The sequence below is a fragment of the Janthinobacterium sp. YR213 genome (assembly GCF_900099875.1).
Classification (GTDB): Bacteria; Pseudomonadota; Gammaproteobacteria; order Burkholderiales; family Burkholderiaceae_D; genus Janthinobacterium; species Janthinobacterium lividum.
Map to the genome: position 1 here is coordinate 113,647 of NZ_FNDA01000007.1, position 111,822 is coordinate 225,468.

The 111,822-nt window shown below is 62.7% G+C and carries 113 protein-coding genes and 1 other RNA gene (2 of these 114 cut by a window edge); 75 read left to right on the forward strand and 39 right to left on the reverse strand.

Features of this window, described 5'->3' with window-relative positions:
• From thiC to BLT98_RS25790, 8 genes are all read left to right on the forward strand, one after another.
• Window positions 1–916, forward strand: partial view of a phosphomethylpyrimidine synthase ThiC gene (gene thiC / locus BLT98_RS25755; RefSeq protein WP_034784795.1) — the 3' portion only. 998 nt of this gene lie to the left of the window's left edge; only the last 916 of its 1,914 coding nucleotides appear in the window; the start codon falls outside the window, past its left edge; its stop codon occupies window positions 914–916.
• A gap of 11 nt (window positions 917–927) precedes the next feature.
• Window positions 928–1,140, forward strand: a complete 213-nt coding sequence (gene thiS / locus BLT98_RS25760) for a sulfur carrier protein ThiS (protein ID WP_170846499.1) — start codon at window positions 928–930, stop codon at window positions 1,138–1,140.
• Between the two features lie 25 nt (window positions 1,141–1,165).
• On the forward strand, window positions 1,166–1,960 hold the full coding sequence (locus BLT98_RS25765) for a thiazole synthase (protein ID WP_092612807.1): 795 nt from the start codon (window positions 1,166–1,168) through the stop codon (window positions 1,958–1,960).
• Between the two features lie 2 nt (window positions 1,961–1,962).
• Window positions 1,963–2,736: a bifunctional hydroxymethylpyrimidine kinase/phosphomethylpyrimidine kinase gene (locus BLT98_RS25770; RefSeq protein WP_092612810.1), complete on the forward strand. Its 774-nt coding sequence runs from the start codon at window positions 1,963–1,965 to the stop codon at window positions 2,734–2,736.
• 10 nt (window positions 2,737–2,746) lie between these two features.
• Window positions 2,747–3,370 (forward strand): thiamine phosphate synthase, encoded by a 624-nt coding sequence (thiE, locus tag BLT98_RS25775; protein WP_092612813.1) that lies wholly within the window; start codon window positions 2,747–2,749, stop codon window positions 3,368–3,370.
• A gap of 79 nt (window positions 3,371–3,449) precedes the next feature.
• On the forward strand, window positions 3,450–4,082 hold the full coding sequence (locus BLT98_RS25780) for an ANTAR domain-containing response regulator (protein WP_034749164.1): 633 nt from the start codon (window positions 3,450–3,452) through the stop codon (window positions 4,080–4,082).
• Window positions 4,083–4,195: 113 nt separating this feature from the next.
• The gene (locus tag BLT98_RS25785; protein WP_070253806.1) at window positions 4,196–5,302 is read left to right on the forward strand and encodes an S-(hydroxymethyl)glutathione dehydrogenase/class III alcohol dehydrogenase; all 1,107 of its coding nucleotides are present in this window, start codon (window positions 4,196–4,198) and stop codon (window positions 5,300–5,302) included.
• A 343-nt stretch (window positions 5,303–5,645) separates the two neighbouring features.
• Window positions 5,646–6,500: a hypothetical protein gene (locus tag BLT98_RS25790; RefSeq protein WP_139179379.1), complete on the forward strand. Its 855-nt coding sequence runs from the start codon at window positions 5,646–5,648 to the stop codon at window positions 6,498–6,500.
• A gap of 13 nt (window positions 6,501–6,513) precedes the next feature.
• Here BLT98_RS25790 and BLT98_RS25795 read toward each other — a convergent pair whose 3' ends face one another.
• Window positions 6,514–7,038: a GNAT family N-acetyltransferase gene (locus tag BLT98_RS25795; protein WP_092612820.1), complete on the reverse strand. Its 525-nt coding sequence runs from the start codon at window positions 7,036–7,038 to the stop codon at window positions 6,514–6,516.
• A complete protein-coding gene (locus tag BLT98_RS25800; protein ID WP_170846500.1) occupies window positions 7,035–7,310 on the reverse strand; it encodes a hypothetical protein in 276 nt (91 codons plus the stop codon). The genes BLT98_RS25795 and BLT98_RS25800 overlap by 4 nt, the downstream gene beginning before the upstream one ends.
• Before the next feature lie 114 nt (window positions 7,311–7,424).
• Between BLT98_RS25800 and BLT98_RS25805 the strand changes: the two genes are divergently transcribed.
• Entirely contained in the window at window positions 7,425–9,734 is a 2,310-nt protein-coding gene (locus BLT98_RS25805; RefSeq protein ID WP_034784806.1) for a UvrD-helicase domain-containing protein, read from the forward strand.
• A 50-nt stretch (window positions 9,735–9,784) separates the two neighbouring features.
• Here BLT98_RS25805 and BLT98_RS25810 read toward each other — a convergent pair whose 3' ends face one another.
• From BLT98_RS25810 to BLT98_RS25820, 3 genes are all read right to left on the reverse strand, one after another.
• On the reverse strand, window positions 9,785–10,570 hold the full coding sequence (locus BLT98_RS25810) for a BPSS1780 family membrane protein (protein WP_092612826.1): 786 nt from the start codon (window positions 10,568–10,570) through the stop codon (window positions 9,785–9,787).
• Window positions 10,571–10,572: 2 nt separating this feature from the next.
• Window positions 10,573–11,529 (reverse strand): homoserine kinase, encoded by a 957-nt coding sequence (locus BLT98_RS25815; RefSeq protein WP_092612829.1) that lies wholly within the window; start codon window positions 11,527–11,529, stop codon window positions 10,573–10,575.
• A gap of 83 nt (window positions 11,530–11,612) precedes the next feature.
• Window positions 11,613–12,008, reverse strand: a complete 396-nt coding sequence (locus BLT98_RS25820; RefSeq protein ID WP_070278239.1) for a hypothetical protein — start codon at window positions 12,006–12,008, stop codon at window positions 11,613–11,615.
• 304 nt (window positions 12,009–12,312) lie between these two features.
• Between BLT98_RS25820 and polA the strand changes: the two genes are divergently transcribed.
• The 4 genes from polA (at window position 12,313) to BLT98_RS25840 (ending at window position 19,103) form a co-directional block, all read left to right on the forward strand.
• Window positions 12,313–15,072: a DNA polymerase I gene (gene polA, locus BLT98_RS25825; protein ID WP_092612833.1), complete on the forward strand. Its 2,760-nt coding sequence runs from the start codon at window positions 12,313–12,315 to the stop codon at window positions 15,070–15,072.
• Between the two features lie 128 nt (window positions 15,073–15,200).
• Window positions 15,201–16,085, forward strand: coding sequence for a dienelactone hydrolase family protein (locus BLT98_RS25830; RefSeq protein WP_092612835.1), 885 nt, complete (start codon window positions 15,201–15,203; stop codon window positions 16,083–16,085).
• Between the two features lie 246 nt (window positions 16,086–16,331).
• Window positions 16,332–17,090, forward strand: coding sequence for a ZIP family metal transporter (locus tag BLT98_RS25835; RefSeq protein ID WP_052140365.1), 759 nt, complete (start codon window positions 16,332–16,334; stop codon window positions 17,088–17,090).
• A 276-nt stretch (window positions 17,091–17,366) separates the two neighbouring features.
• Window positions 17,367–19,103 (forward strand): ABC-F family ATP-binding cassette domain-containing protein, encoded by a 1,737-nt coding sequence (locus BLT98_RS25840; protein WP_092612838.1) that lies wholly within the window; start codon window positions 17,367–17,369, stop codon window positions 19,101–19,103.
• 45 nt (window positions 19,104–19,148) lie between these two features.
• Here the strand turns inward: BLT98_RS25840 and BLT98_RS25845 are convergent, their stop codons facing one another.
• Genes BLT98_RS25845 through BLT98_RS25855 form a run of 3 tightly spaced genes read right to left on the reverse strand, consistent with a single transcriptional unit; the run spans window position 19,149 to window position 22,094 of the window.
• Entirely contained in the window at window positions 19,149–20,000 is an 852-nt protein-coding gene (locus tag BLT98_RS25845) for a sulfurtransferase (RefSeq protein ID WP_092613076.1), read from the reverse strand.
• 12 nt (window positions 20,001–20,012) lie between these two features.
• Window positions 20,013–20,936, reverse strand: coding sequence for a DMT family transporter (locus tag BLT98_RS25850; protein ID WP_035824654.1), 924 nt, complete (start codon window positions 20,934–20,936; stop codon window positions 20,013–20,015).
• A gap of 57 nt (window positions 20,937–20,993) precedes the next feature.
• A complete protein-coding gene (locus BLT98_RS25855) occupies window positions 20,994–22,094 on the reverse strand; it encodes an aromatic ring-hydroxylating oxygenase subunit alpha (protein WP_092612841.1) in 1,101 nt (366 codons plus the stop codon).
• Window positions 22,095–22,499: 405 nt separating this feature from the next.
• On the opposite strand from BLT98_RS25855, the gene BLT98_RS25860 reads away from it, so the two are divergent.
• From BLT98_RS25860 to BLT98_RS25900, 9 genes are all read left to right on the forward strand, one after another.
• Window positions 22,500–22,751, forward strand: a complete 252-nt coding sequence (locus tag BLT98_RS25860) for an exodeoxyribonuclease VII small subunit (protein WP_034784821.1) — start codon at window positions 22,500–22,502, stop codon at window positions 22,749–22,751.
• Between the two features lie 8 nt (window positions 22,752–22,759).
• A complete protein-coding gene (locus BLT98_RS25865; protein ID WP_092613079.1) occupies window positions 22,760–23,659 on the forward strand; it encodes a polyprenyl synthetase family protein in 900 nt (299 codons plus the stop codon).
• On the forward strand, window positions 23,660–25,531 hold the full coding sequence (gene dxs, locus BLT98_RS25870; protein WP_092612844.1) for a 1-deoxy-D-xylulose-5-phosphate synthase: 1,872 nt from the start codon (window positions 23,660–23,662) through the stop codon (window positions 25,529–25,531). It abuts the gene before it with no gap.
• Window positions 25,532–25,660: 129 nt separating this feature from the next.
• Window positions 25,661–27,778, forward strand: coding sequence for an FUSC family protein (locus tag BLT98_RS25875; RefSeq protein WP_348272749.1), 2,118 nt, complete (start codon window positions 25,661–25,663; stop codon window positions 27,776–27,778).
• Between the two features lie 301 nt (window positions 27,779–28,079).
• Window positions 28,080–28,265, forward strand: coding sequence for a hypothetical protein (locus BLT98_RS25880; RefSeq protein ID WP_034784824.1), 186 nt, complete (start codon window positions 28,080–28,082; stop codon window positions 28,263–28,265).
• 81 nt (window positions 28,266–28,346) lie between these two features.
• Window positions 28,347–28,727, forward strand: coding sequence for a glutaredoxin family protein (locus BLT98_RS25885; RefSeq protein ID WP_034784825.1), 381 nt, complete (start codon window positions 28,347–28,349; stop codon window positions 28,725–28,727).
• A 31-nt stretch (window positions 28,728–28,758) separates the two neighbouring features.
• On the forward strand, window positions 28,759–28,950 hold the full coding sequence (locus tag BLT98_RS25890; protein WP_070278226.1) for a hypothetical protein: 192 nt from the start codon (window positions 28,759–28,761) through the stop codon (window positions 28,948–28,950).
• Window positions 28,951–29,036: 86 nt separating this feature from the next.
• Entirely contained in the window at window positions 29,037–29,237 is a 201-nt protein-coding gene (locus BLT98_RS25895) for a hypothetical protein (RefSeq protein WP_070258768.1), read from the forward strand.
• Window positions 29,238–29,333: 96 nt separating this feature from the next.
• Window positions 29,334–29,522, forward strand: a complete 189-nt coding sequence (locus BLT98_RS25900) for a hypothetical protein (protein WP_034749095.1) — start codon at window positions 29,334–29,336, stop codon at window positions 29,520–29,522.
• Window positions 29,523–29,585: 63 nt separating this feature from the next.
• Here the strand turns inward: BLT98_RS25900 and BLT98_RS25905 are convergent, their stop codons facing one another.
• Window positions 29,586–30,140: a cob(I)yrinic acid a,c-diamide adenosyltransferase gene (locus tag BLT98_RS25905; protein ID WP_034784827.1), complete on the reverse strand. Its 555-nt coding sequence runs from the start codon at window positions 30,138–30,140 to the stop codon at window positions 29,586–29,588.
• A gap of 151 nt (window positions 30,141–30,291) precedes the next feature.
• Here BLT98_RS25905 and BLT98_RS25910 point away from each other — a divergent pair, with 151 nt between their 5' ends.
• Genes BLT98_RS25910 through glcF form a run of 3 tightly spaced genes read left to right on the forward strand, consistent with a single transcriptional unit; the run spans window position 30,292 to window position 34,114 of the window.
• Window positions 30,292–31,782, forward strand: a complete 1,491-nt coding sequence (locus tag BLT98_RS25910) for an FAD-linked oxidase C-terminal domain-containing protein (protein ID WP_092612847.1) — start codon at window positions 30,292–30,294, stop codon at window positions 31,780–31,782.
• Window positions 31,783–31,798: 16 nt separating this feature from the next.
• Window positions 31,799–32,869 carry a glycolate oxidase subunit GlcE gene (gene glcE / locus BLT98_RS25915; RefSeq protein ID WP_092612850.1) on the forward strand — a complete coding sequence of 357 codons (1,071 nt, stop codon included), beginning with the start codon at window positions 31,799–31,801 and terminating at the stop codon, window positions 32,867–32,869.
• A gap of 6 nt (window positions 32,870–32,875) precedes the next feature.
• Window positions 32,876–34,114 carry a glycolate oxidase subunit GlcF gene (glcF, locus tag BLT98_RS25920; RefSeq protein WP_092612853.1) on the forward strand — a complete coding sequence of 413 codons (1,239 nt, stop codon included), beginning with the start codon at window positions 32,876–32,878 and terminating at the stop codon, window positions 34,112–34,114.
• On the opposite strand, the gene BLT98_RS25925 is transcribed toward glcF, so the two are convergent.
• The 4 genes from BLT98_RS25925 to BLT98_RS25940 all read right to left on the reverse strand — a co-directional run bounded on the left by BLT98_RS25925 (window position 34,107) and on the right by BLT98_RS25940 (window position 39,078).
• On the reverse strand, window positions 34,107–36,218 hold the full coding sequence (locus BLT98_RS25925) for a putative bifunctional diguanylate cyclase/phosphodiesterase (RefSeq protein WP_092612856.1): 2,112 nt from the start codon (window positions 36,216–36,218) through the stop codon (window positions 34,107–34,109). The genes glcF and BLT98_RS25925 overlap by 8 nt on opposite strands.
• Before the next feature lie 186 nt (window positions 36,219–36,404).
• Window positions 36,405–36,890, reverse strand: a complete 486-nt coding sequence (locus BLT98_RS25930) for a glutathione peroxidase (RefSeq protein ID WP_092612859.1) — start codon at window positions 36,888–36,890, stop codon at window positions 36,405–36,407.
• Between the two features lies 1 nt (window position 36,891).
• The gene (locus BLT98_RS25935; RefSeq protein WP_170846501.1) at window positions 36,892–38,031 is read right to left on the reverse strand and encodes a PilT/PilU family type 4a pilus ATPase; all 1,140 of its coding nucleotides are present in this window, start codon (window positions 38,029–38,031) and stop codon (window positions 36,892–36,894) included.
• Window positions 38,032–38,034: 3 nt separating this feature from the next.
• Entirely contained in the window at window positions 38,035–39,078 is a 1,044-nt protein-coding gene (locus tag BLT98_RS25940) for a type IV pilus twitching motility protein PilT (protein WP_070258779.1), read from the reverse strand.
• Between the two features lie 70 nt (window positions 39,079–39,148).
• Between BLT98_RS25940 and BLT98_RS25945 the strand changes: the two genes are divergently transcribed.
• Together BLT98_RS25945 and proC are read left to right on the forward strand one after the other, a co-directional pair.
• The gene (locus BLT98_RS25945) at window positions 39,149–39,850 is read left to right on the forward strand and encodes a YggS family pyridoxal phosphate-dependent enzyme (protein ID WP_092612861.1); all 702 of its coding nucleotides are present in this window, start codon (window positions 39,149–39,151) and stop codon (window positions 39,848–39,850) included.
• Between the two features lie 22 nt (window positions 39,851–39,872).
• Entirely contained in the window at window positions 39,873–40,703 is an 831-nt protein-coding gene (gene proC / locus BLT98_RS25950) for a pyrroline-5-carboxylate reductase (protein ID WP_092612864.1), read from the forward strand.
• Here the strand turns inward: proC and BLT98_RS25955 are convergent, their stop codons facing one another.
• The 8 genes from BLT98_RS25955 to BLT98_RS25990 form a co-directional block, all read right to left on the reverse strand.
• Complete coding sequence (locus tag BLT98_RS25955) at window positions 40,704–41,420, reverse strand: anti-sigma factor (protein ID WP_092612867.1); 717 nt, start codon at window positions 41,418–41,420, stop codon at window positions 40,704–40,706.
• Window positions 41,417–41,974: a sigma-70 family RNA polymerase sigma factor gene (locus BLT98_RS25960; RefSeq protein ID WP_092613087.1), complete on the reverse strand. Its 558-nt coding sequence runs from the start codon at window positions 41,972–41,974 to the stop codon at window positions 41,417–41,419. Before BLT98_RS25960 ends, BLT98_RS25955 begins: the two co-directional genes overlap by 4 nt.
• Window positions 41,975–42,066: 92 nt before the next feature.
• Window positions 42,067–42,624: a DUF3455 domain-containing protein gene (locus BLT98_RS25965; RefSeq protein WP_092612870.1), complete on the reverse strand. Its 558-nt coding sequence runs from the start codon at window positions 42,622–42,624 to the stop codon at window positions 42,067–42,069.
• Between the two features lie 214 nt (window positions 42,625–42,838).
• On the reverse strand, window positions 42,839–43,186 hold the full coding sequence (locus BLT98_RS25970) for a hypothetical protein (protein WP_092612873.1): 348 nt from the start codon (window positions 43,184–43,186) through the stop codon (window positions 42,839–42,841).
• Complete coding sequence (locus tag BLT98_RS25975; RefSeq protein WP_034784855.1) at window positions 43,183–43,569, reverse strand: phage holin family protein; 387 nt, start codon at window positions 43,567–43,569, stop codon at window positions 43,183–43,185. Before BLT98_RS25975 ends, BLT98_RS25970 begins: the two co-directional genes overlap by 4 nt.
• 67 nt (window positions 43,570–43,636) lie before the next feature.
• A complete protein-coding gene (locus BLT98_RS25980) occupies window positions 43,637–43,993 on the reverse strand; it encodes an ElaB/YgaM/YqjD family protein (protein ID WP_034784857.1) in 357 nt (118 codons plus the stop codon).
• Window positions 43,994–44,101: 108 nt separating this feature from the next.
• Window positions 44,102–44,956: a 4-hydroxybenzoate octaprenyltransferase gene (gene ubiA / locus BLT98_RS25985; RefSeq protein ID WP_092612876.1), complete on the reverse strand. Its 855-nt coding sequence runs from the start codon at window positions 44,954–44,956 to the stop codon at window positions 44,102–44,104.
• Window positions 44,957–45,033: 77 nt separating this feature from the next.
• Complete coding sequence (locus BLT98_RS25990; RefSeq protein ID WP_034784860.1) at window positions 45,034–45,972, reverse strand: hydrogen peroxide-inducible genes activator; 939 nt, start codon at window positions 45,970–45,972, stop codon at window positions 45,034–45,036.
• 134 nt (window positions 45,973–46,106) lie between these two features.
• On the opposite strand from BLT98_RS25990, the gene BLT98_RS25995 reads away from it, so the two are divergent.
• The 8 genes from BLT98_RS25995 (at window position 46,107) to BLT98_RS29305 (ending at window position 56,218) form a co-directional block, all read left to right on the forward strand.
• Window positions 46,107–46,346, forward strand: a complete 240-nt coding sequence (locus BLT98_RS25995) for a DUF3717 domain-containing protein (protein WP_034785368.1) — start codon at window positions 46,107–46,109, stop codon at window positions 46,344–46,346.
• Between the two features lie 44 nt (window positions 46,347–46,390).
• Window positions 46,391–46,873 carry a D-glycero-beta-D-manno-heptose 1-phosphate adenylyltransferase gene (rfaE2, locus tag BLT98_RS26000; RefSeq protein WP_092612879.1) on the forward strand — a complete coding sequence of 161 codons (483 nt, stop codon included), beginning with the start codon at window positions 46,391–46,393 and terminating at the stop codon, window positions 46,871–46,873.
• A gap of 126 nt (window positions 46,874–46,999) precedes the next feature.
• Window positions 47,000–48,484: a hypothetical protein gene (locus BLT98_RS26005; protein WP_139179380.1), complete on the forward strand. Its 1,485-nt coding sequence runs from the start codon at window positions 47,000–47,002 to the stop codon at window positions 48,482–48,484.
• Window positions 48,481–49,962, forward strand: a complete 1,482-nt coding sequence (locus BLT98_RS26010) for a hypothetical protein (protein ID WP_092612885.1) — start codon at window positions 48,481–48,483, stop codon at window positions 49,960–49,962. Before BLT98_RS26005 ends, BLT98_RS26010 begins: the two co-directional genes overlap by 4 nt.
• Window positions 49,963–50,006: 44 nt before the next feature.
• The gene (locus BLT98_RS26015) at window positions 50,007–50,459 is read left to right on the forward strand and encodes a hypothetical protein (protein ID WP_092612888.1); all 453 of its coding nucleotides are present in this window, start codon (window positions 50,007–50,009) and stop codon (window positions 50,457–50,459) included.
• Between the two features lie 36 nt (window positions 50,460–50,495).
• Window positions 50,496–54,191 (forward strand): tubulin-like doman-containing protein, encoded by a 3,696-nt coding sequence (locus BLT98_RS26020; RefSeq protein ID WP_092612891.1) that lies wholly within the window; start codon window positions 50,496–50,498, stop codon window positions 54,189–54,191.
• Between the two features lie 33 nt (window positions 54,192–54,224).
• Window positions 54,225–55,451: a hypothetical protein gene (locus BLT98_RS29300; protein ID WP_170846502.1), complete on the forward strand. Its 1,227-nt coding sequence runs from the start codon at window positions 54,225–54,227 to the stop codon at window positions 55,449–55,451.
• Window positions 55,452–55,468: 17 nt separating this feature from the next.
• Window positions 55,469–56,218: a hypothetical protein gene (locus BLT98_RS29305; protein WP_092612900.1), complete on the forward strand. Its 750-nt coding sequence runs from the start codon at window positions 55,469–55,471 to the stop codon at window positions 56,216–56,218.
• 113 nt (window positions 56,219–56,331) lie between these two features.
• On the opposite strand, the gene trmL is transcribed toward BLT98_RS29305, so the two are convergent.
• A complete protein-coding gene (trmL, locus tag BLT98_RS26040) occupies window positions 56,332–56,802 on the reverse strand; it encodes a tRNA (uridine(34)/cytosine(34)/5-carboxymethylaminomethyluridine(34)-2'-O)-methyltransferase TrmL (RefSeq protein ID WP_034784868.1) in 471 nt (156 codons plus the stop codon).
• A gap of 42 nt (window positions 56,803–56,844) precedes the next feature.
• A complete protein-coding gene (locus BLT98_RS26045; RefSeq protein ID WP_092612903.1) occupies window positions 56,845–57,600 on the reverse strand; it encodes a ComF family protein in 756 nt (251 codons plus the stop codon).
• A gap of 57 nt (window positions 57,601–57,657) precedes the next feature.
• On the opposite strand from BLT98_RS26045, the gene BLT98_RS26050 reads away from it, so the two are divergent.
• From BLT98_RS26050 to BLT98_RS26075, 7 genes are all read left to right on the forward strand, one after another.
• Complete coding sequence (locus BLT98_RS26050; protein ID WP_034784870.1) at window positions 57,658–58,581, forward strand: methyltransferase domain-containing protein; 924 nt, start codon at window positions 57,658–57,660, stop codon at window positions 58,579–58,581.
• A 464-nt stretch (window positions 58,582–59,045) separates the two neighbouring features.
• Window positions 59,046–60,254, forward strand: coding sequence for a cytochrome c oxidase subunit II (gene coxB, locus BLT98_RS26055; protein WP_034784872.1), 1,209 nt, complete (start codon window positions 59,046–59,048; stop codon window positions 60,252–60,254).
• A gap of 13 nt (window positions 60,255–60,267) precedes the next feature.
• A complete protein-coding gene (gene ctaD / locus BLT98_RS26060; protein ID WP_034784874.1) occupies window positions 60,268–61,872 on the forward strand; it encodes a cytochrome c oxidase subunit I in 1,605 nt (534 codons plus the stop codon).
• 51 nt (window positions 61,873–61,923) lie between these two features.
• Entirely contained in the window at window positions 61,924–62,028 is a 105-nt protein-coding gene (locus BLT98_RS29375) for a cytochrome oxidase small assembly protein (protein WP_211551746.1), read from the forward strand.
• A 1-nt stretch (window position 62,029) separates the two neighbouring features.
• Window positions 62,030–62,602, forward strand: a complete 573-nt coding sequence (locus BLT98_RS26065; RefSeq protein ID WP_034784875.1) for a cytochrome c oxidase assembly protein — start codon at window positions 62,030–62,032, stop codon at window positions 62,600–62,602.
• 9 nt (window positions 62,603–62,611) lie between these two features.
• On the forward strand, window positions 62,612–62,818 hold the full coding sequence (locus BLT98_RS26070; RefSeq protein ID WP_034749002.1) for a DUF2970 domain-containing protein: 207 nt from the start codon (window positions 62,612–62,614) through the stop codon (window positions 62,816–62,818).
• 40 nt (window positions 62,819–62,858) lie between these two features.
• A complete protein-coding gene (locus tag BLT98_RS26075) occupies window positions 62,859–63,719 on the forward strand; it encodes a cytochrome c oxidase subunit 3 (protein ID WP_034784877.1) in 861 nt (286 codons plus the stop codon).
• A gap of 119 nt (window positions 63,720–63,838) precedes the next feature.
• Here BLT98_RS26075 and BLT98_RS26080 read toward each other — a convergent pair whose 3' ends face one another.
• Complete coding sequence (locus tag BLT98_RS26080; protein ID WP_034748996.1) at window positions 63,839–64,039, reverse strand: twin transmembrane helix small protein; 201 nt, start codon at window positions 64,037–64,039, stop codon at window positions 63,839–63,841.
• Between the two features lie 36 nt (window positions 64,040–64,075).
• On the opposite strand from BLT98_RS26080, the gene BLT98_RS26085 reads away from it, so the two are divergent.
• The 6 genes from BLT98_RS26085 to BLT98_RS26110 are packed head-to-tail and all read left to right on the forward strand — an operon-like array spanning window position 64,076 to window position 69,241.
• Window positions 64,076–64,834 (forward strand): SURF1 family protein, encoded by a 759-nt coding sequence (locus BLT98_RS26085; RefSeq protein WP_092612906.1) that lies wholly within the window; start codon window positions 64,076–64,078, stop codon window positions 64,832–64,834.
• Window positions 64,815–65,444: an SCO family protein gene (locus BLT98_RS26090; RefSeq protein WP_092612909.1), complete on the forward strand. Its 630-nt coding sequence runs from the start codon at window positions 64,815–64,817 to the stop codon at window positions 65,442–65,444. The genes BLT98_RS26085 and BLT98_RS26090 overlap by 20 nt, the downstream gene beginning before the upstream one ends.
• Before the next feature lie 18 nt (window positions 65,445–65,462).
• On the forward strand, window positions 65,463–66,632 hold the full coding sequence (locus BLT98_RS26095) for a COX15/CtaA family protein (protein WP_034785373.1): 1,170 nt from the start codon (window positions 65,463–65,465) through the stop codon (window positions 66,630–66,632).
• Window positions 66,633–67,532 carry a heme o synthase gene (cyoE, locus tag BLT98_RS26100; RefSeq protein ID WP_092612912.1) on the forward strand — a complete coding sequence of 300 codons (900 nt, stop codon included), beginning with the start codon at window positions 66,633–66,635 and terminating at the stop codon, window positions 67,530–67,532.
• Window positions 67,529–68,122 carry an SCO family protein gene (locus tag BLT98_RS26105; RefSeq protein WP_092612914.1) on the forward strand — a complete coding sequence of 198 codons (594 nt, stop codon included), beginning with the start codon at window positions 67,529–67,531 and terminating at the stop codon, window positions 68,120–68,122. Before cyoE ends, BLT98_RS26105 begins: the two co-directional genes overlap by 4 nt.
• A gap of 42 nt (window positions 68,123–68,164) precedes the next feature.
• Window positions 68,165–69,241 carry an AI-2E family transporter gene (locus tag BLT98_RS26110; RefSeq protein WP_034784887.1) on the forward strand — a complete coding sequence of 359 codons (1,077 nt, stop codon included), beginning with the start codon at window positions 68,165–68,167 and terminating at the stop codon, window positions 69,239–69,241.
• On the opposite strand, the gene BLT98_RS26115 is transcribed toward BLT98_RS26110, so the two are convergent.
• Together BLT98_RS26115 and BLT98_RS26120 are read right to left on the reverse strand one after the other, a co-directional pair.
• Window positions 69,242–70,582, reverse strand: a complete 1,341-nt coding sequence (locus BLT98_RS26115; RefSeq protein ID WP_034785374.1) for a hemolysin family protein — start codon at window positions 70,580–70,582, stop codon at window positions 69,242–69,244.
• A 120-nt stretch (window positions 70,583–70,702) separates the two neighbouring features.
• Window positions 70,703–72,037 carry an MFS transporter gene (locus BLT98_RS26120; protein WP_034784889.1) on the reverse strand — a complete coding sequence of 445 codons (1,335 nt, stop codon included), beginning with the start codon at window positions 72,035–72,037 and terminating at the stop codon, window positions 70,703–70,705.
• 181 nt (window positions 72,038–72,218) lie between these two features.
• On the opposite strand from BLT98_RS26120, the gene BLT98_RS26125 reads away from it, so the two are divergent.
• Window positions 72,219–73,238, forward strand: a complete 1,020-nt coding sequence (locus BLT98_RS26125; protein WP_092612917.1) for a serine hydrolase domain-containing protein — start codon at window positions 72,219–72,221, stop codon at window positions 73,236–73,238.
• On the opposite strand, the gene nhaR is transcribed toward BLT98_RS26125, so the two are convergent.
• A complete protein-coding gene (gene nhaR, locus BLT98_RS26130) occupies window positions 73,239–74,135 on the reverse strand; it encodes a transcriptional activator NhaR (RefSeq protein ID WP_070258811.1) in 897 nt (298 codons plus the stop codon).
• A gap of 115 nt (window positions 74,136–74,250) precedes the next feature.
• Between nhaR and BLT98_RS26135 the strand changes: the two genes are divergently transcribed.
• The 5 genes from BLT98_RS26135 (at window position 74,251) to BLT98_RS26155 (ending at window position 77,974) form a co-directional block, all read left to right on the forward strand.
• The gene (locus BLT98_RS26135) at window positions 74,251–75,330 is read left to right on the forward strand and encodes a DUF475 domain-containing protein (RefSeq protein ID WP_092612920.1); all 1,080 of its coding nucleotides are present in this window, start codon (window positions 74,251–74,253) and stop codon (window positions 75,328–75,330) included.
• 131 nt (window positions 75,331–75,461) lie between these two features.
• On the forward strand, window positions 75,462–76,037 hold the full coding sequence (locus tag BLT98_RS26140; protein WP_034784897.1) for a TerD family protein: 576 nt from the start codon (window positions 75,462–75,464) through the stop codon (window positions 76,035–76,037).
• Window positions 76,038–76,234: 197 nt separating this feature from the next.
• Window positions 76,235–76,930, forward strand: a complete 696-nt coding sequence (locus BLT98_RS26145; RefSeq protein ID WP_070258816.1) for a TIGR00266 family protein — start codon at window positions 76,235–76,237, stop codon at window positions 76,928–76,930.
• 39 nt (window positions 76,931–76,969) lie between these two features.
• Window positions 76,970–77,551, forward strand: a complete 582-nt coding sequence (locus BLT98_RS26150; protein ID WP_034784902.1) for a TerD family protein — start codon at window positions 76,970–76,972, stop codon at window positions 77,549–77,551.
• A 204-nt stretch (window positions 77,552–77,755) separates the two neighbouring features.
• Window positions 77,756–77,974 (forward strand): hypothetical protein, encoded by a 219-nt coding sequence (locus BLT98_RS26155; protein WP_034784905.1) that lies wholly within the window; start codon window positions 77,756–77,758, stop codon window positions 77,972–77,974.
• Window positions 77,975–78,044: 70 nt separating this feature from the next.
• Here BLT98_RS26155 and BLT98_RS26160 read toward each other — a convergent pair whose 3' ends face one another.
• The 5 genes from BLT98_RS26160 to BLT98_RS26180 form a co-directional block, all read right to left on the reverse strand.
• Window positions 78,045–79,697 carry a patatin-like phospholipase family protein gene (locus tag BLT98_RS26160; RefSeq protein ID WP_170846503.1) on the reverse strand — a complete coding sequence of 551 codons (1,653 nt, stop codon included), beginning with the start codon at window positions 79,695–79,697 and terminating at the stop codon, window positions 78,045–78,047.
• Window positions 79,698–79,769: 72 nt separating this feature from the next.
• Window positions 79,770–82,091: a type II CAAX endopeptidase family protein gene (locus tag BLT98_RS26165; protein ID WP_092612926.1), complete on the reverse strand. Its 2,322-nt coding sequence runs from the start codon at window positions 82,089–82,091 to the stop codon at window positions 79,770–79,772.
• The gene (locus BLT98_RS26170; protein ID WP_092612929.1) at window positions 82,088–82,819 is read right to left on the reverse strand and encodes an ABC transporter ATP-binding protein; all 732 of its coding nucleotides are present in this window, start codon (window positions 82,817–82,819) and stop codon (window positions 82,088–82,090) included. The genes BLT98_RS26165 and BLT98_RS26170 overlap by 4 nt, the downstream gene beginning before the upstream one ends.
• A gap of 76 nt (window positions 82,820–82,895) precedes the next feature.
• Window positions 82,896–83,750 (reverse strand): DUF3667 domain-containing protein, encoded by an 855-nt coding sequence (locus BLT98_RS26175; protein WP_244517722.1) that lies wholly within the window; start codon window positions 83,748–83,750, stop codon window positions 82,896–82,898.
• A 139-nt stretch (window positions 83,751–83,889) separates the two neighbouring features.
• The gene (locus BLT98_RS26180) at window positions 83,890–84,588 is read right to left on the reverse strand and encodes an ArsR/SmtB family transcription factor (protein WP_092612933.1); all 699 of its coding nucleotides are present in this window, start codon (window positions 84,586–84,588) and stop codon (window positions 83,890–83,892) included.
• Between the two features lie 76 nt (window positions 84,589–84,664).
• On the opposite strand from BLT98_RS26180, the gene BLT98_RS26185 reads away from it, so the two are divergent.
• Window positions 84,665–85,792, forward strand: coding sequence for a cytochrome P450 family protein (locus BLT98_RS26185; protein ID WP_092613093.1), 1,128 nt, complete (start codon window positions 84,665–84,667; stop codon window positions 85,790–85,792).
• A complete protein-coding gene (locus tag BLT98_RS26190) occupies window positions 85,789–86,136 on the forward strand; it encodes an antibiotic biosynthesis monooxygenase family protein (protein WP_092612936.1) in 348 nt (115 codons plus the stop codon). The genes BLT98_RS26185 and BLT98_RS26190 overlap by 4 nt, the downstream gene beginning before the upstream one ends.
• Here the strand turns inward: BLT98_RS26190 and BLT98_RS26195 are convergent.
• Window positions 86,133–86,585, reverse strand: coding sequence for a hypothetical protein (locus tag BLT98_RS26195; protein ID WP_092612939.1), 453 nt, complete (start codon window positions 86,583–86,585; stop codon window positions 86,133–86,135). The genes BLT98_RS26190 and BLT98_RS26195 overlap by 4 nt on opposite strands.
• A 179-nt stretch (window positions 86,586–86,764) precedes the next feature.
• On the opposite strand from BLT98_RS26195, the gene BLT98_RS26200 reads away from it, so the two are divergent.
• The gene (locus BLT98_RS26200) at window positions 86,765–87,031 is read left to right on the forward strand and encodes a hypothetical protein (protein ID WP_034784922.1); all 267 of its coding nucleotides are present in this window, start codon (window positions 86,765–86,767) and stop codon (window positions 87,029–87,031) included.
• A 90-nt stretch (window positions 87,032–87,121) separates the two neighbouring features.
• Here BLT98_RS26200 and rpoH read toward each other — a convergent pair whose 3' ends face one another.
• The 5 genes from rpoH to BLT98_RS26225 all read right to left on the reverse strand — a co-directional run bounded on the left by rpoH (window position 87,122) and on the right by BLT98_RS26225 (window position 92,270).
• The gene (gene rpoH / locus BLT98_RS26205; protein ID WP_170846504.1) at window positions 87,122–88,021 is read right to left on the reverse strand and encodes an RNA polymerase sigma factor RpoH; all 900 of its coding nucleotides are present in this window, start codon (window positions 88,019–88,021) and stop codon (window positions 87,122–87,124) included.
• A gap of 415 nt (window positions 88,022–88,436) precedes the next feature.
• Window positions 88,437–89,357, reverse strand: a complete 921-nt coding sequence (gene ftsX / locus BLT98_RS26210; RefSeq protein WP_092612941.1) for a permease-like cell division protein FtsX — start codon at window positions 89,355–89,357, stop codon at window positions 88,437–88,439.
• Window positions 89,354–90,097, reverse strand: a complete 744-nt coding sequence (locus BLT98_RS26215; protein WP_034784934.1) for a cell division ATP-binding protein FtsE — start codon at window positions 90,095–90,097, stop codon at window positions 89,354–89,356. The genes ftsX and BLT98_RS26215 overlap by 4 nt, the downstream gene beginning before the upstream one ends.
• 8 nt (window positions 90,098–90,105) lie before the next feature.
• On the reverse strand, window positions 90,106–91,164 hold the full coding sequence (gene ftsY, locus BLT98_RS26220; protein WP_034784937.1) for a signal recognition particle-docking protein FtsY: 1,059 nt from the start codon (window positions 91,162–91,164) through the stop codon (window positions 90,106–90,108).
• A gap of 164 nt (window positions 91,165–91,328) precedes the next feature.
• Window positions 91,329–92,270 carry a MerR family transcriptional regulator gene (locus BLT98_RS26225; RefSeq protein ID WP_092612944.1) on the reverse strand — a complete coding sequence of 314 codons (942 nt, stop codon included), beginning with the start codon at window positions 92,268–92,270 and terminating at the stop codon, window positions 91,329–91,331.
• 204 nt (window positions 92,271–92,474) lie between these two features.
• On the opposite strand from BLT98_RS26225, the gene BLT98_RS26230 reads away from it, so the two are divergent.
• The 10 genes from BLT98_RS26230 to BLT98_RS26275 all read left to right on the forward strand — a co-directional run bounded on the left by BLT98_RS26230 (window position 92,475) and on the right by BLT98_RS26275 (window position 102,188).
• Window positions 92,475–93,785 (forward strand): NAD(P)/FAD-dependent oxidoreductase, encoded by a 1,311-nt coding sequence (locus BLT98_RS26230; protein WP_092612947.1) that lies wholly within the window; start codon window positions 92,475–92,477, stop codon window positions 93,783–93,785.
• A complete protein-coding gene (locus BLT98_RS26235; protein WP_092613100.1) occupies window positions 93,775–94,572 on the forward strand; it encodes a DUF1365 domain-containing protein in 798 nt (265 codons plus the stop codon). The genes BLT98_RS26230 and BLT98_RS26235 overlap by 11 nt, the downstream gene beginning before the upstream one ends.
• A gap of 74 nt (window positions 94,573–94,646) precedes the next feature.
• Complete coding sequence (locus BLT98_RS26240; RefSeq protein WP_092613097.1) at window positions 94,647–95,810, forward strand: SAM-dependent methyltransferase; 1,164 nt, start codon at window positions 94,647–94,649, stop codon at window positions 95,808–95,810.
• Window positions 95,811–95,812: 2 nt separating this feature from the next.
• Window positions 95,813–96,361, forward strand: coding sequence for a chalcone isomerase family protein (locus BLT98_RS26245; protein ID WP_092612950.1), 549 nt, complete (start codon window positions 95,813–95,815; stop codon window positions 96,359–96,361).
• Window positions 96,358–97,638: an MFS transporter gene (locus tag BLT98_RS26250; RefSeq protein WP_092612953.1), complete on the forward strand. Its 1,281-nt coding sequence runs from the start codon at window positions 96,358–96,360 to the stop codon at window positions 97,636–97,638. The genes BLT98_RS26245 and BLT98_RS26250 overlap by 4 nt, the downstream gene beginning before the upstream one ends.
• The gene (locus tag BLT98_RS26255) at window positions 97,635–98,186 is read left to right on the forward strand and encodes a DUF3833 domain-containing protein (protein WP_092613103.1); all 552 of its coding nucleotides are present in this window, start codon (window positions 97,635–97,637) and stop codon (window positions 98,184–98,186) included. The genes BLT98_RS26250 and BLT98_RS26255 overlap by 4 nt, the downstream gene beginning before the upstream one ends.
• Window positions 98,183–98,950 carry an SDR family NAD(P)-dependent oxidoreductase gene (locus BLT98_RS26260; RefSeq protein ID WP_092612956.1) on the forward strand — a complete coding sequence of 256 codons (768 nt, stop codon included), beginning with the start codon at window positions 98,183–98,185 and terminating at the stop codon, window positions 98,948–98,950. The genes BLT98_RS26255 and BLT98_RS26260 overlap by 4 nt, the downstream gene beginning before the upstream one ends.
• Window positions 98,947–99,402 (forward strand): nuclear transport factor 2 family protein, encoded by a 456-nt coding sequence (locus BLT98_RS26265; protein WP_092612959.1) that lies wholly within the window; start codon window positions 98,947–98,949, stop codon window positions 99,400–99,402. The genes BLT98_RS26260 and BLT98_RS26265 overlap by 4 nt, the downstream gene beginning before the upstream one ends.
• A gap of 975 nt (window positions 99,403–100,377) precedes the next feature.
• Complete coding sequence (locus BLT98_RS26270; RefSeq protein ID WP_092612962.1) at window positions 100,378–101,493, forward strand: porin; 1,116 nt, start codon at window positions 100,378–100,380, stop codon at window positions 101,491–101,493.
• Window positions 101,494–101,645: 152 nt separating this feature from the next.
• On the forward strand, window positions 101,646–102,188 hold the full coding sequence (locus tag BLT98_RS26275; RefSeq protein WP_070258846.1) for a hypothetical protein: 543 nt from the start codon (window positions 101,646–101,648) through the stop codon (window positions 102,186–102,188).
• A 73-nt stretch (window positions 102,189–102,261) separates the two neighbouring features.
• Here the strand turns inward: BLT98_RS26275 and BLT98_RS26280 are convergent, their stop codons facing one another.
• Window positions 102,262–103,965 (reverse strand): thiamine pyrophosphate-binding protein, encoded by a 1,704-nt coding sequence (locus BLT98_RS26280; RefSeq protein WP_092612965.1) that lies wholly within the window; start codon window positions 103,963–103,965, stop codon window positions 102,262–102,264.
• Between the two features lie 235 nt (window positions 103,966–104,200).
• Here BLT98_RS26280 and rnpB point away from each other — a divergent pair.
• From rnpB to mraY, 8 genes are all read left to right on the forward strand, one after another.
• Window positions 104,201–104,540, forward strand: an RNA gene (gene rnpB / locus BLT98_RS26285) — RNase P RNA component class A.
• A 661-nt stretch (window positions 104,541–105,201) separates the two neighbouring features.
• Window positions 105,202–105,630 (forward strand): division/cell wall cluster transcriptional repressor MraZ, encoded by a 429-nt coding sequence (gene mraZ, locus BLT98_RS26290; RefSeq protein WP_034748899.1) that lies wholly within the window; start codon window positions 105,202–105,204, stop codon window positions 105,628–105,630.
• 9 nt (window positions 105,631–105,639) lie between these two features.
• Complete coding sequence (gene rsmH / locus BLT98_RS26295) at window positions 105,640–106,611, forward strand: 16S rRNA (cytosine(1402)-N(4))-methyltransferase RsmH (RefSeq protein WP_070258850.1); 972 nt, start codon at window positions 105,640–105,642, stop codon at window positions 106,609–106,611.
• Window positions 106,608–106,877, forward strand: a complete 270-nt coding sequence (ftsL, locus tag BLT98_RS26300) for a cell division protein FtsL (RefSeq protein ID WP_034748894.1) — start codon at window positions 106,608–106,610, stop codon at window positions 106,875–106,877. The genes rsmH and ftsL overlap by 4 nt, the downstream gene beginning before the upstream one ends.
• Complete coding sequence (locus tag BLT98_RS26305; protein ID WP_034748891.1) at window positions 106,877–108,655, forward strand: peptidoglycan D,D-transpeptidase FtsI family protein; 1,779 nt, start codon at window positions 106,877–106,879, stop codon at window positions 108,653–108,655. Before ftsL ends, BLT98_RS26305 begins: the two co-directional genes overlap by 1 nt.
• 8 nt (window positions 108,656–108,663) lie before the next feature.
• Window positions 108,664–110,172 (forward strand): UDP-N-acetylmuramoyl-L-alanyl-D-glutamate--2,6-diaminopimelate ligase, encoded by a 1,509-nt coding sequence (locus BLT98_RS26310; protein ID WP_034784966.1) that lies wholly within the window; start codon window positions 108,664–108,666, stop codon window positions 110,170–110,172.
• Between the two features lie 11 nt (window positions 110,173–110,183).
• The gene (gene murF, locus BLT98_RS26315; RefSeq protein WP_092613106.1) at window positions 110,184–111,614 is read left to right on the forward strand and encodes a UDP-N-acetylmuramoyl-tripeptide--D-alanyl-D-alanine ligase; all 1,431 of its coding nucleotides are present in this window, start codon (window positions 110,184–110,186) and stop codon (window positions 111,612–111,614) included.
• Window positions 111,615–111,616: 2 nt separating this feature from the next.
• A protein-coding gene (gene mraY / locus BLT98_RS26320; protein WP_034784967.1) for a phospho-N-acetylmuramoyl-pentapeptide-transferase crosses the window boundary here: on the forward strand, window positions 111,617–111,822 show its 5' portion. It continues 970 nt past the right edge of the window; 206 of the gene's 1,176 nt are visible here — the first part of the coding sequence; the start codon lies at window positions 111,617–111,619; its stop codon lies off the right edge, out of view.

Consider the following 111,822-nt stretch of genomic DNA (forward strand, 5'->3'; position numbering starts at 1 on the left):
CACCATCCATGCGGGCGTGCTGTTGCGCTATGTGCCGATGACGGCCAAGCGCTTGACGGGCATCGTCTCGCGCGGCGGCTCCATCATGGCGAAATGGTGTCTGGCGCACCATCAGGAATCGTTCCTGTACACGCATTTCGAAGAGATTTGCGAAATCATGAAGGCGTATGACGTGTCGTTCTCGCTGGGCGACGGTTTGCGTCCCGGTTCCATCTACGACGCCAACGACGAGGCGCAGCTGGGCGAACTGAAAACCCTGGGCGAACTGACGCAGGTTGCGTGGAAGCACGACGTACAGGTGATGATCGAAGGTCCGGGCCACGTACCGATGCAGCTCATCAAGGAAAACATGGACCTGCAGCTGGAGCAGTGCGGCGAAGCGCCGTTCTACACCCTGGGACCGTTGACGACGGATATCGCGCCCGGCTACGACCACATCACCTCGGGCATCGGCGCGGCCATGATCGGCTGGTATGGCACGGCCATGCTGTGCTATGTGACGCCGAAGGAACACCTGGGTTTGCCCAACAAGGCGGACGTGAAGGACGGCATCATCACGTACAAGATCGCGGCGCATGCGGCCGACCTGGCCAAGGGCCATCCGGGCGCGCAAATCCGCGACAACGCGCTGTCGAAAGCCCGCTTCGAATTCCGCTGGGACGACCAGTTCAACATCGGCCTGGACCCGGACAAGGCGCGCGAATTCCACGATGAAACCCTGCCCAAGGATTCGGCCAAGGTGGCGCATTTCTGCTCCATGTGCGGCCCCCATTTCTGCTCGATGAAGATCACGCAGGAGGTGCGCGAATACGCGGCCGGCATGGGTATCGCGGAAGACAAGGCGCTCAAGCAGGGCATGGAAATCAAGGCCATCGAATTCATCAAGAACGGCGCCGAGCTGTACCGCAAGGTCTGAAGGAGAGCGTGATGCCTGCATTGATATCCATCACGCTCAACGGCGCACCGCACCAGGTGCCGCCGGGGCAAACCCTCGATCAATTGATCGCCGCCCTGTCGCTGGAAAACCAGGCGCTGGCGCTGGCCGTCAACCGCAACGTCGTGCCGCGCAAGGCGTGGCCAGGGCAGGTCTTGCAGACGCAAGATCAAGTGGAAATAGTACGCGCCATCGGCGGCGGTTAAGTTGAGAATAGAGAAGGAAGAACACATGAACACCGCAACAAACAACGACCTGCTGACCATCGCAGGAAAACAGTACTCATCGCGCCTGCTGGTGGGCAGCGGCAAGTACAAGGATTTGCCGCAGACGCGCGAAGCGACGGATGCGGCGGAAGCGCAGATCATCACGGTGGCGATTCGCAGGGTCAACATTGGCCAGGACCCGAACGCGCCCAGCCTGCTCGATTTCGTGCCACCGGACCAGTACACGATCTTGCCGAACACGGCCGGCTGCTACAACGCAAAAGATGCCGTCTACACCTTGCAACTGGCACGCGAGCTCTTGGGCGGGCGCAATCTGGTGAAGCTGGAAGTGCTGGGCGACGAAAAAACCTTGTTTCCGCACATGCCGGAAACCCTGGTCGCGGCCGAAGCGCTGGTCAAGGATGGCTTCGACGTGATGGTCTACTGCAGCGACGACCCCATCCAGGCGAAGATTCTGGAGGACATCGGCTGCGTGGCCGTCATGCCGCTGGCGTCGCTGATCGGCTCGGGCATGGGCATATTGAATCCGTGGAACTTGTCGCTGATCATCGATCAGGCGAAAGTACCCGTGCTGGTGGACGCAGGCGTGGGCACGGCGTCGGATGCGGCCATTGCCATGGAACTTGGCTGCGATGGCGTGCTGATGAATACAGCCATCGCCGGCGCGCGCGACCCCGTGCGCATGGCGCATGCCATGAAGCTGGCCGTGCGGGCCGGGCGCGAAGCATTCCTGGCGGGACGCATGCCGCGCAAATTCGCCGCTTCGCCATCGTCGCCGATGGCGGGCCGCCTGGCATGACGATGTCCAGGCGTCTGCCGTGTCGTCCGGTTGTGCTGGTGTTTGCCGGCGCCGATCCGTCGGGCGGCGCCGGCATCGCCGCCGATATCGTGGCGATTGCCGCGCAGGGCGCGCATGCCTTGCCTGTCATCACGGCGCTGACGGTGCAGGACAACGACCGCGTGTTTGCTGTCGAGCCTGTGGCCCCGGAATTGCTGCGCCGACAGGCGCAGGCGCTGATCGACAGGATCGCCATCGATGCCGTGAAGATCGGCATTCCCGGCAGCGCCGCGAATGCGGCCGTCATTGCGCAACTGATCGCGCAATTGCGGCTGGTCCGGCCGGATTTGCCTGTCGTGCTTGATCCCGTGCTGGCCAGCGGCCATGGCGACGTGCTCAGCCGGGACGACGCCGTGCTGGCGCTGGCACCCTTGCTGCCGGTGACTACCGTCATCGTACCGAATGGGCCGGAAGCGGCGGCCCTGGGCGGCGAGAAAAACCTGCGCGCGCAAGGCTGCAAGAACGTGCTGGTGACGGGCGGCCATGGCGAAGGCGAGGTGATCGTCAACCGCTGGCACGATGGCGAGGACAGGGCGCGCGAGTGGCGCTGGCCGCGCCTGCCCGGCGAATTCCACGGCAGCGGCTGCACCCTGGCGTCCGCCATTGCGGCGCGCCTGGCCCTGGGCCAGGCATTGCCCGAAGCGCTGGATGGCGCGCAAAGCTATTGCCATGCGGCCCTGGCCGGCGCGTATGCGATTGCGCCAGGCCAACTGATGCCGCAACGATTCATTCAATAAGGAAAACATCATGCGTGGACTGTATCTGGTTACCCCGAACTGGGATGACACCGACCGCCTGCTCGAGATCACGGAACAGGCTTTGCACGGTGGCGTGGCCCTGCTGCAATACCGTCACAAGAGCGCCGAGGCGGAACAGCGGCGCGAGCAGGCGGGCGCCTTGCTGGTCCTGGCCCGCAAGTATGGCGTGCCTTTCATCATCAACGATTTTATCGAGCTGTGCGAAGAGCTCGACGCGGACGGCGTGCACGTGGGCGGCACGGATGCGTCCGTCGCGCAGGTGCGCGCGCGCCTGGGCAAGGACAAGCTCGTCGGCGCCTCGTGCTATGGCGACATGGCCCTGGCAAGGACGGCAGAGGCGGGTGGCGCCAGCTACGTGGCCTTCGGCGGCTTCTATCCCTCGCTGGTGAAAAAGTATCCGGTCACGACACCATTGGATATCGTGCTGCAGGCCAAGCGCGAGATCGCCTTGCCCTGCGTGGTGATCGGCGGCATGACGCCGGAGAACGCCGCGCCGCTGGTGGCGCGCGGCGCCGACATGGTGGCGGCCATCAGCAGCGTCTTTGGCAAAGAATACCAGGCGGACGATGTGAATATTGCGGTGCAGCAATTCAATCACTTGTTTGCGGCATGAGCATGCGGGTGCAGGGCTGGTTTGGGCGGATAATCGGCATATAATAAGAGCATCATTCATTACCGAGGTCCCTTTGCCCATGAGTCAGCCAGCCGCCGCGAAACGCCTTATCCTGATCGTTGACGATGACCAACTCCTGTTGGAATTCCTCGGCGAAGTCCTGCGCCATGCCGGCTACGAGACGGCCCTGGCCCATTCGGCCGAAGTGGCGCTGCAGCTGATCGCCCAGCGCGAGCCGGACCTGGCCTTGCTCGACATCCATATGCCGGGCATGTCCGGCCTGGAGCTGGCCAAGCGCCTGCATGGCGAAACGGCCGTGCCGTTCATGTTCCTGTCCGGCAGCGGCGACAGCGAATCGGGCAAGCAGGCGGCGGCCTATGGCGCCGTCGGCTATGTCGTCAAACCCGTCGACGAAGGCCGCTTGATGCCCGCGTTTGAAGCGGGTCTGGCGCGCGCCGATGAGATCCGCCAGCTCCGGCGCACCGAACTGAACCTGAATGCGGCCCTGGCCGCCGGCCGCGAAACCAGCTTGGCTGTCGGTTTGCTGATGGGCAAGTTCCAGACGGACCGCAACACGGCGTTCGAAGTGCTGCGCGACCACGCCCGTTCCAGCCGCCGCAAGATCAATGAAATCGCCAGCCAGCTGCTGCTGGCCGAAGAAACCCTGAACGGCCTGCACGGCGCCTTTTTGAACCGGGCGAAAACCAAGTAAGTGTTTCAAGTAAGCGTTGCACCGGCGCCGGCGTGGCATGTCGGCGCCTGCCTTGTTATGATGTGGCGATACGGCGCGCTGGCGCGCCTGGTTCAACCATAGACAGGACACACATGAAAACCAAAGCAGCGATTGCATGGAAGGCGGGCGCCCCGCTGACGATCGAAGAAGTCGACCTGGCCGGCCCGCGCGAGGGCGAAGTACTGGTCGAGATCAAGGCCACCGGCATTTGCCACACCGATTACTACACCCTGTCGGGCGCCGATCCGGAAGGCATCTTCCCGTCGATCCTTGGCCATGAAGGCGCCGGCATCGTCGTCGATGTGGGCCCGGGCGTGAAAAGCCTGAAGAAGGATGACCACGTCATTCCCCTGTACACGCCGGAATGCCGCCAGTGCAAATTCTGCCTGTCGCAAAAAACCAACCTGTGCCAGTCGATCCGCTCGACCCAGGGCCGCGGCCTGATGCCGGACGCGACCTCACGCTTCTCCATCGACGGCAAGCCCATCTTCCACTACATGGGCACGTCCACCTTCTCGAACTACATCGTCGTGCCGGAAATCGCCCTGGCGAAGATCCGCGAAGATGCGCCATTCGACAAAGTCTGCTACATCGGCTGCGGCGTGACGACGGGCGTGGGCGCCGTGCTGTTTACGGCCAAGGTGGAAGCGGGCGCCAATGTGGTCGTGTTCGGCCTGGGCGGCATCGGCCTGAACGTGATCCAGGCGGCCAAGATGGTTGGCGCCGACAAGATCATCGGCGTGGACATCAACCCGGCGCGCCAGGCCATCGCGCGCAAGTTCGGCATGACGCATTTCGTCAACGCCAACGAGGTGGAAAACGTTGTCGACACCATCGTGCAGCTGACGGACGGCGGCGCCGACTATTCGTTTGAATGCATCGGCAACACCACCACCATGCGCCAGTCGCTCGAGTGCTGCCACAAGGGCTGGGGCCAGTCCATCATCATCGGCGTGGCGGCTGCCGGCCAGGAAATTTCCACCCGTCCATTCCAGCTGGTGACAGGACGCGTGTGGAAAGGTTCCGCCTTCGGCGGCGCGCGCGGACGCACGGACGTGCCGAAGATCGTCGACTGGTATATGGAAGGCAAGCTCAATATCGATGATTTGATCACGCACCGTTTGAAACTGGAAGATATCAACCAGGGTTTCGACCTGATGAAGAGCGGTGAATCGATCCGCTCCGTCGTGCTGTATTAATTGACATACGCCGTACCACGGCGTTTTTGCGGAGGCTGCGGCCTCCGTTTTTTTGCCGCCGCGTTTGCCATCCATCGGGCCTGGCTGTCGCCTAACCCTTCATCCCGGCACTTCATCGCACGGCGCTGGCGGTGCCGGCCGCCAGCGCTTATCGTGATTCTCGTCGCTGTACCACAGCGGCTTTACGGAGGCCCCTGGCCTCCTTTTTTTTACCCGTGCTTTGCCACTCATCGCGCAAGCCTGCCGTCCAGGTGCGCCTTTTTGCAGCCTGTCGCACCGCGCTGGAGCCGTGAGCTTTCCGTCGTTAAAGTCAATGCTCCACTACTTTTGCGACGAGGCAGCCATGTCCACTTCCCACCGTTTGATCCTCAGCCTGGCCGGTATCCTGCTTGGCGGCAGCGCGCTGGCCGTGCAGCCGCCGCAACCGCCCGCGCCCCCGGCCGCGCCGGCCGCGCCCAGCGTGCAGGTCAGCCGTTCGCTCGACAAGGGCGAAAGCTATGCGCTCGTTGATGGCACCAGGGATAGCGAAGGCGTCATCGTTGTCGACAGCGATATTCATTCGCAGCAGGTGGAAAAACTCAAGCGCTCGATCAAGGGGCCGTTCCTGTGGTTCCGCGACCAGGGACAGGCCTACGTGTTGCAGGATGCGGCCTTGCTGGGCAAGGTACGCACGGCATGGCTGCCCTCGAAACAGCTGGGCAAGGAGATGAGCGCGCTTGGCGATCAAATGGGCGCGCACGGCAAGGCCATGGGTGACATGGGCCGCAAGATGGGCGCCCGCAGCCTGGAAAAGGGCAGCGCGCGCGAGTCGGAACAGCTGCGCGCGCTGGGCCGCCAGCAGCAGGAGCTGGGCCGCAAGCTCGGCGACGCCTCGCGCCGCCAGGCGCTGGCAACGAGCGGCACGGCGCGCCGCGCGGCCGAGCGCGACGTGGAGCGCCTGCAGCAGCAGATGGAAGATGCGCAGGAAGAAATGGAAGAGATCAACGACCGCATCGCCGACGTGCACGAGCGCGAGGCCGAGAAAATGGAGCAGATGTCGCGCCAGATGGAGCAGCGCAGCAAGCCGATGGAAGCGCTGGGCAAGCAAATGGACGACCTGGGCCGCCAGCAGGAAAAAGTCGTCAAGATCGCCGACAAGACCACGCGCCAGGTGATCGCCCAGGCGCTCAGCGAAGGCAAGGCAAAGCTGGTGCGCTGAATGTTGTGCTGAATCAGCGGGCCAGTGGCTTGCGCATCAGGCAGCGCAGCGCCGGATCGTGCCCGTCCTGCGCTTCGCGCGCCAGCTTGAGCGCGTGACCCGCGCCCAGCGCCGCGGCCTCGATTGCGCTGAAACCGTGGCGCGCATAGTAGGGCGCGTTCCATGGCAGGTGGCGATACGTGCTCAGTGTCAGGCATGCGCAGCCCAGCGCCCGGGCATGGGCCGCCGCCGCGTCGAGCAGGCGCGCCCCCAGGCCCTGCCGTTGATGCGGCAGGGCAACGGACAATTCCACGATGAACCACTGGCCGTCGAGCGGCTGGGCGGCCAGGAAACCCGATGGCCTGTCCTGGCCATCGGCGGCCACCCATACGCCGCCATGCTGCCGCAGCATCTGCAAGGTGCTCAGTGGCAAGGGTTCTCCCTGCGCCAGCCACGCCAGTTCGGGGCCTGCGTGGCCAAACAGGGCTGCGGCGCTGCGCTCGACCTGGGCCAGCAGGGGCAGGTCGCCGCCGGTGGCTGCGCGGATGGCGTAGCTCACGGCGTGTTCCACACGGCGGCCACGGCGCGGTATTGCGCCGGCAGCTGCTCTCTGGCGTCGTGCTCGCTGGCATACACCTCATCCTGTACCGTGTCCCAGTGCGCGTCGCAGCTGAAACGGTAGACTTGCGCCTCGTCCCCGTAGCGGCACACGGCCAGGCCGTGAATGGCGATGGGGGCGGCGCCGTCTTCACTGGTGACGTGGCCGAAGGGCAGGCCGGACCAGGCCCAGGCCAGTACGCGGGCGCCATCGAGGTGGCTGGGAGGTGTCATGGGCATGTTTTCGTCAGCTGTGCAGTGATGCCGATTGTAGCGCGCACGCGGCGAATGCGGCGCGACCGCTGGACAAATGCACAGTATTTTTAGCCATGCCGGTATAATCACGGGATGCAAAATCTTCTTCACAACCTCAATCCCGAACAATTGGCTGCCGTCACCTTGCCGGCGCAGCACGCGCTGATCCTGGCAGGCGCCGGTTCGGGCAAGACCCGCGTGCTGACCACCCGCATCGCGTGGCTGATCCAGACCCAGCAGGTATCGCCGCCCGGCATCCTGGCCGTGACGTTTACCAATAAAGCCGCCAAGGAAATGCTCACGCGCCTGTCGGCCATGCTGCCGATCAACACGCGCGGCATGTGGATCGGCACCTTCCACGGCCTGTGCAACCGCCTGCTGCGCACGCACTACCGCGACGCGGCCTTGCCGCAGACGTTCCAGATCCTCGATTCCCAGGATCAATTGTCGGTGATCAAGCGTTTGTTGAAGGCAAACAATATCGATGATGAAAAATTCCCGCCGAAGACGGTGATGTATTTCATCAACAATGCCAAGGACCAGGGTTTGCGCGCCACGGACGTGGAAGCGTACGACGCGCACGAGCGCAAGATGGTCGAGCTGTATCAGCTGTACGACGACCAGTGCCAGCGCGAAGGCGTCGTCGATTTCGCGGAATTGCTGTTGCGCACGTATGAATTGCTGAGCCGTAACCAGCCCCTGCGTGAACACTACCAGGCCCGTTTCCGCCACATTCTCGTGGACGAGTTCCAGGATACGAATAATCTGCAATACAACTGGCTCAAATTGCTGGCCGGTCACGGCAGCCGCGATGGCGGCGCCCTGTTTGCCGTCGGCGACGATGACCAGAGCATCTATGCGTTCCGCGGCGCCAACGTGGGCAACATGAGCGCTTTCGAGCACGAGTTCCAGGTCAAGAACTTGATCAAGCTGGAGCAGAACTACCGCTCGCACGGCCACATCCTCGACAGCGCCAACGTGCTGATTGCGAACAATAGCAAGCGCCTGGGCAAGAATCTGCGCACGGACGCGGGCCATGGCGAGCAGGTGCGCGTGTACGAAGCCAGTTCCGATCTGCAGGAAGCACAGTGGATCATCGAAGAGGCGAAAAGCCTGATCGCCGATGGCGCCTCGCGCAGCGAAATCGCCATCTTGTACCGCTCGAATGCGCAGTCGCGCGTGATCGAACACGCGCTGTTCTCGGCCGCGATTCCGTATCACGTGTATGGCGGCCAGCGCTATTTCCAGCGCGCCGAAGTCAAGCACGCGATTGCCTATTTGCAATTGATGGACAATCCGCACAACGATTCGGCCTTCTTGCGCGTGGTCAATTTCCCCACGCGGGGCATCGGCATGCGCTCGATCGAGCAATTGCAGGCCGCGTCGGAGCAGTACGGCATTTCGCTGTATGCGGCCGTGCCGTATGTGGCGGGCAAGGCGGGCAGCGTGCTGGCCGGTTTCGTCAAGCTGATCGAGGGCGTGCGTTTCGAAACGCAGCAATTGTCCTTGCCGGAAATGGTCAGAGTGGTGCTGGAAGCGAGTACCTTGCTGCAACACTATCAAAATGAAAAAGAGGGCGCCGACCGCATCGAGAACTTGGAGCAGATGGTCAGCGCGGCCAGCCAGTTCATTTCCGAGGAAGGTTTCGGCCAGGGCGCACCGGCCCACCTGGGCCCTGCCGCCCAGGCGCAATCGGGCGCACCCGTCGTCAACCAGGATGGCATCGAAATCCTGGACGCCGACGCGCCGCTGCCGGCCGTGATGTCGCCGCTGTCCGCCTTCCTGTCGCACGCGTCGCTGGAAGCGGGCGACAACCAGGCGCAGGCGGGCCAGGATGCGCTGCAGATGATGACCGTGCACTCGGCCAAGGGCCTGGAATTCGACAATGTCTTCATCACGGGCCTGGAAGAGGGCCTGTTCCCGCACGAAAGCAGCTCGAAGGAAGACAACGGCGTGGAAGAGGAACGCCGGCTGATGTACGTGGCGATCACGCGCGCGCGCAAGCGGTTGTACATGAGCTTTTCGCAGACGCGCATGCTGCATGGCCAGACGCGCTACAACATGAAATCGCGCTTCTTCGACGAATTGCCGGAAGAATCCTTGAAATGGCTGTCGCCGAAGGTGCAGGCGAACTGGTTCGGCAACCGCAAGTCGGCCTGGGACGAGGCGCCCAAGGTGGCCAGCCTGGGTTCGGACAATGCGATTGCACAAAAGATCGCGCAAAAAGCCACGGGCGGCGGCTGGCGCATCGGCGAATCCGTGGCGCACGCCAAGTTCGGCGAAGGCGTGATCGTCAATATCGAAGGCGGCGGCGGCAATGCGCGCGCGCAAATCAACTTCGGCCAGCACGGCATGAAGGTGCTGGACCTCGGTATCGCCAAGTTGGAACGACTGGGACGATGAATGCCGGGGTCAGACCCGTCGGGTCTGACCCCAGTTTTTTGCTGCTGGGATTACTGCTTGTCCAGCGACACCGTCTTGCTCTCATCGACGGGCACGCCGAAGATCTGGCGGTAGGCGACGTAGAACGAGCAATGCATGATGATGGTCAAGATCATCGACAACGGCATCATCAGCTGCATCATCAGCGGCGTGCGGCCAAAGATGATGGCCAGCAACTGGCTGGTGACGACGCTGATGGCGAACCAGGTGGCGGCGAAGACGATGAAGGCCGACAGCGAACGCCAGACGGCGAAAAAGCTGAAGAACAGCGCCTTGCCCAGCCCGGTTTGTTTCCAGTAGATCAGCGGTGCAGCAAAGCAGAAGGCCATGGCGGCCGGCACGTACAGCACGATGGCCAGCAGGATGCCGAGGCCCAGGCGCGATTCGGGGATGGCGGTGCGCGCCGCTTCTTCCGTCAATTGCCCGGTGACCAGTTGCCACAGCAAGCCGTCGTCCACCAAAGTCGAGGCGCCGATGGCCACGATGGCCATCAGGATGTACAGCACGCCCAGGCCGAACAGGGAAGGAAACGCGGGTTTGCGGAAGCCCGAGATCAACAGGCTGGGCAGGACGCGCTTGCCCTGGTCGATGTGCAGGCAGCCTTGCACGAAGGCGACGGAAAAGACGGGCACGAGGATGACGGGCAGCATCTGGCCGAGCACGGGCACGATGCTGACGGCCAGCATGCAGAACATATAGCCGAGAAACAGCATCGACATGCCGCCAGGTTGCTTGCGAAACAGGGCGAAGCCTTGTTTCACCCATTGCCAACCTGTACTTGCAGGTAATTTTTCCATGTTTAAAACAGTTCCGGAGCAGGTGTGGCGATACGTTCGCGCAGAATGCGTTCGAAATGCGTGGGATCGTGCGGGGTCAGCATTTCCGCTTCGCGCGGCTGGTAATAATCGTACAGGCGCGACAGCCAGAAGCGCAGCGCGGCGGCGCGCAGCATCGGTTGCCATGCCGTTTGTTCTTCGTGCGTAAACGGGCGCACGGCCTGGTAGGCGTCGAGCAGGGCGCGCACGCGCACCGTGTCGAGCACGCCCGTGTCCAGGTCCACGCACCAGTCGTTGACGGTGACGGCCACGTCGAACAGCCAGGTGTCGCAGCCGGCAAAGTAAAAGTCGAAAAAGCCCGTCAGTTGCTCGCCGTCAAACATGACGTTGTTGCGGAACAAGTCGGCATGCACGGGACCGCGCGGGATGGCTTTATACGTATCGCAGGCAGCAAACGCGTCCTGGAAATGGATTTCCGCGCGCAGCAAGTGCGCCCTGGCATCGTCGAGGTGGTGCAAGACCAGCGGCGTGGTGGTGTTCCACCAGTCCAGTCCCCGCAGATTCGGCTGTTGCAGGGGGAAGTCCTGCGCCGCCAGGTGCATCTTCGCCAGCATGGCCCCCACGGCCGCGCAATGCACGGCTTGCGGCGCCATCTGCGAGCTGCCGTCGAGTTTGCTGACGATGGCGGCCGGCTTGCCTTGCAGGGCCGTCACCAGTTCGCCGTCCGCATTGGCGATTGGCGCCGGCACCAGTACGCCCCGGTCCGCCAAATGGCGCATCAGTTGCAGATAAAACGGCAATTGCGCGAAGCTGAGGTTTTCAAAGATCGTCAGCACGTACTCGCCGCACTCCGTGCTCAGGAAGAAATTGCTGTTTTCGATGCCGGACGCGATGCCCTTGAGCGCCAGAGGTTTGCCGAGTGGAAACTGCGTGATCCACTGGCCGATATCGTCCAGGTGTAGCGCGGTAAAAACTGCCATGGGAAAGAGAGGATTGGTCTAAAAGGTCAAAAAAAGCCGGCTGCCCCGCAGGTGGCCGGGGCAGGGCAGAAGAGAGTGGCTGCTTACTTCGCTGGTGCGGGCGGCGCTGGCGCGTCCGCTGCCTCTTCGTCGCGTTGTTTCTGTTTCTTCTTGCCCAGATCAAATTCCAGTACTTTCCATTGCGGGCCGCGCAGGGCGCCGCTATGGGCCTGGTCGCCGCCGGCGGCCGGCTTCATGTAATAGGTGCTGCCGCCGCTCGTGACTTTCACTTCGGACGTCACGCCCGCTTCGCGTTTCTCGGTAATCTGCTGCTTGGCCGCGGCCGGTGCCACGGTGATGGGCGCTTCGCCCATTTCCTCGATACGTTCCAGTTGTGGCGGCGCGTCGCTCGGTTTGGCCGGCGTCTGGGCGCTGGCGATGGCCGAACATGCCAGCAGGGGCAGGGCGAGGAATGTCCAGAGTGTCGATGTACGCATCATGATGGGTTCGCTTCCATGTGAGGGACTGCAGCGCGTGCAGTGGTGTAATGCCGTCAATTTATCTATAAGGCATTGTAACAAACTGGTAGGCAATGCTGCTTAATACGGCTGATTAATGCGCCGAAATGGCCCGCAGCGGCCGCCCGCGCGCCCGCATGGGGCTGCCGGGGTGATAAAAACGCCAGGAACGGCACGTGTTGCGGCCGGTGGCGTGGCCCTAAACTCTGCGATAATTGTGCGATATTCCGCCCGTCCGCCGCTGTTTCGTCCCGGCTGGCGCGGCTCACCTTATTTTATTGGCATTATGCAAAACACCCTGCTGTTAGTCGACGGTTCCAGTTACCTTTATCGTGCCTTCCATGCGCTGCCCGACCTGCGCAGCCCGGATGGCTATCCCACGGGCGCCATGCACGGCATGGTCAACATGCTGCGCCGCCTGCGCGCCGATTACCCGGCCGCCTACATCGCCTGCGTGTTCGATGCCAAAGGCAAAACTTTCCGCGATGATATGTATCCGGAATACAAGGCCACGCGCGCTTCGATGCCGGACGACCTGCGCTTGCAGATCGAGCCGATCCACGAAGCCGTGCGCGCCATGGGCTGGCCGATCCTGATGGTCGACGGCGTGGAAGCGGACGACGTGATCGGCACCCTGGCCGTGCAGGCCGCTGCCGCCGGCATGAACGTGGTGGTGTCGACGGGCGACAAGGACCTGGCGCAGCTGGTCAACAGCCAGGTGATGCTGATCAATACCATGAGCAATGAAAAGCTCGACGAAGCGGCCGTGCTGGCCAAGTTCGGCGTGCCGCCGAACCGCATCATCGATTATCTGTCGCTGATCGGCGATACGGTCGACAACGTGCCCGGCGTGTCGAAATGCGGCCCGAAGACGGCCGTCAAATGGCTGACCTTGTACGACAGCCTGGAAGGCGTGATGGAAAACGCGGCCAAGGTGGGCGGCGCCGTCGGTGAAAACCTGCGCACGGCCCTGCCATGGCTGCCGCAGGCGCGCGCCTTGATCACCGTCAAGACCGATTGCGATCTGTCCGGCCACATGACGACGATCGCCGACTCGCTGGTGGCGAAACACGAAGACAAGGAAGCGCTGCTGGCCTTCTTCCAGCGCTACGGCTTCAAGGCCCTGCTGCGCGAACTGGGCGCGGCGGCGCCGCCGATGTCGCCCGTTGGCGCGCCTGCCGCCGCTGGTGCCGCCAGCAACACCACGGGCGACATGTTCGCCGACGCGGCCCCGGCCGTGGAAGCCGACTATGAAACCGTGCTGACGGACGAGCAGCTGGACAAATGGATCGCCCTGATCGATGCGGCGCCCCTGACGGCCGTCGATACGGAAACCACGTCGCTGGAACCGATGACGGCGCAGATGGTCGGCATTTCCCTCTCCGTGGCCGAGCATGCCGCCTGCTACATCCCGCTGGCCCACGACTACGCGGGCGCGCCCGAGCAATTAAGGCGCGAACACGTGCTGGCGAAATTGCGCCCGTGGCTGGAAGATGCGAACAAGCCCAAGCTGGGCCAGAACCTGAAGTATGACAGCCACATCTTCGCCAACCACGGCGTGACGTTGCGCGGCATCGCCCACGATACCCTGCTCGAATCGTATGTATTTGAATCGCACAAGAAGCACGACATGGACAGCCTGGCCCTGCGCCACCTGAACTACACGACCATCCCGTTCGAGGACGTGTGCGGCAAGGGCGCCAAGCAGATCACGTTCAACCAGGTGGAAGTGGAGCAGGCGGCGAAATACGCGGCCGAGGATGCGGACGTCACCTTGCGCTTGCACAATGCCATGTGGGGCAATGTGGCGAACGATGAGAAGCTGACTTTCATCTATGAAAAGATCGAGATGCCGACGGCCGTGGTCTTGCAAAAGATCGAGCGCAATGGCGTGCTGATCGATGACGAGCTGCTCAACATCCAGTCGGCCGAGCTGGCCGTGAAAATTCTCGAACTGGAAAAGAAGGCGTATGAACTGGCCGAACAGCCATTCAACCTGGGTTCGCCCAAGCAGATCGGCGAAATCTTCTTTGACAAGCTGAAACTGCCGGTGGTCAAGAAAACCCCGACGGGCGCGCCGTCGACGGATGAAGAAGTCTTGCAAAAGCTGGCCGAAGATTATCCGCTGCCCAAAGTGCTGCTGGAATACCGCGGCATGGCCAAGCTGAAGTCGACCTACACGGATAAGTTGCCGAAAATGATCAACGTCACCACGGGACGCGTGCACACGAACTATGCGCAAGCCGTGGCCGTGACGGGACGATTGGCGTCGAACGACCCGAACTTGCAGAATATCCCCATCCGCAGCGCGGAAGGCCGGCGCATCCGCGAAGCCTTTATTGCGCCGCCCGGCAGCCATATCGTCTCGGCCGACTATTCGCAGATCGAATTGCGCATCATGGCGCACATCTCGGGCGATGAAGCCATGCTGCGCGCGTTTGCCGACGGCATCGACATTCACCGCGCCACGGCCGCTGAAATCTTCGGCGTGCCGGCCGCGGAAGTACAAAGCGAGCAGCGCCGCTACGCCAAGGTCATCAACTTTGGTTTGATCTACGGCATGAGCGCGTTCGGCCTGGCCGGTAACCTGGGCGTGGACCGCACGGCCGCGCAAAGCTATATCGACCGCTACTTTGCCCGCTTCTCCGGCGTGAAACAGTATATGGAAGATACGCGCCAGCAAGCCAAGGCGCGCGGCTACGTGGAAACCGTGTTCGGCCGCCGTTTGTGGCTGCCGGAAATCAATTCGCCGAACGGCCCGCGCCGCCAGGGCGCGGAACGGGCGGCGATCAATGCGCCGATGCAGGGCACGGCTGCCGACCTGATCAAACTGGCCATGATCGCCGTGCAAGGCTGGCTGGAAACGGATGGCTTGCAGACGAAGATGATCATGCAGGTGCACGATGAACTGGTGCTGGAAGTGCCGGACGCCGAGCTGGAACTGGTCAAGCGCAAGCTGCCGGAACTGATGGCGGGCGTGGCCGCGTTGAAAGTGCCGCTGACGGCGGAAGTGGGCGTAGGACGCAACTGGGACGAAGCGCATTGATGCTGCGTCGGCTTACGCGGGGCATGCCCCGCCAAGCCGACCTACATGTTTACTTGAGCAATGACCGTAGGTCGGCCTAGCGCAGCGTAAGCCGACATTTCCAAACGCAATACCTTCAGGAGAAACGCATGAGCGACATGATCACCGATTGTGAAAGTTTGCTGGGCCAGAGCAGTGTGTCCGGGCCGGATGGCCGGCGTGGTTTCCTGAAGGTGGCGCTGGGCGCGGGCTTTGCCGTGGCCGTGCTGCCCGTGGCGGCGCAAAATGTCATCAAGACGGACTCCGCCGGGCTCGTCACGGGCACCATGTCGGTGATGGTCGATGGCCAGGCCGTGCCCGTGTACGCGGCCCAGCCGGAAGGCAAGACGGGCTTGCCCGTGGTACTGGTCATTTCGGAAATCTTTGGTGTGCATGAACATATCGCCGACATGGCGCGCCGCTTCGCCAAGCAGGGTTATCTGGCGCTGGCGCCCGATTTGTTCGTGCGCCAGGGCGATCCCACCAAGGTGGCCAGCATTGCCGATTTAATGAAGGGCATCATCGCCAAGACGCCGGACGCGCAGGTGATGGCGGACCTCGATGCGGTGGTGGCATGGGCGAAACAGAATGGCGGCGACACGAGCCGCCTGGGCATCACGGGCTTTTGCTGGGGCGGGCGCATCACATGGCTGTACGCGGCGCACAATCCGGCCGTCAAGGCGGGCGTGGCCTGGTATGGCCGCCTGGTGGGCGAAGCGACTGCCTTGCAGCCGAGCAATCCCATCGATATCGCCGCCAGCTTGAAGCCTCCCGTGCTGGGCTTGTATGGCGGCAAGGATACGGGCATCAGCCAGGAATCGATCGGCAAGATGAAGGAGGCGCTGGCCAAGGGCGGCAACCCATCCGAGTTTGTCGTCTATCCCGATGCGGGCCACGCCTTCAATGCCGATTACCGCCCCAGCTATGTGGCGGCCGATGCGAAAGACGGTTATGCGCGCTGCCTGGCCTGGTTCAAGAAGCATGGCGTGGCGTGATGCCGCAACAGAAAAATACCGCATTTCCCAGAAATTGACGCGAATGGCGCACCGGGCTGTAAAATGCCCGGTTCGCGCCAATGCAGTACAATTGCATCTTCACTGCGCCACGCTGCCGCCAAGCGCGCACAAGATTGAATAAAAAGCAATATTATACAGATCAAGCCAGACGCCAGCATTGCGGGCGCCCGTAGGCCGGCGCCATTTTGAGGTAAGAAAATCATCGATCCCGTCCTTATATCCATTTTGCTCGCGACCACGATCGCGGGCGTCTTCAGCATTACCGCGGCGGCGATCTTTTCGTTTGCATTCCTGTCCAAAGTGGTCGAGCGCATGGTCAGCTTGTCCGTCGGCATCATGTTGTCGACGTCCCTGCTGCACGCCTTGCCCGAAGCGTTCGAATCGCAGGCGGATCCGCGCAGTCTGTTCGCCACCCTGCTGGCGGGCTTGCTGGCCTTTTTCATGCTGGAAAAATTCGCGATTTTGCGCCATTCGCACCACCACGAAGGCGACGGCCACCACCATGCGCACGGCCACGACAAGCACGAGGCGGGCAAGGCCGGCTGGATGATTTTAGTGGGCGACGGCATGCACAACTTTACGGACGGCATCCTGATCGCCGCCGCTTTCCTGGCCGACCCGAAACTGGGCCTGGTGACGGGCCTGGCCATCATCGCGCATGAAATCCCGCAGGAAATCGGCGACTTCATCGTGCTGCTCAATGCCGGTTTCTCGCGCCTGCGCGCGTATATCTTCAATCTGCTGTGCAGCCTGATGGCGGTGGCGGGCGGCTTGCTCGGCTATTTCACCCTGGACCGCGCCAGCAATTTGATTCCTTACGTGCTCGTGTTCGCCTCGTCCGGCTTCATCTATATTGCCTTGAGCGACCTGATGCCGCAGATGCAGCGCCGCGCCACCTTGCGCGAAACCATTCCGCAAGTGCTGTTGATCGCGCTGGGCGTGTGCATCGTGCTGTTCCTGACGCATAAGCGCCACGGCGGTTGATGCCTGGCGCTGTCGGCGCAGTGCTACCTATGCTATATTGCCTTTCTGACTAACTTGCACAGAAAGGAGGAAAATATAATGGAAGAAAACTTGTTGCTCGCCTTGTGGCGCGCACGCTCTTTAAGCGCATTTGCCAGCTCTTGCCCACGTTCTATCGCGCTGCGATAACCTGGCCAGAGCAAAGTCACCCTCCCAGACGAGTCCTTTCCTGGTACTCCGTTGTCGTTAGCGCTCCTGTTAACGCGGATGCTTGCATCCCGAACAAAGACAAGAGCCATGACTACCCTTATCTCTACACAAGCTTTACAACTGGATACCCACGACGGTTTCCTCTTCAACGAACTCGCCTTTACCTTGCGCCAGGGCGACCGCATCGGCCTGATCGGCCACAATGGCTGCGGCAAATCCACCTTGCTGGGATTGCTCAGCGGCACGCGAGAAGCCACTGCCGGCACCATCCACTATGCTCGTGCCTGCCGCTTGCAGCACGTGGAGCAGCACTTGCCGCCGGAACTTGCCAAGCTGAGCCTGTACGACGCCTTGCTGGCGCCCGTGCTGGAGCAGCCGGAATTGCATTGGCGGGTCGACAGCCTGCTGGCCGAACTGGGTTTTGACCAAGAAACGGCGCAAGTGCCCGTGCATTCGCTGTCCGGCGGCCAGCACACGAGACTATTGCTGGGGCGTGCCCTGCTGCAGGAGCCGAACGTGCTGCTGCTCGACGAACCGAGCAATCACCTGGACTTGCCGTCGCTGCTGTGGCTGGAGCAATTCCTGCTGGCCTGGCGCGGCGCCTTCATCCTCGTCTCGCACGATCAGCGCCTGCTCGACAACGTGGCCACGCGCAGCTGGATCTTGCGCGATAGCCGCCTGTACGATTTCGATTTGCCGTGCGGCCCCGCGCTGGCGGCGCTGGCCGAGGCGGACGTAGCCGCTGCCGCCCGGCATGCGGCCGAACAGAAGGAAATCGACCGCCTGTCGGCCAGCAGCGCCCGCCTGGCCTTGTGGGGCCGCACCTATGACAATGAAGACCTGGCGCGCAAAGCCAAGACCATGCAGCGGCGCATCGACAAGCTGAAGGATGTGCAATCGTTCGTCAGCGACGGCGCGCCCTGGCGCTTGAGTCTGCGCGGAAAGGCGCTGGCGGCCGACCAGCTGCTGGCGCTCGACGGGCTGGATGTGCGCGCCGTGCCTGCCTCGCCACGGTTGTTCCAGGTCGGCCAGCTGTGGCTGAAACCGGGCGACCGGGTCGCCTTGCTGGGCGCCAACGGCAGCGGCAAGTCGTCGCTGCTGCGCCTGTGCTGGCAAGCGATCCAGGCACAGGAGGAGCGCAGCGACTTGCGTTATCACAAGGCGGCGAACATCGGCTATTACGACCAGTCGCTCAAGCAGCTGGCCGATACGGCCGACCTGTCCGACGCCCTGTACCCGTTTGCCGCGCAAAACGAGGCTGCCCGCAGCCAGGTGGCGCGCAAGCAGGCGTTGATTGCGGCCGGTTTCCCGTATGCGCGCCATGGCCAGACGGTGGCGACCCTGAGCGGTGGCGAGCGGGCGCGGCTGCTGTTCCTCGGGCTGTCCCTGGCCAGCTACCACTTGTTGCTGCTGGACGAGCCCAGCAATCACCTGGACATGCAGGGCAAGGCGGAACTGGGGCAAGCGTTGCTCAGCTTTGCGGGTGGCTGCCTGCTGGTGTCGCACGACCGCGACCTGATCGAGACGGCCTGCAACCGGTTTTGGGTGGTGGCCGATGGCGGGCTGGAAGAGTGGCTTGACGCGGCCAGCGCGTATGCACGGCTGAGTCTTGAGGATGGACAGGCGTCGACGCCTGCGCCGAGCGTGGAGCCTGCGTCTGCGGTACTGACGGACATCGACGTGCAGCTGGAGCGCTTGTGCGAACTGGAGCAACTGCTGGCGGAAGACCTGGCGAGAAAACCGCGCCACCAGAAGCCGGTCAGCCAGCAAGCGTGGCTGGCGGAACTGGAGCGCTTGAATCAAGCGCTGGGGATAACGTCGTAGTTTTCCACTGGTAAAGAAATGGCGGACCATCTGGTCCGCCATTTTTTAACTCCCCGTCGCCACGGGCCGCGCCGGATCGGCGCACCATTCGCTCCACGAGCCCGGATACAGGGCCGCGCCAGGCAAACCCGCCACTTCCATTGCCAGCAGGTTGTGGCAAGCCGTCACGCCGGAACCGCACTGCATGATGGCTGCTTGTGGCGCATCAAACAATGCGCTGAAATCGCGTCGTAGTTTCTCGGCGCCTTTGAAACGGCCGTCCGCTTGCAGATTGTCCTTGAAGAAACGGTTTTTCGCGCCGGGGATATGGCCGCCCACGGGGTCGATGGTTTCGTTTTCGCCGCGATAACGGTCGGGCGCGCGCGCGTCGATCACCGTCAACGCCTGGGTTTCCAGGTTGGCAACGACGTCCTGCACGCTGACCGTGCGTGTCAGGCTGGATTTTTCCGTCAGGTTGCCAATAGGGCGGGGCGCCACCGGCGTGACCAGCGGCAAGCCTTGCGCTTGCCAGCCGGCCAGGCCGCCGTCGAGCACGGCCACGGCTGGATGGCCGACCCAGCGCAGCAGCCACCACAAACGGGCGGCGAACATGCCGCCTTGCCCGTCATAGGCGACCACTTGCGTATCGTCATTGATGCCCCAGCCGCGCAGGGTGGCCAGCAGGGCGTTGCGGTCGGGCAGCGGATGGCGTCCGGTAAAGTCCGCGCCGCGCGCCGTCTTGAGGCCGGACAGGGCCGTGTCGATATCGGCGAACTGGGCGTTCTGGATGTGGCCGGCGGCAAACGCATCGCTGCCGGCCCTCGGGTTGAGCAAGTCGTGGCGGCAATCGAGGATGACCCAGTTGCTGTCATTCAGGTGGCTGGACAAATCATTGCTGTTGATCAAGGTCGTATACAAGGTCATGACTCCTTACACTTCGCTGGCGATGGGATCCGTGCGCGCGATCGCCGCGCCACGGGCCGTGTTGCGGGTATTGTAATAGGTTGCCGCGATGCCGGAAGCGAGAATGATGCCGATGCCGGCCCAGCCATGCCAGTCGAACAGGTCGCCAAAGATCACCACGCCCCAGAAGCTGGAAAAGACGATGCCCGTGTATTGCAGGTTTGCCACCACGAGGGTCTTGCCCAGGCGATAGGCGCGCGTCATGGCCATCTGCGCCATGGTGGCGCACAGGCCGATGGCGGCCAGCAAGCCGATGCCGTAGCCGCTCGTGTGCGCGTGCCAGACGACGGGGCCGCCGCCGGCGCTGGCCACGTGGCCGATCACGCCAGCGAGGAAATTGACGACCGAGAAATAAAACACGACCCGGTATTCGGGTTCGCCCAGCAGGCCCAGCTTGCGCACCTGCAGGTAGGCGAGGGCCGACAGCATGCCGGAAATCAAGGCCGTGATGGCGCCAGCCGCCTGGTCCGTCTCGAACACGGGCTGCAGCAGCAGGGTCACGCCGACAAAGCTCATGGCAATGGCCGCCACCAGCGGCCACTCGACTTGCTTCGTTGCTTTCCACCAGCCGCCGGCCAGCAGGATCACGGCGATCCAGATGGGCGCCATATAGTTCAGGGTCATGGCGGTGGCCAGCGGCAGGATGGCGATGGCATAAAACCACAGCCACAGGGCGATCACGCCCACCACGCCGCGCCACAGATGCTGGCCCGGCATCGTGGTTTTAAAGCTGCCACCCTGATAGAGGATGGTGCAGCTCATGACGGTCATGCCGATGATGCCGCGGTACATGACGATTTCGGACGTCGAATACATATCCGACGCCAGCTTGACGCACACGCCCATGATGGCGAACATGAAACTTGCAAACAGCATCCAAAGAGATTGCATCTGATTCCTGAAAAACGCGGGGATAAAAAAAGGCCGCACGAGGCGGCCCTTGAGGGACTACAGTTCGATATTGTTGCGGTACCACTCGTGGAAATGCTGCATGCCATCTTCCATCGGCGACTGGTAAGGGCCCACTTCGCTGACGCCGCGCGCCATCAGGGCCTTGCGGCCCGCGTCCATGCGTTGGGCGATTTCATCGTCCTCGACACAGGTTTCCATGTAGGCAGCCCGTTCCGCTTCGACGAAGTCGCGCTCGAACAACACAATTTCTTCCGGGTAATAAAACTCCACCACATTGCGCGTCTTTTGCGGGCCGTCGGGCCACAGGGTCGAGACGACGAGCACGTGCGGATACCATTCGACCATGATGTTCGGATACAGGGTCAGCCAGATGGCGCCATACGGCGGAGCTTCGCCGCCGCGGAATTGCAGCACCTGCTCCTGCCATTTCTTGTAGGCAGGCGAGCCGGCTTGCTGCAAGCCGCGGTGCACGCCCACCGTTTGCACGCTGTAATCCTTGCCGAATTCCCAGCGCAGGTCGTCGCAGCTGACGAAGCTGCCCAGGCCCGGGTGGAACGGTTCCACGTGATAGTCTTCCAGATAGACTTCGATGAAGGTCTTCCAGTTGTAGTCGCACTCGTGGATTTCCACGTGGTCGAACATATAGCCGGAAAAATCGAGGTCTTTCGAGACGGACAAATCTTTCAATTTTTCCATCACGTTGTAGCCATTTTGCTCGAACAGCAAGCCGTTCCAGCTTTGCAGCGGCGTTTTCGACAGGTTCAGGCACGGCGTCTCGGGGAAATGCGGCGCGCCGATCAATTCACCCTTGAGGTCGTAGGTCCAGCGGTGCAGCGGGCAGACGATATGATTCGCATTGCCGCGGCCATTGAACATCAGCGCCTGCCGGTGACGGCACACGTTGGACAGCACTTCGATGCCATTGGCGTTGCGCACGAGCATGCGCCCTTCGTTCTCAGACGCCAGGGTCGCAAAATCGCCGGTTTCCGGCACCATCAGCTCATGCCCGACATAGCGCGGGCCGGCTTGGAACAATTGCTGCATTTCACGCTGCAACAGCGTTTCGTCAAAATAGACGTGGACCGGAAGTTGCGCGTTTGAACGCGCCAGCTTGGCGTGAGTAGCCAGATCGGACATCCCAACCCCCCATAAATGTACAACGGTCAGCAGTGCCCCAGGCCATTCCCTGGGCAACCGCTACAGAGAGAAAGAATCCGCAAAGACCTGAATTCAAATTTGTTGAAACGGTATTTCGGACAGAACCGGCGATTATAGCGCGGATCGGCCTCGGCATTATCAAACTCCCCCGCGAAATAGCCTATTAATGAGAAACATTGTCATTTGGCGCGCAATTTTCGGCAGAGAGGGGGGATTCGGCTAAAATTCACTGACAAGCTGGCAACGCTATTGACTTTGAGCGCGCCGATTGCGCTTTAGTTTTCACTTAATAGTGTGGTTTGTTCTAAAATAACGCTTCTATGCTGGCCGGGAATCCCCGGCGTCTCCCTACAAGCCCCTCGTGCCACGAAGAGATCTGAGTCTATGTCGAAGAAATTAACTGCCGCTGCCGCAGCGCCGGCCTCGTTTGAAGAGGCAATGGCGGAACTGGCGCAGCTGGTAACGCAAATGGAAGCGGGCCAGTTGCCGCTGGAAGCATCGGTCGCGGCGTATCAGCGCGGCTCGGAACTGGTCAAGTATTGCGCAAGCCAGCTCGACAGCGTCGAAGCGCAGGTGAAAGTACTCGAAGGCGACATGTTGAAACCGTTCGTGGATGCCGGTGAGGCCGCCCAATGATGGCCAGCATGCAACAAGATGGCGTGACCTTCGGCGACTGGATGCAAGCCACCCAGTCCGGCGTGGAAGCCCGGCTCGACCAGCTCCTGCCGGCGGCCGATACCGTGCCGCACAAGCTGCACGCTGCCATGCGCTATGCGCTGCTGGGCGGCGGCAAGCGCGTGCGTCCGTTGCTGGTGATGGCGGCTGGCGAACTGTTTAATGCCGATCAAGATACCCTCGCCCGTGCTGCTTGCGCGCTGGAAATGATTCACGTGTATTCGCTCGTGCATGACGACATGCCGTGCATGGATGACGATGCCTTGCGCCGTGGCAAGCCCACCGTGCACATCGCCTACGATGAAGCGACGGCCCTGCTGGTCGGCGACGCGTTGCAATCGCAAGCGTTCATGCTGCTGGCCGATGGCGCTGCCATTCCTCCGGCGCGGCAAATGGCGATGATCAAGCTGCTTGCGCACGCCTCCGGTTCGGCCGGCATGTGCGGCGGCCAGGCGATCGACCTCGACAGCGTCGGCCTGGCCTTGACCTTGCCGCAGCTGGAACAGATGCATCAACTGAAAACGGGCGCCTTGCTGCGCGCGGCCGTGATTCTCGGCGCGCTGGCCGGCAAGGCCTTGACGGCGGACGAGATGACGGCGCTGAACGCGTATGCGCGCGCCGTCGGACTGGCGTTCCAGGTGGTCGACGATGTGCTCGACGCAACGGCTGATTCGGCCACCCTGGGCAAGACGGCAGGCAAGGATGCGGCCGCCAACAAGCCCACTTACGTATCGATACTGGGGCTGGAACCATCGCGAGCCCTGGCAGAACAATTGCGGTGCGACGCCCATGCGGCGCTGGCGCCATTCGGGGACAAGGCACGCCGTTTGCGCGAGCTGGCGGACCTGGTCGTGCAGCGGAAGGCATAAATGAAACTGTTAGAAACCATCAATGAACCAGCGCAAGTGCGCAAGCTGGCCCGCTCGCAACTGGTGCCGCTGGCCCAGGAACTGCGCAGCTTCCTGCTCGACTCCGTTTCCAAGACGGGTGGCCACTTGTCGTCCAACCTGGGCACGGTCGAGCTGACTGTCGCGCTGCATTACGTGTTCAACACGCCGCACGACCGCATCGTGTGGGACGTGGGCCACCAGACCTATTCGCACAAGATCCTCACGGGCCGCCGCGAGCGCATGCATACCCTGCGCCAGAAGGATGGCATTTCCGGCTTCCCGAAGCGCGACGAAAGCGAATACGACACCTTTGGCACGGCGCACTCGTCGACGTCGATCTCGGCCGCGCTGGGCATGGCGCAGGCCGCCAAGATCAAGGGTGACCCGCTGCATGCGATCGCCGTGATCGGCGACGGCTCGATGACGGCCGGCATGGCTTTCGAGGCGATGAACAATGCGGGCGTGCAGGAAGACGTCAACTTGCTGGTGATCCTAAACGACAACGACATGTCGATCTCGCCGCCCGTGGGCGCCCTGAACCGCCACCTGGCGCGCCTGATGTCGGGCCAGTTCTACGCGGCAGCGAAAAATGTCGGCAAGTCCGTCTTGCCCGGCCCCGTGCTGGAACTGGCGAAGCGCTTTGAAGAGCACGCCAAAGGCATGGTCGTGCCCGCCACTATGTTCGAAGAGTTCGGTTTTAACTATATCGGTCCCATCGACGGCCACGACCTCGATTCGCTGATCCCGACCTTGCAAAATATCAAGCAATTGAAGGGCCCGCAATTCCTGCACGTGGTCACCAAGAAGGGGCAAGGCTACAAGCTGGCCGAGGCGGAACCGATTTTGTACCACGGCACGCCGAAGTTCAATCCGCTGGAAGGCATCAAGCCGGCGACGGCGCCGGGAAAGATGACGTACACGGAAGTGTTCGGCAACTGGCTGTGCGACATGGCCGCCCACGACAAGCGCCTGGTGGGCATCACGCCAGCCATGCGCGAAGGCTCTGGCATGGTCAAGTTCGAACAGCAATATCCGAACCGTTACTTTGACGTCGGCATTGCCGAGCAGCATTCCGTGACGTTTGGCGCGGGCCTGGCCTGCGAAGGCTTGAAACCCGTCGTGGCCATCTATTCGACCTTCCTGCAGCGCGCCTACGACCAGCTGATCCACGACGTGGCCCTGCAAAACCTGGACGTGACGTTCGCGCTGGACCGCGCCGGCCTGGTGGGCGCCGATGGCGCCACGCACGCGGGCAATTACGACATGGCATTCCTGCGCTGCATCCCGAACATGGTCATCATGGCCGCGTCCGACGAAAACGAATGTCGGCAAATGCTGACGACGGGCTACCATTATCCGGGCCCGGCCGCGATCCGCTATCCGCGCGGCGCCGGCGCCGGCGTGGCCATCGTGCCGGAACTGACGAGCATTGAAATCGGCAAGGGCGAGATCAAGCGCCAGGGCAAGCGCATCGCCATCCTGGCCTTCGGTTCCATGGTGGCGCCTAGCGTGGCGGCGGGCGAGAAGCTCGACGCGACGGTGGCGAACATGCGCTTCGTCAAGCCGCTCGACGTGGCACTTGTGAAACAGCTTGCCGCCGACCACGATTACCTGGTGACGGTGGAAGAGGGCTGCATCATGGGCGGCGCCGGCTCGGCCGTGGCCGAGGCGCTGGCAGCGGAAGGCATCGTCAAGCCGATCCTGATGCTGGGCTTGCCCGACACCTTCATCGACCATGGCGACCCCGTGCAACTGCTGAAAAGCGTGGGCCTGGACGCCACCGGCATCGCCGCGTCGATCGAGCAGCGCTTTGGCGGCACGCAGCCGCCGCGCCTGGCAGCTGTCAGCTAAGCTGGCTTGCATACGGAAAAGCGACATCGCGGTGTCGCTTTTTTTTCGTCTGCTGTCATTTACGTTGCACTGCAACATTTTTCGCCGGGGAATGCTACGATGACGCTTTGATACCTTTCAAAGTCGATCTTGCATTTCAGGAAACTTCACCGCCGTTCGCGCGCGCTGGCCAGCCGCTGGCTGACGGGCATGCACGCCTATACCGATACCCTGGCGCAGCGCCGCCCCCTGTGGATGGTCAGCCTGGCCATCGATGAAACGAACCTGTCCGAAGGCTTGCGGGCCGCCTGCGCTTCGAGCGCCATGCTGCTGCTGGGCCTGCTGTTCGACCACCCCGATTTTTCCTGGGCCGCCATCGGCGCCTTCTGGACTTGCCTGGCCGACGCGGCGGGCACGCGGCGCATGCGCTTCGTCTCGATGGTGGGCTTCGGCTTGCTGTCGACGGTGGCCGGCGGCCTGACGGCGCTGGCGGCCGGCCATGGCCTGGCGGCGGCGGCCGTTGCCGTGCTGCTGTTTTCCTGGGCCGGCGCGCTGGCGCGCATCTGGGGCGCGGCCACGGCGCAGGTGGCCATCCTGGCCGCCACGGCGTGCGTGGTGATGGTCACGCATCCGCTGGAATCGATGACGCAGACGGCGCCTTTCCTGGGCCTGTACATGTTCGGCTGCCTGTTCGCCACCGTGCTCAGTTTTACCATCTGGCGCATCCACCCGTTCAGCCCTGCCAGGCGCGCCATTCGCGCCGCGTATTCGCGCCTGGCCGGGATCGCGCGCGACAATGCGCGCTTTCTCGCACATGATGCCGCGCAGGCAGACGCGGCAGCGCATGGCGCCAGCTACCGTTCGCAGGCCCGCGCCGCGCTGGAAGCGGCGCGGGTGGCGCTGGCCGCCGTGCCGCCCGCGCGCGCGGGCCGCAGCGCCCTGTACGACAACCTGCTGCTGGCGCTCAGCGACGCCGAGCGCATCTTCGCCTATCTGATCGCCGTCACGCATACGTGCGAGCGTGAGCAGCAGCGCCTGCGCCAGGACCCGCGCGCGCGGCGCAGCCTGGAAGTGATGGCCGTGCTGCTGCGCCGCCTGGGGCAAGCCGTGCAGCGCCAGCCGGAAACGCCGCCTTTGGCCTTGCAGCGCCGCCTGGCCGGCTGCGGACGGCGCCTGGAAGCGGCGCTGGGCGCCTTGCTGCCGCTGCGCCTGAACGTGGACTTCATGGAGCTGGGCTTGCCGCGCGCGGCGCAGCTGCCGTGGCGCGAGGCGGCTTTCCTGGCGCTGGGGCAGGCGTGGCAGACGGCAAAAGTCAACGCCACGCCGCAGTCGCTGAGCTGGCGCCATGCGGCGCGCGTGTCGCTGGCGACGACGGCCGGCTTCCTGCTGGTCGAGGCCTTGCATATTCCCTTCGGCTACTGGGCCACCATGGCGACCTTGCTGATACTGCAGCCGTCCGTGTCGACCACCTGGCCGCGCGGCATCGAGCGGGTCGCGGGCAGCGTGCTGGGCGCCGTGCTGGCCGTGCTGATCGGCCTGGTCATTTACACGCCGCTGGGCATCTCGCTGGTGGTGTTTCCCCTGATCGTCGCCACCATGGCCTTGCGCCGCGTCAGCTACAGCCTGCACGTGCTGTTCATGACGCCGGCCTTCGTGCTGGTGGCCGATTATGCGGCGCCCGCCAGCGAGATGGTGTATGCGATGAGCCGCCTGGGCAACAATGTGCTGGGCTGCGTGCTGGCCCTGCTGGCCACGTTTTTCCTGTGGCCGGACCGCGAGGCGGACGACCTGGACCAGCGCCTGGCGAAAGCCGTGTCGGCCAACCTGAAATACCTGCTGGCCGTGCTGGCGGCGGGTGGACGCTGGGATAGCGCCATCGCGCGCCTGCGCCGCGAGGCGGGACTGGCCAGCAATAACGCGGAACAGGTCTTGCAGCGCTTGCGCATCGAGCGCCGCCTGGACCGCAGCAGCGGCGTGGGTCTGGCGGCGCTGCGCACCCTGCCGCTGCTGCGCCGCGTGGCGGGCAGCACGGCGCGCATCAGTCTGAGTCCCCAGGCCGAGCCTGCGCCGCCCGAATTGCAACGGTGGATTGCCGCCGTCAGCGGGGAAATCGATGCCTTGCTGCGTGGTGAAGCCGATGCCGGCGCGCCTGCTCCGTGCATTGCCGAGGGATTGACGGCCCTGCAGGCCGATGCCGTGGCCCAGGTGCAGCTGCTGCGCGGCTTGCTGCGCGAGCATGTGCAGGCGCTGGCCGGCGGCGCGCGGTGACGCCATCGTGCTGACGCGTTTTTTCGGCGTCGTGTAGCCGCTCGGCCGGCTGCGCCCGCAACCGGCCTTTACTGATTGCGGCGCCAATATTGTATAGACGTTTGGCGCCTTTCAATCTCTCCAAATTCCACATTTCATGGGCTGTCCCGATATATTTTCCAAACTGGAAATTTATCGAAAGGAAACGTTGACTCTAAAATAAGTGCGGTCTATATTCGATTTTGTAGCAAGCAAAGATGAAATTTCTTACGACTGGTCTGACGCGATTGCCTGGTGCAATAGCTCACATGGAGAGTAGTAAATGAAAAAGATTGCCGCATTTATTTTTACCGTGGGATTGAGTGCTTCCTATGCCATTGCTTCGGATATCGGCTGCTCCAGCTGCGAAGAGGAATTGCGGGAATGCACGATGATGAACGGCGACAGATCCCCCTTTTGCATAGGCAGTTACAAAGCCTGCCTGAAAGTCTGCCAAATCGGCGCCTGATATCCATGTTGCATTGCGAGGCGGCCGGCAAGCGCACGCTAGGCCGGCCGCCCTCGATCATTGACGCCTCTGACAATACTTATGATGCAGAAAAAAATTAAAACCATCGCCATGTATGGCTTGATCCTGGCCGCCGGCCTGGGCAGCGGGTATGGCCTGTCCTTGTTGCCCGGTTTGCTCAAGCCGAATTACACCGAGGGTAATTACGCCGCATATTTCCCGAATGCCCAGGCGAAGGTGGTGCTGTACGGTACGGATTGGTGCGGCTATTGCGCCAAGACGCGCGCGTATTTCAAGGAAAACAAGATCGAATTCGTCGATCTCGATATCGAGAAATCACCGGAAGCGAGAAAAGCCCATGAAGAACTCGGCGGCGGCGGCGTACCCGTGGTCTTGATCGGCAACCGCAAGATCCAGGGTTTCAATACTGGCGCGCTGGAAGCGGCGCTGAAGAAAATCTGACGTTTCAACTTGTCAACTTGAAAGGCTCACCATGTTCAAAAAGATTGCCGCTTTCCTGTTTGCCGCCGGCGCTGCGCTGTCCTTCAGTGTCCATGCCGGTGGCCCTGACTGCACCTTTGTCTGCGAACGCAACCTGCTCGATTGCGTGGAATTCGGCCAGCCGGCCTGCATGGAAAATTATCAGGCTTGCCAGAAGGAATGCCTGCGCCCGCCGCATAACTGACGCGCGGAGGCACTTATGGATGACGCGTAAGGGACGGCGCGCCATGGATGTTGCTCATCGTCTGATATTTCCACAAAGGAGTACCAATGTTTAAAAAACTGGGTTTCTTTTTGTTTGCCATGGGCGTCAGCGCCTCGTATGCCATCGCTGGCGGCGGCGAGCCGGAATGCTACGCGCAGTGCGAGGACGATCTGGCGCAGTGCATGACGGACCATCCGAGGGCGCCAGGAGCTTGCTTCAAGATTCACCAGATGTGCAATAAGAGCTGCGATCCATACTTGCCGTAAATAATGATTGCCGGTCTGCGTCTGCCAGTCTCCTGGCCAGGCCGGCCGAATCAACTCATCCGTCCTGCAGTCTCTCATTTCCAAAAAGGAGTGTGTATGTTCAAAAAGCTGGGTTTCTTTTTGTTTGCCATGGGCGTCAGCGCCTCGTATGCGATGGCCAGTAGTACCGCCGACATTTCCGAATGCCAGTCCGAGTGCTATATGGCGCTCGATGCCTGTGTCATGGAGTTCAGTGTTCCTTCATGCGTCCGCGCCAATAAAGTGTGTCTTCAGGCCTGCGGCTGAGTAACACCCTGCCAGCTGGTAAAGCACGGCGATGCGGTTTGACAGGCATCGCCGTTTTTTATGTCATCCCCGCGTGCGGTCATGCCGCCACAGCACGTCGCTGCCGCCGGCAAAGCGGTTGAGTACGCGCGACAGCACGAACAGCAGGTCCGACAGACGGTTTACGTACTGGCGCGGATGTTCGTGGAGGGGTTCCGCATTGGCCAGCGCGACGATGCTGCGCTCGGCGCGGCGGCACACGGTGCGGCACACATGCGCCAGCGAAGCGGCGCGCGAGCCGGCCGGCAGGATGAATTCGGAGAGGGCCGGCAAGTCCGCGTTGTATTTCGCCAGCAGGTCGTCGAGGCGCAGCACGTGCTCTTCCTTGATCAGCTGGTAGCCGGGGATGCAGATTTCTCCGCCCAGGTCGAACAGATCGTGCTGGATGGCCACCAGCTCGTCGCGCAAGGCGTCGGGCATGGCTTCGCACAGCAGCAGTCCCAGGTTCGAATTGAGTTCGTCCACGTCGCCCATGGCGTGGATGCGGGCGCTGTCCTTGCTGGTGCGGCTGCCGTCGCCCAGGCCGGTACTGCCATTGTCGCCCGTGCGCGTGGCGATTTTCGAAAGTCGGTTGCCCATGATGTCGATCCTGTAAAGAAGAATGGGGGCAGCATACGACACCGCGCGCCGCCTGGCCCTGGATTTGCGGGCAAATCGGACAAAAAATGCGGCGCGCGCCACTTTTGTGCTTACAATCGTTGCACGCCCATGCCCATTTGCCCTCCATCTTATGCTCAATGCTGCCCCTGAATCCGGATTGACCGCCGCGCGCCAGCAAGCCGTCGTCGCGGCCCTGCTGGCCGTGCTGCCGGCCCGCTGCGTGCTGTCCGACGCGGAAGATACGCGCCCGTATGAATGCGATGGCCTGGCCGCCTACCGCCAGCTGCCGATGGTGGTGACCTTGCCGGATACGGAAGAACAGGTCATCGCCATCCTCGGCGTCTGCCGCGCGTTGAAGGTGCCGATCGTGCCGCGCGGCGCCGGCACGGGCTTGTCGGGCGGCGCCTTGCCGATCGCCGATGGCGTGGTGCTGTCGACGGCGCGTTTGAACCGCATCGTGCGCGTCGATGCGTATGCGCGCACGGCCGTGGTGCAGCCGGGCGTGCGCAACCTGGCCATTTCCGAAGCGGCGGCGCCCCACGCGCTGTATTACGCGCCCGATCCTTCTTCGCAGATCGCCTGCAGCATCGGCGGCAACGTGGCGGAAAACTCGGGCGGCGTGCATTGCCTCAAGTACGGCTTGACCGTGCACAATGTGCTGCGCGTACGCATCGTCACCATCGATGGCGACGTGCTGGAACTGGGCGGCGAATGCCTGGACGCTCCGGGCCTCGACCTGCTGGCCGTCTTCATCGGCTCCGAAGGCATGCTGGGCATCGTCACGGAAGTGACCGTGAAACTGATACCGAAACCGGCCACGGCCAGGGTCATCATGGCATCGTTCGACGACGTCGTCACGGGCGGCAATGCGGTTGCCAACGTGATCGCGGCCGGCATTATTCCGGCCGGGCTGGAAATGATGGACCGGACTTCTTCGCGCATGGTCGAACCATTCGTCAAGGCCGGCTACGACATCGACGCTGCCGCCATTTTGCTGTGCGAAGCGGACGGCACGCACGAGGAAGTGGAGGAGGAAATCGCCCGCATGACGGCCGTGCTGGAAGGGGCGGGCGCCAGCGCCATCGCCGTCTCGCAGTCGGAAGCGGAGCGCATGAAATTCTGGTCCGGCCGCAAGAACGCCTTTCCCGCCGCCGGGCGCATCTCGCCCGACTACTATTGCATGGACGGCACCATCCCGCGCAAGCGCCTGGCGGAAGTGCTGACGGGTATCGCCGGCATGGAAGCGACGCATGGCTTGCGCTGCGCGAACGTGTTCCACGCGGGCGACGGCAATCTGCATCCCCTGATCCTGTTCGACGCCAACATGCCCGGCGAATTCGAGCGCGCCGAAGCGTTTGGCGCGGACATCCTGGCCCTGTGCGTGGCCGTGGGCGGCACCATCACGGGCGAACATGGCGTGGGCATGGAAAAGATCAATTCCATGTGCGTGCAGTTTACGCGCGCCGAACTCGATGCCTTCTTTGCCGTCAAGCGCGCCTTCGATCCCCATACCTTGCTGAACCCGGACAAGGCGATTCCCACCTTGAACCGCTGCGCCGAATTCGGCAAGATGCATGTGACGGCGGGGCGGCTGCCGTTCGCCAACCTGCCCCGTTTTTAATTTTCCGGAGACTCCTTTGCAAGCGATAGCGGAACAATTCAGGCAGCGGATCCTGGCGGCCAGCGCGGCGGGCAGTCCCTTGCGCCTGCGTGGCGGCGGCACGAAAGACTGGTATGGCCAGCAGCTCGAAGGCGAGGTGCTCGATACGCGCGCGTATGCGGGCATCATCGACTATGAACCGACGGAGCTGGTGATCACGGCCCGCTGCGGCACGCCGCTGGCGGAAATCGAGGCGGCGCTGGCCGCGCGCAACCAGATGCTGGCATTCGAGCCGCCGCACTTCGGCCAGGGCGCCACGGTGGGCGGCGTCGTCGCCAGCGCCTTGTCCGGCCCGCGCCGGGCCAGCGCAGGAGCCTTGCGTGACTTTGTGCTGGGCGCCGTGCTGATGGATGGCCATGGCGAGCGCCTGGCGTTTGGCGGGCAAGTCATGAAGAACGTGGCCGGCTACGATGTCTCGCGCCTGCTGGCGGGGTCCCTGGGCACCCTGGGCCTGATCCTGGAAGTGTCGCTGAAAGTGCTGCCCTTGCCGCTGCGCGAAGCGACGTTTCGCGTGGCCTGTGCGGAAATCGCCGCCTTGCGCATGCTCAATGAATGGGCTGGCAAGCCGCTGCCGATATCGGCCAGCTGCTGGCATGACGGCGTGTTGACGGTGCGCCTGTCCGGCGCCGAGGCGGCCGTGTCGGCGGCCCTGCAATCCTTGAAAGGCGAGCTGCTGGCAGCCGAAGACGCGGCCGCCTTCTGGCTGTCCGTGCGCGAGCAAACGCACGATTTCTTTACTGGCGCGGGCAGCCTGTGGCGCTTGTCGTTGCCGCCGCACGCCAGCGCCATGATTTTGAAGGGGCGCCAGATGATCGAGTGGGGCGGGGCGCAGCGCTGGCTGAAGCTCGATGGCGGCGCCGATGCCGATGGCGCACGGCACATCCGCCAGGCCGTGGCGGCCGCCGGCGGCCACGCCACCCTGTTCCGCGGCGGCGACAAGGCCGTGGGCGTGTTCCACCCGCTGGCGCCGGCCGTGGCCACCATCCACCAGCGCCTGCGGCAGGCTTTCGACCCGGCCGGCATCTTCAACCCGCACAGAATGTATTGAGCGCGCATGCAAACCAATCTCGCCGATTTCATCAAGAATACGCCGGCAGGCGACGAAGCCGAAGCCATTTTGCGCGCCTGCGTGCATTGCGGCTTTTGCACGGCCACCTGTCCCACCTACCAGCTGCTGGGCGACGAACTCGATGGCCCGCGCGGGCGCATCTATCTGATCAAGCAAGTGCTCGAAGGCGCGCCCGTCACCGCCAAGACGCAGACGCACCTGGACCGCTGCCTGACCTGCCGCAACTGCGAGTCCACCTGTCCATCCGGGGTGCAGTACGGTCGCCTGGTCGACATCGGCCGCAGCGTCGTCGAGCAGCGCGTGCAGCGGCCCTTGCGCGAACGGGCCTTGCGCTTCGCCCTGAAGGAAGCCTTGCCGCGCCGCTGGCTGTTTACGCCCGTGTACAAGGCGGGGCAGGCGCTGCGGCCGCTGCTGTCGAAAAGCTTGCAGGATAAATTGCGACCCGGCGCCGCCGCTGGCGCATGGCCGGCGCGCCGGCACGCGCGCACCATGCTGCTGCTCGACGGCTGCGTGCAGCCGGCCATGTCGCCGAACATCAACGCGGCCACGGCGCGCGTGCTCGATGCGCTCGGCGTGCAGCTGATCGTCGCGCCGAAGGCGGGCTGCTGCGGCGCGCTGCGCCATCATTTGAACGACCAGGAAGCGGCGCTGGACGACATGCGCCGCAATATCGACGCCTGGTGGCCCTATGTAGACTGCGCGGACAGCGCGGAAGCCATCGTCATGACGGCGTCCGGCTGCGGTGCCACGGTGAAGGAATATGGCTACCTGCTGGCGCACGATGCCCAATATGCGGAGAAGGCGCGGCGCATCGCCGCACTGACGCGCGATTTGTCCGAGATCATGCCGGCCTTCGAAGCGGAACTGGTGGCGCTGCTGAAAGGGCGCATCGGCAAAAAAGTGGCGTACCACCCGCCATGCACCCTGCAGCATGGCCAGCAGGTGCGCGGCAAGGTGGAGCAGGTCTTGCGCGCCGTCGGCGTCGACGTGCGCCTGTGCGCCGACAGCCATCTGTGCTGCGGTTCGGCGGGCACCTATTCGATCCTGCAGCCGGCACTGTCGCAGCAGCTGCGCGACAACAAGGTGGCGAACCTGGAAGCGTGCGAGCCGGAGATGATCGTGTCGGCGAATATCGGCTGCCTGAGCCACCTGCAGTCGGGCACGGAGACCCCCGTGCGGCACTGGATCGAATTGATCGACTCCGCCTTGACCCCGGTCAAATAGGCACTTCGTTGTATTGCGCGATGCGCCATTGCGGCGCAGGGATGAAATTGTTGGCCCACTCCAGCACGGCGTCGGCCGGCATGGGGCGGGCGATGCCGTAGCCTTGCGCCAGGTCGCAGCCCAGCTGGATCAGGCGGGCGCCATGCTCGACGCTTTCCACGCCTTCGGCGATCACCGTCAAGCTGAAGGAGCGGGCCAGGCCGATGACGGCGCGCACCAGGTGCAGGTCGTCGCGGTCGTTGAGCATGTTGCGCACGAAGCTCTGGTCGATCTTGACGATATTCGCCGGCAGGCGTTTCAGATACGACATCGACGAGTAGCCGGTGCCAAAATCGTCGAGGGCAAACGTGATGCCCAGCGCCTGGCAGGCGCGGATGATGCGGCGCACGTCTTCGATGTCGTGCAGGGCCGACGATTCGAGGATTTCCAGTTCCAGCATGCTGGCGCGCACGCCGGGAAATTCGCCGAGAATGGTTTCCAGGCGCGAGACGAAGTCCGGTTGCTGGAAGTGGCGCGCCGCGATATTCACGCTGACCACCCAGTGCTTGCCGCAAGCGACCCAGCGCTGCATTTGCCACAGGGCCTGGCGCAGCACCCATTCGCCGATGTCGATGATCAGATCCGTCTGTTCCACCAGCGGCAGGAATTGCGCGGGCGCCAGCACGCCGCGGCGTGGATGCTGCCAGCGCAGCAGCGCTTCCATGCCCACCACCGTGCCGGCGCGCATATTCACCTTGGGCTGGTAGTACAGCCGCAGTTCGCCATTGATCAGGGCCTGGCGCACTTCCGTGCGCTGGTTGTGGTGGGTGCGCACTTCCTCATCGAGATTGGTATCGAAGAAGTGATACTGGTTGCGCCCCGTCAGCTTGGCCTGGTAGACGGCGTGGTCGGCGTGGCGCAGCAGGCTTTCCGTATTCAAGTCCTTGCCCGCGTAGACGGCGATGCCGACGCTGGCCGTCATGTGCAGCGCCTGCTGGTCGCAATGATAGGGGCGGCTCAGTTCCTGCATCAATTGGGTGATGTTCTGTTCGATGCTGGCGATGCTGGCCTGGCCGCACAGCAGCAAGACGAATTCATCGCCGCCCAGGCGCGCCGCGTAATGGATCTGGCCCGTAAAGGCGTGCAGGCGACCGGCCACCTGCTTGAGGATTTCATCGCCCGCTTCTGCGCCGTAGCGGTCGTTGATGGCCTGGAAATGGTCGAGGTCGAACAGGCAGACGGCCAGCAGGCGCTGGCGTTCGCGCGCCAGGAACAGTTCCTGCTCGAAGCGGGCGGCCAGCGCGGCACGGTTGGGTAGACCCGTCAGCACATCATTGTAGTTTTGCCAGGACAGCTTTTGCAGCGCCTGCTGCATGTGCACGGTTTCGTTCAGCTGTTCGCCCAGCTGGCGCTGGCTGGTTTTCAGCGAGGTCAGCAGTTCTTCGATATCGCCGGCCATGCCGTTGAACGACTGCGACACGGCTTGCGCCTCGGGCGTGGCGCCAGCCGCCAGGCGCACGGCGAAGTTGCCATCGCGAAAGCGGTCCGTCGCTTGCACGAGCCGCGCCAGCAGCTTGCGGTGCGAGGCCAGGATCAAGCCCAGCAGGAGGAAGACGAGGACGATATTGATGGTGCTGAGCACGGCCTGCTCGCGCACCCTTTGCCACACCTGGGCCAGGGGCCGGCCGGGCGTGTAGTGCAGGTCGAGGATGCCGTCGCCGCCGTCCGGCAGCGCCACCGTCAGGCGGCTGCGGATGGCCGCCATGCCCGCCAGGCGCGCAAACCACGCCGGCACGCCGTCGGCCAGCGCATCGCTCAGCTTGTTGTCGGCCAGCACTTCGACATGCCCGCCAGCCGTATCCCAGCGCACGGAGGCGAGGCTGCGGTTCAGTGGCAGGGCGCTGCGCAGCGCTTGCTGCACGCTGTCGTGCATCGCATGCCTGTCCGTATGCACGGCCAGCGGCAGCACGCTATTGGCCAGGAACAGGTCGAGTTGCCGGGCGTCGCTCTGGTAGCGCGCATTGGCCAGCGCCGTTTCCGTACCCAGCAGGGCGTGATAGCGTACAGCGGAAACGGCGAGTATCAGGAAGGTAATAGGGATGAAGAGGCGGGAATAACTACCCATCCGCATCCATGAAGATAATATTTTCCCAAAGACTGGCATCGTTTTTTGATCGATATCTGCGAATAATTATGTAAACATTATCACCGATATTTGCTATTTGAAACACAATATTGATATCAGGCATGAAATAAATACGGTTTTATAGATTTCGCATGATTGTTGTCTTAAATCAAAGTATTGCATTTTTCACTCCTGTAGCAATTGCCGTATGTCGGCTGCCAGACTGGCCGGTTTGCTGGCCGTCGCATAGCGGCGAAAGACGCTGCCATCCTTGCGCACCAAAAACTTGGTGAAATTCCATTTGATCGACTGCGTGCCCAATATGCCGGGCGCCGCCTGTTTTAATTGCGCAAACAGGGGATGGGTATGCGGGCCATTCACGTCGACCTTGCCAAACAGGGGGAAGGTGACGCCGAAGTTTTTCTCGCAAAAGGCGCCGATCTCCGCATTCGAGCCCGGTTCCTGCTGGCGGAATTGATTACAGGGAAAACCCAGCACGACCAGGCCCTGGTCGTGAAATTCGCGGTACAGCGCTTCGAGCCCCTGGTACTGCGGCGTGAAGCCGCAGGCGCTGGCCGTATTGACGATCAGCAGCACCTTGCCCTTGTATTGCGCCAGGTCGATCGGCGTGCCGTCGAGCGCCTCGGCCTGGAAATCGTGGATGCTGGTCATGTCAGAGGAGTCCCAGTTTGGTGGCGCCCGTTTGCGGGGGCGGTTCCGGCGCCGTTGCGCCCTTGAGTTTGATCGTCAGGCGCAGGTCGTTGACGGAGTCCGCATTGCGCAGCGCGTCTTCATAGCTGATGGCGCCCCCTTCGTGCAGGTCGAACAGGGCCTGGTCGAAGGTTTGCATGCCATGCTCGCGCGATTTTTTCATCAGTTCCTTGATCTCGTGCACCTGGCCCTTGAAGATCAGGTCGCTCATCAGCGGCGAATTGAGCAGGATTTCCAGCGCCGCCTTGCGTCCGCCGCCATCCTTGCTGGGAATCAATCGCTGCGAAATCATGCCCTTCAAATTCAGCGACAGGTCCATCAGCAATTGCTGGCGCCGCTCTTCGGGGAAGAAATTGATGATGCGGTCCAGCGCCTGGTTGGCGTTGTTCGCGTGCAAGGTCGCCAGGCACAGATGGCCCGTTTCGGCAAACGCGATGGCGTGGTCCATGGTGTCGCGGTCGCGTATTTCGCCGATCTGTATCACGTCGGGCGCCTGGCGCAGGGTGTTTTTCAGGGCCGTGGCCCAGTCGTCCGTATCGACGCCCACTTCGCGCTGGGTGACGATGCAGTTGCCGTGCGGATGGATGAATTCCACGGGGTCTTCGATGGTGATGATGTGGCCGTGGCTGTGCGCGTTGCGGTGGCCCACCATGGCCGCCAGTGTGGTCGACTTGCCGCAGCCCGTGGCGCCCACCATGATGACGAGGCCCCGCTTGCTCATCACGATGTCTTGCAGGATGGGGGGCAAACCCAGTCCATCGAGCGTGGGGATGGCGGTATTGATCAAGCGCAAGACCATGCCTGCCTGGCCCATCTGCACGAAGGCGGATACGCGGAAACGTCCGAGCCCCTCCGGGCTGATGGCGAAATTGGCTTCGCGGCTGGACGCGAATTCGGCCGCCTGGCGTTCGTTCATGACGGCGCGCACGTAGCCGGCCGATTGCTGCGCGTCGAGCGCGCCTTCCGCCAGCGGCGTCAGCTTGCCGTCGAGCTTGATGGCGGGCGGAAAGCCGGCCGTGATGAACAGGTCCGAGCCGCCCCGTGCGCGCATCTGCGCCAGCAGCGCGTGCATGGCGCCATAGTGTTCGTGCGTCGTCTGCATGGCTTATCCGGGGAAGTTTTCAGGCGCCTTGGCGGCCGAGCGGGCCGTTTCCGCGGAGATCGTGCCGCGCCGCACCAGGTCGGTGAGGCACTGGTCCAGGGTCTGCATGCCCACATTGCTGCCCGTCTGGATGGCCGAATACATTTGCGCCACTTTCGCTTCGCGGATCAGGTTGCGCACGGCCGGCGTGGCCAGCATGATTTCATGCGCGGCCACGCGGCCCGCGCCATCCTTGGTTTTCAGCAAGTTCTGCGAAATGACGGCTTGCAAGGATTCGGACAGCATGGCGCGCACCATTTCCTTTTCCTCGGCGGGGAAGACGTCGATGATGCGGTCGATCGATTTCGCCGCCGACGAGGTATGCAGGGTGCCGAACACGAGGTGGCCCGTCTCGGCCGCCGTCAGCGCCAGTCGGATGGTTTCCAGGTCGCGCAACTCGCCCACTAAAATCACGTCGGGGTCTTCGCGCAGGGCCGAGCGCAGCGCATTGCTGAACGAATGCGTGTGCGAACCCACTTCGCGCTGGTTGATCAGGCATTTCTTCGGTTCATGCACGAATTCGATCGGGTCTTCGATGGTCAATATATGGTGGTTCAGGCGCTCGTTGACGTGGTTCACCATGGCCGCCAGGGTGGTCGACTTGCCGGAGCCCGTCGGTCCCGTCACCAGCACGAGGCCCCGCGGACGCATGGCCAGTTCGCCGAAGATGCGCGGGGCGTTGAGTTCTTCCAGGGTCAGCACCTTCGACGGAATCGTGCGCAGCACGGCCGAGGCACCGCGTTCCTGGTTGTAGGCGTTGACGCGGAAGCGGGCCAGGCCGGGAATCTCGAACGAGAAATCGCATTCCAGCGCTTCTTCATACGCCTTGCGCTGGCTGTCGTTCATGATGTCGTAGATCATGCTGTGCACTTCCTTGTGCTCGAGCGGCGCCACGTTCAGGCGGCGCACGTCGCCGTTGACCCGTATCATCGGCGGCAGGCCGGAAGACAGGTGCAAGTCGGAAGCCTTGTTGCTGACGGAGAAAGCGAGTAGTTCGGAGATGTCCATTTATAATCCCTGTGCCTGCATTGATGGGCTGGCGCACTGTGCCGCCGCCCCTATACACTAGAAAATGATTATGTCCACAATCGAACAGAACTTGCAAGCCGTGCGCGACAGTATTGCGCAGGCCGCCGCTGACGCGCAGCGCGCGCCGGCCGACGTGACCCTGCTGGCCGTCTCGAAGACCTTCGGCGCGCATGCCGTGCTGGCAGCCATGCGCGCGGGCCAGGCGGCGTTTGGCGAAAACTATCTGCAGGAAGCGCTCGACAAGATTGCCTTTGTGAAGGAAGCCGCACCGCAGCAAGCACCGGCCTGGCATTTCATCGGCCCCATCCAGAGCAACAAGACGCGCCCCATCGCCGAGCATTTCGACTGGGTGCACACGGTGGAACGGGAAAAGATCGCCGCGCGCCTGTCCGAACAGCGCCCGGCCGGCTTGCCGGACCTGAATATCTGCCTGCAAGTCAATATCAGCGGCGAGGCCAGCAAGAGCGGTGTGACGCCGGCCGAATTGCCGGCCCTGGCGCGCGCCGTGGCGCAGCTGCCGCGCTTGCGTTTGCGCGGCCTGATGGCCATTCCCGAACCGGAAACGGATATCACCCTGCAACGCCTTGCGTTTGCGCAATTGCGCGTGCTGTACGAACAATTGAATGCCGAAGGGCTGGCGCTCGATACCTTGTCGATGGGCATGTCGGCCGACTTGCGCGCCGCCGTGCTCGAGGGCGCCACCATCGTGCGCGTGGGCAGCGCCATCTTCGGCTCCCGCAACTATTCCTAACTGATTGACAGAAAGTATAACCATGACGACAGAATTGAATATCGCCTTTGTAGGCGGCGGCAACATGGCGGCGGCCCTGATCGCGGGCCTGGCGGGCAAATTGACCCTGGGCGGCAATATCCACGTGATCGACCCGCACGCGCCGGCGCTGGAAAAACTGCAGGCGCAATTCGGCGTCACGACGGCGGCTTCCGCGGGCGAGGCATTGCGCGGCGTGGATGTGATCGTGCTGGCCGTGAAACCGCAAAGCATGCGCGAAGTGGCGGCCCAGTTGCTGCCTTTCCTCGACGGGGATAGGGCGCCGTTGATCCTGTCGATCGCGGCCGGCATCCGCGCGGCCGACCTGTCGCGCTGGCTCGGCGACTACCCCGCCATCGTGCGCTGCATGCCGAACACGCCGGCCCTGATCGGCATGGGCATCACGGGCATGGTGGCCAGCAGCGGCGTGAGCGAGGAGCAGAAGAAGATGGCGGACGCCATCCTGCGCGCCGTCGGCCAGACCGTCTGGCTCGATGACGAAGCCAAGATCGACCCCGTCACGGCCGTGTCGGGCAGCGGCCCCGCCTATGTGTTTTACTTTATCGAGGCGATGCAGCAGGCGGCCGCCGAACTGGGCTTGACGCCGGAGCAGGGCACGCAGCTGGCGATTGCCACCTTTACGGGCGCCGCGCAACTGGCGGCCAATTCCAGCGAGCCCGTGTCCTTGCTGCGCGAGCGCGTCACGTCGAAGGGCGGCACGACGTATGCGGCGCTCACCAGCATGGAAGAGAGCGGCGTGAAAGCGGCCATCGTCAAGGGCATCAAGGCGGCCGCGCAACGGGGGCGCGAGATGGGTGACGAGCTGTCGAAGTAATTAGATCACCTTGACGGCGCGGCCTATGTATAAAATCGGTCCTGTCGGCCGCCCCGTTGGCGAGCCCGCTTCCGGCTCCAGGGTGATTTCAAACAGTTGATCGGCTTGCAGCGGCGGCAGCTTATCCAGGGTCAGCTTGAGGCTTTGCCCCGGCTTGACGAGGCCCAGCGAGACAGGCGCGCCCCAATCCTTGCCCTTGGTCCAGAATTGCAGGGCTTTTTGCTGCGGCACGTTTGTCGGGCCCAGCGGGATCAGGCTCAGGTCGCGGTTCTTGCCGCCGCGTCCACCCGCCTGCACGATCCAGCCCGGCGATTTATCCTGCGGCGCCACCAGCACCACCAGATAACCGGGTCCGCCCGGCGCTTGCAGCTGCACGCTGACCAGCACGGCCAGCACAGCTGTCGCTACCAGGCCGCCGCCGGCCAGCAATCTCCAGAAGGCCAGGCTGTTCCACCACGCTTGCCAGCCGCCCGCCTGCTGCACGGCTTTCGGCGTGAACAGGCTGGCGCTGATGCGCGGCCACAGTTGCGCCGAGGGTGTTTCGGGCGGCGCCAGGGTGGTCAATGGCAGCAAGCGCTGTTCCCAGGCATCGACGGCGTCGCGCAAGGCGGCATCGCGCGGCAAGCGCTGTTCGACTTCAGCGCGTTCGGCCAGCGCCAATGTGCCCAGCACATATTCGCTGGCCAGCCTGTGCAATTCCTCGTCGCTGTTGATCATCCCATGCACTCCCGCAAGGCGGCCAGGCCCCGCTTGACCCAGGCTTTGACGGTCCCCAGCGGCGCTTGCAGGCGCTGCGCGATTTCGCTGTGAGAACAGCCATCGACGTAGGCGTACAGGATGCTATTGCGCTTGGCTTCATCCAGGTGGCCGAGGCAATCGTGCAGCTTGCCCAGGTCCGCCTGGTCGGCATAGGCCTCGCCCGCGTCGTGGCCTTGGCGTTGGTGCAGCAGGGTTTCCACGGTATCCTCGTCGGCTGACAGTTCATGGGCGCGGGCGCGCGCCATGTCCAGCGCCTGGTGCCGCACCACCACATAGATCCAGCCCTTGCCGCTGCCGCGCGTGGCATCGAAGCTGCCGGCGCGGCGCCAGATATTCAGGAAGGCGTCGTGCAGCACGTCTTCGGCCAGGGCCCGCTGGCGCACGATGCGCAGGGCCACGCCCAGAAGGTAGCGGCTTTCCTGCTGGTACAGGCCGTGCAATGCCTGCTGCTCGCCCCGGGCGCAGGCGCGCAGGGCGGCATCGTAATCGTAAGGGGCGGCTAGCGTTGGCAAGGTTGGCGCAATCGTCAAGAGTAAACGGTTAGCAAGTTTTCAAGGCCGAGTATAGGCCAGAAACCCGCTTGCCAACCGTCGCTTTCACTGATTTATGCGGCCTTCCAGAAAATGTAGTCGGCTTGATAGGGCACCCATTGCTTGGTGCCGACGGATTCCATGCCGCAGGGGCTGCTTGGCGCCACGCCACCGCTGGTGGCCACGCGCTGGATGTAGCTGACGCCCTGCATGGCGCCGCTGCCCGTGGCCGGGTTGGCTTTCACCAGCTGATACGGGATGTTGCCGGCGCCGGCCGGCGCCACGGCCACTTGCGTCGCCGTCACTTTCGAGCCATCCAGGTTGGCCCAGGTGGCGGGTGGGCCGACATACGTGCCGACCTGCATCCCGCTGCGGTCGTTCAGGGCCGCGTCCGGGCCCACGAAGACCCATTCATGGCCCGTCATGTCTTTCTTGGCCTTGCATTCGTAGGCGATCTTGCCCACGCCCACCGTTTGCATGGCTACCTGGTGGCCATCGGGCACCTTGACGGCATTCGGTAATTGTTCCTGCGAATAGCGGGCACTCATGGGGGCACAGGCGGCCACGAGCAGGGCGGCGCACAGCACGGTGAGCGAAGGGGCGGTATGGCGTGGGGCGATGGTGGCAAGCATGGCGAACTCCTGGTAGTTGGCTCAACCGGCTGGTTGATACCATTACTACGCATGGGCTTACCATTTGGATGCAGCCAGAGAAAAATATTCTAGAACGCCTATCAAAACCTACTGCGCGTCGTATTTTGCGGCCTGCGATGCTCACTGTACCTTCGTACAGTTGCGCTTCTCGACCACAACTTCCTTCCGCTCGCTACGGTTTTGTTAGGCGTTGTTAGTCTGGCGTTTCTTTCTTGCTGAAACGCCGCGCCAGGGCCAGCACGACGGGCATGGCGGTGGTGGCGTGCTTGAGCAGCGCGCCGCTGGCCCGTAGCAGCGGCAGGAAACGGCGCGGGCGCACGAGCAGCAAACCCAGCACGGCGCCCCCTATCATCAGGGGAATTTTAAAGCGCGTGGCCAAGGTGTGGCGCAGATTGCCGCCCGTTAAAGGCTCCAGCAATTGGCGCGTCTGCACGCCCAGGGCCAGGCGCTGCAGCGCGCATTCGGCCAGCAGCGCGTCGCGCCGCTGCGCCAGGCTGGCGGCCGTGTGCACATGCGATAACTTGGTGGGATGCGTGGTCATGGCCGCTCCGATCCCCGGCGCGCCAGCAGCTGCAGCTCGTCCAGGTCTTTGTTCAGTTCGGAAAGTGTAAAAGAAAGCAGTTTCGGCTTGCTGCGGAAACTGGCGCGCACGCCCAGCAGGGTGGCGATGGCGGCGCCGATGAAGACGGCGGCCGTGATGGCGATGGCGGCGATGCGGTGCGTATCCCAGAACAGCACGATGACGAGGAACACGATCAAGACCAGGCCGACAAACAGGCACAGCAGTGCCAGCATGGCCAGCGCCAGATAGGACAGGAAGCGCAGCGACTCTTCTTCCATTTCCACGGCCGCCAGGGCCAGACGGGTCTGGACGATGGCGGCGAGGGTCGCTGCGACTTGGGCGACATGGTGCAAGATAGCCATATGCTGCCTTTCGCGTCAGGAGACGGCCTGCGCCGTCGGTGCTGCGTCGGTACTGCGTCGTTACTATCTAGCGGCGTGACGAGGAAAGCAGCAGGCCGAACAGCACGCCGATGACGGCGCCCGCGCCCACGGCTTTCCATGGATTGTCCTGCACGTATTCATCGGTGGCCTTGGCCGCCTGCTTGGTACGTTCGAGCAAATCTTCTTCCAGCTTGATCAAGTCTTTCTTGGCCGTTTCCAGGGTGGCGATGAACTTGTCCTTGACGGCTTTGACATTCTCGCCCGTCTGATCCTTGGCGCCATCGAGCCAGCCTTCCGCTTCATTGATGACGGTTTTCAGGTCGCCGACCAGTTTGTCGCGGGCCTTGTCGGCGTCGGCGAGGATGCTGTCGCTGCTGGATTTTCCGGTATGTATCGAGCTCATGTATTACCTCATGGAAGTGAAACTGCACAGTGAAATACCAGTGTAGGCAGCTGCGGCCAGGCCTGTCTTGCGCCGCCTCAAGGGCTGCCGTGGCGCAAGGGTTTTTGCTTAGCGGAAAGCAAAGTCCAGTACCACGCCCGCAAACACCGCCGCTCCTAGCCAGTTATTATGCCGGAATGCCGCAAAACACGGCATACGCTCGCGTGCGCGTATCAGGGTGTAGTGGTAAACGGCGCAGCCGGCCGCCACCAGCAAGCCCGCCACGAACCAGTAACGCAAGCCCAGGTACCAGCCGCATGCCAGCCACAGCAGCAGGAAAACGGCATAGCAGGCCATGACGATGGCCACGTCGTAGCGGCCGAAGGTGATGGCCGAGGTCTTGATGCCGATCTTCAGATCGTCGTCGCGGTCGACCATCGCGTATTCCGTATCGTAGGCCACGGCCCAGAAGACATTGCCCAGCAGCAGCAGCCAGGCGACGGCGGGCACGGCATCCGTGATGGCGGCAAAGCCCATGGGGATGCCGAAGCCGAAGGCGATGCCCAGGTACGCTTGCGGGATGGCAAAGAAACGCTTGAAGTAGGGATAGGTGCCGGCGATGATGACGGCGGCCACCGACAACTGCTTGGTCAGCGCGTTGAGGGGCAGGATCAGGCAAAAGGCCAAGACGGCGAGCACGCCAGCCACGGCCAGCGCTTCCTTGCCGCTGATGCGTCCGCTGGTGATGGGACGCTCGGCCGTGCGTTTGACGAATTTGTCGATATCCTGGTCGGCGTAGTCATTGATGGCGCAGCCTGCCGAGCGCATCAGGAAAGTGCCAAGAGTAAAGATCAGCAGCAGCCGCCAGTCCGGCACGCCCTGCTGCGCCAGCCACAGCGCACACAGGGTAGGCCACAGCAGCAATACGGTACCGATAGGCTTGTCCAGCCGTATCAGGCGGAAATACAGCGCCAGCTTGTTCATGGAAGACTCGATCTTGTTGAAGAGAAAGGTCGATTATCGCAAATAGTATGTAAATGTACTATTTTGCGCCTGGGGCGCTAGTCTTCGTCCTCGCAGAGCGGCGTAATGCCCGGCAAGTTGCAGCTGGCGATGGCTGCGCACAGGGCGTCGATGGCGGCCTTGCGCGTAAAGCTCTTGCGCCACAGCATCACCACCCGGCGCGATGGCACGGGGGCGGCGAAGGGCCGGTATTCGAGCATGCCGTCGGTGGCGTGCATATTGGCAACGGAGGCGCGCGGCAAGACCGTCAGGCCGATGCCGCTGGCCACCATGTGGCGGATGGTTTCCAGCGAGGAACCTTCGAACGTGCGCTGCATGCCGTTGCCGGGCGAGGAAAAACGCGCCATTTCGGGGCATACTTCCAGCACCTGGTCGCGGAAACAGTGGCCATTGCCCAGCAGCAGCATGGTTTCCGATTTCAAGTCCTGCGCGGCGATTTTGTCGCGCGCCGTCCACGGATGCTGGCGCGGCATGGCGACGACGAACGGTTCGTCATACAGTTCCTGCATGGCCATGCCGTGGTCGGGCAGGGGCAGGGCCATGATGGCCACGTCCAGTTCGCCCTGGCGCAGCAATTCGAGCAGGCGAACCGTGAAGTTTTCCTGCAAGATCAAGGGCATCTGCGGTACCTGGTCTATCATGGCCTTGACCAGCGGCGGCAGCAGGTAGGGGCCGATCGTGTAGATCACGCCCAGGCGCAGGGGGCCGGCCAGCGGGTCCTTGTTTTGCTTGGCGAGTTCCTTGATGGCGGCTGTCTGTTCCAGCACGCGCTCGGCTTGCGCAATGATCTGCGCGCCCAGTGGCGTGACGGAGATTTCCGCGCCGCCTCGTTCGAACAGGACCACGCCCAATTCGTCCTCGAGTTTCTTGATGGCCACTGACAGGGTGGGCTGGGCAACGAAGCAAGCTTCGGCGGCATGGCCGAAGTGCTTCGCTCGCGCGACTGCAACGATATATTTCAGTTCAGTCAGTGTCATAGGTTGATTGAAACACAGGAAGTGCTTACTTGCAATGAATGAAAGGTGGCGCAAACGTGAAACTGTGGCGCCGATGGCGTATTGTAGCGGATCGCCCCCTATAATGCGGGACCGGGCAGCGAAGGGAGATGGCGATGGAATTGCACCTGCAGGCGCTGGAAGCGGCAATCAATTACTGGCGTGCCAGGCAACCGGCGCGCGGCAATGAATATGCGCTGTCGCCGTCCGTCAGCCGCCTGGCCGGCGTGTATGCGCTGATGATTTACTATCGGCAAGATCGCATCGCCGAAGAAGGGCTGGACCCGGCAGTCGTGGCCTTGATCGATGCCTGGCGCCGGGATGCCGGCGGCATCCAAGGCGATAGTCACGCCTGAGCGTGACCGTATCGTCACCCTATTTAACCCAACAAGAGATATCCATGCCTGATTTTGAAAACAAACTGTGCGGCCGTGACGAACTGCGCGCCCGCGCCGCGGCCCTGCCGAAACCGGTGGTGGTGACGAACGGCGTGTTCGACATTTTGCACCGTGGCCACGTAACGTATCTGGCACAGGCGCGCGCGCTGGGCGCCTCGCTGATCGTTGCCGTGAATACCGATGCTTCAGTGAAACGCCTGGGCAAGGGCGATGACCGCCCCCTGAACAGCTGCGAAGACCGCATGGCCGTGCTGGCTGCGCTGGAAGCGGTGAGCCTGGTCGTGCCGTTCTCGGAAGACAGCGCCCTGGAAGTGGTGCTGGACATCGAACCGGAAATCTATGCCAAGGGCGGCGACTACGACATGGCGGCCATTCCGGAAGGCAAGGCCGTGCTGGCGTATGGCGGCCAGGCCGTGGTCATCGATTTCGAGCACGACCGTTCGACCACCAAGCTGTTGACGAAAGTGCGGACGCAGCAGGGCTGAGGAAGCTCGTCAATGTTTCCATACAGATAAAAAGACGTTACTATGAGAACTGCTAGGGCTGCGACCTCGTTTCGTCAGCCCCAGCACGTTCCACCGTCTGAATGCATTGCTTGTCATAGAAAATAAATGGATCATAAAACTTCTGGGGATTGGCCACTGCCCTCCGGCGCCTGGCACGTGGATGACGATGGCGCGTGGAGCATGCAGCGCAGCGCGGACGGCCAGAACGTCTCGCCCTTGGTGAGCCATGCCGATATCGGCAAGCTGATGCTCGCGCGGCGCCTGCCCGCAGCCGCCGGCGCGCCCGTGCGGCAATTTCCGCCCGAATTTTCGTTCGACCCCGCCTCGGGCGCGGCCTTGCAAATGCCGCCCGACACGGCCGCCACGCCGCCCTGGGTGCCGCCCTACGGCGCATATCCCGTCAGCGACGTGCCGCCAGCGGGCCCGGCCGGCTTGCGCCAGGCCAGCGTGCCCCTGAAACTGGCCGACCAGCGCGCGCGCGAAGAGCATGCGCAGGCCGATGCCTCGCTGCCCATGCCGCCGCCCGGCGAATACGAATTCTTTTCCGCGCAGTTCGGCACCAGCGCGCCTGCGCTGCTGGCGCTCGACCCGCGCAAGGCCGTCTTGCACGCCTGGCTGCCCGCCTCGAAACGCTGGCTGGCGCTGGACCCCGACTATGGCAGCTTGCTGGCCGAATCGGACCTGGCCCACGGCGCCTGGCGCGCCGAGCTGGTGCCGGAGTTCAACAGCGTGCTGGTCTTGCCGACCAGCCATGGCCTCGCTTGCATCCGCCCCGACGTGCCTTCGCTCACCTATGTGGTCGAGCATGTGGGCGGCGCGCCTTGCGCGGCCGCGCCCGTCTGGTTCCAGAACCGTTTGTGGGCGCCGCTGCGCGACGACGATGGCCGCATCCGCTTCGTCAACCTTGATGCGCAACAAAAGCCGGGCAGCGATGTGCTGCTCGACGGCGTGGTTGAGCTGGGTACCGTCAGCGCGCCCGTGGCCTACAACCGCATGGCCGTGTGGCCTTGCGCCAATGGCCAGCTGCGCCTGCAATTGCAGCCGGACGGCAACGTGGCCGCTTCGTTTACGCCTTGGCCCGAAGGGCTGGTGCCGCATTTCGAATTCGGCAGCCCGTACGTGTCGCGCGACGGCGGCCTGTGGCAGTTGTGCTTCGAGCGTGGCCGCGGCACCTATGTCTACGTGAAACTGGGCGCGCAGTCCGAACGGGCCGATGCGCTGGCGCCGCGCCTGTGTTCAGGCAGCTTCAATTACCGCTTCGCCACCAAGCTGAAAACGGCGCCGTGGGAAGAGCCGGAACATGGCGACGATGGCGGCAAGAACCAGGCTGTCATGCCCTTGCTGGAGTCGGGGGCCGGCAGCAGCGTCTTTGGCGTGAAGTTTGCCACCAGCGCCGGCCTGTCGAGCGTGCTGCGTTCGAACGAGCGCCTGGCGGCCCAGCTGGTACAGGACGACGAGTTGCGCGAAACCGTGTTTCATACCTTTGCCGTCAGCGAGCCGTGGCGCGTGCGCCTGTTTGTCCATGAAGGCACCTTGTGGGCGTACCACCCGCTGCTGTCGCGCATCGATGGCTGGGCCTTGCAGGCATGAAAGCGCGCGCCCTGATCGCGGCCGGCGCCGCCTTCCTCTCCTTCGCCAGCGCCAGCGCCAGCGTGCAGGCGGCCGGCATCCAGCAAGCGTTTCTCGTGCAAAACTCGGGCTGGATGGAGCCGTTTTACACGGATGAACATTCGCAACTGAAAGCCCTGGTGGGCGCCGTGGCGCAGGCCGCGACGAGCCCGTCCGACAAGGTCTACACGCTGGCCTTCAGCCAGAGCAGCGGCGCGCACGTGTCGCCGTCGCTGCTGGGGCAAGGGCAGGGCGGCGCCGGCGTGGCGGGCCAGCTGGCCAATCTCGGCCTGGCGCGCAAGAGCGCCGGCGGCGCGCTGGCCGACACGGATTTCCAGGAAGCCGTGACAAAAACCATCACAGGGCCGTTCCAGTCCGCGTCCGGCATCGTGTGGATCTTTACGAATAACAAGAACAGCCCGAACAACGATAGCCAGACGGCCGAGCGCAACCGCGACTTTTATCGCTTGCTGCATCTGGAGCCGTCGATCACCAAGACGGTGGTGTTTCCGTTGCGCATGCCCGTGCAGGGCAAGCTGTACAGCGCCAGGGGCTTGATGGTGTATGCACTGGCGTATGGCCAGCCGGCGTCCGAGGCTTTGACCCGCATCCTGGCCGAAGGGCGGCTGTCGCAAGTGCTGACGCGCCCGCCCGCGCGCCTGAAACCGGTGGACCAGGATGCCGTGCGCATCGTGCCCCAGTCCGTCAAGAACAGCGCCAACGTACACGCCAGCCTGGGCCGCGACGGGCGCACCATCGTGCTCGACGTCGATGCGGCGAACCTGGTGCCGCAAGTGGTGCTGCAGGCGTCCTTGCAAAACATGTTTTTCCCGTACGTGATCGACAGCGCCAGGGTGCACGCCAGCCTGGCCGGGCAGAACGCGCCCTTGCACGTTGCGCCAGATCAAATCCGCCAGCTGCAGCCGGGCGCCAGCCAGTCCGTGCAGGTACAGTTTGCGCTGCCGATGGCGCAAATTCCGTCGCCGTGGTCGGCGCAGGCGATCGCCGCCATGGGCAAGCAGGTGATGCTGCCCATGCAGGCCCAGGTGGGCCTGTTGGAACAGCGGCTGGCGCTGTCGTCCAGCTTTGGCAAGGATTTGCAGGAATTGTTTCCGGGCGACCCGATATCCAGCATGTTTACGCCGCCCGACAGCGTGCGCGCGTCGCAGGCAACGATACCGTTGCTGGTGCGCATACAGTATCCGCTGCTGCCCGTGCTGGTGATACTGGGCGGCGTGCTGGCGCTCGTGCTGGGCTTGCTGGCGCTGGGCCTGGTCGGCACGCGCGCCACGCGCTACAAGGTGCTGGCCGACGGCGTGCAGCGGCAAGTGTTATTAAAACCGTTCAAGAGCGTGCAGATCCGCGATGATGACGGCCGCGACATTGGCGAACTCAAACGGGGCCTGGGCAAGCCGGCCGTCGTGCGCGTGGCCGAAGGCCATACCTTGACCCTGGCCTGAACACAGATTCCTTAAAAATTCCTTCCATTTAACAGAGGCATACCATGGCGCAAGACACTCCCAAAGACAACGCAGGTTTTACCTTGCCGGCCCCGGTAACGGCCCCGGCATCCGCACCGCCGGCCACGGACGCACCTGCGGCCAGCGCCGCCACCACCACGGCCACCACGGAACCGGCGCCCGCGTTCGATGCGGCCGGGACGACCGATACCTCGTCGCGCGACACCCTGGTCGGCGGCGTGGTGCTGTTGCTGCTGTTTATCGCCTTTTTCTTTGCCAAGAATGCCTACGCGAATGGCCTGGTGGCCAAGCGCGTGCCGCCGAACAAGGCCAATGCCTCGGGCTGGTGGCTGTTCATCTTCCTGGCCAGCCTGGCGACCGGTGTCGTGCTGGCCGCCGTGAACGCGCATAAATTCCTTGCGCCACTGTTCATGGGACCGCTGGTGCTGGTGGGCCTGGTTGCCCTGTTGCTGACATTTACCTCCAGCCGCCGCTAAGAACACGCCGTTGCACGCATCATCGAAGGAATCACCATGGCAGAGAACCTGAACCAAACCATCACCGGCGGCGCCAGCGAGCGCAAGCAGGACAAGATCATCGAACTGCGCCCGACCCTGTTCATCGGCATCGGCGGCACGGGCATGCAGGTGCTGATGCGCGTGCGTCGGCGCATCCTCAACACCCTGTGGGGCGGCGCGGGCAACCGCACGCGCATCGAGGGGCTGGCCGACTTTCCCATCGCGCAATTCATCCATTTCGACCTCGACAATGGCGCCGTGATCGAAAGCGGCGAGTCGCAGGCGAAGGACTTGCAGTTCGACCAGGTGAAGTTCACGGACGACGACAAGGTGGTTGAATCGTTCGACATGGACAAGTACAGCCGCGATGAAGATTCCCTGGAGAAGTATCCGCATATCAAGGAATGGCTGCCGCTGACGCCGCAGCGCATCCGCGAACTGCGTTTCGACATGAGCAGCGGCGCCGGGCAGATCCGCGCCGTGTCGCGCCTGTATTTCTTCGACAAGTATGCCAAGATCCGCGACAAGATCCGTTTGAAACTGAAAGCCCTGAAAGCGGGCCTGTCGCACGAGCGCCAGCTGGCCGAACTGGGTTTGCGCATGGAAACGAACCGTTTCCGCATCGTCATCGTCGGTTCCGTGGCGGGCGGCACGGGTTCCGGTTCCTTCCTCGACATGGGCTTGCTGGCGCGCTGGCTGGCGCGCAGCGAAGTGGGCGCGGCCGACGTCGAGCTGATGCTGTTCTTGCCGACCGGCTACACCAAGGCCAACAAGGACCGGGTCGAAGCCAACGGCTACGCGGCGCTGATGGAGCTGGAAGCGGCCATGATGGGCAACAAGGGTTATGTGGGCCGCTGGGATGCGTATGACCGGCCGGAATTGACGCGCGAGCCGTACAGCGAGGTTTACCTGATCGATTCGGGCAACCTGGCCCAGCAGCACACCAAGGATGTCAGCGACGTCTACCATATGGTGGCCGATTCGCTGTTCGAGGATTTCGCCTCGGCCGACTTCGCGCGCGCCAAGCGCTCGATCGCCGTCAACCAGGCGCAGCACAAGAACTCGCTGTACAACGCGCCCGTGCCGCAAGACCGCTTCGGCGACATGCGCCTGTATTTCTCGAAGCGCTTTTCCTCGTTCGGCATGGCCGTGCTCGATACGCGCCAGGAAGCGGCGCGCGACGAGCGGGCTCACCGCTGGGCCGGCGCCATGCTGCAAGCATTCTTTGGCGTGGGCGGCACGGATGCGGGCGCCAACCGCGCCACGGATACGCAGCGCGATAATTTCCTCGCAGCCAATATGTTCCTGAAGGGCACGCCGTTCAGCGATTTCCCCGAGTTTTCCGACAAGAGCATCGAACTGAAGCGCTCCAGCGGCGACTTCATCGATTTCCGCGTCGTCGATGAATTGCTGGAAGACCGCCATGGCCACTTGCTGGCCGGCGTGGAAAACCGCGTCAATACGCGCATCAACGATATCCGCACGGGTTTCGACCGCAGCGAATGGCCGGCGCAGGTGCGCGACGCCATGAAGCACCTGGAGCGCGACGCCGTGCGCGACCAGGATTCCACGGCCGACACGACGGAAGACCGTATCAGCAAGCGGCGCCGCGAAGTGCTGGAAGACGTCAAGAAAGTCGTGCGCGACCAGCTGTATGGCTACCTGGACAACAAGGAATTCGGCGGCCTCGAATACGTGCTGTCGCTGGTGGAACAGATCAAGGACCGCATCGAGGCGCCGGGCAGCGGCTTGACGGCGCAGATCGGCAACAATGCCGAGCGTTACCGTGAAATCAAGGAAGCCGTGCGCTCGCGCGAATACGAGCGCCTGCTGAACAACCTGGAGCAGACGCGCAGCACCTTCGGCTTCCTCAGCAATGGCGAAAAGCAGGCGGGCGTGGTGATGGACCATTTGCGCACGGAAATGGCGAATGCCCTGAAATTCCATTTGCGCGCCAAGGCGGCGGACGAGTCCGTACTGCTGCTGGGCGAACTGTCGCGCTGGCTGGGCAACCGTATCGGCGTCGACGCGCAAGGCCGCGCGCAGTGGAATGGCCTCGTGGGCGAGCTGCAAACGGGCCGCGAAGGCGTGCTGGCCATGCTGGCGGAATTGAAGACGGCCAATACCATCCTGCAAAAGGACCTGGACAAGGAACACGCGACCCTGATCGTCATTCCCGTCACGGAAAAAGACATCGCGCTGCCATCGGCGGCCACCTTGCGCCAGTGGGCCGATGAAGCGTTCAAGGACATGGGCGGCTCGAAAGCGCTGTTCCCCATGCTGGGCGAGCCGGCGCAGCGGGGCTTGATCCTGGCCAAGGTCACGCGCATGGCCGAGAACATGATCGCCACGGCTGGCCTGGCCGAAGGGGCGACGAGCACGCCCGACCCGCTGTTCGAAGCGCTGGAACAGATGGATGTGTCCGAACGCCTGGACCGTTTCCGCAAGCTGCTGGCCTGCTCCATGCCGTGGATCGACGCCAACATGGCGGGTGATTTCACGGTCGTGTCGGACCAGTTCAAGTGCGTGATCGGCGTGGCCAACGCGGCCGCCTTCAAGGCGAAGTTCGGCGCCGAGCTCGAATCGTGCGTGCCGACCCAGGTGGGCATCACGGTGAGCCAGCTGGAAATCGTCGAGACGGGCATCCGCGGGCGCGCCGTCTGCTATTGCGAACTGGCCGGCGTGCCGATGACGGTGCTGCGCGGCCTGGAAGGCTGGCGCACCAGTTACCGCAAGGAAGGCGACAACGACAAGGCGCCGACCCACACGCACATCGATCCGACGCAATTCACGCACCCGATCGCGCCGAACACGGACGAGATGAAGCGCCTGGCGGAAGACTTCGGCGAATTCCTGCAAGCGATCATGCTGGGCGTGCTGACACGCCACACGGGCCGGGTCGTGCCGCCGGGCCAGTACCAGTTTGCCGTCGAACCGGGCGACTTGCGCCGCATCGGCAATGAACGGGCCATCCGCCAGAACGGCATGCCTGCCTCGTACGAGAAAAATATCGCCCTGCGCATCGAAGAAAAATTGACGGCGCTTGATGCCGTGCAGACGGCGGCCATGGCCGCGCTGGCAAAATACTACGAGCGGGGCGTGTATGCGCCCAAGCTGGTGGCGCAAGCCGATGGCTCGCAGCTGCCGTACATCGGTTTTGGCAGCGCCATTTCCGCCGAAGTGGGCGCGCGCCTGCGCGAGTCGGCGCGCCGCAAGGGCATGTCCAGCGACGAGCTCGACCACACGGTGCAAGCCTTGCTGGGACGCCTGAAGGAGTGGGCGAATGTCATCGGCGACTCCGACAGCGATGCCTACGACTGGGAAGTGCGCGAGCCGGACGCGGACGGCCAGCCCCGCCTGAAATATGCGATCAAGGCGGAAATGCTGGAAGCGGGGCGCCTCGAGCAATTGCTGCGCCCGGCAGGTGCGGCCGCTGCCCCGGCGGCAATCGCGTTCGGCATGCCACCACCGCTGGGCGGCATGCCGCCGCCGCTGGTGGAATACCAGTATTTCCTGGGTATAAACGGCCAGCAGCAGGGACCGTTCACGGCCCAGCAGATCGTGCAGTACGTGCAGGCAGGGCAAGTCGCACCAAGCACCACCAAGGTGTGGCGCGCCGGCTTGCCGGCCTGGGCCGACCTGGCCCAGTTCCCCGAACTGGCGCCTTTGTTCCTCGGCGCGCCGCCACCGTTGATGCCGCCGCCCTTGTGAACGCTGGAATGACGTTGGAATGAAGGATTAGTTTTGGATATCTGCAACAAATGCAAGACGGGCCTGTGGACCGTTGTCAGCCATTGCCCGTACTGCGGTCACGCGGTGGCTGGCGCTGTCCGGGCAGCTGCGGCCGTGCCGCCGCCGCTGCCTGTTCCCGCGCCGGTACCAGCGCCCCCGCCGGTAGCGCCCAAGCCGCCGCCCGTGCCTGTGGCGCCTGTGCCGACGCCGAAACCGCCGCCGGTGCTGGTGTCCGCGCCGGCTGCCGTGCCGCCGCCAGCGCCGCCGAAGCCGGCCCAGCCGAAAGCCGTGCCGAAGCCCGTGCCGGCAGTTCCACCTGCGTCAACCGAAGCACCGCCACCGCCACGCAAGTGGCTGCGCTGGCTGGGCGGTATTGCCGTGCTGGCAGCCGTCATCGTTTACATGAATGGCAAGCCGGGCGGAAAGAATGAGTCGGCCTGTAATGACGCCATCGACAGTGGCTTGCAACTGGTGGCGAATGGCAGCCTGGACGGCGCCCGCCAGAAGCTGGCGACGGCGAAGAATGTGTGTACGGGCAAGTCCAGCGCCAAGGCGGACGACTTGCAGGCGGCCATCAGTAAGGCGGGCGCCGCATCGGGCAGCTGCCAGCGCGGCGTGCGCGCCATCGAGCGCAACATTGATGGCCATCAATTGCAAAGCGCGGCCAGGGGCATTGCCGCGCTCGACGCCGATTGCGCGGGCGCTGCCAGTGTGGATTCCCTGCGCAAACAGCTGGCGCGCCAGCAGGCGGCAGCCGCGTCCGTGCTGGTGGGAGTGCGCCAGGCGCTGGACGGCAAGGATGCGACGGCGGCAAGGAATGGCATCGCCAGGCTGGAAGCGATCGACCGCGAAGCGCTGGAATTGCCGCAGTTGAAGGCCGACGTGCAGGCGCTGTCGGCGCCCGCGGAGCCTGCCCCGGCGCCGGTGGAAACGGCACCGGCCCGCGCCGTGCCAGCGGAACCTGCGCCCGCGCGCGCGGTCGAACGTTCAGCGGTGGCCGAACGCCGTCCGCCGGAAACGTCGCCCGTCGATAGCGGCGCAGCCATGCGAAACGAGATGGCGCAATCGTTCTTGCGCGATGCCGAGCGTTCTTTGCTGGAAGGGAAGTTCGATGCGGCCAAGACGTATCTGGAAAGCGCGCGCCGCGTCGATCCGGGCAATGCGCGCATCGACAATCTGTCGCGCCGCATCCGCGAGCGCGAACGGCAAGTGCTGCAGACGGAAACAACGATCAATTAGCTATCTGGGGAATCACCATGCTGAACCACACCACCTTGCGCGCAGCCGCTGCGCTGACCATTGCGGCCATGCTGGCAGGCTGCGCCACGGCGCCGATGAACCCGAACGGCGTGCGTCAGGACAGTTCCTATCCGCAGGGTGGAAGCCAGGCGGCCACGGATGAGGACCCGTGCAGCATGGGCGCGACGGCGGCTGCTGGCGCGGCCGTGGGAGCGCTGCTGGGCGCGCTGGCGGGCGGCAAGAATAGCGCGCTGAAGGGCGCGGCCATCGGCGGCGGCCTGGCGGCGGCCGGTTGCCTGGCCATCAATGTCAATTCGCGCCAGACCAAGACGGCGGCGCAGGCGGACCGCGACTACATCCGCACACGCGGCGCGCTGCCGCGCGAACCGCAAGTGGTGTCGTACACGCCGCAGCTGAGCGCATCGACCGTCAAGCGCGGCCAGCCGTTCAAGGTTAATTCGGTGGTGGAGCTGGTCAACGGCAGCGCGCAAAGCGTCAACGACGTGCGCGAAGAGCTGGTGGTGCTCGACCCGCAAGGCCAGCCATTCAAGTCCGGCTCGAAAGCCCTGGCCAGCAACAACAAGTCGGGCGGGCGCTTTGAAAACTCGTTCGAGCTGACCTTGCCGGCCGGCGTGTCGCAGGGCGTGTATGGCGTCAAGACGAATCTGTACGTGAACGGCAAGCTGGCCGCGACGCGCGACCTGCGCACGCAGCTGGTGATGCTGGACGTGGATACGGGCGTTGACGCGCAGCTGGCGCTGCGCTGATTGCCGTATGCAAACGCGTAGGTCGGATTAGCGGGGTAAAGCCCCGCGTAATCCGACAACGCCACTAACGCCAACAATGTTGTCGGATTACGGCCCCTTGGGCCTGATCCGACCTACGCGCCGCCCTGGTAGCCATGCTGGCGCCAGGCTTCGTAGACGACGACGGCCACCGTATTCGACAGATTCAAGCTGCGGTTGTCCGGGCGCATCGGCAGGCGGATGCGTTGCTCTGCAGGAAAGCCGTCGCGCAGGGCCGGATCGAGGCCTTTCGTCTCGGAACCGAACACGAACACGTCGCCCGGCAGGAAGGCCACGTCGCCGAACGGGCGCGAGCCGCGCGTCGTCATGGCGAACATGCGGGCCGGGTCGGGCTGGGTGTCGGCCAGGAACGCTGCCCAGTTCTTGTGCACCTTCATCTTGGCGTAATCGTGGTAATCGAGGCCGGCGCGTTTCATCTTGGCATCGTCGAGCGGAAAGCCCAGCGGTTCGACCAGGTGCAGCTGCGCGCCCGTGTTCGCGCACAGGCGGATGACGTTGCCCGTATTGGGCGGGATTTCAGGTTCTACCAAAACAACGTGAAACAAAATGCTCTCCTTGGGTCTGTCTGTATCTAATATATAGCGAATTCAATGCGGCGGCGTGCGCGCCGCCACCAGTATGCTGACCCTGGCCGCGCCTTCGCTCTTGCAGGCGGCGGCCAGCGCGTTGACGGTGTGGCCGCTGCTCATCACGTCGTCGACGATGCCCACATGGCATCCTTGCAATAATGGCGCGTGTTCCGGCGCGATGGCGAACGCGTGCGCCAGGTTGGCTTGCCGCTCCTGCGGCGCCACGCCGCTTTGCGCCCGGGTTTCGCGCACCCGCAGCGCCAGGCGGGGCTGTAAATGCACGTGCAGCAGGCGCGCCAGCGGGCGGGCAATTTCCAGCGCCTGGTTAAAGCCCCGTTCGGCCAGCCGGGCCGGGCCCAGCGGCACCGGGCACAGCAACTGCGGCGCCTCCCAATCTGGCTGTTGCCGAATGGCAACATGCAGCAATTCTGCCAACAGGGGCGCCAGCGCCAGGCGCGCGCCGAATTTCAGCTGCAGCAGCAACTGGTCGACGGGCGCCGCATAATCAAACGCCGTGATGGTGGCGTCATACGCGGGCCGCTGGCGCAAACAGCGTCCGCACAGCGTTGCCACATCGTCGAGCGGATTGGCGCACTGGCGGCAGCGGTGCCGCAGCAGTCCCAGGTACTGTGCGCGGCAGGACGGGCACAGCACTTCCGGGCAGCCGATGCCGCACAGCGCGCATTGGGCCGGCAGCAAGGTGGCGCCCAGCCACAGCCACAGCCGCAGCGCCTGCCACGCGGCATCAAGGCGGTGCTGGGTGGCGGTCCGCATCGCGATGGCGTCGTTCCATGTACACTGCCGACATTATCTCACCTCACCAGATTCAACATGCCAGTTCCCACCAGTCCGCCCAAAATGAGTGCGCCCATCGATGCGGTGCAAGTACGCGATTTCTTTTCCCGTCCGGCGCGCATCGCGCCGTCGGACTTCCTGCGCCGCGAAGTGTCGGCACGCATGCACGAGCGCCTGGAGCTGGTGAAAATCACGCCGCACCGTGTGCTTGACGCCGGCTGCGGCCCCGGTGCGGACCTGGCGCAGCTGCAAAAGGATTATCCCGCCGCGCAGATTATCGGTCTCGATGCAGCGCAAGCGATGATGCAGGCGGCGCGCGCGCCCGCGTCGAAACTGGCCAGCCTGAACCAGTTCCTCAGCAAGCTCTTGCCGGCCAAGGCGGGCGTGGATCTGCTGTGCGGCGACCTCGGCGACCTGCCGCTGGCGCAGGGCAGCATCGACCTCGTGTGGTCCAACCTGGCGCTGCACTGGCATGCCCAGCCCGACCGCGTGTTTGCCGAATGGCGGCGCGCGCTGCGCCTCGATGGCTTGCTGATGTTTTCCTGTTTCGGTCCCGACACCTTCCGCGAAGTGCGCGACGCCTTTGCCGAGGCCGATTTATATCCGCACGCCTTGCCCTTCGTCGACATGCACGACTTTGGCGACATGCTGGTCGAGACGGGTTTTTCCACGCCCGTGTTGGATATGGAAATCATCACCGTCACCTACGATACGGCGGAAAAACTGCTGGCGGACGTGCGCGCCTTCGGCGGCAATCCGCTGACCACGCGCCGGCGCGGCCTGATGGGCAAGGCGGCCTGGCAGCGCATGCTGGCCGCGCTGGAAAAGATGCGCCGTCCCGACGGCAAGCTGGGCCTGAGTTTCGAGGTGATTTATGGCCACGCCTTCCGTCCCGCGCCGCGCGTGACGCGCAATGGCGAGGCGATCATCCGCTTTGATTTGCCGAGAAAGCCCAAATAAAAGGCTAAAGAAACCGACACTTGGTCGCATTCGCGCATGGATGCAGCAGCAAGCGTTGCAAAGCGCGCGGCGGCCAGGAAAAGGGCGCGCACAAAGCCGATTATTGCTTGATGGATTCAAGTTTACTTGATTATAATCGTTGATTGTTTGTCAGCTTGCTAAGTAGAAAAAACAAGGGCTGCATACAAAATAAAAAAAACAAAGCAAGACTAATTCGAAGTTACTGCATTAGTATAGTAACCATCTTCCACACAAGGCCATTTCAGTGTGGGGAAGAAAAACAGGGTTCCAGCATGGTTGCGCGTCGCCGTTTTTGCTGCGGCAGCCAGCATGGAATTCGCTGGTGCTTGACGCACATGGCCGTATTCTGGCCGTGTTGCTTTCATGGAGGAGCGGCAGCGGTCCAGTACGGAGAAGTCCGCAGCCGTTTAAAATATCATTATTTTTGGGTGGTTGGGGAAAACATGACACATGCAAAGCGACTTCAATCGTTGCTGCTCGGGCTGTCTTTGACAGCGTTTGGCATCGGGCGATGGGCCACGGCGGCACCGGCTGCCGGCACCTATCCCGGCACCGGCGGTCCCGTGCCGTTCGAAATGAATCTGCAACCGCCGGCGACACAGATCGCCCATGAAATCTACGATTTGCACACCCTGATGATGATCATCTGCCTGGTGATCTTCGTGGCCGTGTTCGGCGTCATGTTTTATTCCATCTTCAAGCACCGCAAGTCCCTGGGCCACAAGCCGGCCACTTTCCACGAAAGCACCACCGTCGAGATCGCCTGGACCGTCGTGCCTTTCCTGATCGTCATCGGCATGGCCCTGCCTGCCACGCGCACCGTCGTCGGCATGAAGGACACCTCGAACGCCGACATCACCATCAAGGCCACCGGGATGCAGTGGAAATGGGGCTATGACTACCTGAAAGGCGAGGGCGAAGGCATTTCCTTCCTCTCCAACCTGGCCACGCCGCGCTCGCAAGTGGGCGCGCCAGGCGTGCCGCCGACGGAAAAGCGGGGCGAAAACTACCTGATCGAAGTCGATAACGAAGTTGTCGTGCCGGTCAACAAGAAGATCCGCGTGGTGCTGACGGCCAACGACGTCATCCACGCCTGGTCCGTGCCCGCCTTCGGCGTCAAGCAGGATGCGATTCCCGGCTTCGTGCGCGACACCTGGTTCAAGGCCGACCATATCGGCACCTTCCGCGGCAATTGCGCCGAGCTGTGCGGCAAGGAACACGCGTTCATGCCCATCGTCGTCAAGGTCGTCTCCGCCGATGACTACAAGGCCTGGGTTGATGTAAAACAAAAGGAAATGGCGGCATTGGCTGATGATCCAAGCAAGGTGTGGACCATCGACGAGTTGAAGGTCAAGGGCGAGAAAGTGTATGCGGCCAACTGCGTGGTCTGCCACCAGGCGACAGGCAAGGGCGTGCCCGGTGCATTCGCGCCGCTGGACGGCTCGGCCGTGGTGAACGGTCCGAAAGCGGAACAGATCCATGTCTTGCTGAACGGGCAAAAGAGCGGCAAGTATCCGGCGGAAATGCCAGCCTGGAAACAGCTGTCCGACACGGAAATTGCCGCAGTGATCACTTACACGCGCAATACCTGGTCGAACAAGGCCGAAGAGAACATCGTTCAACCAGCCGAAATCGTGGCTGCACGCAAGTAATTAGGAGTCGCATATGAGTACTAGCACGAGCACTAGCACCTTGGACCACGCCGGTCACGATCACGACCATGCCCACGATCATCCCACTGGCTACCGCCGCTGGCTGTTTGCCACCAACCACAAGGATATCGGTACTTTGTACCTGTGGTTCTCGTTCATCATGCTGCTGTCGGGCGGCGTGCTGGCCCTGATGATCCGGACGGAACTGTTTCACCCAGGCTTGCAATTCTTTCACCCGGAATTTTTCAATCAACTGACCACCATGCACGGCCTGGTGATGGTGTTTGGCGCCATCATGCCAGCCTTCGTCGGCTACGCCAACTGGATGATCCCGCTGCAAGTGGGCGCGTCCGACATGGCCTTTGCCCGCATGAACAACTTCTCGTTCTGGCTGCTGCCGCCGGCCGCCATCCTGCTGGCCACGTCCTTCCTCGTGCCGGGCGGCGCCACGGCTGCCGGCTGGACCCTGTATGCGCCGCTGTCGACGCAGATGGGCCCCGGCATGGACATGGCGATTTTTGCCATGCACCTGATGGGCGCCTCGTCCATCATGGGTTCGATCAACATCATCGTCACCATCCTGAACATGCGCGCACCGGGCATGACCCTGATGAAAATGCCGATGTTCTGCTGGACCTGGCTGATTACCGCGTATCTGTTGATCGCCGTCATGCCCGTGCTGGCTGGCGCCATTACCATGACCCTGACGGACCGCCATTTCGGCACGTCCTTCTTTAATGCGGCAGGCGGCGGCGACCCCGTCATGTACCAGCACATCTTCTGGTTCTTCGGCCATCCCGAGGTCTACATCATGATTCTGCCGGCTTTCGGCATCGTCTCGCAGATCCTGCCGGCGTTTGCCCGCAAGCCCCTGTTCGGCTACGCATCGATGGTCTACGCTACCGCTTCCATCGCGATTCTGTCGTTTATCGTCTGGGCGCACCACATGTTTACCACCGGCATGCCGGTGACCAGCCAGCTGTTCTTCATGTACGCGACCATGCTGATCGCCGTGCCGACGGGCGTGAAAGTGTTCAACTGGATCGCCACGATGTGGAAGGGTTCCATGACGTTCGAAACGCCGATGCTGTTCTCGGTCGGCTTCATCTTCGTGTTTACCATGGGTGGCTTCACGGGCCTGATCCTGGCCGTCACGCCGATCGACATCCAGTTGCAGGATACCTATTATGTGGTGGCGCATTTCCACTACGTGCTGGTGGCCGGTTCGCTGTTTGCCCTATTTGCCGGCTTCTACTACTGGTCGCCGAAATGGACGGGCCACATGTACAACGAGACGCGCGGCAAGATCCACTTCTGGCTGTCCCTGATCACGTTCAACGTGACCTTCTTCCCGATGCACTTCCTGGGCCTGGCCGGCATGCCGCGCCGCTACGCCGACTATCCGGCGCAGTTCACCGACTTCAACATGATCGCCTCGATCGGCGGCTTCGGTTTTGGCCTGATGCAGGTGTACTTCCTGTTCTTCGTGGTCTTGCCGACCATCCGCGGCGGCAAGGCTGCGCCAGCGAAACCATGGGAAGGCGCGGAAGGCCTGGAATGGACCGTGCCGAGCCCGGCGCCTTTCCACACGTTTGAAACGCCGCCGACAGTGAAATAAGGTATCCCGGGCCGGCGTGTTCCGCGGCCCGTCTTGAATAAAGTGCCTGTCATGACCGAACGTAAAAAACCGAACAACCTGCGTACCGGGCTGATACTGGGGGCCCTGGCGGCCTTCTTCTTCCTGTCCGTATTCGTCAAGCGCATGTGGCTCTGACGTGACGACGCCCGACCAACAGGAAACACGCGGCCTGAACCGCAAGATGCTGGGCAAGCTGCTCGTCATTGCGGTGCTGATGTTCGGCTTTGGCTATGCCCTGATTCCCGTCTACAAGCAGATTTGCGAAGTGATGGGCATCAACGTGCTGACGCAAAAAGATGGCACGGTGGCCTACGACAACAATACACAGGTCGACACGACGCGCAGCATCACCGTCGAGTTCGACGGCAATGCGCAGGGGCCATGGCGCTTCCGCCCGACGGTGTCGAGCATGCAGGTGCATCCGGGCGAACTGGTGACCGTCATGTATGAAGTGGTCAACACGCAAAACCGCGTCGTCAACGCGCAAGCCATCCCCAGCTACGCGCCACAGAGCGCCACGCCGCATTTCAAGAAGGTCGAGTGCTTCTGTTTCAAGCAGCAGACCTTGAAACCGAAGGAAGCGCGGCAGATGCCGGTGGTGTTCTTCCTCGATCCGGCCCTGCCGAAAGAGGTGAAAACCATCACCCTGTCGTACACGTTTTTCGAGATAGCCGGTCTGAGCCAGGCTCAGACGCCGGCCGTCCAATAGGAGAGTGGCATGGGCGAATCCAAGCAGCCTGAAAAAGCGTCGTTCCTGTATTCGCTGCGGGCCGTCGTGTGGTCATTCACGGGACTGCGCCGCAAGAGCGATTTCGACACGGATTCGGCCAAGCTCAACCCCGTGCACATCGTCATCGCCGGTTTCCTGGTGGTGGCTTGCCTGATCGGCATATTGATTTCGATTGTCAAATTCGTCGTTTTATAAATTATAAAAAACCACCCTATAAGTTTTTGAGGAGATGATGATGAGTTCCAACCACGCCGCCGTACCTTATTATTTTGTGCCCGGCCCGTCGCGCTGGCCCATGCTGGGCGGCGCCAGCCTGCTGCTGACCATGATCGGCGCCTCGGCCTGGGTCAACGACGTTTCCTGGGGCCCGTACCTGAATTACCTGGGTCTGGCCGGCATCCTGCTGGTGCTGTATTTCTGGTTCGGCGACGCCATCAGCGAATCGGAACAGGGCCTGTACAGCGAGCGCATCGACCACTCCTTCCGCTGGAGCATGAGCTGGTTCATCTTTTCGGAAGTCATGTTCTTCGCCGCCTTCTTCGGCGCCCTGTTCTACGCGCGCAGCATCTCCATGCCGTGGCTGGCCGACCTTGACCACAAGGTGATCTGGCCCGATTTCGCCGCCCACTGGGGCAATACGGGCCCGGCTGGCACGGTGCAGGAATTCACCACCATGACGCCGTTCTGGATTCCGACCATCAACACGGCCTTGCTGCTGCTGTCGGGCGTGACCCTGACCATTTCGCACCATGCGCTGCGCGCCGGCCACCGCGGCATGACGGCCCTGTTCCTGTTCGCCACGATCTTGCTGGGCGCCATCTTCATGGGCTTCCAGGTGTATGAATACATCCACGCTTATAGCGAACTGAACTTGAAATTGACGTCGGGCATCTACGGCGCCACCTTCTTCATGCTGACGGGTTTCCACGGCTTCCACGTGACCCTGGGCGCCATCATGCTGTCCGTCATCCTGTACCGCGTGCTGAAAGGCCACTTTACGCCCGAGCACCACTTCGGCTTCGAAGGCGCCGCCTGGTATTGGCACTTTGTCGACGTCGTCTGGCTGGGCCTGTACGTGGTCGTGTATTGGTTATAATGGCGGGGCAGGGCGCGCGTTGTTGAGGGGCGCGCCGGCACCATAAAAAAAGCCGTACCGGGACATCCTGGGTACGGCTTTTTTCTTAGTCTGAAGAATTTGCCAATCAGGCAAGAAGCTTAGTGTATGCCCGTCGGCTGGATATAGCCGAGCTTGTGCGCCAGCAGGATCAGCAAAAACAGGGTGATCGACAAGCCCACGCGCAGGGCCAGCGCTTGCACGGTGCGGTTGCTCTTGCCCTTGTCGCGCATGAGGAAGAACAGGGCCGAGCCCAGGCTGCCCAGAATCAGGATGAAGGCAATGGCAACGAGGATTTTCATGGATGGTAGCGCCTGGCTTGAGGAGGTTTCATTGTAATGCGTATCCGCTTCCATTTTAGATGGATTCCATTTGTTGTAATGCTGCTACTGGTGGCCCTGGGGTGCTCTTTGGCGCAATGGCAGCAGCGCCGTGGCGACGAGAAAGTCGCCCGCGCCGCCCGGCTCGAGGCGGGCAACCTGGCCGCACCGCTGGCATTGACGGCCGCGCCCATGCTGCCGGCCGATGCGCAAGCGATCGAATATCGCCGGATCACCGTCACCGGCCATTTCGTGCCCGCCTGGACCGTGTACCTGGACAACCGCCCCTACAAAGGGCAAGCGGGCTTCCACGTGCTCACACCATTCCAGATCGACGGTTCTGCCATGCACGTGCTGGTGGCGCAGGGCTGGTTGCCGCGCAACAATGCCGAGCGCACGCGCATTCCCGATTACGCCACGCCGGCCGGCACGGTGACGATTTCCGGCATCGCGCGGCTGAATGCGGGCCATGTGATGGAACTGGGCACGGCACCGGCCCTGGCGCCGCACGCCATCGTGCAAAATGCCGATATCGCCCAGCTGGCCCAGGCGAGCGTCCTGGCCTTGCAGCCATTTATTCTCGAACAAACGGCTGATTCAGTGGATCCTTCAGCGACGGCGCCAGCATCCGGCCAGCTTCCCGTGCGCGACTGGCCGGCGCCCGACTTGGGCGCCGACAAGCACCGCGGCTATGCATTCCAGTGGTATGCACTGGCACTGATGGCCTTTCTATTTTTTGTCTTTACAGGATTTCGACGTGCAAACAAACAGCCCTGACACAACGCAAGACAGCACCAATAAACAGGCACAAAATACGGGACGGTGGAAATTGCTGGCCGTCGTTGTCGTGTGCGCGTTTCCCATCATCGCCTCGTATTTCACGTATTACATCATCAAGCCCACGGGCCGCAACAATTACGGCGCCCTGATCGACCCGCGTTTGCACCCGATACCGGAAGCGCAATTGCAGGTGACGGAACTGGACGGCAAGGCGGCACCGCTGGCGCAATTCAAGGGCAAGTGGGTGCTGCTGCAAACGGGGCCATCCGATTGCCAGGAAGCATGCAAGAAGCAATTGTTTGACATGCAACAACTGCGCCTCATGCAGGGCAAGGAACGCGAACGCCTGGAACGGGTCTGGCTGGTGACGGATGCCCAGCCGCTTGACACCCTGGTGATGCGCGAATTCGACGGCACAAGCATGCTGCGCGTTAATAGCGACGCCTTGAAAGCGTGGTTGCCCGTGGAGCCGGGCGGCAAGACCAGCGACCATTTTTATTTGATCGATCCGCTGGGCAATCTGATGATGCGCTTCCCGAAAGACGCGGACCCGAACAAGATCAAGAAAGACATCGCCAAGCTGCTCAAAGCTTCGGCGATCGGTTGAGGAGTCTGCATGCCGACGATGCATCTCTCCGCGCTGGCACAGCTGGGCTTGACGGGTCTGCTGGTGGCGCTGCTGCCGCTGACCATGGTCTGGGTGTCCGCGGACGCCAATAAATACCGCAAGCTCGTGTGGATCGCCGTCTTCCTGACGGTCGACCTGATCATGTTTGGCGGCTTTACGCGCCTGTCCGATTCCGGCCTGGGCTGCCCGGACTGGCCAGGCTGCTATGGCTCGGCCAATCCTTTCCTCGCGCATGAGCACATCGTGGCGGCGGAAACCCTGATGCCGACGGGGCCCGTCACGGTGGTGAAGGCGTGGATTGAAATGACGCACCGCTACCTGGCCATGGCCATCGGCGTCTTGATCGTGGCGATGATGGTGCAGGCGTGGCGCCAGTGGAAGAAAAGCAAACGCGAGGAATTCGCTCCCGCGCTGCCGACGGCGCTGTTTTTGTTCGTCTGCCTGCAGGGCGCGTTCGGCGCCTGGACCGTCACCCTGAAGCTGCAACCGGTGATCGTCACCATCCACTTGCTGCTGGGCATGGGCTTGCTGGCCATGCTGACGTGGCTGGGCGGACGCCAGGACCATGCCGTGGCACCAATCAAGCGCGCCGATGCGGACGCTGCCGTGCTGCGCCCCGTGCGCGCGCTGGCGATTTTTTCGCTCGTGCTGCTGACCGTGCAGATCGCGCTGGGCGGCTGGGTGAGCACCAACTACGCCACGCTGGCCTGCACGGATTTCCCCCTGTGCGGCGGCAAGGTGATTCCGGAGATGGATTTCGAGCATGGTTTTCATCTGTGGCGCGAGCTGGGCAAGACGGCCGCCGGCCATTATCTGCCGTTTTCCGCGCTGACGGCCATCCACTGGGTGCACCGCAATTTCGCCTTCATCGTGCTCGCTGGCATCGGCTACACGGTGTTTCGCGCGTGGAAACTGCCGTCCTTGCGCGGCACGGCCCGCTGGGTGGCGCTGGTGCTGGCACTGCAGGCGGCCACGGGCCTGGCGACCATCTACCTGAGCTGGCCATTGTCGATTGCCGTCATGCATAACGGCGGGGCGGCGCTGCTCGTCTTATTGCTGACCATGTTAAACTACAAGGCTAAATTCCAACTCGATGTAGCGCGGAAATCTGCTTCCGCCGCCGCGCCAGTGCCCTCGGCACCAGCCAGTCCTTCCCGTATCGCATAAATGACTACTCAGACCATCAGCCGTAAACCATCCCCCCGCATCGCCCAGTATTGGGCGCTGACCAAGCCCCGCGTGACGCAACTGGCCGTGTTTTGCGCCGTCATCGGCATGTTCCTGGCCAGCGAGGAGTTGCCGGACTGGCACGCGGTGGTGTTCGGCACCATCGGCATCTGGCTGCTGGCCGGCGCCGCGTTTGCCGTCAATTGCCTGGCCGAGCGCGAAATCGACGCGCGCATGGCCCGCACGGCGCGCCGCCCGATGGCCATGGGCGACATCACGGTGAAACAGACGGTGGTATTCGCGCTGGTGATCGGCGGCCTGGGCATGGCGATCCTGTATCACCTGGTCAATCCGCTGACCATGTGGCTGACCTTTGTCACCTTTGTCGGCTATGCCCTGATCTACACCATGGTGCTCAAACCCGCGACGCCGCAAAACATCGTCATCGGCGGCCTGTCCGGCGCCATGCCGCCCGCGCTGGGCTGGGCCGCCGTCGCCAACGACGTGCCGATGCAGGCGTGGCTGCTGGTCCTGATCATCTTTGTCTGGACGCCGCCGCACTTCTGGGCCCTGGCCATGTACCGCCGCGACGATTACGCGCGCTCGGGCTTGCCCATGCTGCCCGTCACGCACGGCTTGAAATTCACGCAATTCCACGTCTGGCTGTACTCGATCGCGCTGGCCGCCACCACCTTGCTGCCGTACGCCGTGCGCATGAGCGGCCTGATCTACCTGGCTTCGGCCGTGGTGCTCAACGCCGGCTTCCTGTATTACGCGTGGAAGATGTACCGCCACTACACGGATTTGATCGCGCGCAAGGCGTTTACGTTTTCCATCATCTACCTGGCCTTGCTGTTCGCGGCCTTGCTGGTCGACCACTACATTCCATTGGGATCATGAAAAAATACCTGACTCTGTTGCTGGCGGCCGCGCTGGTCGCCGCCCTGGCCGGCTGCGGCAAGCCTGCCGCGCCAAAGCTGGCCTTCAAGAACACGGACGTGACGGGCCTCGGCTACGCGCGCGAGTTCGCGCTGACGGACCACACGGGCCATCCGCGCACCCTGGCCGACTACAAGGGCAAGCTGGTGCTGATGTTCTTCGGCTACACGCAATGCCCGGACGTGTGTCCCACCACCATGGCCGACATGGCGCAGGTGATGCAGGAAATGGGCCCGCAGGCGGACCAGGTGCAAGTGCTGTTCGTCACCGTCGACCCCGAGCGCGACACGCAAGCCTTGCTGGCCGAATACGTGCCGGCCTTCGACAAGCGCTTCGTGGGACTGTATGGCGATGCGGCCGCGACGGCCAAGGTAGCCAAGGAATTCAAGGTGTATTACGCCAAGGTCGAGGGCGAGACGGACGAGAGCTACACGGTCGACCACATGGCCGGCACCTATGTCTTCGACCGCGAAGGCAAGATCCGCCTGTTCGTGCGCCACGGCGAAAAGCCTGCCGCCATCGCGCACGATCTTAAACTTCTGCTATCCTGACCTGATCGCGCCCCCGGGCGCCATCTTCAGGATACGCAGTACATGGATAAACGTTTCGAGCCGCACGCCCGCCTGGCAGCCATCATCTTTTTGTTGATCGGCTGCTTTTTCGTCTTGCGGCCCTTCCTCGCCGCCATGCTGTTTGCCGCCTGCGTGGGCATTTCCAGCTGGCCCCTGTATCTGCTGCTGCTCGAACGCCTGAAAGGCCGGCGCAACTGGGCGGCCGCCATCATGACCCTGTCCTTGATCCTGGTCATCGTGCTGCCGCTGGCACTCGTCACCTACAACCTGGCCGACAATGTGTCGCGCATCTATGAACAGTTGCGCACGGCGCTGGAGTCGGGCGGCCTGCATCCGCCTGCCTGGCTGGCCAGCATTCCCGTGGTGGGCGAAACCATCGCTGGCTACGTGGAGCGCCTGCTGGCTGACCGCGAGGAATTATTGAATTTGGGCAAGACGATGCTGGAACCGGCGCGCCATTTCCTCGCTTCCGGCGGCATCCTGCTGGGCACGGGCCTGGCGCAGACCAGCCTGGCCGTGTTCGTCAGCTTCTTCCTCTACCGCGATGGCCAGCAGCTGAGCCGTGCCCTGATGACGGGCGCCGGCCGCATCATCGGCGACAGCGCGCCCGGCGTGGGCCTGACCATCAGCCGCACCGTGCGCGGCGTCATGTACGGCTTGCTGGGCACGGCGCTGGCGCAAGCCCTGGTGGCCGTGGTGGGTTTCCTGATTGCCGGCGTGCCGGCCGTGGCGCTGTTGGGCGTGGCCACCTTCATCTTTTCGCTGATTCCCGTGGGGCCGCCGCTGATCTGGGGCGGCGCCGCCATCTGGCTGTTCAATGACGGCCAGACGGGCTGGGGCATCTTCATGCTGGTGTGGGGCGGTTTGCTGATCAGCGGCGTGGACAATGTGGTCAAGCCCATGCTGATCAGCCGCGGCAGCAGCCTGCCCTTCCTGCTGGTGCTGCTCGGTGTGCTGGGCGGCGTGCTGGCCTTCGGCTTCGTCGGCATTTTCATCGGCCCGACCCTGCTGGCGGTACTGTACAGCTTGCTGCAAACGTGGACGGTGGGCGAGACCACTGTGCCGCAGGGAAAAGATACCCTGACGAGCAAGAAGTAATCAGTCGCGCAAGTCCGCGTCGAGGTCCCGTTCCTGCTTCGGAATCACCTTGATCAGCACGATGCGGGGCCCGTTCATCTTCTTGACGACGATGTCGAAGTCGACAAAGGTGATGCGCTGGCCCTGCTTCGGAATGTCGCCCAGCTTGACCATGATCAAGCCGCCCACCGATTCCACGTCGTCCAGCCCCAGTTCCTCGTTTTCGATATCGATGCCGAGGATGCGTTCGAGCGAGAAGATGGGCAGGCTGGCCTTGCCGATCAGGGTACCGTCGCTTTGCTTGAGCCAGTCGTTTTCATTGCGGCGGAATTCATCGCGGATTTCGCCGACCATGGCGCCGAGCAAGTTATCCAGAGTGATGAACCCCAGCGGGCGCTTGCCCTTTTCGCCGATCAGGGCGAAGTGGGGCGCGCCGTCGCGGAAGCGGCGGAACAGTTCCAGCGCCGGCGTGCGCGCGGAAATGATGTCGACGGGACGCAGAAACGGCGTGAGCGAGGTGATCGGCTTGCCTGCCTGCTGGGCAAAGAACAGGTCTTTCAAGTGCACCACGCCCAGCACGTCGTCTTCATTCATGTCGAAATACGGGTAGCGGCTGAAGCGGTTGCGCAGCACCGTGTCGAGGTTTTCTTCCAGGGTGTTTGAAGCGTGCAGGGCGATCACTTCATTGATCGGGCGCATCAGGTCCGACACCGTCATCTGTTCGAAATCAAGCGATTGCGCCAGGATGTTGCGCTCGTCGCGCGTGAATTTCTCGCCCGGCTGGCTGGTGCGCAGGATCAGTTTCAATTCCTCGGATGAATAATGGGCGTCGTGGCCGCCCTTGCCGGACAGGCCCGCCATGCGCAGCACCCAGTTGGCGCTGGCGTTGAGCAGGTAGATGGCCGGATACATGGCCCAGTAAAAACCGTACAGGGGAATCGCGCTCCACAGGCCGACGGCTTCCGGGTTGCGGATGGCCATCGATTTGGGCGCCAGTTCGCCCACGACGATATGCAGGAAGGAAATCACGCTGAAGGCAACGACAAACGAGACGCCGTGGATCAGCTCTTGCGAGGTGACGCCGATGGCGCCGAACAGCGGTTCGAGCAAGCCGGCAAACGCCGGTTCGCCGACCCAGCCCAGGCCCAGCGAAGCGAGAGTGATGCCCAGCTGGCAGGCGGACAGGTAGGCGTCCAGCTGGCCATGCACCTTGGCCAGGATGCGGCCCCGCAATCCCTGTGTCTTGGCGATGGCGCGGATGCGTGTGCGCCGCAAGGTGACGATGCCAAATTCGGCGGCAACAAAAAAACCGTTCAGCGCGACCAGGAAGAGGGCGAGCAGGACTAGCAAGACATTGTGCATGGGGGCGCTGAAGATGGGCTGTAAAAACGACATCTTAAACGACGAAGGGCGCCATAGCCTAATTTAGCCGCGCTCGCCGCCCGTGCAGGCGTGCGGGCGCGGCAGGTTTTTCACGCTTGTTCAGCCTTTGGCCGCCGTTTGCGGCCCGCCGCGCATGGCAAACACCATGACGGCCGAGACGATGGCGGGAATGGCGACGACGAGGAAAATCGTGCTGTTGGGCCAGTTCAGGCGGATCAGCTCGCCACCGAGCACGGGACCGATGATGGAGCCGATGCGCCCGATGCCCAGGCTCCAGCCGATGCCCGTCGAACGCAGGGTGGTCGGATAGTAGCTGGCCGCGAGGGCGTTGACGGCCGGCTGGCCGCCCACCACGCAAAAACCGGCGATGAAGATCGTGATGAACAGGAAAGCGAGCGAGACGTCCGGACGGCCGATCAGGGCAATCGCCACGGCGGCGACGAGGAAGCATGGCAGCAGGATGCGGCGGAAGCTGGAGCGGTCGATCAGCTGGCCCATGACCAGGGTGCCGATGGTGCCGCCCACTTGCAGGGCCGTGCCGGCCAGCACGGCGTTGGCCGTGGACAAGCCCGCTTCCTTGGCAATCGTCGGCAACCAGTTGGACAGGAAATACAAGTTGAGCAAGTTCATGAAGTTGATGACCCACAGCAGGATCGTCATCTTTGCGCGGCCGCCCGTAAACAATTGCAGCACGGGCGCACCCTTGTGCTCTTTCTCGTGCACGAGGTATTGCGTGTCGGCCGTGATGGTGACCGTCGGGTCGATGCGTTTCAGCCACTTGGCGACTTTATCCAGCTTGCGTTTCTTGAGCACCAGGAATTGCATCGATTCCGGCAGCAGGAAGAACATCAGCACGCCGATGGCGAGCGGCACCACGCCGCCCACGTAAAACACGGATTGCCAGCCGAATGCGGGAATCAGCGCGGCGGACAATAAACCGCCGAGCACGGCGCCCAGGGTAAAGCCGCACGAGACCAGCATCATCAGGGTGACTTTCTTGCGCAGGGGGCTGTATTCGCCGGCCAGCGCCATGGCGTTCGGCATCACGGCGCCCAGGCCCAGGCCCGTGATGAAACGGATCAGCTGCAATTGCTCGATGGTGGTGGCCAGCGGCGTGACCAGCATGCACAGCGAAAAGAAGATGGTCGAGCCGATCAGCACGGGGCGGCGGCCGAACTTGTCGGCCGTGATGCTGAAGACGAGCGAGCCGACCAGCATGCCCAGGAGACCCGCGCCGAACACGGGGCCCAGGTTAGCCTTGCTCACATGCCAGTCGGCAATGATGGCGGGCGCCACATAGCCCATGGCCTGCACGTCGAAGCCATCCATGATGACGCACAGCCCGCACAGGATCAGCATGCCGATCTGGAAGGAGCCGATCTTGTTGTTATTGATGAGATCTGGAATATCGATCGTCGTGCCTGCCGTGGACATGGTGTCGCTCCTGTTTTTATGGTGATCGCGCCCTGCCGGCGAGGGACGGGCGCGTGTTTGTCTCAGGCTTTATTACAATCGCTTTTGATTGATTATTCAAACGTTATTTTCGAATGGATTTATCGGATTAACTAATGAATGTGGCGCAAAAGTAATCTTGCCTGCATGCTAAGATCGCGCCATGAAAAATCTTCTCAGCCACTTTCTTGCCTTGCAAGCCAGTCTGCCGGCGCACGGTCCCGGTTTCAGCGCGCTGATCCAGCGCGACGGCGAGACCTTATTGGAACTGCATCATGGCCTGGCGTGTCTGGAACTGGGCGTGCCCCTGACGGCGCAGTCGCGCTACTACCTGGCGTCGGAATCGAAGCAATTCACGGCCGCCTGCGTGCTCGACCTGGTGCGCCAGGGTGCCATCGGCCTCGACGATGACGTGGCGCCCCATCTGCCCGAAGTGCGCCAGTTCGGCGCCGTCATCACGGTGCGTCAATTGTTGAATCACACCAGCGGCATTCCCGATTATTTCGATTACCTGGCATGCCAGCTGGGCCGCCACGACAGCGATTATTTTGACAATGCGCTGCTGCTGCGCCTGATCGCGCGGATGGAGGATCTGACATTTCCGCCCGGTAGCGCGCATGCCTACAGCAATTGCAATTACATCTTGCTGGCCAAGCTGGTGGAAGCGCTCGCCGGCCAGCCGCTGGCGGCGCAGGCGCGCGAACGCCTGTTCGCGCCGCTGGGCATGCACGCCACGGCCTTCGATGTCGACCGGCAAGCTGTCATGCCCCAGCGCGTGCGCAGTTATAGCGTTGATCCCGCGCAGGCGGGCGGTTATCGCCAGCACCTGGGCAATGCGAATACGGTCGGTGACGGCGGCGTGTATGCCTCGCTGCACGACTTGGCCCTGTGGGAGCGCGACTGGCAGCGCCAGTACCGCGATCCGTCCAGCCTGGTGCGCGCGCAGCTGGCGGAAACGCCGGGCCCCGATGGCCTGAGCTGGTCCTACCGCTACGGGCTGGAGCAAATCGGACATGGCGGACGCACGGTGGTGTTCCATGACGGCGGACTGTGGGGTTTCCGGGCCTTGCTGCTGCGCGTGCCCGAGGCGGGCCTGTCCGTGATCCAGCTGGCGAATGTGGACAGTTGCGAGCCGGACCAGGCGGCCTGGCTGGCGGCCATCGCTGCCGACCTGGGCGACTGATCAGTGTCGGCTCGGCACGGCTGCCAATATGACATCGAGTGCCGGGTGCATGATCTTGCGCTCGTTCGAGATGACGTAAAACTGCTCGCGCAGGGACGAGGCGTCGCCGACCAGCACGGCGCCAAATTGCTCCTCGATGTCGGCGGCCAGGCTGGCGGACGCGAAGAACAGGCCCAGGCCCTTGCGGCCGAACGCGTTGAGCATGGCGTTATCCTCGAATTCGCCGACCACATCGGGGCGCACGCCTTGCTGCACCATCCACTCGTCGATGCGCCCGCGCAGGGCGTTATTGCGCGCCGGCAGCAGGAAGGGGGCGCCACTCAGGCGGTGCGGGAAATCCTCGCGGTAGCGCTCGGCCAGAGCGGGGATGGCGAACAGCTTCATGGCGCTCTCTCCCCACAAGTGGCTGGACACGCGCAGGCTGGCGCCGGCCGGCACGGCACGGTCCGTCAAGACCAGGTCCAGCTTGTGCAGGGCCAGGTCGGCCAGCAAGGATTCGAATTCATCTTCCAGGCACACGAGCTTGACGGGCTTGTCCAGGCTGCGCGTGGCGTCGAGCATGCGATACGCCATCAGTTTCGGCAGCGAGTCGGAAATGCCTACCGTCAGGCGCATCTTTTCCGCGTCGGTGTCGGCCAGCGCTTCCTGCATCTGTTCGCCCAGCAGGAAAATCTGGTCCGCGTAGCCGAGCGCCAGGCGGCCCGCTTCCGTCGGCACCAGGCGCCGTCCCTGCGGCTGCAGCAGCGACTTGCCCAGTTCCTTTTCCAGCAAGGCCAGCTGCGTGCTGATGGTTTGCACGGCCAGTCCCAGCCGCTCGGCCGCGCGCGTCACACCACCTTCCTTGGCGACCACCCAAAAGAAGTACAAATGACGGTAATTGAAGCCCGTGGTTTTCATCGCGCAGTCCTATCTTCTGTTTTTACGAAGTAATGCTTCTATTATCTTCTATTTTTAAATGTGTCACACGTCCCTATACTACGTTCCATTGAATTTGGATAAAGGGGAACTATCGATGAAACATTTCAGAGTGTCATTTCTAGTGACATTTATCTGTCTGGGCATTTCCGCCTGGTGGGGTTACACGCACGGTGGCGTGCAGACGATGCTGGCGGCGCTCGGTATCGCGGTGATCCTGGGCGTGATGGAAGTCTCGCTGTCGTTCGACAACGCGGTGGTCAATGCTTCGGTGCTGAAGAATTGGGACAAGTTCTGGCAGGGCCTGTTCCTGGGCGTCGGTATCATCATCGCCGTCTTCGGCATGCGTCTGGTATTCCCGCTGGTCATCGTGGCGCAAGCGGCGGACCTGGGTTTGATGGAAGTATGGAATCTGGCACTGAGCAATCCTGAACAGTACTCGATGCACTTGACGAATCACCATGCGGAAGTGGCGGCCTTCGGCGGCATCTTCCTGCTGCTGGTGTTCCTGAACTTCCTGCTGGACTCGGAAAAAGAAACGCACTGGCTGGGCCGTATTGAAGAAAAACTGGGCGCGCTGGGCAAGATCTCCTCGATTTCCGTGATGATCGCGCTGGGCACCCTGATGGCCAGCCTGTCGATGATCGAAGAAGGGCAGAAACTGGTGGTGCTGACGGCCGGCCTGTGGGGTATCTTGACCTACGTGGGCGTCGATGTGGTCAGCGGCTTGCTGGAAGGCGATAACGGCGACGGCAACGTGGGCGACATCGTCAAGCGCGGCGGTATTGGCGGCTTCCTGTACCTGGAAGTGCTCGATGCTTCGTTCAGCTTTGACGGCGTGATCGGCGCGTTTGCCATCACCAAGGATGTCGTGATCATCATGCTGGGCCTGGCTATCGGCGCGATGTTCGTGCGCTCGATGACGGTGTTCCTGGTCCGCAAGGGCACGCTCGACGAGTTCGTTTATCTGGAGCACGGCGCGCACTATGCGATCGGTATTCTGGCCGTGATCATGTTGGTCAGCATGAAGTTCCATATTCCCGAGATATTCACGGGTCTGATCGGGGTGGCCTTCATTCTCGCCTCGCTGTGGTCGTCGATCCGCTACAAGCGCAGGATGGCGCTTGAAGAAGGCCAGGCGGAAGCGCTGGAACCGGCCAAGGCAGCAGCAGTGTAAAGAATGCGCGGCAAACGACTACACCGGTTTGTCGGCAAGTTGTAGCAAGCGTCGCCGCCGGCCTGGGGAGTCAGGCCGGTGGAGGACGCCAGGTGTTTGGTCATATACAACCCACATAGGAGAAATACATCATGGCAATCAGTCTGCAAAAAGGCGGCAACGTCAACCTGAGCAAGGAAGCCCCTGGCATTTCGAAGATGATCATCGGCCTGGGCTGGGATGCCCGCGCCACCGATGGCGCCGCGTTCGACATCGACGGTTCCGTGTTCCTGTTGAAGGCCGACGGCAAGGTTCGCGCCGACGTCGACATGATTTTCTATAACAACCTGAAATCGAGCGACGGTTCCGTCACCCACTCGGGCGACAACACCACCGGCGCCGGCGATGGCGATGATGAAACCGTCATCGTCGACCTGGCCACCGTGCCAGCCGAGATCGACAAGATCGCCGTCTGCGTCACGATTCACGATGCCGAAGCGCGCAAGCAAAACTTTGGTATGGTATCGAAGGCGTATGTACGCTGCGTGAATGCCAATGGCAACACGGAAATCGCCCGCTTCGACCTGTCGGAAGACGGTTCGGCGGAAACGGCCATGGTCTTCGGCGAAATCTACCGCAATGGCGCCGATTGGAAATTCAAGGCCATCGGCCAGGGCTATAAAGGCGGCCTGGGCCCACTCGCCGCCTCTTTTGGCGTCGGCGTGTAAGGTAGCCACACCAAACCTACTGCGCGGTGCGCTTTGCGGCCGGCGATGCTCACCGGCTCGGCGCCCCCGTACTAAAGTACGGTTGCGCTTCTCGGCCACAAATCACATCCGCTCGCTACGGTTTTGTGCGGCACCGTTATTCTGTAGTAAGGGCGGTTTAGCCCGACCATCATCATCGTTGAGGAAGGAACAGTCAGATGCCAGTTTTTAGTATTACCGGGGACGTCGATCCGTTCCTGCATGTGTCGCTTGCCAAGGGCGAGAAGATTTATTGCGAATCCAACGCGATGGTGATGATGGAAACCAATCTTGAGCTGAAAGGCAAGATGACCGGCGGCATAGGCGCCGCGCTGATGCGCACCTTTGCCAACGGGGAATCGTTCTTTCAGCAGCATATCGAGGCCATGCGGGGCGATGGCGATTGCTTGCTGTCGCCCACCTTGCCTGGCGCGATGCGGGTGCTCGAGGTTGGCGCCCAACAATACATGATCAGCGACGGCGCTTTCGTGGCGGCCACGTCTGGCGTGGAATTGAAGGTGCGCACGCAAAGCCTTGGCAATGCGCTGTTTGCCCAGAGCGGTGGTTTTTTCATCACCGAGACGGCAGGCAGCGGCCAGTTGGCGGTGTCCGGTTTTGGCGCGATGTCGATACTGGAAGTGACGCCTGGCAAGGACGTGGTGATCGATAACTCGCACGTCGTATGCTGGGACAACCGCCTGCAATACGAAATTTCCATGACGACCGGCAGCAGCGGCGGCTTTCTGGGTAACCTGATCAATAGCCAGACCAGCGGCGAGGGCATGGTACTGAAGTTTTCAGGCACGGGAAAAATCCTCGTGTGTTCGCGCAACCGCGCGGCCTTCCTCGCCTGGACCCAAAGCAAGCCGGCGTAGTTAGCAGTTGATGCAACCAACCAAACAGGAGCAATGCGTATGTCTGTCAATTTGAGCAAAGGCCAGAAGATTTCTCTGGACAAAGAAGCTGGTACCACCCTGACCCGTATCACCATGGGCCTGGGCTGGGATGCGGCCAAGACCAAGGGTTTCCTCGGTTTCGGTTCGAAGACGGAAGCCGTCGACCTGGACGCGTCGTGCGTCATGTTCGATGAGAACAAGAGCACGTCCGACATTGTCTGGTTCCGCCAGCTGAAAAGCAAGGACGGCAGCATCGTCCACACGGGCGACAACCGCACGGGCGCGGGAGATGGCGACGACGAACAGATCAATGTCGATCTGTCGAAAGTGCCGGCGAACGTGAAAAGCCTGGTCTTCACCGTCAACAGCTTTACTGGCCAGAACTTCTCGCAGGTGGAAAACGCTTATTGCCGCATCTTGAATGCCAGCAATAACCAGGAAGTCGCGCGTTTCAACCTGTCTGTGCAAGGTTCCCACACGGCACAGATCATGGCCAAGCTGTACCGCCATAACGGCGAATGGAAGATGCACGCCATCGGAGAAAACGGCAACGGTCGCACGTTTGACGACTTAATGCCCCAGATTTCCGTGCATCTATAAAGGTCTGGCCAAATCTGCTGCGCGCCGCGATTTGCGGCCTGTGATGCTCACTGTGCATTCGCACAGCTGCGCTTCTCGGCTGCAACTCGCATTCGCTCGCGACGATTTTGCCAGACTTTATTAAGGAGCAGTACGCAGCGGGCGGGGGACGGACCGGATACCGGCCCTTGTCCGCTGCTCTATATTGAAGGAGAGTATGTCGTGATGCGATTGCTGATAGCCTTGCTACTTCCGTGTCTCACGTTTTTCATGCTGGGGCGCCCGCTGGCCGGTGCCGCCGCCTTGATCTTGCAGTGCACTGTGATCGGCTGGGCGCCGGCGGCCCTGTGGGCCCTGTACACGGTGAACCAGCATAAAACGGAGCAGGAACTGGAAGGTGCGTTAAGCCGCAGCTACATGCGCAGGCGTAGTCGGTTGATCTAGATCAGCCGGGCGCTTGGAATCCTTGCGCTAAAGCCCGCACGAGCGATCGTGCGGGCTTTTTTGTGGGCGCTCACTTCTTGCAGCGTATCGGCACGTTCACGGAATTGCCGTCCGAACTCAGGTTGCGGTACTGCAAATCTTCGCTTTCGATGGCAAAGCGGGGCACGGCGTGCACATAGCGCTGCTTGCAGACGGTGTCGTCATTGATCAGCTGGCCCGCCAGCATGTAGTCGCACAGGGCAAAGCGCGATTCTTCGTCGTCGAGGATCAGCACGCGCGCGGCGCTGTACAGGGCCGATTGCAGTACTTCCGGGCTGCAATTTTCCGGACCCGTCAGCTTCAGATGGGTTTTCGTTTGCGTGGCCAGGCGTTGCAGCTTGACGAGGGCGGCGCGCTCTTCCTTGCGCGCACTGTCGACGTGCACGTCTTCGCTGGCCAGGCGCAGCGCCAATGAGGCGATCTGGTCGATGGAAATATGCCAGGCAAAGCCTTCCAGCCGCGTGCGGATCTGGCCGGGCAAGGGATCGGCCGCATCGACTTCGCAGCGGTACTGGCCCAGGTGGGGGCGGCACAGCACGGGAATGGCAAAGGCCGAGGTGCGCTTGCCCTTCACGAATTTCTGGCTCAGGTCGCCAAAGTTTTCATGCGTGATGGTATCGAAGCGGGCTTGGCCAAAGCCCATCTTGACGAGGTTTTCCTTGCGCTGGCGCGAGAACAGGGCGTCGACGGCATCGTAGATATTCTTGTTGAAGATGCGGTCCAGCGGCTGGCGCTCGTCCGACATCTTTTCAAACACGGCGCTGGAATTGGGCGCGTTGGCATCGATGGAAAGGAGGATGAATGGCTTGCTGTTCAGGCGCGGCGGCACGACGGCCATGTCGTTGCCGTACAGCTGTGTCAGGGCCACGTCCCACAGGGTTTCCACGCCCAGGTTGTCGGCCGCGCCGCCATCGAACAAATGCACGTACGACGGTGATTCGCGCGATTCGGAGCCGAGTTCCGGCACGAAACTGTTTTTCGGGCGGAAGCGCTCGAAGGTGACGGAATCGAACACGCCGGGAAACGCGGCCGAGGTGGCTACGGCCGTGGCCAGGCGGATATCCTGGATCGGCGAATGCAGGGTGCTGTAAAAATACTCGTAGGAAAACACCACGCGCTTGCCGCCATCGGTGGCGTCCGTTGCGTTGGCCAGGAAGATGGGGCCGTCGTGCGGCAAGTCCTGGTAGGTTTTCTTGTCGTACAGCACATCGTCGAGCACGTCGGACAGGAACGAGGTGCGCGTCTTGTTCGTCAACAACATCGTCGTCAGGTTGGCGGGTTTCAAGATGGTCTGGCCAAAGAAATCCGTTTTCAGCTTGCTGCGCAGCAAGGGCCAGTCCGTCTGCTTGCCATGCAGTGCATAGTAGCCGCCCGCGATGGCGCCGCCCGACACGCCGGAAATGGCCGAGGCGCCGCTGACGAGGCCGAACTGTTCCAGCTGTTCCAGCGAGGCAGCCGAGAAATTGGCTGCGCGGCTGCCCCCGCCGGACAGGGCGATGCCGATGAAGTGGTCATTCGGCATGGGATTCTGGATGCGCGCCTTGGGCGCGTCGATGCGCAGGCGCGGGGTTTCCTGCACGGTAAACGTGCGGTTTTCGACGCCGCGGTTGGGGCGCAGGGCGAGTACCGTGCAGCCGCTCAGCAGCGCAACGAGGATAAATGGGACGAACAAGCGTGGATTCATGCGTGATCTGTGCGTAGTCATTGGTTGGGATACGGACGGAAACGTGTGGGATTCTAGCAAACCCGGCAACAATCAGCTATTCATCTGATAGCCGAGCATGGCGGCATTGTAGAGCGCGTGTGTGAGCATGGGCGCCAGCAGCGCGCCGCTGCGCTCGTATGCGATGCCCGTGCACAGGCCCAGCACGAAGACGGGCAGCATGGCGGCCGGTGGATGCACGAGTGCAAACAGCGCGGCGGCGATGCCGATCGCTTGCCAGGCGGGCAGAGAACGGCGCAAGCCGCCCTGCAGCAAGCCGCGGAAGATGAATTCCTCGCACAGGGGCGCGGCCAGCACGCCCACGGCCAGCAGCCACAGTCCGTCGCTATTGATCTGCATCAATGGTGCAGCGGGCTGCGGCAACAGGGCCGCGCAGCCGATGCTGAACAGCACCGCGGCACAGGCGCCCGCGACTCCCCGGCGCCACGGCTGGCGGCCCTGTCCGATGCGCGGCACGCCGGCCGTCCTGGCGCGCCAGTAGACGAGGCGCAGCAGCGCATACGTGAGCGCACCGGCCGCGCCGAAGGCGATGGCCAGCTGCGCCAGCGGCGTCGCACTGCTCCCTTTGAGCAAGATCAAGGAAAGTGTCTGCAAGATGAAAAACAGCATGGCGGCGATCAGGCCATCGGCCGCCGCTATTCTCGCTGGCGGCGAAGCGGCGGGATCGAGCAGGCAGGGCAGCGCGTCGCGCGCCTTTTGCCACAGGGCCACGGCCAGCGCGCCCGTGAACACGACAAACACCAGTTGCTGCACCAGGCTGCCGGCGGCCAGCGCGGCGATGTACAGGCCGGTGAGCAGCAAATACAGGTACATATACGTGGGGCGCACCTTTGCCGTGGTTTCCGTGGCCAGCGGGTCGCTGGCAAACACGCCCAGCGCCACGGCGATCAGCGCATACAAGGGGATACCGGCCAAGGCCAGCAGCATCAGGCCCGCCGTCTGCCACGACCACGCGGGCAGCCAGGCCAGCGCCGCACCGAACAGTATCAAAGGATACAGCAGGGCCAGCATGGCCCACAACTGCGCCTTTTGCCGCAGCGCCTGTTCGATGGAGACGGGAAACGTGTACAGCAGCCACAGCGCGCCGCCTTCCTTGTTCAGCGTCTGGAAGGCCGACATCAGCAGCACATAGGTGCCGAGGAAAAAGCCGGTGGAGGCCAGCAAGACGGGGCTGGCCAGCAGCGCGTGCACGTCGCGCACCTGGCCCGTAAACAGGGCCTGCCCGCCGAGGATCAGCAAGGGCATCAGCAGGGCTTGCACGAGAAAATTGCGGTCGCGCAAGAGCAACGTCAGCTCGCGCCGCTGGATCGCCGTGCCGATGCGCAGGCGCCACCGCTGCGTGGGCGATGGCGCAGCTGCCGGCTTGCGCGCGGCTTCGCGCTGGCCTGCGCCCACGACGCCATGGCGCAACTGGCGGCGCAGGATGGCCATGCCCAGCAGCATCAAGCACAGGCATTGCGCCAGCAGCAGGACGGCAGGCAGCAAGGCGGCCACGCCATCGGCATTGAGCAGGCGCAGCAGCAGGCCCGGCGGCGTCCAGCCGCTCCAGGCGGGCATGGCTGCCGCCCAGGCATACGCGAAGCCGCCCGTGCCCATGCCGAAGGACATGCCCATATACATGGGCAACAGCCCGGCCAGCGAAATCACTGCCTGCAGATTGCCCAGCCGGGATGGCGTGAGCGACAGGCGCAAACCCGTGTCGACCAGGGTGCGCAGCATGGCGGCCAGGGCCAGCAGGACGAGGCTGGCGAGCAGGCCGGACAGTGGCGAAAACCAGCCCTGGCCCGAATACCAGGCGATGACGGTCGTGCTGGGCCACAGGGCCAGCAAGCCGGCCGGATTGACGAGCGTGCGTTCGAGCACGCGCGCCCATAGCAGAGTGCTTTTCCTGACGGGCAGGGTGACCAGCCATTCCAAGTCCCAGTCCGGCTTCGATAGTTCCCCCATGCCCAGCGGCAGCAGGACGCTGACCAGCCACAACAGCCCCAGCTGCAGGGTCAGGCCACCGATCAGCGTCGCGCTGAACGGCGTGGCCATCAGTTGCGTGATGACGGGGTCGAGCAGGCCGCTGTCCGTGTGCAGGCTGCCGCGCGCCTGGCAGGCGGCGACCTGGTCCAGCAAGCAATGCATGTTCAGCACGCTGTGGCGGGCGATGCTGCCAAAGGAAAACAGCATGGGCAGCAATAGCAGCGCGCCCAGCAGCCAGCGTCCGCCGCGCTTGCCCGGCGTGGCGGGGCGGCTTTTACTGTTTTTCTTGAAGGAAAGCCCCCGGCCGCTGATGTTGAGCAGGCGCTGCAGGCGCAAGCGGGTCAGCAGCCAGACGGCGCGCCAAGCGGTGGGCGGCACCGGTGTCATGCCGTCGACGTTTCATCGGTGAGTTGCAAGAAGAGCTCTTCCAGGCTGCCATCGCTGGACAACTGCTGGCGGATATCGTCCAGGCTGCCCGTGGCGACGAGGGCGCCCCGGTGGATGATGGCGACCCGGCTGCACAGCTTTTGCGCCATATCGAGCAAATGCGTGGAAACGAAGATGGTGGCGCCGGCGGCGGCGCGGCGCAGCAAGCGTTCCTGCACGTCGCGCGAGGCACGCGGGTCGAGGCCGTTGATCGGTTCATCGAGGATCAGCACGGCCGGATCGTGGATCAGCGCGCATGCCAGGCCCAGTTTTTTCTTCATGCCCAGCGAGTAATTGACGGCGAAATCCTCGCTCGCTTCGTCCAGGCCGAATTCCGTCAGCAGGCGCGCCGCGCGGGCGGCCGCTTCCGTGCGCGAAAAACCATGCATTTCGGCCACGAATTGCAGGATTTCACGGCCGCGCAAATAATCGTAAAAGATGGGATTGTCGGGCAGGTAGCCCACCTTGCGCTTGAAGGCGGCGCCATCGCGGTGGCAATCGAGGCCATCGACCAGCACGCGCCCGGCGCTGGGCACGAGGATGCCCATCAGCATGCGGATGGTGGTGGTTTTTCCCGCCCCGTTCGGGCCCAGGAAGCCGAAGACCTCTCCTTTTCCTACCTGCAAGGTCAGCGGCTTGACGGCCTCGAACGCGCCGTACTGTTTGGACAAACCTTCGAAGCTGATCATCGTGCATCCCAAAAAAGATAGCGTGCAGGATGATAGCCTGATACGGCGCCGCCAGAGCGTCCCTTAGTGGCGTAACTTAATGCCGCAGCATCACGCCGATGGCGATGCAGGCCAGGATCGCCAGGCTCATGGCGAGGCTGTAGGCGACCATCAATAACAGCCAGCGGCAGACGGTGGCGAGTTTGCCGCTTGGATACACGCGCCACATGGCCCAGGGCAGATAGGCCAGCAGCCAGGCGCCGAGCACGAGGCGGACAAGGTCGACGGGGATCAGGATCATCAGCGTCATCGTGATGAAGGCGAAGGCATTCGTATGCAAGGCGAACAGGAAATGCTCGCCATAGCGGCGTCCGCTGCCCAGGTAAAGGATTTTCAGGAACAGGGCGAACAGCGGCATCAGGCAAAACATGGCATACGGCGCGTAATGAAAAAAGCTTTCCACCACGAGTTTTTGTTTCTCGGCCGTGGGCAGTTGCTCAAAGTCTTGCCATTGGCGCGGCAGGGTGGGCGTCTGGCCCAGAATGCTGACCTGCATGGTCGATGTCTTGTTTTCCGCAATGTGGCGGGGACCATGGGCGCCTACCTGGGCTTGCTGGTCGTGGACGGTGAGGAACACGCCGGGGCTGCTGAACTTGAGGATGGCAAAGAACAGGATGCTGAAGGTCAGGTAGACGCGCAGCGGCTCGACGTAGCGCACGCGGCGTCCCGCGAGGTATTCATTACTGAGTGCGCCTGGGTGGAACAGCAGCAGGGCCAGGGTACGCCAGAGCTTGCCTTCAAGCGCCACATAATGGGCGACGAATTCATGCAGGAATTCGCGCGCGCTGGGCATGTGCAGGGTAGTCGTTTGGCCGCAGGCGCTGCAGAAGTTGCCTGGCGCATCGGTATTGCAGTTATGGCAGGTGCTGGCGGGACGCGTGCTGGATGACACTGTTTTCAAGATGGACTCTTTCCATGGCCGAAAGGTAAAGATGATCGCTCAAGGGCGCAGCATATGATGAATGAAAAGAATGATAAAAGCGCATTTTTTTGCGTTCTAGTTGCTTCCGAGATACAAAATCCTGCGCCGGTCAGGCGCCACCGAAGGCGGCCAGCAGGCGCCGTTCACCGGCCGGCGTGAGGCGCAGGGCGCGGCTGTCGAGTTCGCGTTCGGCCCAGCGCTGGCGCAGGGCCAGCTGCAGGATGGCCGCCCCCAGCGCGCCGCCCAGGTGGGCGCGCCGTTCGCTCCAGTCCAGGCAGGCACAGGCGAAGCGGCGGCGCTGGCGCTGCAATTGCGGCACGTCGATGCCCAGGGCCGCCATGCCGGCCGCGCCCTCTGCCGACAGCCGATACTCGCCTTCGCCGCCATCGTCCAGCAGCCAGCCTTGCGCTTGCAACTGGTCATGCAGGGCGACGGCCACCGTGCCGGCCATGTGGTCGTAGCAGGTGCGCGCATGGCGCAAGCGGTCCGGCGTGGTGGGCGTAAACGGCGTTGCCGCCACGCCGGCCACCACCAGCAGCGCTTCGAGGGCCTGGCCCACTTCCGCGCTGCCCAGGCGGTAATAGCGGTGCTTGCCCTGCGCCAGCATCGACAGCAAGCCATCGTCGCGCAAGCGCGCCAGATGGGCGCTGGCCGTCGAGGCGCCCACCTCGGCCAGCGCCGCCAGTTCCGTGGCCGTGCGCGCATGGCCGTCGAGCAGGCTGCACAGCATGCGCGCGCGGGCCGGTTCGGCGATGGCGCCGGCCAGTTGCGCCAGTCCCATGTCGGCCGAGGCAAGCTTGTCATCCATGATTCGTTCCAGGGCGAAGTGTTGTGGTGGAAGGGGCAGCATACTCGTGTCCCCACCTCACTGCAATGGAATGCGCATGCCGCTCGCCGACTTTGTTATCGACCCCGCCGACCCTTTTTCAGCCCTTACCCACGCGGCGCCGTATGACTACTATCGCCGCCTGGCGGACGGCCCGCCGCTGCGTTTCGATGCGCGGCTCGACTGCTGGCTGGCGACGGGCGCGGCCGGCGTGCGCGCCGTGCTCGAGCATCCCGATTGCCGCGTGCGCCCGCCCGGCCAGCCCGTGCCGGATACCCTGGCGGGCACGCCGTGCGGTGCGATTTTTGGGGAATTGGTGCGCATGAATGAAGGCGAACGGCATGCCGTGCCGAAGCAGGTGCTGGCGCGTTCGCTGGGACAGGTGGACCTGGCGCACCTGCAGGCGCGGACATTGCGCATGGCCAGCGACCGCGTGCCGGACAGCGCAGCGCAATTGAACGGCGCGCTGTTCGAACTGCCCCTGTTTGCCATGGCGGACTTGCTGGGTTTTGCGCCAGCGCAATGGCCGGCGCTGGCCGCCTGGACGCGCGATTTCGTCGCCTGCCTGTCACCGTTGAGTAATGGAGAACAACTGGCCGGTGCGCAAGTGGCAGCCGACGCCTTGCTGCAAGGTTTTATCGTGTTGCTGCGCGAGGCGGATGCATTGCCCGGCAGCTTGCTGGCCAATGTCGTGGCCGAGGCGGATGCCCGGGGCTGGCGAGCTTCGGGCGGCGTGCTGGCCAACCTCGTGGGTCTGCTGTCGCAGACCTGCGACGCCACGGCCGGCTTGCTGGGCAATGCCATAGTTGCCTTGCGCACGCAACCGCAGTGGTCCACGCAAGTGCGTGCCGCACCCCGGCTGTGCCCAGCCCTGCTGCGCGAAGTTAGCCGGCATGACCCCTCCATCCACAACACGCGCCGCTACACGGCGCAAGACGTGGAGTTCAATGGCGTGCGCGTGCCGGCCGGGCAGATGATCGTCGTCGTGCTGGCCAGCGCCGGCCATGCGGAGTGCGGCTTTGGCCATGGCCGCCACATTTGTCCGGGCCAGTGCATCGCGCAGGCCATCGCCACGGCTTGCCTGCAGGCGTGGGCCGACGGGCTGGACCGCATGCCGCTGGCGTGGCGTTATCTGCCGTCGCTGAACGCGCGCATCCCTGTTTTTAGCCTGGGAGAAATGAAATGATTGCCGTGATTTTCGAAGTCTGGCCCGGCGCGGAAGGGCGCCAGCAGTATCTGGACCTGGCCGCCGCGCTGCGTCCCTTGCTCGATGAAGTGGACGGTTTCATTTCCATCGAGCGCTTCAGCAGCCTGAGCGAGCCAGGCAAATTGCTGTCGCTATCGTTCTTTCGCGACGAGGCGGCGCTGGCGCAATGGCGGCAGCTGGAAGCGCACCGCGCGGCGCAAACGGCTGGCCGGCAGGGCGTGTTTGACGACTACCGGCTGCGCATTGCCACCGTCGTGCGCGATTACGGCATGCTGGACCGGCAGCAGGCGCCGGCCGACAGCCGGCGGCGCCACAGCGTTTAGCGTGGCAGTGCGCCCTGCGTGATTTTCACTTTGACCCGGTACGTGGGCTCGGCCGCATTCAGGGCGGGCGGCGTGGCCGGATCGACGTCGAGCAGGGTAAACGTCAGGTGGTTGACGGTGACGGAACTGGCGGCGCCGGGCATGGAGTCGGACAAGACGATGTCCGTGGCGCCTGCGCTATTGAGCAAACTGAAACTGTAGCTGACGTAGCCTTTCCACACGCACACGGCGCCCTTGCGGCAGCGGCTGTCGTTGACACGTTCGAGTTTCAGGGTGTCGGTGGCCGTGATGGCCACCTGTTCGCCCGGCGACAGCACGTGGGTGACGCTGCGCGGCGTGTTTTCCGCGTCGCCAGCGCTGCCGGCCGCGCCGCAGCCAGCCAGCACGGCCAGGCAGGCGAAGAACAGGGGAAGCAGCACGGTACGGTAAGAGCGGGTCAGATAATGCATGTTTTTCCTTTCAGGTGGAGCGTCCCCGGCGTGCTTGTTCACGCGTGGGATGAAAATGATAGTAACAAAATGATATTTTTACGGCGCACTATTGGCGTGCTGCCGGTGAATTGATGCGCCAGCCACGCGGCGCGCCGATTACTGCGTAGAATGGCTGTTTTGAAAATCAGGAAACAACCATGAAAAAAACCGACCTGGCCAAAAGCGATGCCAAGAAACTGATGGGAAAGATGAATGTTCCCGGCGCCGGTGCATTCGGTAAGGAAGCGGTGGTCATCGACCGCCGCGAGCAGCGCAAGCGCGATCAGGCCCTGGGCCTGGTGCCATTCGCCGTCAAGCTGAACAGCGATCTGGTCTTGCAATTGCAGACCCTGGCCAAGGAACGTGGCGCGGATCTGAATGAATTGGTCGCCGAGCTGATCACCAAGGGCTTGGCTGCAGCGTAAGGGCTGACAATGTTTATCTGTTGATAAATATCAAGTTATAAAACTAAAAGGCGCCTTGCGGCGCCTTTTGCATTGCGGCATTGCTTGCGATTACACGTAGGCGGCCAGGGCGCCCTTCATTTTTTTCAGCGCCGCCACTTCGATCTGGCGGATGCGTTCGGCCGATACGCCGAACTCTTCTGCCAGCGCGTGCAGGGTGGCGCCGGAGCCGTCGTCGTTGGCCAGCCAGCGCGCTTCGATGATGCGGCGCGAACGGGCGTCCAGCTTCGACAGTGCCGTTTCCAGGCCTTCCGATTGCAGACGCGTCACTTGTTCCGCTTCCAGTACCTTGGTCGGCTCGCTTTGCTCCGACGACAGATAGGCGATCGGCGAAAACTTGTCGTCCTCATCGTCGGTCGGCGATTCCAGCGCGATGTCGCGGCCGCTCAAGCGGGTTTCCATCTCGATCACTTCTTCGCGCTTCACGTCGAGCAGCTTGGCCAGCGCATCGATCTGCTTTGGCGTCATCGCGTCCAGGCCCGTCTTGTGGCTGCGCAGGTTGAAGAACAGCTTGCGCTGCGCCTTCGTCGTCGCGACCTTGACCAGGCGCCAGTTTTTCAGGATGTACTCGTGCATCTCGGCTTTCACCCAGTGCATGGCGTACGACACCAGGCGCACGCCCTGGTCCGGATCGAAACGCTTCACGGCTTTCATCAAGCCGATATTGCCTTCCTGAATCAGGTCGGCGTGCGGCAAGCCATAGCCCAGGTAGCCGCGGGCAATTGAGACCACCAGGCGCAGGTGCGACAGCACCAGTTCTTGCGCGGCGGCCAGGTCATTTTTTTCACGCAGGCGTGTTGCCAGCGAAATTTCTTCGTCATGGGTCAACATGGGCAGGCGGTTCACGGCCGAAATATAGGCGTCGATATTGCCCAGATTGCCAGTGAACCCGAGGCCCAGCGCATTACTTTTGGTCGGAACCAATGCGGACGTTGCGGACATCATAGTCATGTTTTCTCCCTCGTAGTCTTGCTTTGTTCCAGTTGGCCACGTCACGCGACGTGGCAGCTCGTATCTTCGTTTTTGCGTATTCGGTCTTGCACTTTGCAGATCGCGGCACCATCTTGATCTGGCGTCCATGGCGGTTCTGCTGTTGGTATGTCCCTATATTAGCACTCTCTGCTTGAGAGTGCCAATCAGCACATTTAATCGACCTGATAGCCTAAATGCTATGGCGAATGAATGCTTGATATACATCTGTAAAAAGCGATCTGAACAGCGCCGCAGGCCGCTTTACGACAACATGGCCAGTCTACGGCCTCTGGCTGAAGCGAGCCTTAAGAATACTTGCTTAATATCAATATAGCAGCAATATGGGGATGGCGAGACGCATGGCGGCGCGGGAGCGCCGCCATGGAAAGGAAGGTCAGTTCAGGCGCGCCAGGTGGCGCTGCACGCAGAGGAAGGCGCCGATCAGGCCCAGGCCGGCGCTGACGGCCAGCAAGCCGGCCATCGGCAGCGGCGCCAGCGGCACCAGCTGGAATTCGGACGCATACAGGCGGGCAAACTCGGCAATCGCGGTATTCAGCGGCTGCAAGGCCAGCGCCACGGCGCCCAGGGCCAGCGCACCGGCGCACAGGCCCAGCAGGGCGCCCGTGTAATAGAAGGGGCGGTGGATGAAGGTATCGGTGGCGCCGATCAATTTCGAGATGCTGATTTCATCGCGCTGCTGCATCACCTGCAGGCGGATGGTATTGAAGACCACGGCGATCACGGCCACGCCCAGCGTGATCGCCAGCAGCAGCAGCACTAGGCGCAGCACGCCCAGCAGGGCCGCCAGGCGCTTGACCCAGGCCGAATCGACTTGCGCCGATTCCACGAATGGCAGCTGGCGCAACTGTTCCGCCACCGCATCGACATCCTGCGCTTCGCTGGCGCTGCTGAAGGCATCGAGTTTCAGCACATAGCTGTCGGGCAGGGGATTGTCGCCCAGGGTGCTGAGCACATCGGCCAGGCCGCTCTTGTTTTTCAGCGAGTCCAGTGCCTGTTCGCGCGGGATGAAGACGATCTTTGCCTTTTGCGGGCCCACGATTTTGCGCATGGCGCTCGCCAGGGCCACGGCTTGCTCGCGCGGCGTGTCGATCTTCAGGAAGACGCTGATTTCCGGGTCGACCGACATCTGTTCCGACATGGGGCGGACATTGTCGAGCATGGTCAAGCCGGCGAACGGCAGCGACAGGGCGATGGCGACGACGAGCACGTTCAATAGAAAGCCGCCCGGCGACTTGCGCAAGTGAATCAGCGCCGAACCCAGGGCGAAGCGGTGTTGACGGAACCAGCCTCTCATGCCTGTTCTCCCTGCGCGTCGTCCTGGTCGGGAGAGGGCGCAAAATCGGGATCGGGCGGCGCGAAGACGGGCGCCTGCGTGGCCTTGTCGATGGCGACCAGCTGGCCGTTTTTCAGGTGGATCACGCGGGCGGCGGCGTCGAGCATCTGTTCGTCATGGCTGGAAATGAGGCAGGTCACGCCCACGGAGTGGAATGCTTTCAGGGCGTCGAGCACCTTGTTGGCGCTGGCGCGGTCCAGGTTGGCCGTCGGTTCGTCGGCCAGGATGATCTGCGGCCGGTTGACGATGGCGCGCGCGATCGACACGCGCTGCTGCTCGCCGCCCGACAGCGACAGCGGTCGCGCCATGGCGCGGTCCAGCAGTCCCACCTTGTCGAGCGCGGCGCGCGCGCGCTGTTCGGCGGCCGCCTTGTGGGCGCCGACGACGAGCAGCGGCAGCATGACGTTGGCCAGGATGGAGCGGTCGTTGAGCAATTTTTGCTGCTGGAAGATCAGGCCCATGTTACGGCGCAAAAACGGCACGCCGGCCGGCTTGATCTTCGCCATGTCCTGGCCATTGACGATCAGCTTGCCCGACGTGGGGCGTTCCATGGCGGCGATCATTTTCAGCAAGGTGGATTTGCCTGCGCCGGACGGGCCAGCCAGGAACACCAGCTCGCCCTTGGCAATACTGAGCGAAATGTCGCTGAGCGCCACGGCATCGGGGGAGTATTGCTTGGAGACGTGCTGAAATTCAATCATGTATGGGCTTATCCGAGCAGCGCTTCGACAAATTCGGCAGCCACGAAAGGCTGCAAGTCTTCAATTTTCTCACCGATGCCGATGAAATACACGGGCACGGGACGTACGCGGGCAATTGCCGCCAGCACGCCGCCCTTGGCGGTACCGTCCAGCTTGGTGATTACCAGGCCGCTCAACTGCAGGGCATCGTCGAAGGCCTTCACTTGCGTGAGGGCATTCTGGCCCGTGTTGCCGTCGATGACGAGCAAGGTTTCATGCGGTGCGCCATCCATGCCCTTGCCGATCACGCGCTTGATTTTCTTCAATTCTTCCATCAGGTGCAACTGCGTCGGCAAGCGGCCCGCCGTGTCGACCATGACCACGTCGATGCCGCGCGCTTTCGCCGATTGCACGGAGTCGTAGGCCACGGCGGCCGGGTCGCCCGATTCCTGCGAAATCACGGTGACGTTGTTGCGTTCGCCCCAGACCATCAGCTGTTCGCGCGCGGCGGCACGGAAGGTGTCGCCCGCGGCCAGCAGCACGGACTGGTTGTTCGACTGCATGTGCTTGGCCAGCTTGCCGATGGTGGTGGTCTTGCCGGCGCCATTTACGCCGGAAATCATCATCACCAGCGGCTTGTGGCGGCCCAGCTCGAAGCGCTTTTCCAGCGGCGAGAGCAGGTCGATCAGCAGCACTTTCAGGGCGGCCTTGACGGCGGCCGCGTCGAGCAGCTTGTCTTCCTTGACCCTCTTCTTCAGTTCCGTCAGCAGGAATTCCGTGGCGTCGATACCGGCGTCGGACATCAGCAGCGCCGCTTCCAGCTCTTCGTACAGGGCGTCGTCGATCTTCGCGCCGACAAACAGCACGGACAGGGTGTTCGAGGTTTTCGACAGGCCTGCCTTGAGGCGCGTCATCCACGATTTTTTCTCGGGTTCGGCGGCCACGATCACGGGTACGAGCTCGGCCGGCGCACCGCTCAGGGGCGTAGCGGCAGGCTGCGGGGCAGGCGGCGTGGCGGCGGGAAGGACGAGAGGCTCGGCTGGTGCAGCCTCGGGAGCGATGGGTTTTTTCTTGAAGAAACTAAACATGGATGTGTGGTGGCGGGTGCTGACCTAAGGCCCGGCGGCGCCGGACACTGTGTTACGGGCTATTCTACCAGAGCGCGCCCGGCCCTTCATGCTTTACTGTTCGATTGGCAACATTGCGCCGCTATCCACGGAGATCGCCGCAGTTGCCGCGCTTTTCAGCCGGTTCAGTGGGTTTGCAGGGCCAGTGCCTGGTGGCGGCGGCGCCAGTCGGCGATGCTTTCGTCGACTTGCCGCAGGTCCAGCACATGCAAAAAGTGTGGCGGCTGCCTGGTCAGCACAGGACTGCGTCCGCCGGCCCACAATTCCATGTTGGGCGGCAAGCTTGCGTGCAGCTGCTGCAGGCTGTCGCGCGTCTGGCGTTGCTTGCTGGCGCTGGAAAACGACAGCGCCACGATGTCCGCCCGTTGCGCGCGGGCGGCCGCGACGATGTCCGTCAGCGGCGTTTCCACGCCCAGCGACATGCAATGGGCGCCGGCCGCCGCGCACAGCGCCTCGGCCATCAGCAGCCCCAGGCCATGACGCTCCTGCGGCAAGGTACTGAGGACGATGCGTGGAGAGCGCGTGGACGGGCTGCTTGCTTGTGGCAGGGAAAAGATGGCGTGGCGCATCACCGTTTGCAAGGTTTCGCTGTACAGATGCTCCTCATACACGGCCAGTTCGCCGCAAGCCCACGCTTCGCCCACCATGCCGGTGAGGGGGGCGATGACGTCGATGGTGAACGCTTTCAGGCCCAGCACGGCCAGCGCCTTGCGCAGGGCGTCGCCCAGTTCTGCCATCTGGTGGCCACGGCACAGGGACAGGTAGTGTTCGAGCTGGGGGGCTGGCGTTGACGGCGCCGCGCTGCTGGCGCTGGCCAGCTGCTGCAATTGCACGGTGCTGTGCTGCATGATTTTGCCCGGGCGGAATCCGAGGTCCAGCAAGCGCTTGACCATGCGCAACTTCTGCACTTGCTCGGCCGGGTAGCTGCGCTCGCCAAAGGCGTCGCGCTGGGGCTGGGGAAAGGCGTAGCGGCGCTCCCACACACGCAAGGTTTCCTTGGCCAGTCCGGTATCGCGTTCGACATCGCTGATGCTGAAGGCGGAAGTAGGTTGCAGGTCAGTATCCATACCAGAGTGGCTTTGCTCGCATGCGGAAGAACGTGGCATGCATTTTACGCCTTCCGCCGCCCCATACCAAATAGCTGAATCCGATTGGAAATCGCGGGCGTATGAGTTTTGGAGCGGCTCGCACACTCATTGACATGAATCAATATTTCATCGATTATCCATGAAGCTGATTTTGTCCAGGACAAACTTAATGCAGGTGTACTCATGAAAATTGCCGTCGTCGGAGCAGGAATCGCAGGTTTGTCGTGTGCCTATCGCCTGGCGCAATCGGGCCGGGACGTCACCTTGTACGAGGCGGGCGACTATTTTGGCGGCCACAGCCATACGGTGGATGTCACGCTCGATGGCATCACGCATGGCGTCGACACGGGTTTTCTCGTGTTTAACCACGCCACGTATCCGCACCTGGTGCAACTGTTCCAGGAACTGGGCGTCGAAGCGGCCGACAGCGACATGTCGTTTTCCGTGAAGATGCCGCTGGGCGCGACGCCGGACGCCCGCGTGCTGGAATGGGCGGGCGCCAATCTGGACACCGTGTTTGCCCAGCGCAGCAATCTGCTGCGCCCCGCCTTTCTGCGCATGTTGCGCGACATTTTGCGCTTCAACCGCCAGGCCAGCGCCCTGGCCACGGCCGCCTTGCCGGCGCCGGCCCTGCCGCTGGGTGAGTTTCTCGACCTGCACGGCTATGGCGACGAGTTCCGCCACTGGTATCTGTTGCCGATGGCCGCCTGCATCTGGTCGTGTCCGGCGCGCCAGATGCTGGCCTTTCCCTTGGCCACCTTCATCCGTTTCTGCCACAACCATGGCTTGCTGCAAGTGAGCGACCGGCCGCAATGGCGCACGGTGCGGGGCGGCTCGCGCGTGTACGTGGAAAAATTGCTGGCAGGCATCCCACAGCAGCGCCTGGCTTGCCCCGTGCTGGCCGTGCGCCGCCAGCAGCACGGTGGCGCGCGCATGGTCGAGCTGCAGACGGCCGCCGGCGTCGACCACGTCGACCACGTCGTGCTCGCTTGCCATAGCGACCAGTCGCTGGCCCTGCTGGGAGACATCCGCGACGACGAGCGCTCCGTGCTCGAAGCCGTGCGCTACCAGCCCAACCGCGCGGTACTGCATACGGATGCGTCCTGCCTGCCGCAGCGCCGCCGTGCCTGGTCGGCCTGGAATTACCAGGGCCGGCCGGCCGCGCACGGTGATGCGCCGCAAGTGTGCGTGCATTATTTGCTGAACCAGTTGCAGCCTTTGCCCTTCACCACGCCTGTCATCGTTTCGCTCAATCCGCTCGACGAGCCCGATCCGGCAAGCATCATCGACGAGTTTTCGTATGCCCATCCCGTGTTCGATGGCGCGGCCATTGCGGCCCAGGCGCGCCTGGCCAGCTTCCAGGGCGCGCAGCACACGTGGTTCGCGGGCGCCTGGACTGGCTACGGCTTCCATGAAGACGGCTTGAAGTCGGGCCTGGCCGTGGCCGAAGCACTCAATGGCCTGGCGTCGGCGGAGCTTGGCCATGCCGCGTGATCCCACGCAGCCGCTCCGGCCGCAGCCCCAGCTGTGCCTGGGACGGGTGCGCCATGCGCGGCTGCGTCCGCGCGCGCATGCCTTTGCTTACGGCATGTTTTATTTGCGTTTGCCCTTGCGCAGCCTGGGCGCGCACGATTTTGCTGCCCGTTTGATTTCGCGCAACGGCGCCAATGTGCTGTCCTTCCGCGACAGCGACCACGGCGATGGCACGACGCCGCTGCTGGACTGGATCGACGGCTTGCTGCGCCAGCATGGCGTGGTCGACGCGGGCGGCGAAATCTGGCTGCAAACCATGCCGCGCATGTTCGGCTATGTCTTCAATCCCGTCAGTTTCTGGTTTTGCCACGGGCTTGACGGTGAGCTGCGGGCCGTGCTCTGCGATGTGCGCAATACCTTTGGCGAGCGCCATTTGTACTTGCTCGAGCAGGGCGGCGCGATTGCCTTTGGCAGCGAACTGGTCGCCAAGAAAATTTTCCACGTGTCGCCGTTTTGCAAGGTGGAAGGCCAGTACCGCTTCCGTTTCCTGCGCAATCAGGCTCAGGGCGGCGAGCGCCACCTGGCCAGGGTCGATTACGACGACCTCGACGGTCCGCTGCTGCAAACGAGCTTGTCCGGCACGGCGCAGCCGCTGCGCGATGGCGCCATCGCCTGGGCCTTGCTGCGCTATCCCCTGATGACGTTCGGCGTGATGGCGCGCATCCATTGGCAAGCCTTGCGCCTGTGGCTGCGCCGCGTGCCGTTTTTCAGCAAACCCCACCCTCCACAAGAAAAGGTGTCCCGATGAGCTCCGATTCCCTGCCGACCGGCCTGCATGCGCGCAGCAGTTCCACTCCCGTGCATGTGCATGACCATCGTGACATGCCCGCTGCCGGGCGCATGATTGTGCGCCTGCTGGAAAAATTGCAATATGGCGCTTTGCGCCTGCGCACGCCTGATGGCAGCATCTTGCTGTACGGCGATGGCAGCCACCCCGTCACCCTGGACTTGCACAACTGGCGCCTGTGTGCGGCCGTCCTGCGCTCGGGCGACATCGGCTTTGCCGAAACGTTTATCGCGGGGGACTGGCGCACGGACAATTTGCCGGGCCTGATCGAATTGATGATACGCAACCGTGCGCACATCGAATCCCTGATCTACGGCAACTGGTGGGGCAACCTGATCTATAAGGTGCGCCATCTGCTGCACCGCAATTCGCGTGCCGGCAGCAAGAAGAATATCCACGCCCATTACGACATCGGCAACGCCTTTTACCAGTTGTGGCTGGACCCGTCGATGACGTATTCGAGCGCGCTGTTCACCGAAGGCGCCAGCCTGGAGCAGGCGCAAGGTGCCAAATACCGGCGCATCGCCGATCAACTGCAACTGCAACCGGGCCAGCGCGTGCTGGAAATCGGCTGCGGCTGGGGCGGCTTTGCGGAAACGGCGGCGCGCAGCTACGGCGCCCACGTGACGGGCCTGACCTTGTCGACCGAACAGCTGGCCTATGCGCGCCAGCGCCTGCACGATGCGGGGCTGGCAGGGCAGGCCGACCTGCAGCTGTGCGATTACCGCGACAGCCATGGCCAGTACGACGCCATCGCCTCGATCGAGATGTTCGAAGCCGTGGGACAAAGCTACTGGCCCGGCTATTTCGAGTGTGTGGCGCGCAACCTGAAGCCGGGCGGACGCGCCTGCATTCAGACCATCGTCATCGCTGACGAACTGTTCGAGCGCTACAGCAAGAGCACGGATTTCATTCAACAGTACATTTTCCCGGGCGGCATGCTGCCTTCGCCGGCCGGGTTTCGCCGCGCCGCCGAGGCGCAGGGCTTGCGCGTGGAAGACGCTTTCAGCTTTGGCCTCGATTACGCGGAAACCTTGCGCCAGTGGCGCGCCAGCTTCCTGGCCCAGCGCGCGGCGCTGGAAAAGCAGGGTTTCGATGGCCGTTTCCTGCTCACCTGGGAGTTTTACCTCGCGTATTGCGAGGCCGCCTTCCAGGCGCACAACACGGATGTGATGCAATTTACCCTGATCAAGGACTGACCATGCGCCGCCTGCTTGCCACTGTTGTGCTGTCATTGACCATGTTGGGCGCCGCTGCCGCGCCGCCAGCCTTTATCGCTGCCGACGTACCCGAGGCCCGCCTGGCGGGCGAGGGCGAATACACGTGGTTCGGCATGCGTATTTACCGCGCGCAACTTTGGGTGGGACCGCAAGGCTACCAGGGTACGGCATCCGAATCGGCGCCGTTTGTACTGGAACTGCGCTACGCGCGCGCGCTCGACGGCAAGAAAATCGCCGAAGCCAGCTACGAACAGATGCAGAAAATCGGCGCGGGCACGCCGGAGCAGCGCCTGGCCTGGCTGGCCACCATGCAGCGCATCTTTCCTGACGTCAAGGAAGACCAGCGCATCGCAGGCGCCTACCGGGCGGGCATCGCGCCCGGTGTGCGTTTTTATCTCGATGGCAAGGTGCTGGCCGACGTGACGGATGGCGACTTCGCGCGCGCCTTCTTTGCCATCTGGCTGTCGCCGTCGAGCACGGCGCCGAAGCTGCGCGCGGCCTTGCTGCAGAGTGCGGCGCCGCTGCCATGAACGCCGGGGCCAGCGCCTTGACCTTGCCTGCCTTGTTCAGTTATGGCCTGTTCGGCCTGCCGTTGGCCATGCTGGCGCTGCCCATCTATATATATGTGGCGCCGTTTTATGCGCAGCGCAGCAGTCTTGACCTGGCGCAAATCGGTGCCGTGCTGCTGGCGGCACGCATCGCCGCCGCCTTCATCGATCCTGCCCTCGGTGTCTGGATGGCGCGTGGCGGGCGCAGCTATGCAATATATGTTGGCGCCTCGCTGCCCTTGCTGCTGCTGGGCTTTGCTGCCCTGTTCCATCCGCCGGCCATGCGGGAAGCTGCCACCCTGGCCTGGTTCCTGGCCGCCCTGCTGCTCGTGTATGCCGCCTATGGCCTGGCCGGCATCGCGCACCAGAGCTGGGGCGCGGCCCTGAGCCAGCTGCGCGCGCAGCGGGCGCGGGTGACGGCCGTGCGCGAAGGCTGCGGCTTGCTCGGCGTGATCCTGGCAGCGGGGCTCACTTCCGTGCTCGGCTATGACGGCTTGTCGCTGGCCTTTGCCGTCTGCCTGCTGGCGGCGGGTGCGCTGCTGCTGGCGCGCGCGCCGCGTCCGGTGTTGCGCCAAGGCCCGCAGGCGCTGCCCGCTGGCGCCTGGCGTCTGCCGTTTCGCCAGCGCGCCTTTCGCTGGCTGTTTGCCGTCTTGCTCGTCAATGGCGTGGCAGCCGCCATTCCCGCCACCCTGTTCCTCTTCTTTGCCACTGACTACTTACGCCTGGGCCATTACGCAGGGCCGTTCCTGATCGTCTACTTTTGCGCGGCGGCCGCCTCGATGCCCGTGTGGGTGGCCCTGGCGCGACGCTTTGGCGAAGCCCGTGCCTGGTGTGGTGCCATGCTGCTGGCCGCAACCGTGTTTGTCTGGGCGTATGGCCTGGGCGCGGGTGCCGCCTGGGGTTTTGCCGCGATCTGTCTGCTGTCGGGCCTGGCGCTGGGCGCCGACCTGGCCTTGCCGCCGGCCCTGCTGGCAGGGCTGATCGGCGCGGCCGGCCATGCCGGGCGGCACGAAGCGGCGTATTTCGGCTGGTGGAACTGGGGCGTGCAGATGAGTCTGGCGTTGGCGGCCGGCATCGCCTTGCCCCTGCTGGCCTGGCTCGGCTATGTGCCGGGCAGCAGCAAAGGCTTGCCGGCCCTGGCTGCCGCCTACGCCTTGCTGCCCTGCGCCTTGAAACTGCTGGCGGCGTTACTGTTGTGGCGTGCACCCTTGCAACATATATATAGTGACCACCTGGAGAATCGCGCATGCGCTTCATGAGTTATTGCAAACGCCGTTTGCCGCTGGCGGTCCTGATGCTGGCGCTGGCCGCCTGCTCCACGCCGCCCACGCCGGCCACGTATGCGCAGGAATTGCCCATACTGGATCTGCAACAGTATTTCAATGGCACGCTCGATGCCCACGGCATCTTCCAGGACCGCTCCGGCAAGGTGGTCAAGCGCTTCACCGTGGTGATGCGCGCCAGCTGGGTGGGCGAGACGGGCACCCTGGATGAAGACTTCACGTATTCGGATGGCAGCCGCCAACGGCGCGTGTGGACCTTGCGCAAGACGGCGCCCGGGCGCTTCATCGGCACGGCGCCCGACGTGATCGGGGAAGCCATCGGCGAAGTGGCCGGCAATGCGCTGCGCTGGCAATACGTGCTGGCGTTGCCCGTCGATGGCACGGTTTACCACGTCGACTTCGAGGACTGGATGTTCCTGATGGATGACAAGGTCATGCTGAACCGCGCCGCCATGAGCAAGTTCGGCTTCAGCCTGGGCGCCGTCACTTTATCGTTCAGCAAGCGTCCGCAGGCGGCCCCATGAATCGCAAGGTTACCAGCTGGGCCGGCAAGCGCGTATGGATCATCGGCGCTTCCAGCGGCATCGGTGCCGCGTGCGCCACCTTGTTGCTGGAGCAGGGCGCCAGCGTGGCCTTGTCAGCCCGCCATCGCGCCAGCCTCGAGCGGCTGTGCGAGGGACAGGCGCTGGCGCAGGCATTGCCGCTCGATATCACCCAGCACGCGCAGCTGCGGGCCGTCTGCGTAGAATTGCAGCAGCAGTGGACGCATATCGACCTGATACTGGTGGTCGCCGGCGGCTATCAGGCGATGCGCGCCGATAGCTTCGACCTTGAGGCAGCCCAGGGCTTGCTGGCCCTGAATGTGGGCGGCGTCTTCAATTGCCTGGAGCAGGCATTGCCGTGGCTATTGCGCCAGGGCAGTGGCGGCATCGGCATCGTCGCTTCGGTGGCCGGTTATGGCGGCTTGCCCAAGGCGCTCGCGTACGGCGCCAGCAAGGCGGCGCTGATCAACCTGACGGAGTCGCTGTACCTGGACTTGCATCCGCGCGGCATCGGCGTGTACCAGATCAATCCCGGCTTTGTCGCCACGCCCTTGACGGCGGACAACGATTTCACCATGCCGGCCCTGATGACGGCGCGTGACGCGGCCGCCGCCATGCTCGACGGCATCGAGCGGGGCCAGTTCCACATCCACTTTCCCAAGCGCTTTACCAATGTCATGCGCCTGGCGCGGCTGTTGCCGTACCGCGCCTATTTTTGGCTGATCCGGAAGGTGACGGGCGTATGAGCACAAGCATGCTGGACACGGAAGGCGTGGAAGAGGCGCTGGCGCGCCTGGTGGCGTTTTACGAACACCTGAGTCTGGAGGGCCTGGCCCAGCTGGGCGCCGTGTATGCGCCAGACGCCCATTTCAAGGACCCGTTCAATGAGGTGGTGGGGCATGCCGCCATCCTGGCCATCTTCGAGCATATGTTCGTGCAAGTCGATGCGCCACGGTTTGTCGTGCTGGAAAGCCTGGGGCAGGGACAGCAAGCGTTCCTGACGTGGGAGTTTCGCTTCCGCATGAAACGCCTGGTATCTGGCGAACAGTGCATTCGTGGCGCAACCCATGTGCGTTTCGATAGGCAGGGACGGGTGGTAATGCACCGCGATTATTGGGATGTGGCGGAAGAATTGTATGAAAAACTGCCGGTGCTGGGCCCTTTCATGCGCATGCTCCGCCGCGCAAGCCAGCGTTAAGGCTGATTCTTGATGCTTATAAGCAAAAAATGCGAAAAAGAAAAAGTAAATTGTGTGATATTGGGGCGGCGAAAACTTGATTTCGGTCAATGTGTCGTTTTTTAGACACAAATATGTCGAAATATTGAGAAGGCAACATTGTAAGAATTTGTTTCAACTGATGCGCAATTTGCAAGCAAGAGTCGTCCTCATCGGTTCTAGGCGGGTGGCTGAAGAGTTAGCCGGAAAACATGAAAAACATTTCTATGTGAGCAATTTAAATTACCGGAAAGTCAGTAATTGTGTTGATACTCTGCCTATTTTCCTGACGCGCGCGCCGACGTCAAAAATGGCGTCTACGCCCCTGAATAATGCGGCAACGCACCAAAACAGGGCGTGATATTTCCCGTTTTTGGGCATCCGGCAGCAAACATTGGCGATGCCGTGTATGCTTCGTTCCGTTTATCCATTATCGCCTGACAAATTGTGCGCTTTGTCGCGTAAATCATGCAGGGTAAATGATGGGTAAAGCATGTTGATGTTTTAATCACGCGCCTGATACTGTTGCACTAATACAACGGGTGTCGACAAGGCATGCGCTATGATGGAATGGTCAATCAGGCCAATGCATTGGTTGGCAAGGGGCACTGGCTCTGTCGCGTAGTACGGTTGGCGATGGTCGGGATGCCTGAAAAAGCCCTCGGCCTGGTACCGGAAGTAACATGTTGGAACTTGATGGAATGTGAAACGGTCGTTATAGTGCCGCTTCCGGTGCCCTTTGAGCACCGAACCGGCGCATCAAAATATGGTCGCTCTGCAGCCTTCAAGCTTATCGGTGCAATAGCGTGCCGATACCGATGTGAATTGTTCCCCTGACCGGAACAGCAATGTGGCAGGTGGAGACCTTGCCCTCACTCATAAAAAGCGCTCTGTTAGAGCGCAGCTCGAGATGCATAGGCTGTATTACTTTTTGCTTCAAAATTAAAGGAAATCGCAATGAAAAAAACTCTGATCACCCTGGCAGTTCTGGCAGCAGCCACTGGCGTAGCCCAAGCTCAATCGAGCGTTGTTATCTACGGTACCGTTGACGCTGGTTTCGTCAGCGAGCGCGGCGGCGCAGCCGGCACCACCAACAAAGTAGACAGCGGCATTGCTTCGGCTTCCCGTCTGGGCTTCAAAGGCACCGAAGATCTGGGCAACGGCCTGTCGGCTCTGTTCGTTCTGGAAGCTGGTTTCGGTGTTGACAGCGGCTCGCAAGGTAAAAACGAAGCCCTGTTCGGTCGTCAATCGTACGTAGGTCTGAGCAGCAAAACGACCGGTACCCTGACCCTGGGTCGTCAATACACGCCTTGGTACAACACCCTGTCGAAAGTTGCTGATCCATTCGCAGTGGGCTACGCTGGTTCCGCCAAGAACCTGTTCCCAGCGAACACCCGCACCAGCAACACCGTGCTGTACACCTCGCCAAACTTCAACGGCTTTGACGCTGATGTGGCTTACACCTTCGGCGAACAAGCTGATTCGAACAAATACGGCCGTCAAATCGGCGCGTCGGCTGGCTACTCGAACGGTCCTTTGAACGCACGTCTGGCTTACAACACCACCAGCAACGAATCCGCTATCAGCAACAAAGGTAGCGCACGTAACTGGTTGGCTGCAGCTAACTACGACTTCGCAGTTGCCAAGGCTTTCCTGGCATACGGCGTCAACAAAGGCGACAACAGCGCAACCTACAACTCGGGTCTGAGCAACACCAACGCAGTTGTTGCTGGTCAAGCTTTCGGCACCACCGGCAGCCTGAACGCCTACGGCTACCGCGCCGCTGCTCCTAGCACCGACAGCGCTAACCTGCTGGTCGGCGCAACCGTACCAGTTGGCCCAGCTGGCACCGTGATGGCTTCGTACATCAAGACCAACGACAAAGGCATCGCTAACGCTGATGCTGATCAATGGGCACTGGGTTACTCCTACGCTCTGTCGAAGCGCACCAGCACCTACGCTTCGTACGCTAAGATCAAGAACAAAAACGGCGCAGCTTACACCGTTGGTAACAACAGCAACATCGGTTCGGGCGACAAAGCCTTCAACGTTGGTGTTCGTCACTCGTTCTAATATTCGCGCAAGCGAAGCTTAGTACCGCTGCCAGCATCCCTTCGGGGATGCTGATAAGCAAGGAAACGCGCTGTCTGGCTTCGGCCTGGCGGCGCGTTTTTGCATGTGCGGCGCCAGTTATAATGACGCCGTTACTCAAGTAAAGGAATGCCATGTATTCATTCACCTCGCCGCGCCTGGCCGCCTTGCTGGCCGCGCTGCTGCTTGCTGGCGCCACGGGCGCCGCTGTCGCTGCCGTCAAGGGCAAGAAGCCGGCTGGACTGGAGCGCTACGGCGTGGCCGTCTACTCCGACCTGTGCCTGCAAAAGGATAGCGGCGAAATCGGCGGCCAGCGCGTGACGCTGCACCGCTTTGCCGAAGCCGATTCCGTCATCTATGAATTCACGGCCGGCGCCCTGAGCTGGCCCATCGTGGCCAACGACGTCAACCTGGACGCCGCCACGGGCGCCTTCGATTTCACTATCGCCGGCGCCGACAGCGAAGAGCGCACCATCGTCGGCAAGTTTTCCAAAGATGGCCAGACCCTGACCCTGGAAGGCGATTACTGCGGCGGCAACGTGCGCATGCCGATGAAACTGAGCCGCGTGCGCGATTTCGGCCGTCCCCTGAAGCATTGCACGCCATGCCCGCCGGTGCCGCAAGCGCCCGCCGAGGCAGCGCCTGCCGAGGAAAGCGCGCCCGTGCCCGCCGCCTGAGCGATTGCTGCGGTTAAAAAGAAAAAGGCCCGGTATCGACCGGGCCTTTGTTATTTCTCGCCTTGCAGGAGGCTTATTTGGCGGCCTGCGCCTTTTCCGCCGTGGCGCGGATGGTGGCCAGCGTCGCGTTCGGCGTGATCAGGTTGCCGTCGTAGCGCAGCTCGATCAAGGCCGGCAAGTTGTTGGCCTTGGCGTGCTCCAGCGCCCGTTGCAGGGCAGGGGCGAACTCTTCTGTCGTATTCACCACTTCGCCATGCGCGCCATACGCTTGCGCCAACGCCGCAAAATCCGGATTGTGCAGGGTCGTGCCCGACACGCGGCCCGGGTAGTCGCGCTCCTGGTGCATGCGGATGGTGCCGAACATCTGGTTATTGAAGACGATGATGACCACACCTGCCTGGTATTGCACGGCCGTGGCCAGCTCCTGGCCATTCATCATGTATTCGCCATCGCCGGCGAACGTGATCACGGTGCGCTCCGGGTGTACGATCTTCGCCGCCACGCCGGACGGCACGCCGTAGCCCATGGCGCCGTTGGTTGGTGCCAGCTGGGTGCGCATGCCGCCGTAGCGATAAAAACGGTGCGCCCACGAGGCGTAATTGCCGGCGCCGTTCGTCAGGATGGTGTCAGCGGGGGCCTGCGCCATGATTTCTTGCGTGACTTGCCACAGGTCCAGCGGCGCCTGGCCATCCTGGAAGATGGGCGGGCGCTCCTGGTAGGCGGCCAGCTCGGCCTTGGCTTCGGCTGGCGTATGCTGCCAGGCGGATGCATCGACGGGCGCCATGGCGGCCAGCATGGCGCAGACTTGCGGCATGCCGCTGTTGATCATCAGCTCGGCCTGGTAAACGCTGCCCAGTTCCTCGGCATCCGTATGGATGTGCACCAGGCGCTGGCGCGGCACGGGCGAGTCGAACAGGGTGTAACCGCCTGTCGTCATTTCGCCCAGGCGCGGGCCGATGGCGATGACCAGGTCGGCGTTTTTCACGCGCGCGGCCAGTTTCGGGTTGATGCCGATGCCGACGTCGCCGATGTAGTTCGGGTGGGCGTTGTCGAGCAAGTCCTGGAAGCGGAAGGCGCAGGCGACGGGCAGGTGGTTGCTTTCCGCGAACTGCTGCAGGTCGGCGCACGCTTGCGGCGTCCAGGTGGTACCTCCCAGCAAGACCAGCGGCTGCTTCGCGGTCGTCAGCATGCCGCGCAACTGCTGCAATTGGGCATCCGATGGCGCCGCCTGCACGGGCTGGTAGGCGCGCGTGTCGGCCACCGTGGCCAGCGCAATGAGCATGTCTTCCGGCAGGGCCAGCACGACGGGGCCGGGACGGCCGCTGGTGGCAACCTGGAAGGCGCGCGCCAGGTATTCGGGAATGCGCTCGGCGCGGTCGATCTGCGCCACCCACTTGGCCATCTGGCCGTACATGCGACGGTAGTCGATTTCCTGGAATGCTTCGCGGTCGACGAAATCATTGCCCACCTGGCCGATGAACAGGATCATCGGCGTGGAATCCTGGTAGGCCGTGTGCACGCCGATCGAGGCGTTGGTGGCGCCCGGACCCCGCGTGACGAAGCAGATGCCCGGCTTGCCCGTCAGCTTGCCGTAGGCTTCGGCCATGAAGGCGGCGCCGCCTTCCTGGCGGTTGATTATGAAGCGGATGCCCGAATCGTGCAGGGCATCGAGCACGTCGAGGTAGCTTTCGCCAGGCACGCCAAAGGCGGTGTCGACACCGTGGATCTGCAGGGCATCGACCAGGATCTGGCCGCCGGTACGGGGTTGTTGCGTCATGTTCGGCTCTTTATATTCTAGTGGGTGGCAAAGAAATGGGGCAAGCGGTGCGCATGCGCCTGCATGCAAGCAGCTTGCCTCATTCTATGTGAGCCGATTTGGCCCGGCTTTTGAAATGGCGACACCGAATTACACAATCCCCCGGGCCGGGACCCGACGAGGGGCCCGGCGAGCGGTGTCGCGCGTGCACAGGCCTTTTTGCAGAAACATGCTGCGGCGCGGTACAATGGCGGGTGAAGCAGGCCAGACAGTCGCTGGCCGGCGCAGCAATGCGCTGGCGGGAGGAAGGTCCGGACTCCATAGAGCGGGGTGACGGTTAACGGCCGTCCGTCGAAAGCCGCAAGGTATAAGGCGAGGAATAGGGCCACAGAGACGAGCGTATTAAGTTACGGTGAAACGCGGTAACCTCCACCTGGTGCAATTTCAAATAGGCACGCGATGATGCTGCTCGCGGAGCGTGCGGGTAGAAAGCTTGAGCGCCCGAGTAATCTGGCGCCTAGAGGAATGACTGTCATAGCGCCAACCTGCAAGGGAAGGCGCCGTAACAAAATCCGGCCTACCGGCCTGCTTCACTTGAATTCCTGTTTCCTGGCTTGCCAGGGAGCGTATCGCCCGCAGCGTTTTTCATGCTGTGCGCCGTCCAAAAAGCCCCCGCAACGGGGCTTTTTTTGTTTCTAAAAATATAGCATCCACGATAAAGTTGTATAGACAACTAAAAATGAACAATTGGTTAAAGTTTCCTGTTTACAATTAATTGCTGCGTTGCAAAAATAGTTTTCCTGTGACAGGCCAGGCCCGGAAAACAGGGGCGATACGCGCCAAGGATGATTTTCTTTTGCTTTAAACCAAGTCTTTTCCGATGCTTGATTGCTGTTGTGTCCGGATGACGAAACTATTGTCATGTGTCAACTAACTGTAAAAAATTCAATTTTTTGATTTCGTTTTTTTCGATGTTTACGGTAGGAAAACACATGTGTGCAGATGAGGTAGCACATTCACTATCTTTCATAAGTATCTAATTTATCGATATATTTTTATTTGAGACTCCTTCAACGATATGCGCTAAGTCCTTAATTTCATTAATAAAATTCCTGTTTTGCCAATCGGAAACCGCTTGACCACTATCTTTGCTTCCTCTAAAGTGGGCAACTGTGTGAAAAAGTGTGTTTTTGTGGGAAATTTTCCCTTTTCATCGCGATGCGCAAGCGTCGCAACCCAAGCTCAAAAAGGTCTTCCGTGTTTCAAGGCGCGTCCGCAATCAATCTCGATGCCAAAGGCAGGATGTCTATCCCTGCCAAGCACCGTGACGCGCTGGCGATTCAATGCGAAGGCCGCTTGACACTCACCAAACACCCCGATGGCTGCCTGCTGTTTTTTCCCCGTCCCGTGTGGGAAAGCCACCGCCAGCAAATCGCCGCCTGGCCCATGTCGGCGCGCGCCTGGCAGCGCATCTTCCTCGGCAACGCCGTCGACGTCGAGCTGGACTCGGCCGGCCGCGTGCTGATCTCGCCCGAATTGCGCAACGCCGTCGGACTGGCGCGCGAAGTCATGATGATCGGCATGGGCAGCCACTTTGAAATATGGGATGCCGCCAAGTTGGCCGACAAAGAACAGCAGGCGATCGATGCCGGCACCCCCGATGTACTTTCCAATTTTTCTTTCTAAGGCTCCGTAATGACACAACTCACGGTGCCGGAATTTCAGCATCGCACGGTGCTGCTCGATGAAGCGGTCGATGCGCTCGACCTGTCGGGCGACCGCGCGCACGGCATTTATGTCGATGGCACGTTTGGCCGCGGCGGCCATAGCCGATTGATCTTGTCGCGCCTGGCGCCCGACGCGCGCCTGATCGGCTTCGACAAGGATTTGCAAGCCATCGCCACGGCCGAACAGATCGGCGACCCCCGCTTTGAAATCGTCCACGACAGTTTTGCCACCATGACGGCCAGCCTGGCCGAACGCGGCGTGCAGCAGGTCGATGGCATCCTGCTTGACCTGGGCATCTCGTCGCCGCAAGTCGACGACGCGGCGCGCGGTTTCAGCTTCCGCAACGACGGACCGCTGGACATGCGCATGGATACCACGCGCGGCATCTCCGCGGCCGAATGGCTGGCGGTGGAAACCGAGCAGAATTTAGAGAAAGTGATACGCGATTATGGGGAAGAACGGTTTGCTTTTCAGATTGCAAAGGCGATTGTTGCTGGCCGGGCAGTCCAGCCAATTTCAAGCACACGACAGCTTGCCGGCATCGTGGCAGGCGCCGTCAAGACCCGCGAGAAGGGTAAGGACCCCGCTACCCGCACCTTTCAGGCCATACGCATTTTCATTAACAAAGAGCTCGAGGATCTCGAGATCGGTCTGAGCCAGGCGTATGCCTGCCTGGCGCCCGGCGCGCGCATGGCCGTGATCAGTTTTCACTCGCTGGAAGACCGCATGGTCAAGCGCTTCTTCGCCTCGAAGGCGAACGTGGAGCAGCCTGACCGCCGCCTGCCGATCCGCGCGGTCGACTTGCCGCAGCCGGAAATGAAGCTGATTTCGAAGATGAAGCCATCCGATGCCGAGATCGAGGGCAATCCGCGCTCGCGTTCGGCCGTGATGCGCGTGGCGCAGCGTTTGCCCATTCCAGTTCGTGGCGGCGCCCGATGACTGGCAAGCTGTGTGTCGTGCTGTCGGCCCTGCTGGTGTGCTGCGGCCTGTCGCTGGTGAATGCGCAGTATCAGTCGCGCCACTTGCTGATCGACCTGGAGCGCGCGCAAGCGCTGTCGCGCCAGCTCGACATCGACTGGGCGCAACTGCAGCTGGACCAGTCCACTTTGGGCAAGCATGAACGCATCGAATCGATCGCGCGGCGCGACCTGAGCATGACGCCGCTGACGGCGGCGCGTACGCAATACCTGACGGAGGGCGAATAATGAAGTTGGGCGGTAATAGCAACGGCCGGGTGGCGGCATCGAAAGGCGTGCCATTCTCGAAGAACCCCGTACTGGCGGTGCGTCTGCCCGTCTGGCGTTCTCGCGTCGTGCTGTTCCTGCTGTTCTTCGCTTTCGCCGGCTTGGGCGCGCGCGCCCTGTGGCTGCAGGGCGTATCGACGCAGTTCCTGCAAAAGCAGGGCAAGGCGCGCTATGAGCGCACCCTGGAATTGCCGGCCACGCGCGGCAAGATCACCGACCGCAATGGCCAGGTGCTCGCCTCGTCCGTCCCCGTGAAAGCCATCTGGGCCATTCCCGACGACGTGCTGCAGGCATCACCGGAAAAAATCAATGCGCTGGCCGGCCTGCTGGAAATGAATGTCAACGAATTGCGCAAGAAACTCGATTCGGACCGCAGCTTCGTCTACCTGAAACGCCAGGTCGAGATGGACGTGGCCGACAAGATTTCCAAGCTGGGGATCGACGGCATCGACGAGCGCAAGGAATACAAGCGCTTCTATCCACAGGGTGAAGTGATGACCCACGTGGTGGGCTTTACCAACGTGGAAGACGTGGGCCAGGAAAGCATGGAACTGGCGCAGCAGAAAACCCTCGTCGGCACCACCGGCAGCCGCCGCGTGATCAAGGACCGCCTGGGCCACATCGTCGAAGACATCGGCTTCATCCACGAACCGCATGACGGCAAGGACCTGACCCTGTCCGTCGACAGCAAGATCCAGTACATCGCCTTCACGCAGCTGAAGGAAGCGGTGGAGAAATTCAACGCCAAGGCTGGCGGTGCCGTGGTGCTTGACGTGCACACGGGCGAAGTGCTGGCCCTGGCCAATTACCCGAGCTACGACCCGAACGACCGCCGCAAGCTGACGGGCCAGCAGCTGCGCAACCGCGTCATGACCGATACTTTTGAGCCCGGTTCGACCCTGAAGCCGATCACGGTGTCACTGGCGCTCGACACGGGCCGCGTCAAGCCGGGCACCCTGATCGACACGGGCCCGGGCCGCTATACCATCGCCGACCGCACGATCACGGACACCAAGCCGCACGGCGTGATCAATGTCTCGGAAATCATCGAGATGTCGTCGAACATCGGCACTTCGAAAATCGCGCTGGGCATGCCGTCGCAGGAAATGTGGGAAATGTTTACCAAGGTCGGCTTCGGTCAGCAGCCGAAATGGGGCTTCCCTGGCGCCGTGGCCGGCCGCGTGCGTCCGTATAAATCGTGGCGCCCGGTGGAGCAGGCCACCATGAGCTACGGTAACGGCATTTCCGTGTCGCTGATCCAGCTGGCGCGCTCTTATATGATGTTCGCGCGTGATGGCGACACGATTCCCCTGTCATTCCAGAAGGTCAATGAACTGCCCGTGGGCCAGCAAGTGATCAAGCCGAAGACGGCCGCCGAAATGCGCGCCATGCTGGAACTCGTGGTCTCCGGCGCGCACGGCTCGGCCAAGCGCGCCCAGGTTGCCGGCTACCGCGTGGGCGGCAAGACGGGTACCGCCTATAAAGTGGAAAACGGCCGCTACGCGATGCCGCGCAAATATATCGGCTCGTTCGTGGGCATGGTGCCGATGTCGGCGCCGCGCTTCATCATTGCCGTGATGATCGATGAACCGACCGGCCCCGCCCACTATGGCGGTCAGGTTGCCGCTCCCGCTTTCGCGGCGATTGCGACCAACGCGCTGCGCGCGATGAACGTACCGCCCGATTCCTCCGTTACCGAAATCGTGGTCCCGGCCAATGCCGGCCCGGAGGCCATGTGAAGTCACTCATGACCATACAAGATATCAGTTTGTGGATCAAAGCGGCTGCCCCGTCCGGGCAGCTGACGTCCGATTCGCGCCGCGTGCAACGCGGCGACGTGTTTTTCGCCTACGCGGGCGCCACCCATTTCATCGACGCCGCCATCGAGCAGGGCGCCGCCGCCATCGTGCATGATGCCGTCGAGTGGAACGCCGCATGGGCCGTGCCGCACCTGCTGGTCAGCGACCTGAAACGCCTGGCCGGCCCCGTGGCGCATGCTTTCTACGACATGCCCGACAGCGCCATGTTCAGTGCCGGCGTGACGGGCACGAATGGCAAGACATCGTGCGCGCTGTGGCTGGCGCAAGCCCTGGCGCGCCTGGGCGAAACCTCGTCCGTCATCGGGACCCTGGGCGTGGGCTTGTGCAAGCCGCGCGGCGCCATTGAATTCGACGTCACCGGCTACACCACGCCGGACGCCGTGCTGCTGGCGCGCAAACTGGCCGCCATGCGCGACGCTGGCGCCAAGGCCGTTGCCATCGAAGTGTCGTCGATCGGTCTGGACCAGGACCGCGCGGCCGGCATGCATTTTGATGTCGCCATGTTTACCAATCTGACGCGCGACCACCTCGACTACCATGGCGACATGGCGGCCTACGAGGCGGCCAAGGTCAAACTGTTCGACTGGCCCGGCCTGAAAACAGCCGTCATCAATCTGGACGATGCCATGGGCTTGCGCCTGGCGCGCCACGTGGACGGCAGGCTGGCCGGTGAATACCCGGTCATCGGCTACACCTTGCAGGACGCGGCCAGCTTGCCCGATCTGCCTGGCGTGCTGATGCTGCGCGCCAGCCAGTTCCGCAGCCGCCATGCCGGCACCGACTTCCACCTGGAGTGCGCGCTGGGCGTGGCGCTGGTCAAGACGCAGCTGGTGGGCCACTTCAATATCAGCAACGCGCTGGCCGTGCTGGGCGCCTTGCTGGCGCACGGCACCGGCCTGCGCGCCGCCATCGACGGCATCGAATCCCTGCAGCCGGCCCCCGGCCGCATGCAGCAGGTGGGCGGCCAGGAAGCGCCGATGGTCGTCATCGATTACGCGCATACGCCGGACGCGCTGGAAAAGACCCTGGCTGCCTTGCGCCAGGTGGCGCAGGAGCGGGGCGGCCAGTTGTGGTGCGTGTTCGGCTGCGGCGGCGACCGCGATCCGGGCAAGCGTCCGCAGATGGGCGCCATCGCGCAGCTGGCCGATCACGTGCTGGTCACCAGCGACAATCCGCGCAGCGAAGATCCACACGCCATCATCGCGCAGATCGTCGCCGGCATGCGTGCCGACGGTCCGCAGCCGCAAGCCATCGAAGACCGTGCCGGCGCCATTTTGTCGGCCATCAAGCACGCGGCCAAGCCGGACGTGATCCTGTTGGCGGGCAAGGGTCATGAGCCATACCAGGAAATCAAGGGCAAGAAACTGCCGTTCTCCGATGCCGACCATGCGCAGCTGGCCTTGTCCGCGCGCCTGACGATGATGAGGACGAACTGATGGATAGCCTGATGCACGCAAGCCTGCTTGAACTGATGCCGTCGCTGGACGGCGCGCAGCTGACGGGCGACGCATCCTTTGATGGCGTCTCCACCGACAGCCGCAGCGCCCAGGCCGGCTCGCTCTTCGTTGCCCTGCGCGGCGAGAGTTTTGATGCCCACGATTTCCTCGACCAGGTGGCTGCGCGCGGCGTCGCCGCCGTGGTGGTCGAGCGCCTGCCCGAAGGCTGGGACAGCGCCACGGTGCCCGCCATCGTGGTGGCCGATACCTTGGTGGCGCTGGGCCGCATCGCCAACCATTGGCGCGGTCGCTTCAATTTACCCGTCATCGGCGTCACCGGCAGCAATGGCAAGACCACTGTCAAGGAAATGATTTCGGCCATCCTGGCTGCGGCCTTTGGCGAAGAAGGCCGTTTGGCCACGCGCGGCAACCTGAATAATGAAATCGGCGTGCCATTGACGCTGTTCCGCCTGAGCGCCGCGCACAAGGCGGCCGTCATCGAGATGGGTATGAACCATCCGGGAGAAATTGCCCGCCTGGCCGCGATTGCCGCGCCAACCCTGGCGATGGTCAACAACGCGCAGCGCGAGCACCAGGAATTCATGCATACGGTGGAAGCGGTGGCGCGCGAGAACGGCGCCGCGCTGGCGGCCCTGGCGCATGACGGCGTGGCCGTCTTCCCGCATGATGATGAATTCACGCCCGTGTGGCGCGAATTGGCCGGCGCGCGCGCCGTCATCACCTTCGGCCTGTCGAAAGAGGCGGACGTGAGTTGCACGCACCGCGCGGCCGAGGATTTTGGCAGCGACCTGTTCGTCAGCGTGCGGGCGCAGGATGGCAGCTTGCGTCAGTTTTTTGTCGGCTTGCAGGCGGCGGGCGAACACAATGTGCGCAATGCGCTGGCGGCCGTGGCATGCGCGATTGGCGCCGGCATCGCGCCAGAACATATCAAGCAGGGCCTGGAGGCGTTTTCTCCCGTGACTGGCCGGCTGCAGAAAAAACGGGCCGCCAATGGCGCCACCATCATCGACGACACGTATAACGCCAATCCGGATTCGGCGCGCGCGGCCATCGATGTGCTGGCGCAGGCCGCGGCACCGCGCATCCTGGTGCTGGGCGAGATGGGCGAAGTCGGCACGCAAGGGCAGCAGTTCCACGAAGAGATCGGCGCCTACGCCGCCGCCAAAGGCATCGAACACGTGCTGGCGACGGGCGGACTGGCGCGCCATCTGGTGAATCCGGCGCAGGAAGCCGCCAGCCAGGAATCAGGCACGGTCGTGGAGTATTTCGAACAGTTCGACGGTTTGCTGGCGGCGCTCGATGCGCATTTGTCCGGCCGTTCGGATGCAACAGTATTGATCAAGGGCTCCCGTTTCATGAAGATGGAACGGGCCGTGCAGCATTTGATTGGTTCAAACAACAATAACAAGGAAGCTCACTAATCATGCTGCTCTGGCTCGCTCATTATTTCCAGGACGACATTGGCCCACTGCGGGTCTTTAACTTCATCACGTTCCGCGCCGTCTTCGCCACCCTGACGGCGATCTTGATCGGCCTGTGCGCCGGTCCCGCCGTGATCCGCATGCTTACGCGCATGAAGGTCGGCCAGGCCGTGCGTACGGACGGCCCGCAAACGCACCTGAAAAAACA

Excerpts from the sequence above, each read along its gene's own strand:
- thiS (WP_170846499.1), top strand. The coding sequence starts at position 928 with ATGCCTGCATTGATATCCATCACGCTCAACGGCGCACCGCACCAGGTG.
- BLT98_RS25765 (WP_092612807.1), top strand. The coding sequence starts at position 1,166 with ATGAACACCGCAACAAACAACGACCTGCTGACCATCGCAGGAAAACAG.
- BLT98_RS25770 (WP_092612810.1), top strand. The coding sequence starts at position 1,963 with ATGTCCAGGCGTCTGCCGTGTCGTCCGGTTGTGCTGGTGTTTGCCGGC.
- thiE (WP_092612813.1), top strand. The coding sequence starts at position 2,747 with ATGCGTGGACTGTATCTGGTTACCCCGAACTGGGATGACACCGACCGC.
- BLT98_RS25780 (WP_034749164.1), top strand. The coding sequence starts at position 3,450 with ATGAGTCAGCCAGCCGCCGCGAAACGCCTTATCCTGATCGTTGACGAT.
- BLT98_RS25785 (WP_070253806.1), top strand. The coding sequence starts at position 4,196 with ATGAAAACCAAAGCAGCGATTGCATGGAAGGCGGGCGCCCCGCTGACG.
- BLT98_RS25790 (WP_139179379.1), top strand. The coding sequence starts at position 5,646 with ATGTCCACTTCCCACCGTTTGATCCTCAGCCTGGCCGGTATCCTGCTT.
- BLT98_RS25800 (WP_170846500.1), bottom strand. The coding sequence starts at position 7,310 with ATGACACCTCCCAGCCACCTCGATGGCGCCCGCGTACTGGCCTGGGCC.
- BLT98_RS25805 (WP_034784806.1), top strand. The coding sequence starts at position 7,425 with ATGCAAAATCTTCTTCACAACCTCAATCCCGAACAATTGGCTGCCGTC.
- BLT98_RS25810 (WP_092612826.1), bottom strand. The coding sequence starts at position 10,570 with ATGGAAAAATTACCTGCAAGTACAGGTTGGCAATGGGTGAAACAAGGC.
- BLT98_RS25815 (WP_092612829.1), bottom strand. The coding sequence starts at position 11,529 with ATGGCAGTTTTTACCGCGCTACACCTGGACGATATCGGCCAGTGGATC.
- BLT98_RS25820 (WP_070278239.1), bottom strand. The coding sequence starts at position 12,008 with ATGATGCGTACATCGACACTCTGGACATTCCTCGCCCTGCCCCTGCTG.
- polA (WP_092612833.1), top strand. The coding sequence starts at position 12,313 with ATGCAAAACACCCTGCTGTTAGTCGACGGTTCCAGTTACCTTTATCGT.
- BLT98_RS25830 (WP_092612835.1), top strand. The coding sequence starts at position 15,201 with ATGAGCGACATGATCACCGATTGTGAAAGTTTGCTGGGCCAGAGCAGT.
- BLT98_RS25840 (WP_092612838.1), top strand. The coding sequence starts at position 17,367 with ATGACTACCCTTATCTCTACACAAGCTTTACAACTGGATACCCACGAC.
- BLT98_RS25850 (WP_035824654.1), bottom strand. The coding sequence starts at position 20,936 with ATGCAATCTCTTTGGATGCTGTTTGCAAGTTTCATGTTCGCCATCATG.
- BLT98_RS25855 (WP_092612841.1), bottom strand. The coding sequence starts at position 22,094 with ATGTCCGATCTGGCTACTCACGCCAAGCTGGCGCGTTCAAACGCGCAA.
- BLT98_RS25860 (WP_034784821.1), top strand. The coding sequence starts at position 22,500 with ATGTCGAAGAAATTAACTGCCGCTGCCGCAGCGCCGGCCTCGTTTGAA.
- BLT98_RS25865 (WP_092613079.1), top strand. The coding sequence starts at position 22,760 with ATGCAACAAGATGGCGTGACCTTCGGCGACTGGATGCAAGCCACCCAG.
- dxs (WP_092612844.1), top strand. The coding sequence starts at position 23,660 with ATGAAACTGTTAGAAACCATCAATGAACCAGCGCAAGTGCGCAAGCTG.
- BLT98_RS25880 (WP_034784824.1), top strand. The coding sequence starts at position 28,080 with ATGAAAAAGATTGCCGCATTTATTTTTACCGTGGGATTGAGTGCTTCC.
- BLT98_RS25885 (WP_034784825.1), top strand. The coding sequence starts at position 28,347 with ATGATGCAGAAAAAAATTAAAACCATCGCCATGTATGGCTTGATCCTG.
- BLT98_RS25890 (WP_070278226.1), top strand. The coding sequence starts at position 28,759 with ATGTTCAAAAAGATTGCCGCTTTCCTGTTTGCCGCCGGCGCTGCGCTG.
- BLT98_RS25895 (WP_070258768.1), top strand. The coding sequence starts at position 29,037 with ATGTTTAAAAAACTGGGTTTCTTTTTGTTTGCCATGGGCGTCAGCGCC.
- BLT98_RS25900 (WP_034749095.1), top strand. The coding sequence starts at position 29,334 with ATGTTCAAAAAGCTGGGTTTCTTTTTGTTTGCCATGGGCGTCAGCGCC.
- BLT98_RS25905 (WP_034784827.1), bottom strand. The coding sequence starts at position 30,140 with ATGGGCAACCGACTTTCGAAAATCGCCACGCGCACGGGCGACAATGGC.
- BLT98_RS25910 (WP_092612847.1), top strand. The coding sequence starts at position 30,292 with ATGCTCAATGCTGCCCCTGAATCCGGATTGACCGCCGCGCGCCAGCAA.
- glcF (WP_092612853.1), top strand. The coding sequence starts at position 32,876 with ATGCAAACCAATCTCGCCGATTTCATCAAGAATACGCCGGCAGGCGAC.
- BLT98_RS25925 (WP_092612856.1), bottom strand. The coding sequence starts at position 36,218 with ATGGGTAGTTATTCCCGCCTCTTCATCCCTATTACCTTCCTGATACTC.
- BLT98_RS25930 (WP_092612859.1), bottom strand. The coding sequence starts at position 36,890 with ATGACCAGCATCCACGATTTCCAGGCCGAGGCGCTCGACGGCACGCCG.
- BLT98_RS25935 (WP_170846501.1), bottom strand. The coding sequence starts at position 38,031 with ATGCAGACGACGCACGAACACTATGGCGCCATGCACGCGCTGCTGGCG.
- BLT98_RS25940 (WP_070258779.1), bottom strand. The coding sequence starts at position 39,078 with ATGGACATCTCCGAACTACTCGCTTTCTCCGTCAGCAACAAGGCTTCC.
- BLT98_RS25945 (WP_092612861.1), top strand. The coding sequence starts at position 39,149 with ATGTCCACAATCGAACAGAACTTGCAAGCCGTGCGCGACAGTATTGCG.
- proC (WP_092612864.1), top strand. The coding sequence starts at position 39,873 with ATGACGACAGAATTGAATATCGCCTTTGTAGGCGGCGGCAACATGGCG.
- BLT98_RS25955 (WP_092612867.1), bottom strand. The coding sequence starts at position 41,420 with ATGATCAACAGCGACGAGGAATTGCACAGGCTGGCCAGCGAATATGTG.
- BLT98_RS25965 (WP_092612870.1), bottom strand. The coding sequence starts at position 42,624 with ATGCTTGCCACCATCGCCCCACGCCATACCGCCCCTTCGCTCACCGTG.
- BLT98_RS25970 (WP_092612873.1), bottom strand. The coding sequence starts at position 43,186 with ATGACCACGCATCCCACCAAGTTATCGCATGTGCACACGGCCGCCAGC.
- BLT98_RS25975 (WP_034784855.1), bottom strand. The coding sequence starts at position 43,569 with ATGGCTATCTTGCACCATGTCGCCCAAGTCGCAGCGACCCTCGCCGCC.
- BLT98_RS25980 (WP_034784857.1), bottom strand. The coding sequence starts at position 43,993 with ATGAGCTCGATACATACCGGAAAATCCAGCAGCGACAGCATCCTCGCC.
- ubiA (WP_092612876.1), bottom strand. The coding sequence starts at position 44,956 with ATGAACAAGCTGGCGCTGTATTTCCGCCTGATACGGCTGGACAAGCCT.
- BLT98_RS25990 (WP_034784860.1), bottom strand. The coding sequence starts at position 45,972 with ATGACACTGACTGAACTGAAATATATCGTTGCAGTCGCGCGAGCGAAG.
- BLT98_RS25995 (WP_034785368.1), top strand. The coding sequence starts at position 46,107 with ATGGAATTGCACCTGCAGGCGCTGGAAGCGGCAATCAATTACTGGCGT.
- rfaE2 (WP_092612879.1), top strand. The coding sequence starts at position 46,391 with ATGCCTGATTTTGAAAACAAACTGTGCGGCCGTGACGAACTGCGCGCC.
- BLT98_RS26005 (WP_139179380.1), top strand. The coding sequence starts at position 47,000 with ATGGATCATAAAACTTCTGGGGATTGGCCACTGCCCTCCGGCGCCTGG.
- BLT98_RS26010 (WP_092612885.1), top strand. The coding sequence starts at position 48,481 with ATGAAAGCGCGCGCCCTGATCGCGGCCGGCGCCGCCTTCCTCTCCTTC.
- BLT98_RS26015 (WP_092612888.1), top strand. The coding sequence starts at position 50,007 with ATGGCGCAAGACACTCCCAAAGACAACGCAGGTTTTACCTTGCCGGCC.
- BLT98_RS26020 (WP_092612891.1), top strand. The coding sequence starts at position 50,496 with ATGGCAGAGAACCTGAACCAAACCATCACCGGCGGCGCCAGCGAGCGC.
- BLT98_RS29305 (WP_092612900.1), top strand. The coding sequence starts at position 55,469 with ATGCTGAACCACACCACCTTGCGCGCAGCCGCTGCGCTGACCATTGCG.
- BLT98_RS26045 (WP_092612903.1), bottom strand. The coding sequence starts at position 57,600 with ATGCGGACCGCCACCCAGCACCGCCTTGATGCCGCGTGGCAGGCGCTG.
- BLT98_RS26050 (WP_034784870.1), top strand. The coding sequence starts at position 57,658 with ATGCCAGTTCCCACCAGTCCGCCCAAAATGAGTGCGCCCATCGATGCG.
- coxB (WP_034784872.1), top strand. The coding sequence starts at position 59,046 with ATGACACATGCAAAGCGACTTCAATCGTTGCTGCTCGGGCTGTCTTTG.
- ctaD (WP_034784874.1), top strand. The coding sequence starts at position 60,268 with ATGAGTACTAGCACGAGCACTAGCACCTTGGACCACGCCGGTCACGAT.
- BLT98_RS29375 (WP_211551746.1), top strand. The coding sequence starts at position 61,924 with ATGACCGAACGTAAAAAACCGAACAACCTGCGTACCGGGCTGATACTG.
- BLT98_RS26070 (WP_034749002.1), top strand. The coding sequence starts at position 62,612 with ATGGGCGAATCCAAGCAGCCTGAAAAAGCGTCGTTCCTGTATTCGCTG.
- BLT98_RS26075 (WP_034784877.1), top strand. The coding sequence starts at position 62,859 with ATGAGTTCCAACCACGCCGCCGTACCTTATTATTTTGTGCCCGGCCCG.
- BLT98_RS26080 (WP_034748996.1), bottom strand. The coding sequence starts at position 64,039 with ATGAAAATCCTCGTTGCCATTGCCTTCATCCTGATTCTGGGCAGCCTG.
- BLT98_RS26085 (WP_092612906.1), top strand. The coding sequence starts at position 64,076 with ATGCGTATCCGCTTCCATTTTAGATGGATTCCATTTGTTGTAATGCTG.
- BLT98_RS26095 (WP_034785373.1), top strand. The coding sequence starts at position 65,463 with ATGCATCTCTCCGCGCTGGCACAGCTGGGCTTGACGGGTCTGCTGGTG.
- cyoE (WP_092612912.1), top strand. The coding sequence starts at position 66,633 with ATGACTACTCAGACCATCAGCCGTAAACCATCCCCCCGCATCGCCCAG.
- BLT98_RS26105 (WP_092612914.1), top strand. The coding sequence starts at position 67,529 with ATGAAAAAATACCTGACTCTGTTGCTGGCGGCCGCGCTGGTCGCCGCC.
- BLT98_RS26110 (WP_034784887.1), top strand. The coding sequence starts at position 68,165 with ATGGATAAACGTTTCGAGCCGCACGCCCGCCTGGCAGCCATCATCTTT.
- BLT98_RS26115 (WP_034785374.1), bottom strand. The coding sequence starts at position 70,582 with ATGCACAATGTCTTGCTAGTCCTGCTCGCCCTCTTCCTGGTCGCGCTG.
- BLT98_RS26120 (WP_034784889.1), bottom strand. The coding sequence starts at position 72,037 with ATGTCCACGGCAGGCACGACGATCGATATTCCAGATCTCATCAATAAC.
- BLT98_RS26125 (WP_092612917.1), top strand. The coding sequence starts at position 72,219 with ATGAAAAATCTTCTCAGCCACTTTCTTGCCTTGCAAGCCAGTCTGCCG.
- nhaR (WP_070258811.1), bottom strand. The coding sequence starts at position 74,135 with ATGAAAACCACGGGCTTCAATTACCGTCATTTGTACTTCTTTTGGGTG.
- BLT98_RS26135 (WP_092612920.1), top strand. The coding sequence starts at position 74,251 with ATGAAACATTTCAGAGTGTCATTTCTAGTGACATTTATCTGTCTGGGC.
- BLT98_RS26140 (WP_034784897.1), top strand. The coding sequence starts at position 75,462 with ATGGCAATCAGTCTGCAAAAAGGCGGCAACGTCAACCTGAGCAAGGAA.
- BLT98_RS26145 (WP_070258816.1), top strand. The coding sequence starts at position 76,235 with ATGCCAGTTTTTAGTATTACCGGGGACGTCGATCCGTTCCTGCATGTG.
- BLT98_RS26150 (WP_034784902.1), top strand. The coding sequence starts at position 76,970 with ATGTCTGTCAATTTGAGCAAAGGCCAGAAGATTTCTCTGGACAAAGAA.
- BLT98_RS26155 (WP_034784905.1), top strand. The coding sequence starts at position 77,756 with ATGCGATTGCTGATAGCCTTGCTACTTCCGTGTCTCACGTTTTTCATG.
- BLT98_RS26160 (WP_170846503.1), bottom strand. The coding sequence starts at position 79,697 with ATGAATCCACGCTTGTTCGTCCCATTTATCCTCGTTGCGCTGCTGAGC.
- BLT98_RS26165 (WP_092612926.1), bottom strand. The coding sequence starts at position 82,091 with ATGACACCGGTGCCGCCCACCGCTTGGCGCGCCGTCTGGCTGCTGACC.
- BLT98_RS26170 (WP_092612929.1), bottom strand. The coding sequence starts at position 82,819 with ATGATCAGCTTCGAAGGTTTGTCCAAACAGTACGGCGCGTTCGAGGCC.
- BLT98_RS26180 (WP_092612933.1), bottom strand. The coding sequence starts at position 84,588 with ATGGATGACAAGCTTGCCTCGGCCGACATGGGACTGGCGCAACTGGCC.
- BLT98_RS26185 (WP_092613093.1), top strand. The coding sequence starts at position 84,665 with ATGCCGCTCGCCGACTTTGTTATCGACCCCGCCGACCCTTTTTCAGCC.
- BLT98_RS26190 (WP_092612936.1), top strand. The coding sequence starts at position 85,789 with ATGATTGCCGTGATTTTCGAAGTCTGGCCCGGCGCGGAAGGGCGCCAG.
- BLT98_RS26195 (WP_092612939.1), bottom strand. The coding sequence starts at position 86,585 with ATGCATTATCTGACCCGCTCTTACCGTACCGTGCTGCTTCCCCTGTTC.
- BLT98_RS26200 (WP_034784922.1), top strand. The coding sequence starts at position 86,765 with ATGAAAAAAACCGACCTGGCCAAAAGCGATGCCAAGAAACTGATGGGA.
- rpoH (WP_170846504.1), bottom strand. The coding sequence starts at position 88,021 with ATGACTATGATGTCCGCAACGTCCGCATTGGTTCCGACCAAAAGTAAT.
- ftsX (WP_092612941.1), bottom strand. The coding sequence starts at position 89,357 with ATGAGAGGCTGGTTCCGTCAACACCGCTTCGCCCTGGGTTCGGCGCTG.
- BLT98_RS26215 (WP_034784934.1), bottom strand. The coding sequence starts at position 90,097 with ATGATTGAATTTCAGCACGTCTCCAAGCAATACTCCCCCGATGCCGTG.
- ftsY (WP_034784937.1), bottom strand. The coding sequence starts at position 91,164 with ATGTTTAGTTTCTTCAAGAAAAAACCCATCGCTCCCGAGGCTGCACCA.
- BLT98_RS26225 (WP_092612944.1), bottom strand. The coding sequence starts at position 92,270 with ATGGATACTGACCTGCAACCTACTTCCGCCTTCAGCATCAGCGATGTC.
- BLT98_RS26230 (WP_092612947.1), top strand. The coding sequence starts at position 92,475 with ATGAAAATTGCCGTCGTCGGAGCAGGAATCGCAGGTTTGTCGTGTGCC.
- BLT98_RS26235 (WP_092613100.1), top strand. The coding sequence starts at position 93,775 with ATGCCGCGTGATCCCACGCAGCCGCTCCGGCCGCAGCCCCAGCTGTGC.
- BLT98_RS26240 (WP_092613097.1), top strand. The coding sequence starts at position 94,647 with ATGCCCGCTGCCGGGCGCATGATTGTGCGCCTGCTGGAAAAATTGCAA.
- BLT98_RS26245 (WP_092612950.1), top strand. The coding sequence starts at position 95,813 with ATGCGCCGCCTGCTTGCCACTGTTGTGCTGTCATTGACCATGTTGGGC.
- BLT98_RS26250 (WP_092612953.1), top strand. The coding sequence starts at position 96,358 with ATGAACGCCGGGGCCAGCGCCTTGACCTTGCCTGCCTTGTTCAGTTAT.
- BLT98_RS26255 (WP_092613103.1), top strand. The coding sequence starts at position 97,635 with ATGAGTTATTGCAAACGCCGTTTGCCGCTGGCGGTCCTGATGCTGGCG.
- BLT98_RS26260 (WP_092612956.1), top strand. The coding sequence starts at position 98,183 with ATGAATCGCAAGGTTACCAGCTGGGCCGGCAAGCGCGTATGGATCATC.
- BLT98_RS26265 (WP_092612959.1), top strand. The coding sequence starts at position 98,947 with ATGAGCACAAGCATGCTGGACACGGAAGGCGTGGAAGAGGCGCTGGCG.
- BLT98_RS26270 (WP_092612962.1), top strand. The coding sequence starts at position 100,378 with ATGAAAAAAACTCTGATCACCCTGGCAGTTCTGGCAGCAGCCACTGGC.
- BLT98_RS26275 (WP_070258846.1), top strand. The coding sequence starts at position 101,646 with ATGTATTCATTCACCTCGCCGCGCCTGGCCGCCTTGCTGGCCGCGCTG.
- BLT98_RS26280 (WP_092612965.1), bottom strand. The coding sequence starts at position 103,965 with ATGACGCAACAACCCCGTACCGGCGGCCAGATCCTGGTCGATGCCCTG.
- rsmH (WP_070258850.1), top strand. The coding sequence starts at position 105,640 with ATGACACAACTCACGGTGCCGGAATTTCAGCATCGCACGGTGCTGCTC.
- ftsL (WP_034748894.1), top strand. The coding sequence starts at position 106,608 with ATGACTGGCAAGCTGTGTGTCGTGCTGTCGGCCCTGCTGGTGTGCTGC.
- BLT98_RS26305 (WP_034748891.1), top strand. The coding sequence starts at position 106,877 with ATGAAGTTGGGCGGTAATAGCAACGGCCGGGTGGCGGCATCGAAAGGC.
- BLT98_RS26310 (WP_034784966.1), top strand. The coding sequence starts at position 108,664 with ATGACCATACAAGATATCAGTTTGTGGATCAAAGCGGCTGCCCCGTCC.
- murF (WP_092613106.1), top strand. The coding sequence starts at position 110,184 with ATGCACGCAAGCCTGCTTGAACTGATGCCGTCGCTGGACGGCGCGCAG.